The 111158-nt window shown below is 70.0% G+C and carries 107 protein-coding genes and 1 tRNA gene (2 of these 108 running past the window's edge); 61 read left to right on the top strand and 47 right to left on the bottom strand.

What is annotated here, in order from left to right:
• The 7 genes from ASC67_RS15265 to ASC67_RS15235 all read left to right on the top strand — a co-directional run.
• Positions 1–2249, top strand: the 3' portion of a protein-coding gene (locus tag ASC67_RS15265) for a DNA translocase FtsK (RefSeq protein ID WP_056322909.1). Its footprint begins 85 nt before the window's first position; only the last 2249 of its 2334 coding nucleotides appear in the window; the start codon falls outside the window, past its left edge; its stop codon occupies positions 2247–2249.
• Positions 2246–2857 (top strand): outer membrane lipoprotein chaperone LolA, encoded by a 612-nt coding sequence (gene lolA, locus ASC67_RS15260; protein ID WP_056322904.1) that lies wholly within the window; start codon positions 2246–2248, stop codon positions 2855–2857. Before ASC67_RS15265 ends, lolA begins: the two co-directional genes overlap by 4 nt.
• Positions 2858–2902: 45 nt before the next feature.
• Entirely contained in the window at positions 2903–4234 is a 1332-nt protein-coding gene (locus ASC67_RS15255) for a replication-associated recombination protein A (protein ID WP_056322899.1), read from the top strand.
• A 198-nt stretch (positions 4235–4432) separates the two neighbouring features.
• A complete protein-coding gene (locus tag ASC67_RS15250) occupies positions 4433–5356 on the top strand; it encodes a branched-chain amino acid ABC transporter permease (RefSeq protein ID WP_056322894.1) in 924 nt (307 codons plus the stop codon).
• A gap of 16 nt (positions 5357–5372) precedes the next feature.
• Positions 5373–6476: a branched-chain amino acid ABC transporter permease gene (locus ASC67_RS15245; RefSeq protein WP_056323204.1), complete on the top strand. Its 1104-nt coding sequence runs from the start codon at positions 5373–5375 to the stop codon at positions 6474–6476.
• Between the two features lie 10 nt (positions 6477–6486).
• Entirely contained in the window at positions 6487–7263 is a 777-nt protein-coding gene (locus ASC67_RS15240) for an ABC transporter ATP-binding protein (protein WP_056322890.1), read from the top strand.
• Between the two features lie 14 nt (positions 7264–7277).
• Positions 7278–7991: an ABC transporter ATP-binding protein gene (locus tag ASC67_RS15235; RefSeq protein WP_056322885.1), complete on the top strand. Its 714-nt coding sequence runs from the start codon at positions 7278–7280 to the stop codon at positions 7989–7991.
• Between the two features lie 13 nt (positions 7992–8004).
• Here ASC67_RS15235 and ASC67_RS15230 read toward each other — a convergent pair whose 3' ends face one another.
• Positions 8005–9030 carry a CDP-6-deoxy-delta-3,4-glucoseen reductase gene (locus ASC67_RS15230; protein ID WP_056322882.1) on the bottom strand — a complete coding sequence of 342 codons (1026 nt, stop codon included), beginning with the start codon at positions 9028–9030 and terminating at the stop codon, positions 8005–8007.
• A 77-nt stretch (positions 9031–9107) separates the two neighbouring features.
• Between ASC67_RS15230 and ASC67_RS15225 the strand changes: the two genes are divergently transcribed.
• Positions 9108–10016 carry an NAD-dependent epimerase/dehydratase family protein gene (locus ASC67_RS15225; RefSeq protein ID WP_056322878.1) on the top strand — a complete coding sequence of 303 codons (909 nt, stop codon included), beginning with the start codon at positions 9108–9110 and terminating at the stop codon, positions 10014–10016.
• Between the two features lie 9 nt (positions 10017–10025).
• Here the strand turns inward: ASC67_RS15225 and ASC67_RS15220 are convergent, their stop codons facing one another.
• From ASC67_RS15220 to ASC67_RS15210, 3 genes are all read right to left on the bottom strand, one after another.
• Positions 10026–11063, bottom strand: a complete 1038-nt coding sequence (locus ASC67_RS15220; RefSeq protein WP_235566345.1) for a S1C family serine protease — start codon at positions 11061–11063, stop codon at positions 10026–10028.
• A 125-nt stretch (positions 11064–11188) separates the two neighbouring features.
• Positions 11189–11779 (bottom strand): rhomboid family intramembrane serine protease, encoded by a 591-nt coding sequence (locus ASC67_RS15215; RefSeq protein WP_056323198.1) that lies wholly within the window; start codon positions 11777–11779, stop codon positions 11189–11191.
• Positions 11780–11827: 48 nt separating this feature from the next.
• Positions 11828–11912, bottom strand: a tRNA-Leu gene (locus ASC67_RS15210).
• Between the two features lie 72 nt (positions 11913–11984).
• Between ASC67_RS15210 and cysM the strand changes: the two genes are divergently transcribed.
• The 3 genes from cysM to ASC67_RS15195 are packed head-to-tail and all read left to right on the top strand — an operon-like array spanning position 11985 to position 13691.
• On the top strand, positions 11985–12890 hold the full coding sequence (cysM, locus tag ASC67_RS15205; protein WP_056322870.1) for a cysteine synthase CysM: 906 nt from the start codon (positions 11985–11987) through the stop codon (positions 12888–12890).
• Positions 12891–12897: 7 nt separating this feature from the next.
• Complete coding sequence (locus tag ASC67_RS15200) at positions 12898–13440, top strand: NUDIX domain-containing protein (RefSeq protein WP_056322863.1); 543 nt, start codon at positions 12898–12900, stop codon at positions 13438–13440.
• Between the two features lie 23 nt (positions 13441–13463).
• On the top strand, positions 13464–13691 hold the full coding sequence (locus ASC67_RS15195; RefSeq protein WP_056322858.1) for a sulfurtransferase TusA family protein: 228 nt from the start codon (positions 13464–13466) through the stop codon (positions 13689–13691).
• Positions 13692–13761: 70 nt separating this feature from the next.
• On the opposite strand, the gene galU is transcribed toward ASC67_RS15195, so the two are convergent.
• Positions 13762–14628, bottom strand: a complete 867-nt coding sequence (gene galU / locus ASC67_RS15190; RefSeq protein ID WP_056322853.1) for a UTP--glucose-1-phosphate uridylyltransferase GalU — start codon at positions 14626–14628, stop codon at positions 13762–13764.
• Between the two features lie 121 nt (positions 14629–14749).
• On the opposite strand from galU, the gene ASC67_RS15185 reads away from it, so the two are divergent.
• Positions 14750–15877 (top strand): D-isomer specific 2-hydroxyacid dehydrogenase family protein, encoded by a 1128-nt coding sequence (locus ASC67_RS15185; protein ID WP_056322849.1) that lies wholly within the window; start codon positions 14750–14752, stop codon positions 15875–15877.
• Here the strand turns inward: ASC67_RS15185 and ASC67_RS15180 are convergent.
• Both ASC67_RS15180 and ASC67_RS20815 read right to left on the bottom strand, forming a co-directional pair.
• On the bottom strand, positions 15828–18653 hold the full coding sequence (locus ASC67_RS15180) for a valine--tRNA ligase (RefSeq protein WP_056322846.1): 2826 nt from the start codon (positions 18651–18653) through the stop codon (positions 15828–15830). The genes ASC67_RS15185 and ASC67_RS15180 overlap by 50 nt on opposite strands.
• A 110-nt stretch (positions 18654–18763) precedes the next feature.
• Entirely contained in the window at positions 18764–19330 is a 567-nt protein-coding gene (locus ASC67_RS20815; RefSeq protein WP_056322841.1) for a PepSY domain-containing protein, read from the bottom strand.
• Positions 19331–19538: 208 nt separating this feature from the next.
• Between ASC67_RS20815 and ASC67_RS15170 the strand changes: the two genes are divergently transcribed.
• Complete coding sequence (locus ASC67_RS15170) at positions 19539–20201, top strand: TetR/AcrR family transcriptional regulator (protein ID WP_056322837.1); 663 nt, start codon at positions 19539–19541, stop codon at positions 20199–20201.
• A 20-nt stretch (positions 20202–20221) separates the two neighbouring features.
• Here ASC67_RS15170 and ASC67_RS15165 read toward each other — a convergent pair whose 3' ends face one another.
• Positions 20222–20881, bottom strand: a complete 660-nt coding sequence (locus tag ASC67_RS15165; protein ID WP_056322834.1) for a hypothetical protein — start codon at positions 20879–20881, stop codon at positions 20222–20224.
• 3 nt (positions 20882–20884) lie between these two features.
• Positions 20885–21685: a gamma-glutamyl-gamma-aminobutyrate hydrolase family protein gene (locus ASC67_RS15160; RefSeq protein WP_056322830.1), complete on the bottom strand. Its 801-nt coding sequence runs from the start codon at positions 21683–21685 to the stop codon at positions 20885–20887.
• A 73-nt stretch (positions 21686–21758) separates the two neighbouring features.
• Between ASC67_RS15160 and ASC67_RS15155 the strand changes: the two genes are divergently transcribed.
• The 3 genes from ASC67_RS15155 (at position 21759) to ASC67_RS15145 (ending at position 27323) form a co-directional block, all read left to right on the top strand.
• Positions 21759–24119, top strand: coding sequence for a UvrD-helicase domain-containing protein (locus tag ASC67_RS15155; RefSeq protein WP_056322827.1), 2361 nt, complete (start codon positions 21759–21761; stop codon positions 24117–24119).
• 254 nt (positions 24120–24373) lie between these two features.
• Complete coding sequence (locus ASC67_RS15150) at positions 24374–24874, top strand: DUF1097 domain-containing protein (protein ID WP_056322820.1); 501 nt, start codon at positions 24374–24376, stop codon at positions 24872–24874.
• 184 nt (positions 24875–25058) lie between these two features.
• Positions 25059–27323 carry a PhoX family phosphatase gene (locus ASC67_RS15145; RefSeq protein WP_056322816.1) on the top strand — a complete coding sequence of 755 codons (2265 nt, stop codon included), beginning with the start codon at positions 25059–25061 and terminating at the stop codon, positions 27321–27323.
• Positions 27324–27392: 69 nt separating this feature from the next.
• On the opposite strand, the gene ASC67_RS15140 is transcribed toward ASC67_RS15145, so the two are convergent.
• The 3 genes from ASC67_RS15140 to ASC67_RS15130 all read right to left on the bottom strand — a co-directional run bounded on the left by ASC67_RS15140 (position 27393) and on the right by ASC67_RS15130 (position 29825).
• A complete protein-coding gene (locus ASC67_RS15140) occupies positions 27393–28202 on the bottom strand; it encodes a BPSS1780 family membrane protein (protein WP_056322810.1) in 810 nt (269 codons plus the stop codon).
• A 13-nt stretch (positions 28203–28215) separates the two neighbouring features.
• The gene (locus ASC67_RS15135) at positions 28216–29190 is read right to left on the bottom strand and encodes a homoserine kinase (RefSeq protein WP_056322806.1); all 975 of its coding nucleotides are present in this window, start codon (positions 29188–29190) and stop codon (positions 28216–28218) included.
• Positions 29191–29468: 278 nt separating this feature from the next.
• Positions 29469–29825 carry a hypothetical protein gene (locus tag ASC67_RS15130; RefSeq protein ID WP_056322802.1) on the bottom strand — a complete coding sequence of 119 codons (357 nt, stop codon included), beginning with the start codon at positions 29823–29825 and terminating at the stop codon, positions 29469–29471.
• A gap of 78 nt (positions 29826–29903) precedes the next feature.
• On the opposite strand from ASC67_RS15130, the gene polA reads away from it, so the two are divergent.
• Positions 29904–32711, top strand: coding sequence for a DNA polymerase I (polA, locus tag ASC67_RS15125; protein ID WP_056322796.1), 2808 nt, complete (start codon positions 29904–29906; stop codon positions 32709–32711).
• A gap of 37 nt (positions 32712–32748) precedes the next feature.
• On the opposite strand, the gene ASC67_RS15120 is transcribed toward polA, so the two are convergent.
• The 4 genes from ASC67_RS15120 to ASC67_RS15105 form a co-directional block, all read right to left on the bottom strand.
• The gene (locus tag ASC67_RS15120) at positions 32749–34578 is read right to left on the bottom strand and encodes a hybrid sensor histidine kinase/response regulator (protein ID WP_056322790.1); all 1830 of its coding nucleotides are present in this window, start codon (positions 34576–34578) and stop codon (positions 32749–32751) included.
• Positions 34579–34627: 49 nt separating this feature from the next.
• Positions 34628–35374 (bottom strand): response regulator transcription factor, encoded by a 747-nt coding sequence (locus ASC67_RS15115; protein WP_056322784.1) that lies wholly within the window; start codon positions 35372–35374, stop codon positions 34628–34630.
• A 100-nt stretch (positions 35375–35474) separates the two neighbouring features.
• The gene (locus ASC67_RS15110; RefSeq protein ID WP_056323195.1) at positions 35475–35927 is read right to left on the bottom strand and encodes a MaoC family dehydratase; all 453 of its coding nucleotides are present in this window, start codon (positions 35925–35927) and stop codon (positions 35475–35477) included.
• 4 nt (positions 35928–35931) lie between these two features.
• Positions 35932–36552: a ParA family protein gene (locus ASC67_RS15105; RefSeq protein ID WP_056322778.1), complete on the bottom strand. Its 621-nt coding sequence runs from the start codon at positions 36550–36552 to the stop codon at positions 35932–35934.
• Positions 36553–36686: 134 nt separating this feature from the next.
• Between ASC67_RS15105 and ASC67_RS15100 the strand changes: the two genes are divergently transcribed.
• From ASC67_RS15100 to ASC67_RS15090, 3 genes are all read left to right on the top strand, one after another.
• The gene (locus ASC67_RS15100; RefSeq protein ID WP_056322775.1) at positions 36687–37334 is read left to right on the top strand and encodes an NAD(P)H-dependent oxidoreductase; all 648 of its coding nucleotides are present in this window, start codon (positions 36687–36689) and stop codon (positions 37332–37334) included.
• Positions 37331–39142 (top strand): glutathione-regulated potassium-efflux system protein KefC, encoded by a 1812-nt coding sequence (gene kefC / locus ASC67_RS15095; RefSeq protein ID WP_056322770.1) that lies wholly within the window; start codon positions 37331–37333, stop codon positions 39140–39142. Before ASC67_RS15100 ends, kefC begins: the two co-directional genes overlap by 4 nt.
• Before the next feature lie 125 nt (positions 39143–39267).
• Positions 39268–39480: a hypothetical protein gene (locus ASC67_RS15090; RefSeq protein WP_056322766.1), complete on the top strand. Its 213-nt coding sequence runs from the start codon at positions 39268–39270 to the stop codon at positions 39478–39480.
• An 18-nt stretch (positions 39481–39498) separates the two neighbouring features.
• On the opposite strand, the gene panC is transcribed toward ASC67_RS15090, so the two are convergent.
• The 4 genes from panC to ASC67_RS15070 all read right to left on the bottom strand — a co-directional run bounded on the left by panC (position 39499) and on the right by ASC67_RS15070 (position 42345).
• Entirely contained in the window at positions 39499–40356 is an 858-nt protein-coding gene (gene panC, locus ASC67_RS15085) for a pantoate--beta-alanine ligase (RefSeq protein WP_056322761.1), read from the bottom strand.
• 6 nt (positions 40357–40362) lie between these two features.
• A complete protein-coding gene (panB, locus tag ASC67_RS15080; protein WP_156466787.1) occupies positions 40363–41202 on the bottom strand; it encodes a 3-methyl-2-oxobutanoate hydroxymethyltransferase in 840 nt (279 codons plus the stop codon).
• A gap of 73 nt (positions 41203–41275) precedes the next feature.
• A complete protein-coding gene (locus ASC67_RS15075) occupies positions 41276–42127 on the bottom strand; it encodes a ScpA family protein (protein WP_082536041.1) in 852 nt (283 codons plus the stop codon).
• Between the two features lie 17 nt (positions 42128–42144).
• Positions 42145–42345 carry a DUF3460 family protein gene (locus tag ASC67_RS15070; protein ID WP_056322751.1) on the bottom strand — a complete coding sequence of 67 codons (201 nt, stop codon included), beginning with the start codon at positions 42343–42345 and terminating at the stop codon, positions 42145–42147.
• A gap of 108 nt (positions 42346–42453) precedes the next feature.
• Here ASC67_RS15070 and ASC67_RS15065 point away from each other — a divergent pair, with 108 nt between their 5' ends.
• Positions 42454–43992: a CYTH and CHAD domain-containing protein gene (locus tag ASC67_RS15065; protein WP_056322748.1), complete on the top strand. Its 1539-nt coding sequence runs from the start codon at positions 42454–42456 to the stop codon at positions 43990–43992.
• Positions 43993–43999: 7 nt separating this feature from the next.
• Here the strand turns inward: ASC67_RS15065 and ASC67_RS15060 are convergent, their stop codons facing one another.
• On the bottom strand, positions 44000–45664 hold the full coding sequence (locus ASC67_RS15060) for a SulP family inorganic anion transporter (protein ID WP_056322743.1): 1665 nt from the start codon (positions 45662–45664) through the stop codon (positions 44000–44002).
• Positions 45665–45853: 189 nt separating this feature from the next.
• A complete protein-coding gene (gene metG, locus ASC67_RS15055) occupies positions 45854–47947 on the bottom strand; it encodes a methionine--tRNA ligase (protein WP_056322739.1) in 2094 nt (697 codons plus the stop codon).
• Between the two features lie 195 nt (positions 47948–48142).
• On the opposite strand from metG, the gene ASC67_RS15050 reads away from it, so the two are divergent.
• The 6 genes from ASC67_RS15050 to ASC67_RS15025 all read left to right on the top strand — a co-directional run bounded on the left by ASC67_RS15050 (position 48143) and on the right by ASC67_RS15025 (position 55070).
• Positions 48143–49933: a PAS domain-containing sensor histidine kinase gene (locus tag ASC67_RS15050; RefSeq protein WP_056322734.1), complete on the top strand. Its 1791-nt coding sequence runs from the start codon at positions 48143–48145 to the stop codon at positions 49931–49933.
• 74 nt (positions 49934–50007) lie between these two features.
• Positions 50008–51105, top strand: a complete 1098-nt coding sequence (apbC, locus tag ASC67_RS15045; protein WP_056322731.1) for an iron-sulfur cluster carrier protein ApbC — start codon at positions 50008–50010, stop codon at positions 51103–51105.
• A 17-nt stretch (positions 51106–51122) separates the two neighbouring features.
• Positions 51123–51623: a DUF3305 domain-containing protein gene (locus ASC67_RS15040; protein WP_056322727.1), complete on the top strand. Its 501-nt coding sequence runs from the start codon at positions 51123–51125 to the stop codon at positions 51621–51623.
• 31 nt (positions 51624–51654) lie between these two features.
• Complete coding sequence (locus ASC67_RS15035) at positions 51655–52341, top strand: DUF3306 domain-containing protein (protein ID WP_056322722.1); 687 nt, start codon at positions 51655–51657, stop codon at positions 52339–52341.
• On the top strand, positions 52256–54412 hold the full coding sequence (locus tag ASC67_RS15030) for a 4Fe-4S dicluster domain-containing protein (protein ID WP_235566344.1): 2157 nt from the start codon (positions 52256–52258) through the stop codon (positions 54410–54412). Before ASC67_RS15035 ends, ASC67_RS15030 begins: the two co-directional genes overlap by 86 nt.
• A gap of 31 nt (positions 54413–54443) precedes the next feature.
• A complete protein-coding gene (locus ASC67_RS15025; RefSeq protein ID WP_056322714.1) occupies positions 54444–55070 on the top strand; it encodes a molecular chaperone in 627 nt (208 codons plus the stop codon).
• 4 nt (positions 55071–55074) lie between these two features.
• On the opposite strand, the gene ASC67_RS15020 is transcribed toward ASC67_RS15025, so the two are convergent.
• Both ASC67_RS15020 and ASC67_RS15015 read right to left on the bottom strand, forming a co-directional pair.
• Positions 55075–57135, bottom strand: a complete 2061-nt coding sequence (locus tag ASC67_RS15020) for a cache domain-containing protein (protein WP_056322711.1) — start codon at positions 57133–57135, stop codon at positions 55075–55077.
• 138 nt (positions 57136–57273) lie between these two features.
• Positions 57274–58656 carry a sigma-54 dependent transcriptional regulator gene (locus ASC67_RS15015; RefSeq protein WP_056322705.1) on the bottom strand — a complete coding sequence of 461 codons (1383 nt, stop codon included), beginning with the start codon at positions 58654–58656 and terminating at the stop codon, positions 57274–57276.
• 144 nt (positions 58657–58800) lie between these two features.
• Here ASC67_RS15015 and ASC67_RS15010 point away from each other — a divergent pair, with 144 nt between their 5' ends.
• The 15 genes from ASC67_RS15010 to ASC67_RS14940 all read left to right on the top strand — a co-directional run bounded on the left by ASC67_RS15010 (position 58801) and on the right by ASC67_RS14940 (position 72148).
• Positions 58801–59676, top strand: a complete 876-nt coding sequence (locus tag ASC67_RS15010) for a putative selenate ABC transporter substrate-binding protein (protein ID WP_056322701.1) — start codon at positions 58801–58803, stop codon at positions 59674–59676.
• Positions 59677–59750: 74 nt separating this feature from the next.
• The gene (locus ASC67_RS15005; RefSeq protein WP_056323191.1) at positions 59751–60539 is read left to right on the top strand and encodes a phosphonate ABC transporter ATP-binding protein; all 789 of its coding nucleotides are present in this window, start codon (positions 59751–59753) and stop codon (positions 60537–60539) included.
• A gap of 17 nt (positions 60540–60556) precedes the next feature.
• The gene (locus ASC67_RS15000) at positions 60557–61414 is read left to right on the top strand and encodes an ABC transporter permease (RefSeq protein ID WP_056323182.1); all 858 of its coding nucleotides are present in this window, start codon (positions 60557–60559) and stop codon (positions 61412–61414) included.
• Positions 61415–61418: 4 nt separating this feature from the next.
• Positions 61419–62234 (top strand): phosphonate ABC transporter, permease protein PhnE, encoded by an 816-nt coding sequence (gene phnE / locus ASC67_RS14995; protein WP_056322697.1) that lies wholly within the window; start codon positions 61419–61421, stop codon positions 62232–62234.
• A gap of 348 nt (positions 62235–62582) precedes the next feature.
• Positions 62583–62795, top strand: a complete 213-nt coding sequence (locus ASC67_RS14990; RefSeq protein WP_056322691.1) for a hypothetical protein — start codon at positions 62583–62585, stop codon at positions 62793–62795.
• A 14-nt stretch (positions 62796–62809) separates the two neighbouring features.
• Positions 62810–65776 (top strand): formate dehydrogenase subunit alpha, encoded by a 2967-nt coding sequence (locus ASC67_RS14985; RefSeq protein ID WP_056322687.1) that lies wholly within the window; start codon positions 62810–62812, stop codon positions 65774–65776.
• 14 nt (positions 65777–65790) lie between these two features.
• On the top strand, positions 65791–66423 hold the full coding sequence (gene fdh3B / locus ASC67_RS14980; protein ID WP_056322682.1) for a formate dehydrogenase FDH3 subunit beta: 633 nt from the start codon (positions 65791–65793) through the stop codon (positions 66421–66423).
• The gene (locus ASC67_RS14975) at positions 66420–66668 is read left to right on the top strand and encodes a hypothetical protein (RefSeq protein WP_056322679.1); all 249 of its coding nucleotides are present in this window, start codon (positions 66420–66422) and stop codon (positions 66666–66668) included. Before fdh3B ends, ASC67_RS14975 begins: the two co-directional genes overlap by 4 nt.
• Before the next feature lie 46 nt (positions 66669–66714).
• Positions 66715–67869, top strand: coding sequence for a formate dehydrogenase subunit gamma (locus ASC67_RS14970; RefSeq protein WP_056323179.1), 1155 nt, complete (start codon positions 66715–66717; stop codon positions 67867–67869).
• A 14-nt stretch (positions 67870–67883) separates the two neighbouring features.
• On the top strand, positions 67884–68306 hold the full coding sequence (locus ASC67_RS14965) for a hypothetical protein (RefSeq protein ID WP_404932885.1): 423 nt from the start codon (positions 67884–67886) through the stop codon (positions 68304–68306).
• A gap of 54 nt (positions 68307–68360) precedes the next feature.
• Positions 68361–68789, top strand: a complete 429-nt coding sequence (locus ASC67_RS14960) for a DUF4399 domain-containing protein (RefSeq protein WP_200946953.1) — start codon at positions 68361–68363, stop codon at positions 68787–68789.
• A gap of 52 nt (positions 68790–68841) precedes the next feature.
• Positions 68842–69741 (top strand): formate dehydrogenase accessory sulfurtransferase FdhD, encoded by a 900-nt coding sequence (locus ASC67_RS14955; RefSeq protein ID WP_056322676.1) that lies wholly within the window; start codon positions 68842–68844, stop codon positions 69739–69741.
• A gap of 32 nt (positions 69742–69773) precedes the next feature.
• The gene (gene dcd, locus ASC67_RS14950) at positions 69774–70343 is read left to right on the top strand and encodes a dCTP deaminase (RefSeq protein ID WP_056322673.1); all 570 of its coding nucleotides are present in this window, start codon (positions 69774–69776) and stop codon (positions 70341–70343) included.
• Positions 70344–70789: 446 nt separating this feature from the next.
• Complete coding sequence (locus tag ASC67_RS14945) at positions 70790–71140, top strand: hypothetical protein (protein ID WP_056322670.1); 351 nt, start codon at positions 70790–70792, stop codon at positions 71138–71140.
• Between the two features lie 129 nt (positions 71141–71269).
• Positions 71270–72148, top strand: coding sequence for a neutral zinc metallopeptidase (locus tag ASC67_RS14940; RefSeq protein WP_056322667.1), 879 nt, complete (start codon positions 71270–71272; stop codon positions 72146–72148).
• Positions 72149–72190: 42 nt separating this feature from the next.
• On the opposite strand, the gene ASC67_RS14935 is transcribed toward ASC67_RS14940, so the two are convergent.
• From ASC67_RS14935 to ASC67_RS20665, 10 genes are all read right to left on the bottom strand, one after another.
• The gene (locus ASC67_RS14935; protein WP_056322663.1) at positions 72191–73339 is read right to left on the bottom strand and encodes a tetratricopeptide repeat protein; all 1149 of its coding nucleotides are present in this window, start codon (positions 73337–73339) and stop codon (positions 72191–72193) included.
• Positions 73336–73806: a cytochrome c-type biogenesis protein gene (locus ASC67_RS14930; RefSeq protein WP_056322660.1), complete on the bottom strand. Its 471-nt coding sequence runs from the start codon at positions 73804–73806 to the stop codon at positions 73336–73338. The genes ASC67_RS14935 and ASC67_RS14930 overlap by 4 nt, the downstream gene beginning before the upstream one ends.
• A complete protein-coding gene (locus tag ASC67_RS14925; protein ID WP_056322657.1) occupies positions 73799–74332 on the bottom strand; it encodes a DsbE family thiol:disulfide interchange protein in 534 nt (177 codons plus the stop codon). The genes ASC67_RS14930 and ASC67_RS14925 overlap by 8 nt, the downstream gene beginning before the upstream one ends.
• Complete coding sequence (locus ASC67_RS14920) at positions 74332–76317, bottom strand: heme lyase CcmF/NrfE family subunit (protein WP_056322652.1); 1986 nt, start codon at positions 76315–76317, stop codon at positions 74332–74334. Before ASC67_RS14920 ends, ASC67_RS14925 begins: the two co-directional genes overlap by 1 nt.
• Entirely contained in the window at positions 76314–76778 is a 465-nt protein-coding gene (gene ccmE, locus ASC67_RS14915; RefSeq protein ID WP_056322646.1) for a cytochrome c maturation protein CcmE, read from the bottom strand. The genes ASC67_RS14920 and ccmE overlap by 4 nt, the downstream gene beginning before the upstream one ends.
• A complete protein-coding gene (gene ccmD, locus ASC67_RS14910) occupies positions 76775–76954 on the bottom strand; it encodes a heme exporter protein CcmD (protein WP_056322643.1) in 180 nt (59 codons plus the stop codon). Before ccmD ends, ccmE begins: the two co-directional genes overlap by 4 nt.
• Positions 76951–77718: a heme ABC transporter permease CcmC gene (ccmC, locus tag ASC67_RS14905; protein WP_056322639.1), complete on the bottom strand. Its 768-nt coding sequence runs from the start codon at positions 77716–77718 to the stop codon at positions 76951–76953. Before ccmC ends, ccmD begins: the two co-directional genes overlap by 4 nt.
• Positions 77719–77724: 6 nt before the next feature.
• Positions 77725–78393: a heme exporter protein CcmB gene (ccmB, locus tag ASC67_RS14900; RefSeq protein ID WP_056322635.1), complete on the bottom strand. Its 669-nt coding sequence runs from the start codon at positions 78391–78393 to the stop codon at positions 77725–77727.
• Between the two features lies 1 nt (position 78394).
• The gene (gene ccmA / locus ASC67_RS14895) at positions 78395–79054 is read right to left on the bottom strand and encodes a cytochrome c biogenesis heme-transporting ATPase CcmA (protein ID WP_056322632.1); all 660 of its coding nucleotides are present in this window, start codon (positions 79052–79054) and stop codon (positions 78395–78397) included.
• 209 nt (positions 79055–79263) lie between these two features.
• Positions 79264–79419 carry a hypothetical protein gene (locus ASC67_RS20665; RefSeq protein WP_156466786.1) on the bottom strand — a complete coding sequence of 52 codons (156 nt, stop codon included), beginning with the start codon at positions 79417–79419 and terminating at the stop codon, positions 79264–79266.
• Here ASC67_RS20665 and ASC67_RS14890 point away from each other — a divergent pair.
• Genes ASC67_RS14890 through ASC67_RS14810 form a run of 17 tightly spaced genes read left to right on the top strand, consistent with a single transcriptional unit; the run spans position 79412 to position 96564 of the window.
• Positions 79412–80422 (top strand): FAD:protein FMN transferase, encoded by a 1011-nt coding sequence (locus tag ASC67_RS14890; RefSeq protein WP_056323170.1) that lies wholly within the window; start codon positions 79412–79414, stop codon positions 80420–80422. The two genes, ASC67_RS20665 and ASC67_RS14890, sit on opposite strands and share 8 nt — an antisense overlap.
• Before the next feature lie 53 nt (positions 80423–80475).
• Positions 80476–83469 (top strand): hypothetical protein, encoded by a 2994-nt coding sequence (locus ASC67_RS14885; protein WP_056322628.1) that lies wholly within the window; start codon positions 80476–80478, stop codon positions 83467–83469.
• Positions 83466–84062 carry a hypothetical protein gene (locus ASC67_RS14880; RefSeq protein ID WP_156466785.1) on the top strand — a complete coding sequence of 199 codons (597 nt, stop codon included), beginning with the start codon at positions 83466–83468 and terminating at the stop codon, positions 84060–84062. The genes ASC67_RS14885 and ASC67_RS14880 overlap by 4 nt, the downstream gene beginning before the upstream one ends.
• Positions 84059–84874, top strand: a complete 816-nt coding sequence (locus ASC67_RS14875; RefSeq protein WP_056322622.1) for an SH3 domain-containing protein — start codon at positions 84059–84061, stop codon at positions 84872–84874. The genes ASC67_RS14880 and ASC67_RS14875 overlap by 4 nt, the downstream gene beginning before the upstream one ends.
• 10 nt (positions 84875–84884) lie before the next feature.
• Positions 84885–85556 (top strand): outer membrane beta-barrel domain-containing protein, encoded by a 672-nt coding sequence (locus ASC67_RS14870; RefSeq protein ID WP_056322619.1) that lies wholly within the window; start codon positions 84885–84887, stop codon positions 85554–85556.
• Between the two features lie 14 nt (positions 85557–85570).
• Positions 85571–86092 (top strand): peroxiredoxin, encoded by a 522-nt coding sequence (locus ASC67_RS14865; RefSeq protein ID WP_056322615.1) that lies wholly within the window; start codon positions 85571–85573, stop codon positions 86090–86092.
• Positions 86089–86325 carry a DUF4266 domain-containing protein gene (locus tag ASC67_RS21070; RefSeq protein WP_056322612.1) on the top strand — a complete coding sequence of 79 codons (237 nt, stop codon included), beginning with the start codon at positions 86089–86091 and terminating at the stop codon, positions 86323–86325. The genes ASC67_RS14865 and ASC67_RS21070 overlap by 4 nt, the downstream gene beginning before the upstream one ends.
• Entirely contained in the window at positions 86312–87427 is a 1116-nt protein-coding gene (locus tag ASC67_RS14855) for a DUF3570 domain-containing protein (protein ID WP_056322609.1), read from the top strand. Before ASC67_RS21070 ends, ASC67_RS14855 begins: the two co-directional genes overlap by 14 nt.
• A gap of 13 nt (positions 87428–87440) precedes the next feature.
• A complete protein-coding gene (locus ASC67_RS14850; protein WP_235566343.1) occupies positions 87441–88004 on the top strand; it encodes an AraC family transcriptional regulator in 564 nt (187 codons plus the stop codon).
• 5 nt (positions 88005–88009) lie between these two features.
• Positions 88010–89917 (top strand): hypothetical protein, encoded by a 1908-nt coding sequence (locus ASC67_RS14845; protein WP_056322604.1) that lies wholly within the window; start codon positions 88010–88012, stop codon positions 89915–89917.
• Complete coding sequence (locus ASC67_RS14840) at positions 89901–92726, top strand: tetratricopeptide repeat protein (protein WP_056322601.1); 2826 nt, start codon at positions 89901–89903, stop codon at positions 92724–92726. Before ASC67_RS14845 ends, ASC67_RS14840 begins: the two co-directional genes overlap by 17 nt.
• Positions 92713–93423, top strand: a complete 711-nt coding sequence (locus ASC67_RS14835) for a tetratricopeptide repeat protein (protein ID WP_056322598.1) — start codon at positions 92713–92715, stop codon at positions 93421–93423. The genes ASC67_RS14840 and ASC67_RS14835 overlap by 14 nt, the downstream gene beginning before the upstream one ends.
• Positions 93420–93731, top strand: a complete 312-nt coding sequence (locus tag ASC67_RS14830) for a hypothetical protein (RefSeq protein WP_056322594.1) — start codon at positions 93420–93422, stop codon at positions 93729–93731. Before ASC67_RS14835 ends, ASC67_RS14830 begins: the two co-directional genes overlap by 4 nt.
• 43 nt (positions 93732–93774) lie before the next feature.
• Positions 93775–94428 (top strand): MotA/TolQ/ExbB proton channel family protein, encoded by a 654-nt coding sequence (locus ASC67_RS14825; RefSeq protein ID WP_056322591.1) that lies wholly within the window; start codon positions 93775–93777, stop codon positions 94426–94428.
• Between the two features lie 6 nt (positions 94429–94434).
• Positions 94435–94947 (top strand): biopolymer transporter ExbD, encoded by a 513-nt coding sequence (locus ASC67_RS14820; protein WP_056322588.1) that lies wholly within the window; start codon positions 94435–94437, stop codon positions 94945–94947.
• Positions 94948–94960: 13 nt separating this feature from the next.
• Entirely contained in the window at positions 94961–95452 is a 492-nt protein-coding gene (locus ASC67_RS14815) for a biopolymer transporter ExbD (RefSeq protein ID WP_056322586.1), read from the top strand.
• Positions 95449–96564, top strand: coding sequence for an AgmX/PglI C-terminal domain-containing protein (locus ASC67_RS14810; RefSeq protein WP_056322583.1), 1116 nt, complete (start codon positions 95449–95451; stop codon positions 96562–96564). The genes ASC67_RS14815 and ASC67_RS14810 overlap by 4 nt, the downstream gene beginning before the upstream one ends.
• Positions 96565–96914: 350 nt before the next feature.
• On the opposite strand, the gene ASC67_RS14805 is transcribed toward ASC67_RS14810, so the two are convergent.
• The 12 genes from ASC67_RS14805 to ASC67_RS14750 all read right to left on the bottom strand — a co-directional run bounded on the left by ASC67_RS14805 (position 96915) and on the right by ASC67_RS14750 (position 108603).
• Positions 96915–97346: a group 1 truncated hemoglobin gene (locus tag ASC67_RS14805; RefSeq protein WP_056322580.1), complete on the bottom strand. Its 432-nt coding sequence runs from the start codon at positions 97344–97346 to the stop codon at positions 96915–96917.
• A 28-nt stretch (positions 97347–97374) separates the two neighbouring features.
• On the bottom strand, positions 97375–98316 hold the full coding sequence (locus ASC67_RS14800) for a DUF3034 family protein (protein ID WP_056322577.1): 942 nt from the start codon (positions 98314–98316) through the stop codon (positions 97375–97377).
• 141 nt (positions 98317–98457) lie between these two features.
• Entirely contained in the window at positions 98458–99648 is a 1191-nt protein-coding gene (dinB, locus tag ASC67_RS14795) for a DNA polymerase IV (protein WP_056322574.1), read from the bottom strand.
• A 40-nt stretch (positions 99649–99688) separates the two neighbouring features.
• Positions 99689–100042, bottom strand: a complete 354-nt coding sequence (locus ASC67_RS14790) for a TIGR01244 family sulfur transferase (protein ID WP_056322571.1) — start codon at positions 100040–100042, stop codon at positions 99689–99691.
• A gap of 40 nt (positions 100043–100082) precedes the next feature.
• Entirely contained in the window at positions 100083–100535 is a 453-nt protein-coding gene (locus tag ASC67_RS14785) for a GatB/YqeY domain-containing protein (RefSeq protein ID WP_056322567.1), read from the bottom strand.
• 83 nt (positions 100536–100618) lie between these two features.
• Entirely contained in the window at positions 100619–100831 is a 213-nt protein-coding gene (gene rpsU, locus ASC67_RS14780) for a 30S ribosomal protein S21 (protein ID WP_011828836.1), read from the bottom strand.
• A gap of 145 nt (positions 100832–100976) precedes the next feature.
• The gene (locus ASC67_RS14775) at positions 100977–102233 is read right to left on the bottom strand and encodes an NAD(P)/FAD-dependent oxidoreductase (RefSeq protein WP_056322564.1); all 1257 of its coding nucleotides are present in this window, start codon (positions 102231–102233) and stop codon (positions 100977–100979) included.
• Between the two features lie 69 nt (positions 102234–102302).
• Complete coding sequence (locus tag ASC67_RS14770; RefSeq protein WP_056322560.1) at positions 102303–103415, bottom strand: mechanosensitive ion channel family protein; 1113 nt, start codon at positions 103413–103415, stop codon at positions 102303–102305.
• Positions 103416–103461: 46 nt separating this feature from the next.
• Positions 103462–104562, bottom strand: coding sequence for a lytic murein transglycosylase B (gene mltB / locus ASC67_RS14765; protein WP_056322557.1), 1101 nt, complete (start codon positions 104560–104562; stop codon positions 103462–103464).
• Positions 104559–106655 carry a transglutaminaseTgpA domain-containing protein gene (locus ASC67_RS14760; protein ID WP_056323168.1) on the bottom strand — a complete coding sequence of 699 codons (2097 nt, stop codon included), beginning with the start codon at positions 106653–106655 and terminating at the stop codon, positions 104559–104561. The genes mltB and ASC67_RS14760 overlap by 4 nt, the downstream gene beginning before the upstream one ends.
• Complete coding sequence (locus tag ASC67_RS14755; protein ID WP_056322554.1) at positions 106655–107665, bottom strand: DUF58 domain-containing protein; 1011 nt, start codon at positions 107663–107665, stop codon at positions 106655–106657. The genes ASC67_RS14760 and ASC67_RS14755 overlap by 1 nt, the downstream gene beginning before the upstream one ends.
• 17 nt (positions 107666–107682) lie before the next feature.
• Positions 107683–108603 carry a MoxR family ATPase gene (locus ASC67_RS14750; RefSeq protein ID WP_056322551.1) on the bottom strand — a complete coding sequence of 307 codons (921 nt, stop codon included), beginning with the start codon at positions 108601–108603 and terminating at the stop codon, positions 107683–107685.
• Positions 108604–108658: 55 nt separating this feature from the next.
• Between ASC67_RS14750 and ASC67_RS14745 the strand changes: the two genes are divergently transcribed.
• Both ASC67_RS14745 and ASC67_RS14740 read left to right on the top strand, forming a co-directional pair.
• Entirely contained in the window at positions 108659–109600 is a 942-nt protein-coding gene (locus ASC67_RS14745) for a histone deacetylase family protein (protein WP_056322548.1), read from the top strand.
• A 43-nt stretch (positions 109601–109643) separates the two neighbouring features.
• Complete coding sequence (locus ASC67_RS14740; RefSeq protein ID WP_056322545.1) at positions 109644–110951, top strand: mechanosensitive ion channel family protein; 1308 nt, start codon at positions 109644–109646, stop codon at positions 110949–110951.
• A gap of 3 nt (positions 110952–110954) precedes the next feature.
• On the opposite strand, the gene ASC67_RS14735 is transcribed toward ASC67_RS14740, so the two are convergent.
• Positions 110955–111158, bottom strand: the final stretch of a protein-coding gene (locus ASC67_RS14735) for an ATP-binding protein (protein WP_056322541.1). It continues 2103 nt past the right edge of the window; only the last 204 of its 2307 coding nucleotides appear in the window; the start codon falls outside the window, past its right edge; the stop codon is at positions 110955–110957.

Below are 111158 nucleotides of genomic sequence, written 5' to 3'. Positions count from 1 at the left end.
AGTTCGCCGTCGTCTTCGGCGGCGTGCTGTGGCTGCTGGCCTTGCTGGCGCTCGCGACGCACAGCGGCAACGACCCGGCCTGGTCCACGTCCGGCATGGCCGACGAGATGCACAACCGGGCTGGTGTGCTCGGGGCCTGGTTCGCCGACATCGCCTTCTTCCTGTTCGGCTATTCCGTCTGGTGGGCGCTGCTGATCGCCGGTCGGGCCTGGCTCAGCGCGCTGGCCAAGCTGCTGCGGGCCGAGGACACGCCCGCGCGCAACGATGTCGTGGCGGCCCGGCCGGCCTGGCTTTTCTGGCTCGGCCTGGCGCTGGTGCTGGCGGCCAGCTGCTCGCTGGAGTGGACGCGCCTGTACCAGTGGGAGTCGCGCCTGCCGGGCGGGCACGGCGGCGGCGTGCTCGGCTATGCGATCGGCGGCCTCAGCATGAAAGCCATCGGCTTCACCGGCTCCGGCGTGTTCTGGATCGCCGCACTGGTGCTCGGCCTGCCGCTGGCGCTGCGCTTCTCGTGGTCGGCGGTGGCCGAACAGCTCGGCTCGTCGTTGGAAGGCCTGCGCGAGAAGCGCCAGGAGCGCATCGAGCGGGCCGAGGACATCCGCCTGGGCGAGCAGGCGATGCGCGAGCGCGAGCATGTCGTCGAGTTCGAGCGCGAGCAGTTCGACGACCACGTGCCGCTGGTGATCGAGGCCGCGGTGGTCGAACTGCCCAAGAGCGAGCGCGTCGCCAAGGAGAAGCAGAAGCCGCTGTTCACGGAGCTGGCCGACACCAAGCTGCCACAGGTGGACCTGCTCGACGCCGTGCCCGGCCGCATGGAGACGATGACGCCCGAGTCGCTCGAGATGACCTCTCGGCTGATCGAGAAGAAGCTCAAGGATTTCGGCGTCGAGGTGCGCGTGGTGGCGGCTTCGCCCGGCCCGGTGATCACCCGCTACGAGATCGAGCCGGCCACGGGTGTGAAGGGTTCGCAGATCGTCAACCTGGCCAAGGACCTGGCCCGCTCGCTCAGCCTCGTGAGCATCCGCGTCGTCGAGACCATCCCCGGCAAGAACTACATGGCGCTCGAACTGCCGAACGCCAAGCGGCAGACCATCCGGCTGTCCGAGATCCTCGGTTCGCAGGCCTACAACGATGCGAGTTCGATGCTCACCATGGGCATGGGCAAGGATATCGTCGGCGGACCGGTGGTCGCGGACCTCGCGAAGATGCCGCACGTGCTGGTGGCCGGCACCACCGGCTCGGGCAAGTCGGTCGGCATCAACGCGATGATCCTGAGCCTGCTCTACAAGGCCGAGGCGCGCGACGTGCGGCTGATCATGATCGATCCGAAGATGCTCGAGATGAGTGTCTACGAAGGCATCCCGCACCTGCTGTGCCCGGTGGTCACCGACATGAAGCAGGCCGCCAACGCGCTGAACTGGGGCGTGGGCGAGATGGAGCGCCGCTACAAGCTGATGAGCAAGCTCGGCGTGCGCAACCTCGCCGGCTACAACAAGAAGATCGACGAGGCCACGGCCCGCGGTGAGAAGCTGCCGAATCCCTTCAGCCTCACGCCGGAGGCGCCCGAGCCCCTGGAGCGCCTGCCTCACGTCGTGATCGTGATCGACGAACTGGCCGACCTGATGATGGTGATCGGCAAGAAGATCGAGGAGCTGATCGCTCGCCTGGCGCAGAAGGCGCGTGCCGCCGGCATCCACCTGATTCTGGCCACGCAGCGGCCCAGCGTCGACGTGATCACCGGGCTGATCAAGGCCAACATCCCGACCCGCATCGCCTTCCAGGTGAGCAGCAAGATCGACTCGCGCACCATCCTCGACCAGATGGGCGCCGAGGCGCTGCTCGGCATGGGCGACATGCTCTACATGCCTTCGGGCACCGGCCTGCCGATCCGCGTGCACGGCGCCTTCGTCAGCGACGAGGAAGTGCACCGCGTGGCCGACTACCTGCGCAGCCAGGGCCAGCCGAACTACATCGAGGGCATTCTCGAAGGCGGCACGATCGAGGACGAGGCGGGTGCCGGCGGCGAGGGCGGTGGCGCGTCGGACGGCGAGGCCGACCCGATGTACGACCAGGCCGTGGGCATCGTGCTGCAGCACAAGCGCGCTTCGATCTCGCTGGTGCAGCGCCACCTGCGCATCGGCTACAACCGCGCCGCGCGCCTGCTGGAACAAATGGAGAAATCCGGACTCGTATCCAGCATGGCCACCAATGGAAATCGCGACCTGCTCGTGCCGGTGCGCAACGCCGAATGAGACCGGGCCGCGTCTGGCTGGCGGCGCTGTGCCTTGCGGCCGGCGCGGCGCACGCGGATGCGATCGACACGCTCAAGGGCTTCGTCGCCGAGGTGAAGACGGGGCGTGCGACATTCACGCAGACGGTCACTTCGCCCGATGGCGCGAAGAAGAAGATTTCCAGTGGCAGCTTCGAGTTCTCCCGACCCAACCGATTCCGCTTCGCCTACACCAAGCCGTACGAGCAGTTGATCGTCTCGGACGGCCAGAAGGTCTGGCTGCATGACCCCGACCTGAACCAGGTCACGGTGCGGCCCGTCGGCCAGGCGCTCGGTGCCACGCCGGCCGCCCTGCTGGCCGGCGCCTCGCTCGAGAAGGATTTCGAGCTCAAGGCGCTGCCCGACGACGGCGGCCTGCAGTGGGCCCAGGCGTTGCCGCGAATGAAGGAAGGTTCGTTCCAGTCACTGAAGGTCGGGTTCCGAGGCAAGACGCTGGCCGCGGTCGAGATCGTCGATGCCTTCGGCCAGCGCTCGCGGCTCGACTTCAGCCAGTTCGAGGCCGACGCGAAGCTGCCCGCCGACCGGTTCGGCTTCACGCCACCGGCCGGCGCCGACGTCATCGCCCAGTAGTCGCGTACGCCTGGGCGCGGGTCGCCCCGCTGCGACAATCGTGGCATGGCGTCGCCTTCCTCCCTGCTTTCTTCGACCGACGCGACCGCGTCCGGCGATGCGCCGCTCGCCGAGCGCCTGCGGCCGGCCGCACTCGACGAGGTGATCGGTCAGCGGCAACTGCTCGGCGAGGGCAAGCCGCTGCGGGCCGCGTTCGCGTCGGGCCGGCCGCATTCGATGATCCTCTGGGGCCCGCCGGGCACCGGCAAGACCACACTGGCGCGCCTGATGGCGCACGCCTTCGATGCCCAGTTCATCGCGATCTCGGCGGTGCTCGGCGGCGTGAAGGACATCCGCGAGGCGGTCGAGCAGGCTCAGGTGGCCCAGGGCATGGGCCGGCGCACCATCGTCTTCGTCGACGAGGTGCACCGCTTCAACAAGGCCCAGCAGGACGCCTTCCTGCCGCACGTCGAGTCGGGCCTGTTCACCTTCATCGGCGCCACGACCGAGAATCCGTCGTTCGAGGTCAACTCGGCGCTGCTGTCGCGCGCCACGGTGCACGTCCTGCGGCCGCTCGACGACGGCGAACTGGCCGAACTGCTGGAGCGCGGCCGGGCGCTGCTGGGTGGATCGCCGCTCAGCGACGCGGCCCGCACGCGGCTGGTCGCCTACGCCGACGGCGACGCACGCCGCCTGCTGAACACCTACGAGAACATCGCGCGCATGGCCGGTGCGGTGCTCGAGATCGACGAGGCCTTTCTCGAGCAGGCACTCGGCGAGCAGCTGCGCCGTTATGACAAGGGCGGCGACCAGTTCTACGACAGCATCTCCGCGCTGCACAAGAGCGTGCGCGGCTCCGACCCCGACGCGTCGCTGTACTGGTTCGTGCGCATGATCGACGGCGGCGTCGATGCGCGCTACGTCGCGCGCCGTCTGGTGCGCATGGCCAGCGAGGATATCGGCCTGGCCGATCCGCGCGCGCTGCGGCTCACGCTCGATGCAGCCGAGACCTACGAGCGCCTCGGGTCCCCCGAGGGTGAGCTGGCGCTGGCCCAGGCCGTGGTCTACCTGGCCGTGGCGCCGAAGAGCAATGCGGTCTACACCGCCTACAAGGCGGTGCGCGCCTTCGTGAAGAGCGACGGCAGCCGCCCGGTGCCGATGCATCTGCGCAATGCGCCGACCGCGCTGATGAAGCAGCTCGATCACGGCAAGGGCTACCGCTACGCGCATGACGAGGAGGGTGGTTTCGCGGCCGGCGAGCGTTACCTGCCCGACGGCGTGGACCAGCAGTTCTACGTCCCCGTGCCGCGCGGGCTGGAGATCAAGATCGGTGAAAAGCTCTCCCAGCTGCGGGAGCTCAACGCCGCCGTCGAGGGGAAAAGACGCCGCGATTCCTGATCCATGGCGTTTTGCCAGCGGGACTTCCCGCAGCGGAGCGCCCGATTTCGCTGTCTACAATGCGCCGCGTCCGATGACAGGACGATGAACAAAGCCCGCAGCTGGCGGGCTTTTTGCTAGACATCGCAATCGCGGCCTACCGGCCGCTCGGCGGTGCAGCGGCGCTGATCCACAGCGCCCGTACAGGGAGACCTCACGATGGACATCTTCATCCAGCAGATCATCAACGGCCTGGTGCTCGGGAGCATGTACGCTCTCGTCGCGCTGGGCTACACGATGGTCTACGGCATCATCAACCTGATCAACTTCGCCCACGGCGAGGTGCTGATGGTGGGCGCGCTCACCAGCTGGACGGTCGTCACGGTGCTGGCGGCCGTCGGGCTTCCGGGCTGGCTGTTGCTGCTGATCTCGCTGGTGGCGGCCATCATCGTGTGCTCCGCGCTCAACTTCGCGATCGAGAAGATCGCCTACCGCCCGCTGCGCAATGCACCGCGCCTGGCGCCGCTGATCACCGCGATGGGCATGAGCCTGCTGCTGCAGACGCTGGCGATGATCATCTGGAAGCCCAACTACAAGCCCTATCCGATCCTGCTGCCCAGCGAACCCTTCGACGTGTTCGGTGCGGTGATCAACACGACGCAGATCCTGATCCTGGTCGTCACCGCGCTCACGCTGGCCGGCCTGATGTTCCTCGTCAACAAGACCAAGCTCGGCCGTGCGATGCGCGCCACCGCCGAGAACCCGCGCGTCGCCGGCCTGATGGGCGTGCGGCCCGACACGGTGATCTCGGCCACCTTCGTCATCGGGGCCGCGCTGGCCGCACTGGCCGGCGTGATGTACGCCGCCAACTACGGCTCGGTGCAGCACACGATGGGCTTCCTGCCCGGGCTCAAGGCCTTCACCGCGGCGGTGTTCGGCGGTATCGGCAACCTGCCGGGCGCGATGGTCGGCGGCGTGTTGCTGGGCCTGATCGAGTCGATCGGTTCCGGCTACATCGGCCAGCTCACAGGCGGCATCCTGGGCAGCCATTACCAGGACATCTTCGCCTTCATCGTGCTGATCCTCATCTTGACGCTCAGGCCCCAGGGCTTGCTCGGCGAGCGCGTGGCGGACCGGGCCTGAGCGGGAGACGACCATGATGAAGAACAAGCTCGTCGTCTTCCTCGTCGCAGGCGTGCTGTTGCTGCTGACGCCACTGATCGCGCAATACTTCGGCAACGCCTGGGTGCGCATCATCGACATCGCGCTGCTCTACGTGCTACTGGCGCTGGGGTTGAACATCGTCGTCGGCTATGCCGGCCTGCTCGACCTCGGCTACATCGCCTTCTACGCCGTCGGTGCCTACCTGTTCGGCCTGCTGGCCAGTCCGCACTTGGCGGAGAACTTCGCGGCGGTCCGCGCGATGTTCCCCAACGGCATGCACACGCCGCTGTGGTTCGTGGTGCCGCTGGCGCTGGCGGTTGCCGGCACGGCGGGCGTGATTCTCGGTGCACCGACGCTGAAGCTGCGCGGCGACTACCTCGCGATCGTCACGCTCGGCTTCGGCGAGATCATCCGCGTGTTCCTGAACAACCTCGACGCGCCGGTCAACATCACCAACGGCCCCAAGGGCGTGTCGCAGATCGACTCGATCAAGTTCTTCGGGCTCGACCTCGGCCGCACGCTGGACCTGGGCTTCATCTCGCTGCCCTCCGTCACGCTGTACTACTACCTGTTCCTCGCGATGGTGATCGTGAGCGTGATCATCTGCTACCGGCTCGAGCGCTCGCGCATCGGCCGGGCCTGGATGGCGATCCGGGAGGACGAGATCGCCGCCAAGGCCATGGGCATCAACACCCGCAACATGAAGCTGCTCGCCTTCGGCATGGGCGCCAGCTTCGGCGGCGTCGCCGGCTCCATGTTCGGTGCCTTCCAGGGCTTCATCTCGCCGGAATCGTTCTCGTTGCAGGAATCGATCATGGTGGTGGCGATGGTGGTGCTGGGCGGCATCGGCCACATCCCGGGCGTCATCGTCGGCGCGCTGCTGCTCGCGGCGCTGCCCGAGGTGCTGCGCTACGTGGCCGGGCCGTTGCAGGAAATGAGCGGCGGCCGGCTCGATTCAGCGATCCTGCGCCAGCTGCTGATCGCGCTGGCGATGATCGCCATCATGCTGGCGCGCCCGCGTGGCCTGTGGCCGTCGCCGGAGCACGGCAAGGCGGCACCGCCGCCGAGCGGTGGCGTTCAACCCGTCCCCGCGAAGTGAGGAGAACGACATGACGAACACCGTTCTCCGCGTGGCCAACGTGTCCAAGCGCTTCGGCGGCCTCCAGGCCCTGAGCGACGTGGGCATCACCATCGACCGCGGCCAGGTCTACGGCCTGATCGGCCCCAATGGCGCCGGCAAGACCACCTTCTTCAACGTCATCACCGGCCTGTACACGCCGGACTCGGGAGTTTTCGAGCTCGAAGGCAAGGCCTACAAGCCGAGCGCCGTGCACGAGGTCGCCAAGGCCGGCATCGCGCGCACCTTCCAGAACATCCGTCTGTTCGCCGACATGACGGCGCTCGAGAACGTGATGGTCGGGCGCCACATCCGCACCAAGTCGGGGCTGATCGGCGCAGTGCTGCGCACGCCTGGCTTCAAGCACGAGGAAGCGGCCATCGCCAAACGTTCCCAGGAACTGCTCGACTACGTCGGTATCGGCAAGTACGCCGAGTACAAGGCCCGCACGCTGAGCTACGGCGACCAGCGCCGGCTGGAGATCGCCCGCGCGCTCGCCACCGAGCCCAAGCTGATCGCGCTCGACGAGCCGGCCGCGGGCATGAACGCGACTGAGAAGGTGGTGCTGCGCGAGCTGATCGACCGCATCCGCAAAGACGGCCGCACCATCCTGCTGATCGAGCACGACGTGAAGCTGGTGATGGGACTGTGCGACCGCGTGACGGTGCTCGACTACGGCAAGCAGATCGCCGAGGGCGCGCCGGCCGACGTGCAGCGCAACGAGAAGGTGATCGAGGCCTATCTGGGCGCCGGTCACAAGGCCCACTGAGCGAGGAGCATACGATGGCAGACACTTTGCTCAAGGTCACCGGACTCAAGGTCGCCTATGGCGGCATCCAGGCCGTGAAGGGCGTTTCGCTCGAGGTCAAGCAGGGCGAGCTGGTGAGCCTGATCGGCGCCAACGGTGCCGGCAAGACCACCACGCTGAAGGCGATCACCGGCCTGCAGCCGGTGGGTAGCGGCGAGATCGAATTCATGGGCCGCAACATCAAGGGCCAGGGCGCCTGGGACCTGGTGAAGCAGGGCCTGGTGATGGTGCCCGAGGGGCGCGGCACCTTCACCCGCATGACCATCACCGAGAACCTTCAGATGGGCGCGTTCACGCGCACCGACAAGGAGATCGACGCCGACCTCGAGAAGGTCTTCGGCATCTTTCCGCGGCTGCGCGAGCGGCGCAACCAACTGGCCGGCACGATGAGCGGCGGCGAGCAGCAGATGCTCGCGATGGGGCGCGCACTGATGGCGCGGCCGAAGGTGCTGCTGATGGACGAGCCCTCGATGGGCCTGTCGCCGATCATGGTCGACAAGATCTTCGAGGTGGTCAACGACATCCACAGCCAGGGCACGACCGTGCTGCTGGTCGAGCAGAACGCCAGCCGCGCCCTGCAGCTCGCGACGCGCGGCTACGTGATGGAGTCGGGCGAGGTCACGATGAGCGGCGAGGCCAAGGCGCTGCTCAACGACCCGAAGGTGAGGGCGGCCTACCTGGGGGAGTGAGCAGCACTGCAGCTCAGTGCTCGTCGGCCTCGCTGGTGAACGAGTCGGCGTAGAAGGCCTCCGCCGGCAGGCCGCACCGGGCGACGAAGTCGCGCTGGGCGGCGTCGACCATCACCGGGGCGCCGCAGGCGTAGACCTCGTGTCCGCTCAGATCGGGCAGATCGGCCATGACTGTCTGGTGGACGAAGCCGGTGCGGCCCATCCAGGCATCCTCAGGGCGCGGCTCCGACAGCACCGGCACGTAGCGCAGATTCGGCAGGTCGGCGGCGGCCTGCAGCGCCCAGTCGTGCAGGTAGAGGTCGGCCTGGCTGCGGCAGCCCCAGTACAGCACCGTGTCGCGCGCGATGCCCTTGAACTGCATCTGTTCGATGATCGCCTTGATGGGGGCGAAGCCGGTGCCCGAGGCGAGCAGCACGATCGGCCGGGAAGAGTCCTCGCGCAGGAAGAAGCTGCCGAACGGGCCTTCCATGCGCAGGATGTCCTTCTCCTTCATCGCGCCGAACACGTGGTCGGTGAACTTGCCGCCGGGCATGTGGCGCAGATGCAGTTCCAGCCCGTCGGCTGCCCGGTGCGGTGCGTTGGCCATCGAGTAGCTGCGGCGCGCTCCGTCGCGCAGGATGAACTCGACGTACTGGCCGGCGTGGTACTTCAGCACCACATTGGCAGGCAGCTGCAGCTTCAGGATCGCGACATCGGGCGCGACCTTGTTCAGCGAGCCGACGCGGCAGGGCATCTTCTGCACCGCAAACTCGCCGGCACCGGCCACGGTGCGGGCCTCGATCAGCAGGTCGGTCTGCGGGGTGGCGCAGCAGGTCAGCAGCCAGCCGGCTTCCTCTTCGGCCACGCTCAACGCCTTGAGCTGGTGAGCGCCGTGGATCACCCGGCCGTCCAGCAGCCGGCTCTTGCACGAGCCGCAGGCGCCGTCACGGCAGCCATAGGGCAGGCCCACGCCGGCGCGGATGGCAGCTGGCAGCACCGCCTCGTCGCGGGCGACCTCGAAGCTGCGGCCACTGGGCTGCAACGTCACCTTGAAATTCATTTCGTTATCCTCGAACACGATTCGAACCAGACAGGATTGTGCCCGCCGTCCCCGGCGCGCCGCCGCTTCCCTCACCCATGCCCACACCCCCTCCCAGTCGTCCCGCCCGCTTCCGCAAGCCGCGCCTGTTGATCGTCGGCTGCGGCGACGTGGGGCAGCGCGTGCTCGCGCAGCTCGCCGGGCGTTACCGCGTGGTGGCGCTGACCTCGCAAACGTCGCGTGTGGAGACGCTGCGAGCGCTCGGTGCGCGCCCGTTGCTCGGCGACCTCGACTGGCCGGTGACGCTCGGGCGGCTCGGTGCGCTGGCCCCGCGGGTCTTGCACCTGGCGCCGCCGCCGGGCACCGGCGAAGGAGATCCGCGCACCGCGTCGCTGTTGCGGGCGCTGGCGCGCGGCGGCGTCACGCAGCGCATCGTCTACGGCAGCACCAGTGGCGTGTACGGCGACGCAGACGGCGCGCGCTTCGACGAGACGCGCGCGGTCGCGCCGGCCACCGCGCGGGCTCGGCGGCGTGTCGCGGCCGAGGCCCGGTTGCGCTGGCACGGTCGCGCCTTCGGCGTGCGGGTGACGCTGCTGCGCATCCCGGGGATCTATGCCACCGACCGACCCGGTGGCGCGCCGCGCGAACGCGTGGTGCGCGGCACGCCGGTGCTGGTGGCGGACGAGGACGTCTACACCAACCACATCCATGCGGATGATCTGGCCCGCAGTTGCATTGCGGCGCTGCACCGGGGCCGCCCGCAGCGGGTGGTCCATGCCAGTGACGACACCGAGATGAAGATGGGCGACTACTTCGATCTCGTGGCCGATCTGGCCGGCCTGCCGCGGCCGCTGCGCATCACGCGGGCGGCCGCGGGCGAGGCGATATCCCCGGCCGGGCTGAGCTTCATGAGCGAATCGCGGCGGCTGATCAACCGCCGCCTGCACGAGGAGTTGCGCGTCGCGCTGCGCTACCCGACGGTGCGCGAAGGATTGCGCGGTGGGTGAGGGCTCCGCTCAGATGCCGCGCGCGCGGCGCAAGGTCTGCGTGCGGTCGATGCTGTGTACGGGTACCGACTGCATCCGGCCTTCACGCAACACCTCGATCGTCAGGTCGCGTTCGGCGTTGCCGCCGTTCCAGAGCATCTTGTAGAAGGACTCGAGGCCTCCGACCGTCGCCCCGTCGAGTCGGCGGATCAGGTCGCCGGGTCGCAGCCCGGCCGTCTCGGCCGGGCTGTCGCGGCTCACGCGCATCACCCGCAGGCCGTCGTCCTGCTCGACGCAGTTCACACCCAGCCAGGCGCGCATGCTGGCGCGTGACAGGCCTCGCTCGCGCAACTCCGCGAAGACCGGCGGCAGCAGGTCGACCGGAACGAACATGTTGCCCGCACGCCGCGTGCCGTCGCCCTGCGCACTGGGCACGAGCAGCGAGCCGATGCCGATCAGTTCACCTTGCGCGTTGAAGAGCCCCGCACCGCTGTGGTCGGGGCGAGCCGGGCTGGTGAACAGCGCGCCGTCGATGTGGTACTCCCAGTAGCCGGAGAAACCGCGTCGCGAATCCAGTTGCGCGGCGCTCAGTGCCCCATCGTCGCCGCCGCTGACGAACAGCAGCGGGTCGCCCTCCGCAACCTTGTGGGCTTGCCCCATCTGCGCAGGCTCGATGCCCAGCGGCAGCACCGCCTGCACCAGGCCGAAGCCGGACGCCAGGTCGTAGCCCACCACACGGGCCGGCATGCGCTTGCCGCTGTCGAGCACCAGCTCGACCTCTTCCGCCTCGAGGATCAGGTAGCCGATCGTCAGCACCAGGCCGTCGCTGGCGATCACCACCCCGGAGCCGGCGCGGCGTTCCCCCAGCGTGTCGATCGTGCTGGCATCCTCGGTCGCGGTGCTCTGCACCCCGAGCACGGCGTCGCTGGCGCGCTTCAGTGCGAGACGCTGGCCGCCGTTCCCGGCGACCTCGCCTTCGCTTTCGGGGGGTGGGGCTGTCTGCGCAACGCCGGCGGCGAGGCTGAGAACGACGGCGAACGACAGGCGAAGCAGAAGGGCGGGTGCCATCGCGACCTCCACAAGGGGTGATCGCAGCATGAACCGCCGTCGAACCCGATGGGAACCTGAGGGCTTTGCGCCAGGCGAAAAACGGGAGCGAGAGCGAGGGCCCGGGCTTCGCGCCGGGGCCGACCTCAGTGCCGACCGAACGGGGCCTGGCCGCGCCAGTAGCGGATCATCAGCCAGCCCCCGGCCATTCCGCCCAGGTGGGCAAAGTGCGCGACTCCGCCGGTCGGGCTGATGAAGCCGAGCAACAGTTCCAGGCCGCCGAACACCATCACGAAGGTGCGCGCCTTCATCGGGATGGGCGGGAACAGCGGCATGATGGTGCGGTTCGGGAACAGCATTCCGAAGGCCAGCAGCAGGCCGAACAGGCCGCCCGAGGCCCCGACGGTCGGATAGGGCGAGTTGAGCAGCCAAGCCACCAGCAATTGCGCTGCCGCGGCAGCCAGCACGCTGGCGCCGTAGAACTGCACGAAGCGCTTCGTTCCCCACAGGCGCTCGAGCTCCGCGCCGAACATCCACAGGCCCAGCATGTTGAAGAACAAGTGGCCGATGCCGCCGTGCAGGAAGGCATAGCTCGCTACCTGCCAGGGCATGAAGCCACCGCCCAGGGGCCACAGCGCGAACAGCCGCGTGAACCACAGGCCGAGGAACTGGTCGAGGCAGAACACCGCGACGTTGATCAGGATCAGGGCCTGGGTGATCGGGGGCAATGGAGGCATGTGGCGCGGGCGGGTCGGCTGCAGCGCGGCTGCCGGTGCATGGGGGAGTGGTGCCTCGGGTCGGACTCGAACCGACACTCATTGCTGAACGGGATTTTGAGTCCCGCGCGTCTACCGATTTCGCCACCGAGGCACGGATGAGTCGCGGCGATTCTGCCACGGGGACTTTGGGCTGCTGCCACAATTGCCTCAGAAAGGTGCCCCGATGCCTCGTTATCTGACCGTTGAAGACACGATCGGCCGAACCCCGCTGGTTCGCCTGGTGCGCCTGCCGGGCGCCGAGAACGAGCGGCGCGGCAACGTGATCCTCGGCAAGCTCGAGGGCAACAACCCGGCGGGGTCGGTGAAGGACCGTCCGGCCATCAGCATGATCCGCCGCGCCGAGGAACGCGGCGAGATCAAGCCGGGCGACACCCTGATCGAGGCCACCTCGGGCAACACCGGCATCGCGCTGGCGATGGCAGCGGCCATCCGCGGCTACCGCATGCTGCTGATCATGCCGGAGGATCTGTCGATCGAGCGGGCGCAGTCGATGCGCGCCTTCGGAGCCGAACTGGTGCTGACACCCAAGGCCGGCGGCATGGAGTACGCGCGCGACCTGGCCGAGCGGCTGCAGCGCGAAGGCAAGGGCCGGGTGCTCGACCAGTTCGCCAATGCCGACAACCCGCGCGTCCACGTCGAGACCACCGGCCCGGAGATCTGGGACGACACCGAGGGGCAGATCACGCACTTCGTCAGCGCGATGGGCACCACCGGCACGATCACCGGCGTATCCACCTATCTGAAGTCGAAGAACCCCGGCGTGCGTATCATCGGCGCGCAGCCCAGCGAAGGCTCGCGGATCCCCGGCATCCGCAAGTGGCCCGAGGCCTACCTGCCGAAGATCTACGAGCCCAGCCGTGTCGACGAGACCATCAACGTCAGCCAGTCGGACGCCGAGGACATGGCACGGCGGCTGGCACGCGAAGAAGGTCTGTTCGCCGGCATTTCGGCGGCTGGGGCACTGTGGGCCGCGCTGGAGGTCGCCAGGACTGTCGAGAACGCGACCATCGTGTTCATCGTCTGCGACCGCGGCGACCGCTATCTGTCGACCGGGGTCTTCCCGGCCTGAGCCTTCGATGTCGCACGCGTTCCGGTTCTGTCCGAACTGTGCCAGCGCGCTCGAATGGATCGTCGCGGCCGAGGACGGCGGCGACAAGTCCCGGCTGCGTTGCCCCCAGTGCACCTGGACCCACTGGAACAACCCCACGCCGGTGCTGGCGGCGGTGCTGGAATGCGAGGATCGCGACGGCCGCCTGCTGCTGGCGCGCAACGCGGCCTGGGCGGGCAGGAACTTCGGTCTGATCACCGGTTTCATGGAGGCCGGCGAGACCCCGCAGGAGGGTATCGCGCGCGAGGTGCTGGAAGAGACCGCGCTGGTTGCCAGCAGCGTCGAGCTGATCGGTGTCTATGATTTTCAGCGGATGAACCAGCTCATCGTGGCCTACCACGTGAGGGCGCAGGGTGAGATCGTGCTGTCGCCGGAACTGGTCGAGTACCGCCTGTTCGAGCCGGCCGAGGTGAAGTGCTGGACCGCCGGCACCGGGTATGCACTGGCCGACTGGCAGCGCGCCCGCGGCATCGAGCCGCAGTGGATCGAATGGGGCCGCGCGTCGGCCTAGAATCGTTGCAACGGGGGATATCGATGGAAGCGAACAAGGAACTCGACACACGGGGGCTGAACTGCCCTCTGCCGATCCTGAAGGCGAAGAAGGCACTGGCCGACATGAGCAGCGGTCAGACGCTGAAGGTCGTCGCTACCGACCCCGGCTCGGTGCGCGACTTCCAGGCCTTCGCCCGCCAGACCGGCAATGAACTGGTCGACCAGCAGACGGCCGGTGAGGAGTTCATCCACTGGTTGCGCCGGCGCTGACGTCGGCGGACAAGTGATGAGAAAAGCCGCCCTCGGGCGGCTTTTTCGCGAACGGGGGCGCCGTTCCGGGTCAGAGCGCCAGCGTCTTCAGGTACTCGCGCACGCTGGCACCGATCTGCGGATGGGCCATGCCCAGCTCGATGTTGGCTTGCAGGAAGCCTTCCTTGCTGCCGCAATCGTAGCGCTTGCCCTCGTAGGTGTAGGCGAACACCTTCTGGCGGCGCAGCAGGCCGGCAATGCCGTCGGTCAGCTGGATCTCGCCACCCACGCCGCGCGGCTGGCTGCGGATCTCGGTGAAGACGTCCGGCATCAGGATGTAGCGTCCGGCCACGCCGAGGCGTGACGGCGCGTCGGCCGGAGCCGGCTTCTCGACGATGCGGGACACGTCCATCATGCGGTCGTTCACCGGCGTGCCGGCAACGATGCCGTAGCGGCGGGTCTGGTCCTCGGGCACCTCCTGCACCGCGAGGATCGAGGCGCGCCACTCGTCGAACTGCTCGACCATCTGCGTCAGGATGGGCTTCTCGCCGACCATCAGGTCGTCGGCCAGCAGGACCGCGAAGGGTTCATTGCGCACCAGCCGCTCGGCGCACAGCACCGCATGCCCCAGGCCCAGCATCTTGGACTGGCGCACGTAGACGCATTCCATGTCGTCGGGCTTGACCTGGCGGACCAATTCCAGCAGTTCGGCCTTGCCGGCGGCCTCGAGCTCCATCTCGAGCTCGTACGCCATGTCGAAGTGATCCTCGATCGGGCGCTTGCTGCGTCCTGTCACGAAAATCATCTCGCGGATGCCGGCGGCGTAGGCCTCCTCGACGGCATACTGGATCAGGGGCTTGTCGACGACCGGCAGCATTTCCTTGGGCTGCGCCTTGGTGGCCGGCAGGAATCGGGTGCCGAGGCCGGCCACGGGGAAGATCGCCTTGTTGATCAGCATGTACTTACAATCGTGAGAGAAGTTCGAATCATTCTGTCATGCAGCTTCTGTCACGCGCTCCCCTGGTCAAGTGGGCTTGTGAACTTATGTCACGGTCCGGCTTGAGTCATCATCGGCCGCCATGGATCTGCTGATTGTCGAACCGATCGAAAGCGAGGTACTGAGCTGGTTGCAGGCTCGGCACCGGGTGCGCTATGCGCCCGAACTGGCGCGCGATGCGCGCGCTTTCCGCCAGACGCTGTTCAACGTGCGCGCCGCGGTGCTGCCGCCGCAGCTGCGGATCGATTCCGAGGCGCTGTCGTTCGCTCCCTTGCTGCGTGCCGTGGCACGCGTCGAGCCCGGACTGGAGAACATCGATGTCGATGCCTGCTCGCGCGCGGGCGTCGAGTTGGTGCGGGGCGCAGCCGCCACGGCGCCGGCCGAGGCCGAGTTCATGATCGGCGCGCTGATCACCCTGCTGCGCCCGGGCGCCGGTGGCGGCCGGGTCACGACCGGCCGCGAACTGGCCTCGGTGACGGTCGGTCTGGTGGGCTTGGCGCCGGCGGCGCGCTCGCTTTCGGCCATGCTCAGCGGCTTCGGCACGCGGCTGGTCGGCTACGACCCGACCTTGCACGCGAGCGACATTCTCTGGGGCCGCTGGCGCATCGAGGCAATGGGTTTGCGCGAGCTGCTCGAGACAGCCGACGCCGTCTGCGTGCAATTGCCCTACTACAGCCGTTATCAGGGCCTGTTCGGCGAGCGCTACCTGCCGCAGTGCAAGCCGGGGCAGGTGCTGGTCAGCACCTCGCATTCGGCGCTGTTCGACGAGGCCTCATTGGCAATGGCGCTGCGCAGCGGCCGCATCGCGAGCGCCTGGCTCGACAGCGTGGAGCCCGGGCTGCTCGATCCGGGCCGGCCGCTGAACGGCGCACCCAACCTGCACACGACCTCGCGGCTGGCCGGCTACACGCAGGAGTCGCGCGTCCGGAGCGTCTGGGCTGTGGCCCAGCGGCTCGACGAGATTCTCAGCCAGACCCCGCCGTTGGCACGCGAACTTCGCGTGGCGGTGTCGCCGCCGCACGGCCCGGTGTCGGGTCCGGCGCCGCTGAGTGCGCAGCCCGATGACCTGCCGACAGACGGTGCCGTCGTCGTCGAGGACGACGAAGACGATCTCGATCCGCCGCGGCCCCCGCTGTCGGCCGAGGCCGACGAAGCCCGGCTCAGCCCAAGCGCGAGCGCTGAGCCCGCAAGCGATCCAGCGTCGCGCTGAAATCGGCGAGGCGCTGTCGCTCCTGCGCCACCACGGCAGCCGGGGCGCGGGCGACGAAGCTCTCGTTGCCGAGCTTGATTTCAGCCTTGACGATCTCGCCTTCGAGCCGCGCCACTTCCTTGGACAAACGCTCGCGCTCGGCCTCCACATCGATCTCCACATGCAGCGCCAGTCGCGCATCGCCGTGCACCGATACCGGCGCGGCGGTGGTGGCCTGCACGAAGCCGGCTTCCGAGTCGATCACGCGCACGTCGCTGAGCTTGGCCAGGGCCTTCAGCAACGGTGTCGCTTGCGCCATGAAGCCAGCGTCGCCAAAACTCAGCAGCGGCACGCGCTCGGCCGGTGAGAGGCTCATCTCCGAGCGCAGGTTGCGGCAGGCGCCGACCAGCGCCTTCAGCTTCGCTACCCAGGCGTCGGCCTGGGCGTCGATGCGGTCCAGTTGCGGCTGCGGGTAGCGCGCCGTCGCGATCGACTCATCGCTGCCGGCGACCTTGCGCTGCGCGACCGGTGCGACGGCCTGCCACAACTCCTCGGTGATGAAGGGCGTCAACGGATGCAAGAGGCGCAGCACTGTCTCGAGCACGCGGATCAACGTGCGGCGGGTAGCGCGCTTGATCGCGTCGTCACCGGTCGCGATCTGCACCTTGGCAATCTCGAGATACCAGTCGCAGTACTCGTCCCAGACGAAGCTGTAGACGGCGTTCGCCACGTTGTCGAGCCGGTATTCGGCAAAGCCCTTCTGCACCGCCGCCTCGACACGCTGCAGCTCGCTGGTGATCCAACGGTCTGCGTTCGAGAAATCCAGGTAGCCGCCCGGCACGCACTGCTCGGCCGTGTGGTCGGCGAAGCCGCAATCATGGCCTTCGCAGTTCATCAGCACGAAGCGCGTCGCGTTCCAGAGCTTGTTGCAGAAATTGCGATAGCCCTCGCAGCGCTTGGTGTCGAAATTGATGTTGCGGCCCAGACTCGCGTAGCTGGCCATCGTGAAGCGCAGCGCGTCGGCGCCGTAGGCGGGCATGCCCTCGGGAAATTCCTTCTTCACGCGCGCGGCGACCTTCGGCGCGGTCTCGGGCTTGCGCAGGCCGGTGGTGCTCTTCTTCACCAGCGTGTCGAGGTCCACGCCCTGGATCAGGTCCACCGGGTCGAGCACGTTCCCTTCGGACTTGCTCATCTTCTTGCCTTCGCCGTCGCGCACCATGCCGTGGATGTAGACGGTGCGGAACGGCACGCGGCCGGTGAAGTGAGTCGTCATCATGATCATCCGGGCGACCCAGAAGAAGATGATCTCGTAGCCGGTGACCAGCACGCTCGAGGGCAGGAAGAGCTCGAGCTCCTTCGTCTGCCGCGGCCAGCCCAGCGACGAGAACGGCACCAGCGCCGACGAGTACCAGGTGTCGAGCACGTCCTCGTCGCGCGTCAGCGTGCCGTCGTAGCCGGCCGCACGCGCCTTGGCCCGCGCCTCGTCCTCGCTGCGCGCGACGAACAGCTCACCGCCGCTGCCGTACCAGGCCGGGATCTGGTGGCCCCACCAGAGCTGGCGCGAGATGCACCAGTCCTGGATGTTCTTCATCCACTGGTCGTAGGTGTTGACCCAGTTCTCGGGCACGAACTTCACTTCGCCCGAGGCGACCGCATCGATCGCCTTCTGCGCGATGCTCCTGCCGTCCGGGCCCGGCTTGCTGACGGCGACGAACCACTGGTCGGTCAGCATCGGCTCGACCACCTGACCGGTGCGCGCGCAGCGCGGCACCATCAGCTTGTGCTTCTTCACCTCGACCAGGAGGCCCTGGGCCTCGAGGTCGGCGACGACCTTCTTGCGCGCCACGAAGCGGTCCAGCCCGCGATACGCCTCGGGCGCCGCATCGTTGACCTTCGCGTCCAGCGTCAGGATGCCGATCACCGGCAGCCCGTGGCGCTGGCCGACCGCGTAGTCGTTGAAGTCGTGTGCCGGCGTGACCTTGACCACACCGGTGCCGAAGGCGCGGTCGACGTAGTCGTCGGCGATCACCGGGACCGTGCGGTTGCACAGCGGCAGCGCCACCTGCTTGCCGATCAGCGCCGCGTAGCGCTCGTCCTCGGGGTGCACCATCACCGCGGTGTCGCCCAGCATCGTCTCCGGCCGCGTCGTGGCCACGACGAGCGAGCCGCTCCCGTCGGCCAGCGGGTAGCGGATGTGCCACAGGAAGCCGTCTTCCTCCTCGCTCTCCACCTCCAGGTCCGAGACCGCCGACTTCAGCACCGGGTCCCAGTTCACCAGCCGCTTGCCGCGGTAGATCAGGCCCTGCTCGTAGAGCTGCACGAAGGTGTCCGTCACCACCGGCGACAGCTTCTCGTCCATGGTGAAGTACTCGTGCTGCCAGTCCACGCTGGCGCCGACCCGGCGCATCTGCTGCGTGATCGTCGAGCCCGAGTGCTCCTTCCACTCCCACACCTTGGCGACGAAGTTCTTGCGGCCCAGGTCGTGACGGCTCTGCCCCTGCTGTTCCAGCTGGCGCTCGACGACGATCTGCGTCGCGATGCCGGCGTGGTCGGTGCCCGGCACCCACAGCGTGTTCGCGCCCTGCATGCGGTGGTAGCGCGTCAGCGCGTCCATGATGGTCTGGTTGAACGCATGCCCCATGTGCAGCACGCCGGTCACGTTGGGCGGCGGCAACTGGATGGCGAACGAGGGCTTTGCGGCGTCGAGCGTCGGCACGAACAGGCCGCGCTGCTCCCAGACGGGAGCCCACTTGGCCTCGATCGGGCCGGGTTCGAAGGATTTCGCGAGTTCGGTCATGGCAGGCCTGGAAGGAAAACGGCGCCCATGGGGCGCCGTTTCCGCTGGGTCGAAGCCCGCATTCTACGAGGCAGCCCGACGGGGCCGCGCCGCGGCGGGACGACCGCGCGTCACTTGGGCAGGCGGCCGATCTCGATCAGCTCCGCGTGGGCCTCGTGCAGCTTGCCGGTCACCGCATCGACCTCGACGCGAATGTCGTCGCCGTTCGCCAACTCGATGTCGAACTCGTAGACCGGCGTCCCGTCGGCCTCGATTTCGTACTCGACACGCTCGACCTTGCCCGGGTGCTTGGCCAGCGCGATCTTGGTAGCGTCGGCCTCGCTGATCTTGGCCTTGTCCTTGAAGCCGGCCTCGTCGGCCGACTTGAAGCGCTGCTCGCTCTCGACGATCTTGCCGGTGGCGCCGCTGCATTCGACGTCCCAGAGCTTGCCGTCCTTGCCGTCGACCTCGATCTCCCACACCGGCTTGCCGTCCTCCGGCTTCAGCACGACCTGCAGCACGGTGCCCGGGTGCTTGGCCAGCACCGTCGGGATGCATTTCTCGATGCCGACGCTGACCTTGGGGATCTTCGGCACCGCGGCCGCGCCGGCGCTCCAGAAGGCAAGAACCGAGATCGCAGCGACGAGCGGGAGTGCCTCGTGCAGCGTACGGCGACGCGTTGTTCGATGCAGATGCATGGTGGACCTTTCTGATGCGGGAGAGGGGCAGACTGGAAAGCGAATCAGGACGTCGGGGACAAGCAGCGGATCGCGCTGTGTGCAACAGGATTTTCTCCCGACCTGCAGGTTTGAACGCCTGTTCGATCGAAAGCGGTGCGTGGCTGCGCAACACTCCCTGCGTCGCGTCGAACGCGTCGCTTGAACGCCCCTCCAAGTCCTTGGCCCGATGTCCGACTGGCTCGATCCCCTGCTGACGCGCACCGACGATCCGGCTGGCGGTGGCCCCGCCACTGCCAGTGACAAGCGCACGCTGATCGTCGAGGCCGCGCTCGACGTGCTGCTGGCCGACGGCATCGGGAAGCTGTCGATGCGGCGCGTGGCCCGGGAAGCCGGTGTGGCGCTCGGACTGGCGCATTACTACTTCGAGTCGAAGGGCGAACTGATCGCGGCCTTGGTCGGCGCCGGCGCGCGTCGCCTGCGCGCGGAAGACCCGCCACTGCAGACCGGCGACGATTCAGACGCCGGGCCCTGGTTCGGGCGAGCCGGGCGGCTCGTCACCTCGGATCGGATCCGCCTGTCCGCCGACATCGACAGCGCTGCCTTGCGCGACCCGGTGGTGGCGGAGGCCGCCGCGCAGCGTCACAGCGACGCGGAATCCGAAATGGGCCGTCAACTGGCCTCGGTCGCCGCCGCGGCGGCGACCGAGCTCGACGATCTGTCCTCGCTGAGCGCGGTGGTCGCCGCCGCGCTCGACGGCCTGGCCGTCCGTGCCCTGATCGATCCGTCGTTCGATCTGGCTGCAGCGCATGCCGCGCTGCAGCGCCTGCTGCAGGCACGTCTGGCCGCGCAGGGTGTCGCGTCGAGATTGCGGACGGCGGCGGCCTTGTAGCGCGGCACGCACTCGTCGCCTCAGCGCGCGGCGCATGCCTCCAGCGCAATGCCACGCAGCCGCGCCTCGCGATCCACCCACCACGCCATGCCCTGCAGACGTTCCGGCTTGGCGCCATCGGGGATACGGAGTGCTCGCCACTGCGTCGAGCGCCGGCCGTCCGCGTCCAGCACCAGCGGGCCGGCCACGCTGCGCACCAGGCGCCGCGCGACCGGGCTGCCGTCGCTGCCGGCCGGGATGTTCTCGATCAGGGCCAGATAGACCTCGGCGCCCTCGGGGGGCTTGCCGCTGGCCTGAAGTTGCAGGCCCAGGTAGCCGTTCCAGGCGGGGCCGCCGCCCACCGTCAGGCGCACGGTCGGTCGCCTGGCGAGCGGCCAGCGGAATTCTCGCGTGTCGTCGGCCGAGGGGAGGGCCGCCAGCGCCTGCCGGCGGGCACCGGCCTCGGGCAGGGCGCCCGCGGCCAGCGGGGCGTCGGCCCCGGCGGCGCCGGGCTCGATCCAGTCCAGCACCCAGGTCGAGCGCGGCAGCGGGCGCGCAGCGGCGCCGGACCAGCAGGTTTCGCAGTCGGACGACATCAGCCGCTCGATGACCTCGCGCGGCGCGCTGCAGGGCGGCGCAGCCGCGTGAGCGAGCGCGGTGAGCAGCGTGGCGCCGGCTGCGGTCAGGAGGGGGAGGCGCAAGGCTCAGCCATGCCGCCGCGCACGTGCGGCATCGAGGAACTCGCGCAGGATCGGCCGGCCGTCGAGCTGATCGGGATGGAACTGGCGCTGCGCCATGAACTCCGGGTGCCATTGCATGCCGAACACATAGCTCGGTCCGCGCCAGCGCACCGCCTCGATCAGGCCGTCGGGGACCGCGACCGCCTCGATGTTCAGTTCGCGGCCCAGGTCCTTGATCGCCTGGTGGTGGATGGAGTTGATCTCGGCCCGGTGCGTGCCCGGATAGAGCCCGGCGAGTCGGCTGCCCTGCACCAGGCTGACCTCGTGGAACTGGTTGTCGTAGCGGGCATCGTCGACGTGGGCGATGGCGGTAGGCACCTGGGTCGAGATGTCCTGGTAGAGCGTGCCGCCGAAGGCGACGTTGATCAACTGGCAGCCGCGGCAGATGCCGATCACCGGCTTGCCGGCCGCGACGAAGGCATTGAACAGCTCGATCTCGTAGCGGTCGCGCACCCGGTCGCCGGCCCAGGCGGGCGCCAGCGGGGTCTCGCCGTAGCTCTCGGGGGCCACGTCGGCGCCGCCCTGCAGGACCAGGCCGTCGAGCCGCTCCGCATAATTGGCCAGGCTCACCTCGCTGGGCTGCAGCAGCCCCTCGCGCTCGACGGGCGGGATCATCAGCGCCAGTGCGTCGGGCTGCAGCACCCAGTGCGCCACCGATTGCTCCAGGTAGTGCAGGGTCCGGGTGAAGATGCCGCCGATGTCGGCCACCGGCGTGATCGGATGGTAGATGCGCGCGGAGATGCCGATGAGCAGCGCGTCGGACATGGCGAGAGCGGTCGAGGTGACGATGGTGTCGAGGATACCCTTGGACCTGCGCGCGGCTCCATAGAATCCCCGGATGAATGTGTCAGTTGAAAACGATCGTGCGCCCCGGGGTGAATCGGCTGGCCTGCTGCGCCATCTGAACCCGGAGCAACTCGCTGCGGTCACGCTGCCGGCGGGCAATGCGCTGATCCTCGCGGGCGCCGGTTCCGGCAAGACGCGGGTGCTGACGACCCGCATCGCCTGGCTGGTGCAGACGGGCCAGGTCTCGCCGGCCGGCGTGATGGCGGTGACCTTCACCAACAAGGCCGCGAAGGAGATGCTCACGCGGCTCTCCACGCTGCTGCCGGTGAACCCGCGCGGCATGTGGATCGGCACCTTCCACGGCCTGTGCAACCGCTTCCTGCGCGCGCACTGGAAGCTGGCGGGCCTGCCTCAGGGTTTCCAGATCCTCGATGCGCAGGACAGCGTCTCGGCGGTCAAACGCATCGTCAAGGCGATGAAGCTCGACGAGGAGCGCTACATCCCCAAGCAGTGCGCCTGGTTCATCGCTGGCGCCAAGGAAGACGGCCTGCGTCCGAAGGACGTCGAGGTGCGCGACGAGCTCACCCGCACCCAGCAGGCCATCTACCAGGCCTACGAGGACCAGTGCCAGCGCGAGGGCGTGGTCGACTTCGCCGAGCTGATGCTGCGCACCTACGAGCTGATGCGCGACCACGCCGAGCTGCGCCAGCACTACCAGCGGCGCTTCCGCCACATCCTGGTCGACGAGTTCCAGGACACCAACCGCCTGCAGTACGCGTGGCTGAAGATGTTCGCAGGCACCGACAACAACGTGCTCGCCGTCGGCGACGACGACCAGAGCATCTACGCCTTCCGCGGCGCGCGCGTCGGCAACATGGCCGACTTCGAGCGCGAGTTCCACGTGCAGCAGGTCGTCAAGCTCGAGCGCAACTACCGCAGCTTCGGCAACATCCTCGACAGCGCCAACGCGCTGATCGCACACAACTCGCGCCGCCTGGGCAAGAATCTGCGCACCGAGGCCGGCCCCGGCGAGCCGGTGCGCGTGTTCGAGGCCACCAGCGACTTCGCCGAGGCGCAGTGGTTCCTCGACGAGGCGCGCCAGCTGCAGCGCGACGGCTCGCCGCGCAGCGAGATCGCGGTGCTCTACCGCAGCAACGCGCAGAGCCGCGTGATCGAGAGCGCGCTGTTCAACGCCGGCGTGCCCTACCGCGTCTACGGCGGCCTGCGCTTCTTCGAGCGTGCCGAGATCAAGCACGCGCTGGCCTACCTGCGGCTGATCGAGAACCCGAACGACGACACCAGCTTCCTGCGTGTCGTCAACTTCCCCACGCGCGGCATCGGCGCACGCACGATGGAGCTGCTGCAGGACGCCGCGCGCAGCAGCGGCCGCAGCCTCTGGCAGGGCGTCGGTGCGATCGCCGGCAAGGGCGGCTCGAACCTCGGGGCCTTCACTGCATTGGTCGATGCGATGCGCGACGCGACGCGCGGCCTCACGCTGCGCGAGATCATCGAGCACGTGGTGCAGGCTTCCGGCCTGGCCGACTTCTACCGCAACGAGAAGGAAGGCGCCGAGCGGCTGGAGAACCTGGATGAACTGGTCAACGCCGCCGAGGCCTTCGTCACGCAGGAGGGTTTCGGCAAGGACGCGGTGGCGCTGCCGGTCGACGAGCAGGCCGGCCGCATCGCCGAGGGACTGCCGGCCGCGGTGGCGTTGGTCGACACCCAGCCCGATGCCGAGACGGGCGAGATCATGAGCCCGCTCGCGGCCTTCCTCACCCACGCCGCGCTCGAGGCCGGCGACAACCAGGCGCAGGCCGGCCAGGACGCTGTTCAACTGATGACGGTGCACGCCGCCAAGGGCCTGGAGTTCGACCAGGTCTTCATCACCGGCCTGGAAGAAGGACTGTTCCCGCACGAGAACGCGGCCGCCGACCTCGACGGGCTGGAGGAAGAGCGGCGCCTGATGTACGTCGCCATCACGCGCGCCCGCAAGCGGCTCTACCTGAGCTTCAGCCAGACCCGCATGCTGCACGGTCAGACCCGCTACAACCTGAAGAGCCGCTTCTTCGATGAACTGCCCGAGACCGCGCTGAAGTGGCTGACGCCGAAGCTGCAAGGCTTCGGCTCGGGCTACGCACGCGACTACCAGGCCGCGTGGCAGCGCGGTTCGGGGCTGGGCTCGATGGTGGGCGCGGGTCGGGTCGCGGCGGCACCGGCAGCGTTCGAAGCTCAGGCGCGCAGCACGCCGAACGGGCTGCGGTCCGGCCAGGGCGTGTTCCACACCAAGTTCGGCGAGGGCGTGATCGTCACGCTCGAGGGCGTCGGCGCCGATGCCCGCGCCCAGGTCAACTTCGGCCGCCACGGCATGAAGTGGCTGGCGCTCAGCGTCGCGAAGCTGACACCGGTCGACTGAGAACGCGGCGCGCGCGCAACACCGCCGCCCGCTCGGCGCTCCGTGCTGGTGCGTTGTGGTCCCTGCTGAGACAGCCGGGAACAACTTGTAAGCAAATGCTGCGCTGCTCACAAAGGTTTGTCCTTGCTTGTTCGCGGCGGGGGTGATCCGAACACTGCCGCCACCACTCGTCGTTGGCAGTCAGGGGTGGTGCGCCGGCCGGCGGCGGGCGCTTCTTCTCTCCATACCGATACCTAGACTTGAGGAGACTCACCATGCCCTTGCTCATTGCCCTGGCGATTTCGATCGGCGTTCTGGCCGTGGTCGCGACCTTCCTGTTCCTCGGCCCGCTGGCGGCCTTCGGCGTCCAGATCTGGCAGGCCTTCGTGGCCTGGGCCTGCTACTTCCACTGCGGTGGCAAGCCCGCTTCGGCGCGGACCACCATCGTCTGCATGTCCTTCGGCGTCGTCGTCGGGGCGCTGTCGGTCATGCTGGCCGGGCAACTGGGCTCGCTCGGGTCGCTCGCCGCACCGGTGGCGGTGGGCATCGGTGCGGCGGTGATCGTGCTGGCCGCGCACATCGGTCTGCTCGCCACGATCCCGGCCTGCGTCTACGGCTTCGCGTGCGTGGCCGGGCTGATCCTGCTGAAGAGCGTGGCGCCGATCGACGCGATCGTGCCGTCCATCGTGTCGATCGCGATCGGCGCGGGCTTCGGCTGGGCCTCCGAGGCGCTGGCCGGCATGCTGACCAAGAAGGCCGCTCCCGCGGTGGTCTGACCCACGACAGCGCAGAGCGCCCCGGCCGTCCCTGACGGCCGGGGCGCTCTTGCACTGCCGTCTTCGTGACAGGCGCGACACCGATCTGTCACCGCGCTTTCATGTCCCGTGCCTAACGTCTGCGGCTTCTAGGTGTGCCCATCCCGGCCCACCCCGTCCCCCAGCAGTCGCAAGGAACGCAGACATGAATCAGCGAGTCAATCTCCCCCTGCTCGGCATCGAAGGCGATGACGAGAACAGCAATGCCAGCGGCAACGCCGATTTCATGGCCGTGCTCGACGCCCGGCTGAGCCGGCGTTCCGTGCTGCGCGGCGGGGTGGGCACCGCAGCGGCCGTGGTGCTGGGCGGGATGGGCGTCAGCGCCTGCGGAGGCGGGGACGACGACGACGCGCCGGCGACCAACCCCCCGGTCGACAAGCTCGGCTTCACCGCGGTGGCCAAGAGCACCGCCGACGCCGTGAGCGTGCCCGCGGGCTACACCGCCGCCGTGATCTATGCGCTCGGCGATCCGCTGACGGCCGGCACTCCGGCCTATGCCAACGACGGCAGCGACACCGACTTCGACAACCGCGCCGGCGATCACCACGACGGCATGGAGTACTTCGGGCTCAACGCCGCCGGCACTGCGCGCGATGCGAACGGCTCCGAGCGCGGCCTGCTGGCGATGAACCACGAGGCGCTGAGCGACAACTATCTGCACGTGAACGGCAGCTCGGCGCGCCCGCGGCCGGCCTCGGAATCCGACAAGGAGATCCCCGCCCACGGCGTCTCGGTGGTCGAGGTCCGCAAGACCGGCAGCGCCTGGTCCTACGTCCAGGACTCGGCCTACAACCGCCGCGTCACGCCGCTCACGCCGGTCGAGCTGTCGGGCGCGGTGCGCGGCAACGCGCTCGCGAAGACCCTGTACTCGACCACCGGCAATGGCGCCCGCGGCACCATCAACAACTGCGGCACCGGCTACACGCCCTGGGGCACGCTGCTGACGGGCGAAGAGAACTTCGAAGGCTACTTCACACGCTCCGCGACCGACGACGCGGCCCGCGGCGACAAGAGCGTCACCGCGCTCAATCGCTACAAACGCAAGCAGGGTGCTGCGAGCCGCCACGGCTGGGAAACCAGCGGCGCGGACGACAAGTACCAGCGTTGGGACATCAGCAAGCTCGGGGCCTCGGCCGACGGCAGCGACGACTACCGCAACGAGCTCAACACCTTCGGCTACATCGTCGAGATCGATCCCTACGACAAGATCGCGGCCGTCAAGAAGCGCACGACGATGGGCCGCTTCGCCCACGAGAGCGCGGCCTTCGGCAGGGCGGTCGCCGGCAAGCCGCTGGCCGTCTACATGGGCGACGACTCGCGCGGCGAGTACATCTACAAGTTCGTGTCGGCCACCAACTGGGATGCCGCCGATGCGGAACCCTCGAACCGCATTGCCGCGGGCGACAAGTATCTCGACAGCGGCACGCTCTACGTCGCGAAGTTCAATGCCGACGGCAGCGGCGACTGGGTCGAACTGAGCTTCGACAACCTCGACGTGAAGAACTACGCCGGCTATGCCTTCGCCGACGCCGGCGACGTGGCGATCCACTCGCGGCTGGCCGGCGATGCCGTCGGTGCGACCTCGATGGACCGCCCCGAGTGGTGCGCGGTGCACCCGACGACCGGCGAGATCTACTACACGCTCACGAACAACAGCGTGCGCAAGCTCGAACCGGCGGCGCCGGCGGTCGGCGCCGCGCCGGATTCCATCCAGCGCGCGCTCGACGCGGCCAACCCGCGCAGCTACAAGGACTCCTACGGCGGCGCGCCGGAAGGCTCGGCCGGCAACATCAACGGCCACATCATCCGCATGAAAGAGGACGGCGGCGAGCCGTCGGCGACCGGCTTCACCTGGGACGTCTACCTGTTCGGTGCGCAGTCCGACGCCGACACGTCCAAGATCAACCTGTCCTCGCTCACCGCGGACCAGGACTTCTCCAGCCCCGACGGCCTGTGGTTCAGCCGCTCGACCGGCCTGTGCTGGATCCAGACCGATGACGGTGCCTACACCGATGTGAGCAACTGCATGATGTTGCTCGGCGTGCCGGGCCAGGTGGGCGACGGCGTGAAGACCACGCTCAGCTACACCTTGGCCGACACCACCACGCTCACGGTCGACACCTATGTCGGCAAGAAGCCGACGGCCGACACGCTCAAGCGCTTCCTGGTCGGCCCGAAGGACTGCGAGCTGACCGGCTGCACCGAGACGCCCGACGGCAAGACCGTGTTCGCCAACATCCAGCACCCCGGCGAGACGATTTCCGCCGCGACCATCGGCAACCCGGCGGGCTATGTGAGCCACTGGCCCGGCAACGCCGGCTACCAGGCGACCGCGGGCAACACGAGCTCGCGGCCGCGCTCGGCCACGCTGGCGATCACCAAGGACGACGGAGGCCGCGTCGGGGCCTGAGGCCCTGGACGGCGCCCGGTCGGCGGATGCCGGGCGGGCTTTCGAGGCCGGCGCTTGCGCCGGCCTTTTTCATGCCGTCTTCGCTTCGCCCTCGCTGCTGTCGGGGCCGTCGCTGAGGTCGAAGGCGTCGACGAAGCTGAAGTACAGCGAGGCGTAGAAGATGGTCGACACCAGCATCGTGAGCGGCAGCACCGCCAAACCCATCACCTGCTGCAATCCCAGCATCGCGGTGACGACCTGCAACAGCGTCACGAACAGCATCGTCAGGCCGAACCAGGCCAGCCCATAGACGGCAAAGGCGCCGCGGCTGCGCCAGCACGCCACGATGCTGGCGAACAGCGCCTTGTTCACCGGCATGCGGCCCCAGCACACCAGGGCCGGCGCATGCCAGAAGGCCAGCGACAGCAGCGCCATCAGCGCCAGGCGCAGCAGCACGCTCCACGGCAGCAGCGGGTCTTCGAGCGCCGCCTCGGCGGTGGTCTCCTCCGAGGCGATGGCCTCGATGGCCGCTGCGAAGCGGCCGCCATCGAGCACATGCGACAACAGCACGACGGCGATCGCCGCGGCCGCGTAGGCTGCGCCGAGCTGCAGCAGGCGGTTGCGGTTCAGCGGGTCGCGCAGCGGCAGCAGCGCCAGCTGTGGCGTGGCAACGCGGCCGGCCAGCACCTCGCGGGTGGCGAGCAGGAAGGCGACGGTGGCCACCGGCATCAGCGACAGGGCCAGCACCGGCCCGACGGCCGGCAACTGCAGCAGCACGAACACCACCAGGCCGAACAGCGCGAACAGCGCCGCGAATGCCAGCGGCTGGCGGAAGAACACGGTGAAACCGGCGCGCACCCACAGCAGGCCCTGGCGGGCGCGAACAGTCTTGAGTTTCATCGGGTGGGGGTTCTCAGCGGCCCGCCGGGTGCCACGGTGTCGCGATGCGCTCGCGCAGCACGCGCTCGAAGTGGGTGGGGTCATGCGGTACCAGCATGCTGGCCTCGCGCGGCAGGTGCACGTCCCACAGTCGCGAGATCCAGAAGCGCAGCGCCGCGGCGCGCAGCAGGGCGGGCAGCAGCCGCAGTTCGTCGCCGGTGAGCGGGCGCACCGTGGCGTAGGCCGTCACGAAGGCTGCAGCCCGGTCTTCCAGCAGCCGGCCGCTCTCGAGATCGATGCACCAGTCGTTCAGGCAGACGGCGATGTCGAAGGCGAGGCGGTCGACGCCGGCGAAGTAGAAATCGAAGAAGCCGGTGAGCCGCGAGCGCCCCTCGGCGTCCTCGTCGAACATCACATTGTCGCGGAACAGATCGGCGTGGACCGGCCCGCGCGGCAGCGCGGCGTCGGAGGCCGACGCGGAGACGCTGTGCTGGAACGCCAACTCGTCCTCCAGCAGCGCGCGCTGCGGCGGCGCGAGGAAGGGCAGGATCTGCGGCACCGTCTCGTCCCACCAGGCCAGGCCCCGCAGGTTGGGCTGGTGGTGCGGGTAGTCGCGTCCGGCCTCGTGCATGCGGGCCAGCATCGCGCCGACCTGCTGGCAATGCGCCGCGCTGGGGGCCAGCACGTGGCCGCCGCGCAGGCGCTCCACGATGGCGGCCGGCTTGCCATACAGCGCATGGAGGATCTCGCCGCCGGCATCGGCCTGCGGCATCGGCACCAGGATGCCGCGTCCGGCCAGGTGCTTCATCAGGTGCAGGTAGAACGGCAGCTGTTCGAAGCTCAGGCGCTCGAACAGCGTCAGCACGTACTCGCCGCGCTCGGCGGTGAGGAAGTAGTTGGTGTTCTCGATCCCGGCCTTGATGGGCTTGAGCGCCTTCAACGGCCCGAGGCCGACCTTGTGCGCCAGGGCCGCGGCTTCGTCGAAGCCGACTTCGGTGAAGACCGCCATCGCTGGCGGCCTAGGGCCTGTTAACGCTATGGGAGGGCTTGCGCCGAGGCCCGGCGGGCCAGGGGGCGAGGCGCGGCCGAGGCCGTGTGCCCGTGGCACACAACGAGGCCGCAACGTCGCCCCGTGGCCTGCCCGGCCCCGGTCCGAAGGGTGATCCCAGGAAGCGGGCGCCCTCTGCGTTGCAAATGCTCGCCGTAGCCCAAGCTACGGCTGTGCCTTGCGCCTTGATGGCGCCCGCTTCCTGGGTCACGCAAGCCCTCCCATAGCGCTAACAGGCCCTAGAAGGTGAGGACGCGCCAGACGCGCCGACCGGCGCCGCCCTTCGCCGAACTGGGGCCTTCCGAGGAATCACGGCCGGCGTCGATCGGCAGCACCTCGTACTCGGCCTTCACCGGGCCCTTGGGCTGCACCTTGATGCTCTGCACGGCACCGCGCACGCGCAGTTCCTCGACGCGTGCGTTGTCGTCCTCGATGACGCTGCGCCTGACCGCCGGTTCGCCTCGGGTGGGCGGGGCCTCCTGCTCCACGCGCGCGGCCGGCGCCGATGCCGCGACCGCGGCCTGGGCCAGGGCGAGCGCCGGGGCTGCGCCGAAGGCGCAGCACAGCAGGGCGAGAGTCAGGGAGCGCTGCAGCATGGGGTCGATTGTAGGACGCGGCCTGTGCCCTCCGGGCGCACGGGGCACGCGGCGTGGAGCAGCGGCCACAATCGGCGCATGAGTGCCCATGACGATTCCTGCCTGCTGCTGGTGGACGGCTCCAGCTACCTCTACCGCGCCTATCACGCACTGCCCGACCTGCGCAATCCGGCCGGCGAGCCGACCGGCGCGGTGCGCGGCATGGTGGCGATGCTGAAGAAGCTGCGCGAGGAGTTCCCGTCCGCCCACGCGGCCTGCGTGTTCGACGCCAAGGGCAAGACCTTCCGAGACGATTGGTATCCGGAGTACAAGGCCAACCGCGCCTCGATGCCGGACGACCTGGCGAAGCAGATCGCGCCGATTCACGTTGTGGTCAAGCTGCTGGGCTGGCCGGTGCTCGAGATCCCCGGCATCGAGGCCGACGACGTGATCGGCACGCTGGCTCGGGCGGCCGCCGCGCGCGGCCAGCGGGTCATCGTCTCGACCGGCGACAAGGACCTGGCGCAGCTCGTCGACGCGCACGTGACGCTGATCAACACGATGAGCGGCGAGCGGCTCGACGTACCCGGCGTGGCCGAGAAGTTCGGTGTGCCGCCGGAGCGCATCGTCGATTACCTGACGCTGGTCGGCGACGCCGTCGACAACGTTCCGGGGGTCGAGAAGGTGGGCCCCAAGACTGCGGCCAAGTGGATCGCCGAGCACGGCTCGCTCGACGGTGTGATGGCCGCGGCCGATGCCATCAAGGGCGTGGCCGGCGAAAACCTGCGCAAGGCGCTGGACTGGCTGCCGCTGGGACGGCGGCTGGTGACCGTGAAGACCGATTGCGACCTGTCGGAGGCGCTGCCGGGCTGGGGCGGTACTGCCGCCTGGGATGCCCTGAGCTGGCGCGAGGCCGACCGGGAGGCCCTGCTGGACTTCTACACCGACAACGATTTCCGGGCGTGGCGCCACGAGCTGGAATCGGCCCGCGCCGCTGCCCAGCCGGCGCCGCAGCCGGCGGCGGGGGCGGGAGGGCAGAGCGCGCTGTTCGCCGACCCGCCGGCGGCCGACGCCGTGGGCGACCTTGCCGCGCCGGCCGTCGACAAGCGCTACGAGACCGTGCTGACGCGAGAGGCCTTCGAGGCCTGGCGCGTACGCATCGAGGCTGCCGACCTGGTGGCGCTGGACACCGAGACCGACTCGCTCGACGGCATGCGAGCGCGCATCGTCGGCCTGAGCTTCAGCGTGCAGCCCTACGAGGCCTGCTACATCCCGCTGGCGCACACCTACCCGGGCGCGCCCGACCAACTGCCGCTCGACGAGGTACTGGCCACGCTGAAATCCTGGCTCGAGGACGGGTCGCGCGCCAAGCTCGGCCAGAACGTCAAGTACGACACCCACGTGTTCGCCAACCACGGCATCGCGGTGCGCGGCTACGTGCACGACACCCTGCTGCAGAGCTACGTGCTGGAGGCGCACAAGCCGCACAGCCTGGAGAGCCTGGCCAGCCGCCACCTCGACCGCAAGGGCCTGAGCTACGAGGACGTGGCCGGCAAGGGCGCGCAGCAGATCCCGTTCGCCCAGGTGGAGCTGACCCGAGCGACCGAGTATTCGGGCGAGGACAGCGACATGACGCTGGACGTGCACCGGGTGCTGTGGCCGCAGCTCGAGGCCGCGCCGCGCCTGCGCGAGGTCTACGAGCGCATCGAGATGCCGACCTCGGTCATCCTCGGCCGCATCGAGCGCCATGGCGTGCTGATCGACAGCGCGGTGCTGGCGCGCCAGAGCGCCGAACTCGCGCAGCGCATGGTGGCGCTGGAGCAGGAGGCGCATGCGCTGGCCGGGCAGCCGTTCAACCTGGGCAGCCCCAAGCAGATCGGCGAGATCCTGTTCGGCAAGCTGGGCATCCCGGCGAAGAAGAAGACCGCCAGCGGCGCGCCGAGCACCGACGAGGAGGTGCTGGCCGAGCTGGCCGCCGACTACCCGCTGCCGGCCAAGCTGCTGGAACACCGCTCGCTCGCCAAGCTCAAGGGCACCTACACCGACAAGCTGCCGCTGATGGTGAACCCGGCCACCGGCCGCGTGCACACCAACTACGCGCAGGCCGTGGCGGTGACGGGCCGGCTGTCGAGCAACGACCCGAACCTGCAGAACATCCCGATCCGCACGCCCGAGGGCCGGCGCGTGCGCGAGGCCTTCATCGCGCCGCCCGGCCACGTGATCCTGAGCGCCGACTACTCGCAGATCGAGCTGCGCATCATGGCCCACATCTCCGAGGACCCGGGTCTGCTGAAAGCTTTCGCAGAGGGCCTGGACGTGCACCGCGCCACCGCGAGCGAGGTGTTCAACGTGCCGGTGGCCGAGGTCAGCAGCGAGCAACGCCGCTATGCCAAGGTCATCAACTTCGGCTTGATCTACGGCATGGGCGCGTTCGGCCTGGCCAGCAACCTCGGCATCGAGCAGAAGGCCGCGAAGGACTACATCGACCGTTACTTCGCGCGCTTCGCCGGCGTGAAGCGCTACATGGACGAGACCCGCGCGCGGGCCAAGGAACTGGGCTACGTGGAGACGCTGTTCGGGCGCCGCATCTACCTGCCCGAGATCAATGGCGGCAACGGCCCGCGCCGCACCGGCGCCGAGCGCCAGGCGATCAATGCGCCGATGCAGGGGACCGCGGCCGACCTGATCAAGCTCGCGATGATCGCGGTGCAGGCGGCGCTCGATGCCCAGCAGCGCGCCACGCGCATGGTGATGCAGGTGCACGACGAACTGGTGTTCGAGGTGCCCGAGGCCGAGCTCGACTGGGCCCGGACCGCGGTGCCGGAACTGATGGCCGGCGTGGCCGAGCTGAAGGTGCCGCTGCTGGCCGAGGTGGGCGTGGGCGCGAACTGGGACCGGGCGCACTGAGTCCGGGCTGCGGCAACGCAGCGCGCGGGCCCAACGCTCAGCGCAGGCCCAGCTTGAACGCGATCATCGCGCGCAGCTTGTTTGGCGCCACCGGCTTGATCAGCAGATGGAAGTCGTGGCGGTTCGACTCTTCCTCGTGCCCGGTCATGGTGCTGCCGGTCACCAGGATGGCCGGCAGCGGCTGGCCGAAGGCGGCACGCAGACTCGTCAGCGCCTCGATGCCCGTGCGCCCTTCGGGAAGGCGGTAGTCGACGATCGCCAGGTCGGGGGTCGTCGCGCCGGGGCCGCCGGCCCAGGCCTCGGCGGCCGACACGGTGTCGAAGGATTCGACGCTGGCGCCCCAGCCCTTGAGCAGCACGACCAGGCCTTCCCGAACCGCCGGCTCGTCCTCGACGATGACGATGTGGCGATGCTCCAGCGTCAGTCCCAGCGCGGGCTTGCCGGTGCTCGGTTCGGAGAGCTGGCTGCGCTGGATCTTGCCGGGCGGCACGGTCAGCGTGAACACCGAGCCCTGGCCGGGCACCGACACCAGGTGCAACGGGGCCTCCATCAGGCGGGCCAGGCGCTGCACGATCGACAGGCCCAGGCCCAGGCCCTTGGGCTGGTGCAGGCCGAGGGGTGCGTTGGCCTGCACCTGGTAGAACTCGTCGAACACTCTCGACTGCTCGGCCGAGGCGATGCCTACGCCGGTGTCCCACACCTGCAGCAGGACTTCGTCGCCGCGCCGGCGGGCGCTGACCAGCACGCCGCCGTCGACGGTGTAGCGGATGGCGTTGGACAGCAGATTGCGCACGATGCGATCGACCAGCACCGGGTCGCCGTAGACCACGTGGTGTGCGCCGCGGAAGCGCAGGCTCAGGCCCTTCTCGAAGGCGGTCGGCTCGTACTGCAGCTTCAGGCGCTGAAACAGCTCGCGAAGCGCAAAGTGGCGCGGCTGCGGCTCGACGCCGCCGGTGTCGATCTTGGTGATGTCGAGCAACTCGCCGAACAGGCCCTCCAGCGCGTCGACCGAACTGTTGATGCTGTTGACGAGGTGGGTCACCTCCTCGTCGCCGCGGCTCTTGGCGCGCAGCGCCTCGGCGAACAGGCCCATGGCGTGCAGCGGCTGGCGCAGGTCGTGGCTCGCCGCCGCGAAGAACTGGGTCTTCGCGCGGTTGGCGGTTTCCGCGGCGCGCTTGGCCTCGTCGGCGGCGGCCTTCTCGGTCTGCAGCTGCACCGCGAGCATCTCGGTGCGCACCTTCAGCTCGATGGCGCGGTCGAAGGTGCGGCGGTAGGCCCGGCCCAGGATCGTCGTCATGAGGAACACGAGGCTCAGCACGCCGGCCAGAAGCAGGTTGTCGGTGCTGCCCAGCGTTGCGATGCGCACGATGGTCGGCACGAAGCACAGCGAGATGAAGGCGAAGAACGCGCGGTGCTGCGAAGCCATCAGCGTGATCGAGCCGACGCAGAAGCTGTAGATGATCAGCAGCAGCGTGGTCTGGTGGAAGGCCCGCCCGTGTTCGTAGAACATCCAGGCCGCCAGGCCCCAGCAGGCGCCCGAGGCCATGGCGCCGGCGTTCCACAGACGCTGCCAGTGCGCGGCCTGCGACGACGCTGCGGCCCAGCCGACGTGGGCGTAGCGCCGCAGCGTGACGAGGCGCAGCACCCAGACCAGCCCGAACAGCACGCACCAGGCGACCAGCTCGTGGTGCGGCGCGACGGGCCAGTAGATCATCGTCAGCACCATCCCGCCGAGCAGGTTGCCCGACAGCGACACACCGGTCTGGCTGTAGAGCGTGCGCACCACGTCGGGCAGCAGGTCGGCGCGGTTGACCGACTTGCGCTCGGGCGGCGTGGGCAGAGGAGGCAGCGGAGGCAGGGCGTTCATGCGTCGTGGTTCGGGTGTGCGGCCGGGCCCTCCGCCGCGGGGCGCCGGATCAGCGGTTGCCGAGACGCCAGGTGGAGGTGAGGCCGCCCGCCTGCTGCGTCATCTGGCTCACCGCCAGCACGGCCTGGGTGCGGGAGTTGACGCCCAGCGCCCGCAGCACCGCGGCCACGTGGTCCTTGATGGTCTCCACCGACAGGTTCAGGTCGCGCGCGATCAGTTTGTTGGGCTTGCCCTGCAGCAGCAGTGCCAGCACATCGGTCTGGCGCGGCGTCAGGCCCAGTGCGGCCAGCGTCGGCGTGGTCTGGTAATCGCTCTTCGTCGCCTGGGCGCCGATCACCTTCATGTAGCTCGGCACGGTGTCGGGCTCGGCCGCCGGTGCGACGCTGCCGCCCCCGCCATCGACGCCCATCGTCATCGGCGGCACGTAGATGCCGCCGGACATCACCAGCCTCAGCGCCTCGAACAGCGTGTCGTTGCTGGCGCGCTTGGGCACGAAGCCCATCGCGCCCATGTCGATCGAGCGGATCACGTCGCTGGTGCGGTCGCTGGCCGACACCACGACCACCGGCAAGGCCGGATAGGCATTGCGCAGTTCGGCGAGCAGGTCGAAGCCGTTCGCGTCACCGAGCTGCAGGTCGAGCAGCACCAGGTCGAACTCGGCATCGGACTTCAGGGTGGCGCGGGCCGCGGCGGCGCTGCCGGCGCCGACCACGGTGACGTCGTCACCGAGGCCCTGGATCACAGCCTTCAAGGCCGACAGGATGAGCGGATGGTCATCGACCAGCAGGACCTTCATCGCGTGCCTCCGTGCGTTGGGTAGAGCCGGCAGGATGGTAGCGGAGGGTCGGGACCCCGCACGCCCCCTTTCGGGTGAGGCCGGTACGCCGGCCGCGACGCTAGGTGTAGCAGCGGATCAGCGACTCGGCGATGCACACCGGCTTGGCCACGCCGTCGCGCTCGACCAGGGCCTCGATGCCGAGCTGGGCGCCGCCTTCGATCGCCTCCCATCGCTTCAGCGTGAAGCGCGCGCGCAGGCGGCTGTCCACCGGCACCGGCGCCGTGAAGCGCACGCGGTCGAGTCCGTAGTTGACGGCCATGTGCACGTCGGCGATCACGTAGGCGCTCTCGAAGAATACCGGCAGCAGGCTCAATGTCAGGAAGCCGTGCGCGATCGGGGCGCCGAACGGACCCTGGGCGGCGCGCTGCGGGTCGACGTGGATCCACTGCCGGTCTTCGGTGGCTTCGGCAAAGCGGTCGATGCGGGCCTGGTCGACGAGCAACCAGTCGCTGTCGCCCAGCGGTTCTCCGACGAGGGCCTGCAGATCGGCGAGGCGTTCGTAGCGGCGCATGCGCTCAGCGGCCATCGGCCCAGCGGGTGACCAGCGCCCACTGCTCCAGGTCCTTCTCGACGCGGCTCGGCGCCACGTCCCATAGCGTCAGCCCGCGGGCCGCGAGATGGATGTAGTTCTGGGTGTCGCGCAGGTGGCCGAGCAGCGGCACGCCCAGCGTGCCGAGAAAGCTGTCGAGCTGTCCGGCCGAGATGCTGCCGTCGCGCACGCGGTTGGCGATCACCGCCACGTCGACCCGCTCGCTCTTGCGGCGTGCCAGCAGCGCGGTGATGAAGTCGCGCGTCGCGTAGATGTCGAAGATGCTCGGCTGCAGCGGCACCAGCACGCGATCGGCGATCCGCATCACCTCGTCGAGCTTCTTGCCGTGCAGGCCGGCCGGCGTGTCCAGCACGACATGGCTGGTGCCCTTCGGCGGCTTGACCAGGTGATCGGGCTGGAGCTCCCAGCCGGTGATGACCGGCAGCGTGGCGGGCCGCAGGCCGAGCCAGGTGCGTGCCGACTGCTGGCGATCGACGTCGCCCAGCATCACCGCGTGGCCCTGCCGGGCCAGATAGCCGGCAAGGTTGGTCGACAGCGTGGACTTGCCCACGCCGCCCTTGGGATTGGCCACCACGATCACGGGCATCGCTCGCTCCTGTGCAAAGGTCGGGTCGCTGGGAGAATGCGCGGGCTATGTTAGCGGCAGCCTTGGCCTCCCGCCCGCGCGCCGTCTGCCCGCAGCCCGCCCTCCGTGCTGCCGAACCGAGGAAGCTCGACCCCATGGCCCATGTACTGGTGCTGGCCGCCCACCCCGACCTGCGGCTGTCGCGCGTGAACCGGGGCTTGCTCGAGGCCGCCCGTGAGCTGGCGGCCCGGCCGGCCGACGGCAGCACGAGCACGACGCGCAACACGCTGGAGCTGCGTGATCTCTACGCGCTCTACCCGGACTACGTGATCGACGTGCCGGCCGAACAGGCGAGCGCGGCACGCGCCGACCTGATCGTCTGGCAGCACCCGATCCAGTGGTACGCCGCGCCACCGCTGATGAAGCTGTGGTTCGACGAGGTGCTGGCGCTGGGCTGGGCCTACGGGCAGAACGGTACGGCGCTGCGCGGCAAGGACGTGTGGCTGGTCGCGTCGACCGGGGGCACGGAATCGGCCTACCGGCCCGACGGCTACAACCGCTACTTCTTCGACGCCTTCCTGCCGCCCTACGAGCAGACCGCGGCCCTGTGCGGCCTGCGTTTCCTGCCGCCGCTGGTGCTGCACGGTGCCCATGGCATGGCGGCCGCGCAGCTCGCGGCGCACCGAGCCGCCTACCGCGACCGCCTGGCCAGCTATCCGGGCTGGCCCGAGATGGCGGAGCTGGACGACTGCCCGGCCTGCGAAGTGCCGCAGGGCGACCGTCCCGAGGCCGTGCGGCCATGAGCACCGTCACGCCCTGGCTGACCGGCAGCCTGGTGTTCCTGGGGGCGGCGGTGATCGCGGTGCCGCTGTCGAAGGCGCTCGGCCTCGGCGCCATCATCGGCTACCTTGCCGCCGGGCTGGCGATCGGGCCCTTCGGCCTCGGTCTGGTCAGCGACCCCGAGACCATCCTGCATTTCGCCGAGTTCGGCGTGGTGCTGATGCTGTTCCTGGTCGGGCTGGAGCTCGAGCCCAAGCGCCTGTGGGCGCTGCGACGGCCGATCTTCGGCTGGGGTGCGGCCCAGGTGCTGGGCTGCGCGGCGGTGCTGTGGCTGGCCGGCTGGGCCTTCGGCGTGCCGTGGAAGCTGGGGCTGGTGGCGGCGCTGGGACTGGCGCTCAGCTCGACCGCGATCGCCCTGCAGGTGATGGGCGAGCGCAACCTGATGCCCACCAGCTCCGGCCAGGCCGGCTTCTCGATCCTGCTGTTCCAGGACGTTGCGGCGATCCCAATCCTGGCGCTGATCCCGTTGCTCGGGGGCGCTGTCTCCGACGACGTCCACGCCGGCTGGGAGGCGGCGCGCGCGCTGGGCGTGATCGTCGCCATCGTGCTGGGCGGGCGCTTGCTGCTGCGTCCACTGTTCCGCTGGATCGCGCGCAGCAACACGCCGGAGATCTTCACCGCCGCGTCGCTGGGCCTGGTGGTCGGCATCGCGGCGCTGATGCAGGTGGTGGGCCTGTCGATGGCGCTCGGCGCCTTCCTCGGCGGTGTGCTGCTGGCCGAGAGCGAGTACAAGCGCGAGCTGGAAACCGACGTCGAGCCCTTCAAGGGCCTGCTGCTCGGGCTGTTCTTCATCGCCGTGGGCATGTCGGTCGACTTCGACGCGCTGCTGGCGCATCCTGCCATCGTGCTCGGCCTGCTGGCCGGCTTCCTGGCGGTCAAGGCGCTGGTGCTGTGGGGGCTGGCGCGCGCGATGGGCGTGCCCTGGCAGGAGCGGCCGGTGTTCACGCTGCTGCTGGCGCAGGGCGGCGAGTTCGCCTTCGTCGTGTTCCAGGCCGCGGCGACGGCGCAGGTCTTCACCGGCGAGGTGGCCTCGGTGCTGATCGGCGCGGTGGCGCTGTCGATGCTGGTCACGCCGCTGCTGCTGGTCGCCTTCGACCGCTGGGTGCTGCCGCGCTATGCGATCCGCACCGGGCCCGAACTGGAGGAGCTGAGCGAGCCGCAGGATGCGCCGGTCATCATCGCCGGCTTCGGCCGTTACGGCCAAATCGTCGCGCGCATGCTCTACGCCAACGGCCTGAAGGCCACGGTGCTGGAACACGATGCCGAGCAGATCGAGGTGCTGCGCCGCTTCGGCTTCACCGTGTACTACGGCGACGCGACGCGGCTCGACCTGCTGCGCACCGCTGGCGCCGCGACGGCCCGCGTGCTGGTGATCGCGATCGACGACGTGACGCAGAGTCTCAAGGTCGCCGACCTGGCGAAGGAGCATTTCCCGAACCTGCAGGTGGTGGCCCGCGCGCGCAACGTGCAGCACTATTACTCGCTGCGCGACCGCGGTGTCGAGCACGTCGAGCGCGAGATCCTCGACGCCTCGCTGATGAGCGCGCGCAGCGTGCTGCAGTTGCTGGGTTGGGAGCCGCACCGTGCCCGCACGCTGGCGATGCGCTTCCGGCGCCACAGCGTGGGCCAGCTCGAGAAGATGTGGCCGCACCACCAGGACGAGGCGAAGCTGGTGTCGATGGCCCAGGCCGGTCGACAGCAGCTCGAGGAGCTGTTCGCCCAGGACCGCGCGAACCGCGAGGCGCGGCGGCGCGAGGGCTGGGGGGAATGAATCGCCGCCACCGGCCCGGCCGCGCGGCGATGTAGGAGATCGGCTACGGCGCGGCGCGCGGCTTTCTTCTATCGAGCCGTCGGCCGCCCGGCGACGATGGGATCACATTGCCTCGAAAGCACGCCATGGCCCAAGCTGCACAGATCCTCGGCAAGGTCGAGTACCGCGAAGGCGACGGTCCGATGATCGTCATCCGGCCCGGCCCCGTCGAGGTCGAGACCACCGAGATGGATGCCCTGCTGAGCTGGGTCGACGAGGACACGCATGGCGCGGCCACGATGCCGATCGCCGACTTCCAGCGCTATGTGGCGGCCGGCGCCATCCGGCTCGAGGGCTGAGGGCGCGAGCGCTGCTCCTCAGATCTCGAGGTTGTCGATCAGCCGCGTCTTGCCCAGCCGGGCGGCGGCCAGCACCACCAGCGGCTCGGTGGCGGGATCGGGCGCGGTGGCGGTGGGTGCCTGCAGGTCGCTGCGGCGGCGCAGCGCCACGTAATCCGGAGCCCAGCCGCGCGATCGCAGCGTGGCCATCGCCTGCGCCTCGAGCGCGGCAGCGTCCAGGCGCGCACCGGTTTTCGCGGCGGCCAGCACCTCCGCCTGCACGACGTGCAGCGTGGCTGCCAGCTGCGGGGCCTCGGCGCGCTCGGTCTCGCCGAGGTAGGCGTTGCGCGAGCTGAGCGCCAGGCCGTCGTCGGCACGTGCCGTCTCGCCGGCGACGATCTCGACCGGCAGTGCGAACTGCTGCGCCATGCCGCGCAGCACCATCAGCTGCTGGAAGTCCTTCTTGCCGAACACCGCCACGCTCGGCTGCACGCACTGGAACAGCTTCATCACCACGGTGCAGACGCCGGTGAAGAAGCCCGGCCGGAACGCACCTTCCAGCACATCGGCCAGGTCGCCCGGCGGCTGCACCTTGTAGGTCTGCGGCTGCGGATAGAGCTCCTGCTCGGCCGGTGCGAACACCAGGTTGCAGCCCACGCTCTTGAGCAGCTCGCAATCGCGCTCCAGCGTGCGCGGGTAGCGATCGAAGTCCTCGTGTGGCGCGAACTGCAGCCGGTTGACGAAGATGCTGGCCACCACCGGGCCGCCGTGCTCGCGCGCGAGCTTCACGAGCGCCAGATGACCGTCGTGCAGGCTGCCCATCGTGGGCACCAGCGCAGGGGTCCTGGCGCCCGCCAGGGCGTGGCGCAGGTCGGCGATCGTGTGGACGACGCGCATGCTGCTTCAATAGGCGTGCAGCGCTTCGTCGGGAAAGCTGCCGTCCTTGACCGCGGCCACGTAGCGGCGCACTGCATCCTCGATCGACGTGGCGCCGTCCATGAAGTTGCGCACGAAGCGCGGCAGCCTGCCGCGTGTCACGCCCAGCATGTCGTGCAGCACCAGCACCTGGCCGGCAGTGCCGGCGCCGGCACCGATGCCGATGGTCATCAGCCCGGGGTTGTCGGCCTGCACCTGCTTCGCCACCGCCGAGGGCATCAGCTCCAGCACCATCATCGCCGCGCCGGCGTCCGCCAGGGCCTTGGCGTGGCGGCGCAGCGTGGCGGCGCCGGCCTCGTCCTTGCCCTGGATGCGGTAGCCGCCGAGGGCGTGCACGCTCTGCGGCGTGAGCCCCAGGTGGGCGCACACCGGCACGCCGCGCTCGACCAGGAAGTTCACCGTCTCGGGCGTCCAGCCGCCCCCCTCGAGCTTGACCATCTGCGCGCCGGCGGCCATCAGCGTGCCGGCATTGCGCAGCGCCTGCACCGGGTTCTCCTGGTAGCTGCCGAACGGCATGTCGGCGATCAGGAAGGCCGCCTTCGTGCCGCGCGAGGTGCTGCGCGTGTGGTAGCCGATCTGTTCCATCGTGACCGACAGCGTGCTCGACTGGCCCTTGAGCACCATGCCCAGCGAATCGCCGACCAGGATGCAGTCGACGCCGGCGGTGTCGACCAGCGCGGCGAAGCTGGCGTCGTAGGCCGTGATCATCGCGATCTTCTCGCCGCGCGCGTGCATCTCGCGCAGCGTGTGCAGCGTGACGGGCTTGCGGGCACTCGGGGTGTCGGCGGGCGAGGAGTGGCTGCTCATGGTCGGGCTGCTGTCTTTCGACGCTGGGGCGGCGGATTCTGCCAGCATGCCGCCGGCCCGGCGCCCGGGGAATTCAGGACGGCTGGTAGGCCAGCCGGACGTACAGCGGCGCGAAGGCCTCGGCCTGCGTCAGCTCGATCAGGCGCTCGCGCGCCAGTTCCAGCATCGCGATGAAGGTCACCACCATCACCTGCGGGCCGCGACTCGTCTCGAACAGGTCCTCGAACTCGACGAATCGGCGGCCCTGCAGGCGCCGCAGCACGAGGCTCATGTGCTCGCGCACCGACAGCTCCTCGCGCGTGATCTTGTGGTGCTGCACGAGCCGGGCGCGCTTGAGGATGTCGAGCCAGGCTTCGCGCAGTTCGTCGACGTTCACGTCGGGGAAGCGCGGCGTCAGCGACTGCTCGATGTGCACCTGCGCGCGCAGGAAGTCGCGGCCGAGCTGCGGCAACTGGTCCAGCCGGGCGGCCGCGGCCTTGATCTGCTCGTATTCCAGCAGGCGGCGCACCAGCTCGGCGCGCGGGTCCTCGGCCTCCTTGCCCTCGTCGCTGCGCTTCGGGGGCAGCAGCATGCGCGACTTGATCTCGATCAGCATCGCCGCCATCAGCAGGTATTCGGCGGCCAGCTCGAGGTTGCGGTCGCGGATCTGGTCGACGTAGGCCAGGTACTGCCGCGTCACATCCGCCATCGGGATGTCGAGGATGTTGAAGTTCTGCTTGCGGATCAGGTAGAGCAGCAGGTCCAGCGGCCCCTCGAAGGTCTCGAGGAAGACCTCCAGCGCGTCGGGCGGGATGTACAGGTCGGTCGGCAGCGCGAACAGCGGCTCGCCGTACAGGCGGGCCAGCGCGATCTGGTCCACCACGTCGGTCGGGGCCGCCCCCTCGGCGACCACGCTGTCGTTGCTGCCGATCACGGTCGCACGCACGTGCAGCCCGTTCGCGCTCAGCCCTTGGTCTGGTAGACGTAGGGCTGCTGCGGCACCCGCGCATCGCGCTGGTCGGCTGCCGCCTGGCGGTCCTGCGGGCGGTCCCACAGCAGCGCCCGGCCCTCGCGCTGCTTCTCCTCGAGTTGCGGATCGCGCTGCTTCAGCGTGGCGATGAAGTCGGTCACGTCGGAGCGATAGGGTTTCCAGAACAGCGGCATGGCGGGGCTTCAGAGTTCGGCGGCCATTTTACCGGGCGCGCCCGGCAGGCCCCGGCGGCGGGCTGTCACGCCACGGTCACTGTCATATGGCCGTGCCATATTCGCGCGATGACCGAGATCGAACTCAAGCTGCAGGTGCCGGCCTCGGCGCTGGCCGCCTTGGAGCGCGCGGTGGCGGCGCCGGCCGCGCAGCGTACCCGGCTACAGGCGGTCTACTTCGACACCCCGGACCGCCGGCTGGCGGCGGCCGGTATCGCGCTGCGGCTGCGCAAGGAAGGCCGGCGCTGGGTGCAGACATTGAAGGCCGGGCCGGCGCACGGCATGGCGCGCGGCGAGCACAACGTGCCGCTGCTCGTGCCCGCCGGCCAGGTGCCGCAGGAGGCCGATCCGACGCGCCATGCCGGGTCGCCGCCGCATGCGGCGCTGAGCGCCGCGCTCGCGCCGCGCGACGGCGAAGCGCAGGCCCCGGCGCTCGTCGCGCAGTACCGTACCGACATCCGGCGCCTGCACCGGCCGCTGCGCAGCCGCCACGGCACGGTGGAACTGGCGCTCGATCGCGGCGAGATCGTGGCCCGCGGTGCCGACGGCGTCGAGCGCCGCTGGCCGGTGTGCGAGCTGGAGGTGGAATTGCTGCGCGGCGCGCCGCAGGCGGTCATCGAGGTGGCACGCCGCCTGGCGTTGCGCCATGGCCTGTGGCTGGACGTGCGCACCAAGGCCGAACGGGGCGATCGTCTGGCGCGCGGGCTGTCGCCGGGCGAGCCGGTGCCGGCGGTCAAGGCCGGGCCACTGCGCCTGCGCAAGGACACGCCGACCGGTGACGCCTGGGCCGCCGTGCTGCGCAACGTGCTCGCGCAGGCCTCGCCCAACTGGAGCGAAGTCGCCGCCGGCAGCAGCGCTGCCGAGCCGGTGCACCAGCTGCGGGTGGCGCTGCGGCGGCTGCGCTCCGCGCAGCGCTACTTCGAGGGCTGGCCGGGGGTGCCGACGACGCCGGCCTGGGCCGATGCGGCCGCAGCGCTGTTCCGTGAACTCGGCCGCACGCGCGACGTCGACGTGCTGCGCGGCGGGCTGCAGCGCGAGGTGGACGCCGCGCTGGCGGCGATCGGCGAGCAGCCGCTGCCGCTGCCGGCCGCGGCCGACCTGCCGCACTGGACCGATGCCGAACGCGCCCGCCACGGCGCGGTCTTCTTCGACCTGCTGGCCGAGCTGTCGCTGCCGGCCGCCCCGGCCGCTGCAGCCGACAACGCGGAGAAGACCGCCGCGCTGCCGGCCCTCGCCGCACGGCGCCTGCAGGCCTGGCACGAACAGGCGCTGCGCGACGCGAAGCGCTTCGACACCCTGAGCGACGAGGCCCGCCACCGCGTGCGCAAGCGCCTCAAGCGCCTGCGCTACGCCATCGAGTTCAGCACCGGCCTGTTCCCGCGCCGCGCCGTCGAACGCTACCTCGATGCCCTGCGCGAGGCGCAGGAACACCTGGGCGAGTTCAACGACGTGTGCGTGGCGCTGGCGGCCTACCGGCCGCTGGCCGCTCAGCAGCCGCAGGCCTGGTTCGCGGTCGGCTGGCTCGCGGCGCGGCGCGAGGCGACGCTGGCCGCCTGCAGCCGGGCGCTGAAGCGCCTCCGCAAGGCGCGGCCGTTCTGGCCTGACTGAGCGAGGCTCAGTCGGCCACCGGCGCCGCCGACCGTGCCAGCGCCTCGGCCAGCGTCGGCGCGATGCGGTCCTCGCCGATCAGCGCCGAGAAGCCGCTACGCTGCAGCAGCGAGCGCGGCTGCTCGTTCAGCTCGCACAGGTGCAGCGCCACGCCCTGGCGCTGCAGCGTGCGGTAGAGCTGGGTGAGGGCGTCGACGCCGCTGGCGTCGATCGAGATCAGCCGCTGCGCCTCGAGCACCAGCACCCGCGTGCCGGCCGGCAGCCCCGCCGGCACCGCCTCGAGCTTGGCCACCGCGCCGAAGAACAGCGCGCCGTAGAGCCGCTCGACCACCACGCCGGCCGGTGTGTCCACCGTGGCCGCCAGCGGCTCGATGCGGAACAGCGTGCTCATGCGGTAGATGAAGAAGGCGCAGGCCAGCACCAGGCCCACCTGCACCGCGACCGACAGGTCGAAGATCACCGTCAGCAGGAAGGTGCCGACGAGGATGATGCGGTAGGGCAGGCTGAAGTGCCGCAGCCGTGCGAACTCGTGCCACTCGCCCATGTTCCAGGCCACGAACAGCAGGATGCCGGCCAGCGCCGCCAGCGGCACGTGCTCGGCCAGCGGTGCGGCCACCAGCACCACCACGAGCAGCGTGACCGCATGCACGATGCCGGCGACCGGGCTGGTCGCGCCGGCCCGCACATTGGTGACGGTGCGCGCGATCGTGCCGGTGGTCGGGATGCCGCCGAAGAACGGCGTCACCACGTTGGCGATGCCCTGCGCCATCAGCTCCTGGTTCGGGTCGTGCTTCGGTACCGTGCCCACGTTGTCGGCCACGCGCGCGCACAGCAGCGACTCCACCGCGCCCAGCATCGCGATCGTCAGCGTCGGGATGAACAGCTCCTTCGCGCTGCGCCAGCTGAGCTCCGGCCAGACGAAGGCCGGCAGCGCCTGCGGGATGCCGCCGAAGCGCGAGCCGATGGTCTCGACCGGCAGCTGCAGCAGTGCGGTGGCCGTGGTCGCCAGCACCAGCACCACCATCGGCGCGGGCATGCGCGAGGCGCTGCGCAGCGTGGTGTGCTCGACCACGGTGTGGTGCTTCTGCAGCCGCGGCCACGCGAACAGCAGCGCCAGCGACAGCAGGCCGATCGCGAAGGCCATCGGGTTGAAGCTGTCGGCGTGCTCGAGCAGCACGCCGATCTGGGTGAAGAAGTCGGCCGGCAGCTTGGGCGTGACCAGGCCGAACAGGTCCTTGAGCTGCGACAGCGCCACCAGCACCGCGATGCCGTTGGTGAAGCCGATGACGATGGTGATCGGCACGTAGCGCACCAGGCCGCCGAGTCGGAACAGGCCGAGCGCGAACAGCATCGTGCCGGCCAGCACCGTGGCGATCAGCAGGTTGGCCAGGCCGTAGCGCTCGACGATGCCGTAGACGATGACGATGAAGGCGCCCGCCGGTCCGGCGATCTGCACGCTGGAGCCACCGAGCGCGGACACCAGGAAGCCGCCGATGATCGCGGTGAAGATGCCCTGCTCGGGCTTGACGCCGCTGGCGATCGCGAAGGCCATCGCCAGCGGCAGCGCGATCACGCCGACCGTCAGGCCGGCGCCGGCGTCGGCGGCAAAGCGGCCACGGTCGTAGGTCTTCAGCGCATCGAGCAGGCGCGGGCGGAAACGGTGCAGTTGCATGGGGCGGGTCCTCGGGCGTCAGGGGCGGGCGGCAGCGCGGCGGAAGGCCGGGCTGTCGGAGGACCGCAGTGGTGCAGGCGGGCGATGAAGCGGCGGCGGCGCGACGGCCCCCAGGTCCGCGTCTCGGCGCGGGGCAGGGGGCGGGGGTCGCGCGGGTCGCTCATCGGAGGTCGCGCGGGGTGGTGGGCATCACCGCACCCGCAGGCCCGGCACGGCGCCGGGCGTGGGCTCGAGCAGGTAGAGCCCGGGGTGGGTTTTGTCGTCGGTGTGCGATGCGGCCAGCACCATGCCTTCGCTGAGGCCGAACTTCATCTTGCGCGGCGCCAGGTTGGCGACCACGACCGTGAACTTGCCGATCACGTCGGCCGGCTTGAACGCCGACTGGATGCCGCTGAAGACGGTGCGGTGGCGGCCCTCGCCGACGTCGAGCGTGAGGCGCAGCAGCTTCGTGCTGCCCTCGACGAGCGCCGCATCGACGATCTTCGCGAGGCGCAGGTCGATCTTCGTGAAGTCGTCGATGGTGATCGTCGGCGCCAGCGCCTCGCCGCCGGGCTTGGCTCCGTCTGCCGCCGCGGCGGGAGAGGACTGGGGAGAGGGCTCGGCCGGCGGCTCGAACAGCGCATCGAGCAGCTTCGCGTCGACACGCTGCATCAGGTGCTTGTACTCGCCGATCGTCTGCGCTCCCAGCAGGCGGCCGGCATCGGCAAAACGCAGCGGCTCGATCTTCAGGAAGCCTTCGATCTGTGCCGCCAGCGCCGGCAGCACCGGCTTCAGGTAGATCGTCAGCAGGCGGAAGGCTTCGATGCAGGTGCTGCAGACCTGCTGCAGGCGCGCGTCCTGGCCGGCCTGCTTGGCGAGCTCCCAGGGCTTGTGGGCGTCGACGTACTCGTTCACACGGTCGGCCAGCGCCATGGTCTCGCGCAGCGCCTTGGCGTACTCGCGCTCCTCGTAGAGCCGCGCGATGTCGTCACGCGCGGCCTGCAGGCCTTCGAGCAGCGTGCGGCTCTCGGCCGGCAGCTCGGCGGTCAGCCGGCCGTCGAAGCGCTTCGTCAGGAAGCCCGCCGCCCGGCTCGCGATGTTGATGTACTTGCCCACCAGGTCGCTGTTGACCCGCGCGACGAAGTCATCCGGGTTGAAGTCGACGTCCTCCACCTTGCCGTTCAGCTTGGCCGCGATGTAGTAGCGCAGCCACTCGGCATTCATGCCGATCTCCAGGTAGCGCAGCGGCGAGATGCCGGTGCCGCGGCTCTTGCTCATCTTCTCGCCGCTCACCGTGATGAAGCCGTGCACGAAGATGTGATCCGGCGTGCGGCGGCCGCTGAAATGCAGCATCGCCGGCCAGAACAGCGTGTGGAAGTAGGTGATGTCCTTGCCGATGAAGTGCACCTGCTCGGTCTTCGGGTCGGCCATGAAGGCCTCGAAGTCCAGCCCCTGCTTGTCGAAGTAGTTCTTCAGCGAGGCCAGGTAGCCGATCGGCGCGTCCAGCCACACGTAGAAGTACTTGCCCGGCGCGTCGGGGATCTCGATGCCGAAGTAGGGCGCGTCGCGCGAGATGTCCCAGTCGGCCAGGCCGCCGTGGCCCTGCTCGTCGGTGGTGAACCACTCCTTGATCTTGTTCAGCACCTCGGGCTGCAGCCGCGGCTGCTGGCTGATCGGCGCGCTGCCGTGGGTCCAGCCTTCCAGGAACTCGATGCAGCGCGGCGAGCTGAGCTGGAAGAAGTGGTGCTCGCTGGTCTTCATCACCGGCGTCGCACCGGTCAGCGTGGAGTAGGGGTGCTTCAGTTCGGTGGGCGCATAGACCGCGCCGCAGACCTCGCAGGAGTCGCCGTACTGGTCCTTCGCGCCGCACTTCGGGCACTCGCCCTTGATGTAGCGGTCGGGCAGGAACATCGCCTTCACCGGGTCGAAGAACTGCTCGATCTCGCGCGTGAAGATCAGCCCGTTCTTTCGCAGCGCCCGGTAGGTGTCCTGTGCGAGCTGGTGGTTCTCGGGGCCGTCGGTCGAGTGCCAGTTGTCGAAGGCGATGTGGAAGCCGTCGAGATAGGGCTTGCGGCCCGCGGCGATGTCGGCCACGAAGGCCTGCGGCGTCTTGCCGGCCTTCTCTGCGGCGATCATGATCGGTGCGCCGTGTGCGTCGTCGGCGCCGACGAAGTGCACCTGGTGGCCCTGCATGCGCTGGAAGCGCACCCAGATGTCGGCCTGGATGTACTCCATGATGTGGCCGATGTGGAAATGCCCGTTGGCATAGGGCAGGGCAGTGGTGACGAACAGCTGGCGCGGCATGGGAGCAGGGCCGGCGGTGGCCGGCAGGGACAATGGCCGAAGAAAAAGATTGTAGGTCTGGCCCCCGATAATCCACCTCTTGCCCGGCAGCCGCCGGCCTGTCGAACCGGCTCGCGTCCCTGCATGACCTCGCTCTCTCCCCCCCACCGTCCGCTCTGTCCCGCCGCCTTGCGGTCCTTGCCGGGGAGCCTCTGAATGCCGCGTGGACTGTACGTGGCGTGGCGCCTGCCGCTGGCCTTCTGCGGCCTGCTCGTGCTGCTGGTCGGCCTGTTGCTGATCGGTTGGCGTGACTACGCGGCGCTGTTGCAGGCGCAGGAGCTGCGGCTGCGCAGCGAACAGGCGATCGCCGCGCTGGCCGAACTCGATCGGCTCACGGCGCCGCCCACCGAAACAGCGCTGTGCGTGGCCGTCGGCGCTCCGATGGCCTCGGCGCCCGAGGGGCGTCCGAACGGCAACCGCTGGAGCGAGCCGCTGGCGAGCTTGCGCAGCCTGGTGGCGGACAACCCTTCCCAGGTCGGCCGCATCGAGTCGCTCGCGATGGCGCTGCGTGAATGGCAGCAGCTCTACACGCTGCCGCTGGAGCAGGCCTGCACGGCCGGACAGCGGCTGGGCTCGGCCTACGTGCAGTCGCTGTTCCGGGTGGCCGCGCCGACGCGGGACCGCATCGGTGCCGAGCTCGCCGGCCTGCGGCGCACCGAGGCGGGCCTGCAGGCCGAACGTACGGCAGGCCTGCAGGCAGCGACGGCGGCGACCGACAAGCTGATCGTGCTGGTGGCGGTGGTGGCCGCGCTGCTGGGCGTCGTGGCGCTGCTCGCGGTGCGCGGCTTTGCCGCCCAGCTCGTGGCCGCGGGCCGGCGGATGGAGCGCGAGGCCGGCGAGCGCGGTCAGGCTCAGGAGCGCATGCTCGACGCGCAGCGCCGCCTGCGCATGCTGCTCGAGCACATCAGCGAAGCGGCGATCGCCTACGACGAGACCGGCCACGTGCAATGGATCAACCCGGCCGGCGAGGTGATGTTCGGCCGCTCGCGCCAGGGCATCGGCGGCCAGCCGATCTCTCTGCTGATCCCGTCGCTGGCCGAGGACCTGGACTGGCCGGTCACGCAGCCCGAGGCGGAGCTCGACGGCCTCACGCCGTCGCCGTGGACCGTGCGCCGCGACACCGTCGCGGGCCGGCGGGCCGGCCACGACGGCATCGAGGTGCCGATGGAGATCGCCCTCGTGCAGACCCACGTGGACGGCGAACGCATCGGCATCTGCCTGTGTCGCGACCTCAGCGAGACCGAGCGCGCCAGCCGCTTGACGCACGCCTTCGCGGCACTGCTGGGCGAGGCGCTGCGCCTGCCGCTGGCGCACGTGCGCGACGCGCTGGCACTGCTGCCCACGGTGCCGGCCGGCGCGCTGGAGGCGCCGCTGCGTCAGCAGCTCATGGTGGCCCACGGCCACAGTGAACGCACGCTGGCGCTGGTGGAGGATCTGCTCGAGCTGGAGCGCCTGCGGGCCGGGCCGCGCCATGCGCGCGTCGAGCCGCTCGACCTGGGCTCGGAGCTGCGCGCCGCGGTCCGCGCGGCCCAGGCGCGGGCGCGCCGCCAGCAGGTCCGGTTGACGCTGCACGCGGCCGACGGCGCCTTGCCGGTGCAGGCCGACGCGCAGCAACTCGGCCGCCTGCTGTCGCGCCTGCTGTCGCTGACCATCGACGCCTCGCCGGCCGGCGGCGAGGTGCGCGTCAGCGCGACGATGCAGGGCGACACGGTGCGGGTCGAGCTGGCCGACGGCGGGCCCGACCTGCCGGCCGGCTTTGCCGAGCGCGCCTTCGACCCGTTCGCCCCGCCGGAGCCGGCCGACGGCCGTCCCGGCATCGGTCTTGCCCTGGCGATCTGCCGAGAGCAGATGGTGCAGCTCGACGGCCATGTCGGGCTGATGCCGGCCGTGAGCGGCAGCGGCGCCGTATTCTGGATTTCCCTGCCCTTGCGCAGCGTGGGGGCCTGAGCGGAGGCCCCGCGTCGCGGACCGACCCTCGGCTAGACTCGAAGGCGGCTTTGCATCGACTTTCATAGGTACCCATGTCCCAGTCTCCGAACGACGGCGCCGTGCTCGACGCGCTCAAGCGCGTGATCGACCCCAACACCGGACGCGACTTCGTGTCGACGAAGCAGCTGAAGAACCTGCGCGTGGAAGGCGGCGACGTCGCCTTCGACGTCGAGCTGGGCTATCCGGCCAAGAGCCAGATCGCGGCGCTGCGCAAGGCGCTGATCGCCGCCGCGCGCGGCGTGCCTGGCGTCGAGAACGTCAGCGCGAACCTCGGCGTGAAGATCGTGTCGCACGCGGTGCAGCGCGGCGTGCAGTTGCTGCCCGGCGTGAAGAACATCGTCGCGGTGGCCTCGGGCAAGGGCGGGGTGGGCAAGAGCACCACGGCCGTCAACCTGGCGCTGGCACTGGCCGCCGAAGGCGCGAGCGTGGGTGTGCTCGACGCCGACATCTACGGTCCCAGCCAGCCGATGATGCTGGGCATCGAGGGCCGGCCCGAGAGCGCCGACGGCAAGAGCATGGAGCCGCTCGAGAACTACGGCGTGCAGGTCATGTCGATCGGTTTCCTGGTCGACGCCGACAGCCCGATGATCTGGCGCGGCCCGATGGCCACGCAGGCGCTGGAGCAGATGCTGCGCCAGACCAACTGGCGCGAGCTCGACTACCTGATCGTCGACATGCCGCCCGGCACCGGCGACATCCAGCTCACGCTGTCGCAGAAGGTGCCGCTGACCGGCGCGGTGATCGTCACCACGCCGCAGGACATCGCGCTGCTCGACGCCCGCAAGGGCCTGAAGATGTTCGAGAAGGTCGGCGTGCCCATTCTCGGCATCGTCGAGAACATGGCGGTGCACGTGTGCTCGAACTGCGGCCACACCGAACACATCTTCGGCGCCGACGGCGGCCAGAAGATGAGCGCCGAGTACGGCGTCGACTACCTCGGCGGCCTGCCGCTGAGCATGTCGATCCGCGAGCAGGCCGATGCCGGCCGGCCCACGGTGGTGAGCGACCCGGATGGCGACATCGCCGGCATCTACAAGAGCGTGGCCCGCAAGATCGCGATCAAGATCGCCGAGAAGGCCAAGGACTATTCGTCCAAGTTCCCGACGATCAGCATCTCCAAGACCACCTGAGCGGAGGCGGCACACGGATGGACGGAAGCGATCGCCCGGCAGCGCGACCCTCCGTGACCGTGGCGGTGGTGATCGAGCGCGAGGCCAGTCCCAACCGCTGGGAAGACTGGCGCTTCCGGCTCGTCGAGGTGCTGCGCGACGACGACGGCGCGTTCGGCACCACGCCCCGCCTGCTGCGCGACGACGGCCGCCTTGCGCGCTGGCTGCACCCCGGCTTCACCATCGAGCTGTTCGCCGACGAGTGCGAGGGCTACTACCTCAACCTGAGCTCGGGCGCGCCCGTGTGGTTCGTCAGCTGGCGCATCGCCGACGACGAACCGTCGCGGGCCTGGCCCGAGATCGTCAGCCTGTCGTACAACGAGGCCGGCCGCTGGCTCGACGCGCAGGAGCGCGTCGACAACCTGCCACTGCCGCCCGACGTGACCGCCTGGCTGCAGGCCTGGAACGACGAGCACTACCGGCCCGAGCCGAAGCGTCGCAAGCGCCCGGCCTCCTTTCTGCCGCCGGAGCAGCGATGAATGCCATGCGCTGCCGCGCCGGAGCAGGCTCATGAGCGAAGCCGACGACGGTTTCCTGTCGCGCTGGTCGCGCCGCAAGGCCGCGGTGAAGGGCGGCCGGCCGCCGCCGGACGAGCCGCTGCCGGCCGCTCCCGTCGCGGTCGTCGAGGCGCCCGCCGTCGTGCCGGCCTCGCCTGCCGACCCGGTGGTCGACGCGCCCACCGAACCCCTGCCGACGCTGGACGACGTGGCGGCACTGCGGCCCGGCGACGAGGTGTCGCGCTTCGTCGCGCATGGCGTCGACGAGGATGTCAAACGCGCGGCCGTCAAGAAGCTGTTCACCGACCCGCACTACAACGTGATGGACGGGCTCGACATCTACATCGACGACTACAGCCAGCCCGACCCGATCCCGATGGCCATGCTGCGCCAGCTGAACCAGGCCAAGTTCATGGGCCTGTTCGCCGCCGAAGAAGCGGCCGAAGCGCAGGCCGAGGCCGAAGCCCAAGCCCGTGCTGCGGCGCAAGCGCCCGCCACGTCCGCCCACTCTGCCGACGCGGCGCTTGTCGCCGATGCGTCCCCACCCACCTTTCCCCCTGCCGAGGACGCAGGCGCGCCGGCCCCCGCCGTCGCCGCCGTGCCCCACGCCCCCAATGAAGACCCTGATCTGCAACTGCAACCAGACGATGCCGCTGGACGGCCCGGCGCTGCAACGCGCGCTGGGACCGGCGGCCTCTGACGGCCTCGACGTCGTCCACACGCTGCTGTGCCGCCGCGAGGCCGGTGCGTTCCAGCGTGCCGCGAAATCGGGCGAGGACCTGGTGGTCGCCTGCACCCAGGAGCAGCGGCTGTTCCTCGAGCTCAACGCCGAGACCGAGGGAGCGCCCGGCGTGCAGGAGCGGCCGATCCGCTTCGTCAACCTGCGCGAGACCGGCGGCTGGTCGAAGGACGTGCGCGCACGGCCTGCAACGCTCACACCCAAGCTCGCCGCACTGCTGGCGGCCGCCCAGTTGCCCGACCCTGAACCGGTCGCCACCGTCGGCTACCGCTCGGCCGGGCGCTGCCTGATCGTCGGCCCGGCCGACGCGGCGCAGCGCGCCGCACAGCTGCTGCAGGACGCACTCGACGTGTCGCTGCTGCTCACGGCGCCCGGCGGCACGCTGCCGCAGGCGCGCAGCCTGCCGGTCGCCGCGGGCCGGGTGACGGCGCTGACCGGCTGGCTCGGCGCCTTCGAGGCGACCTGGACCTCGACCAACCCGATCGATCTGGACCTGTGCACGCGCTGCAATGCCTGCGTCGAGGCCTGCCCCGAGTCCGCGATCGACTTCAGCTACCAGGTCGACCTGGCCAAGTGCAGCGCCCACCGCGACTGCGTGAAGGTCTGCGATGCCGCCGGCGCGATCGACTTCCAGCGCGCGCCGGGCGAGACCACCGAGCGCTTCGACCTCGTGCTCGATCTCGGGGCCGAGCCGCTGATCGGCCTGCACCAGCCGCCCCAGGGCTACTTCCACGCGGCCGACGAGGCCCAGCTCGTGTCCGCGGTGCTGCGCCTGCGCGGGCTGGTGGGCGAGTTCGAGAAGCCCAAGTTCTTCCAGTACAGGCACAAGCTCTGCGCCCACAGCCGCAACGAACGCGAAGGCTGCACCGCCTGCATCGACGTGTGCTCCGCTCAGGCCATCGGCAGCCGGCGCAGCGAGAACGGGCCGGAGAAGGGCGGCATCGCCGTCAACCCCAACCTGTGCGTGGGCTGCGGCGCCTGCACCACCGTCTGCCCCAGCGGCGCGCTGACCTACGCCACGCCCACGCCGGCGCACCAGGGCCGGCGGCTGCGCACGCTGCTCACCGCCTACCGCCAGGCCGGCGGGCCCAAGCTGGCCGGCGACGCGGCCCTGCTGCTGCACAGCCAGGGTGCCGGCGTGCAGCTGATCGACGCGCTCGGTCGCGCGGCGCGCACCGAGCCGGCAGTCCGCGGCGTGCCGGTGCGCGTGATCCCGGTCGATGTGTTCCACACGGCGTCGGTCGGGCTCGACCTGTGGCTCGCGGCCATCGCCCACGGCGCCTCGCAGGTCTGGGTGCTGATGACCGACGAGGAGGCGCCCGACTACCGCGCGGCGGTGGCGGCCCAGATGGCCGTGGGCCAGGCGCTGCTCGACGGCCTGGGCTACCGCGGCCGCCACCTGCGGCTGATCGAGGCGCGCGACGTCGCCTCGCTCGACGCCGCGCTGCAGGCCGAGCCGGCGCAGACCGTCGCGCAGCCGGCCGGCTTCGCGGTGCAGGCCGACAAGCGCGCAACGCTCGATCTTGCGCTCGACCACCTGCTGGCGCAGGCGCCTGCGCGGCCGGTACCCGAGGCGATCGCGCTGCCGGCGGCGTCGCCGTTCGGCAGCCTGCAGATCGACACCGGCAAGTGCACGATGTGCCTGAGCTGCGTCGGCGCCTGCCCCGAGAGCGCGCTGGGCGACAACCCCGAGCGCCCGCAACTGCGCTTCACCGAGAAGAACTGCGTGCAGTGCGGGCTGTGCGTCGTCACCTGCCCGGAGGACGCGCTGGCGCTGGTGCCGCGCCTGTGGCTGGCCGACGGCGGCAAGGCGCGCAAGCAGCCGCGCGTGCTGCACGAGATGCAGCCCTGGGCCTGCGTGAAGTGCGGCAAGCCCTTCGGCACGCAGAAGGCGATCGAGGGCATGCTGACGAAGCTGGCCGGCCACTCGATGTTCCAGGGCGCGGCGCTCGAGCGCCTGAAGATGTGCGGCGACTGCCGCGTGATCGACCTGCACACGAACCCGAACGAAGTGAAGATCACCGACCTCTGAGCCGCGTAGCCGACAGGAGCAACGCCCCCCGATGAAGCCGCAACCGATCCAGTTCGCCACCCCGACCGACGAACGCGAGGAACTCGCCCGGGCCGAGATCTACGGCCTGCTCGCGCAGTTGTTCGTGGCTCCGCCCGACGCCGCCTTCCACGCGCAGTTGCGCGTGGCGCCCACCGAGGCGCCCACGCCGGGCGGCTTTCTCGAGCCGGCCTGGGGCGAGGTGGTGGCCGCAGCTCGGCGCGTGCCGCCGGACGCGGTGGCCGCCGAATACGACGCACTGTTCCTCGGTGTCGGGCGGGCCGAGATCTTTCTCTACGCCTCCTTCCACCTGGCCGGGGCGCTGAACGACCGGCCGCTGGTCGAACTGCGCGCGGACCTGCGCACGCTGGGCCTGGAGCGCGCCGACGGCGTGAGCGAGACCGAGGACCACATCGCCAGCCTGTGCGAGGTGATGCGTTTCCTGATCGCCGGCGACGACCCGGAGATCTGCAACCTGGAGCAGCAGCGGCGCTTCTTCCGCATCCACCTGCAGACCTGGGCCGAAGCACTGTGCTCCGCCATCGAGGCGCACCCTCGCGCTGACTTCTACCGTGCCGTGGCCGGCTTCCTGCGCGCCTTCGTCGAGGTCGAGACGCAGGGCTTCGACCTGATCGACTAGGGCCTCAGGCCGGGAGCGTCGCCGCCGGCGGCTCGCTGTAGAGCCGCACGCTGAAAACCGCACCGCTCGGGCCGTCGTCCCGGTTGCGCGCGGTCAGCGTGCCACCGTAGCGCTCGATCAGGCTGCGGCTGATCCACAAGCCCAGGCCGGTGCCGTCGGTCTTGGTCGTCACGAAGGGCTGGAACAGCCGTGACTCGAGTTCCGGTCCGAGCCCGGGGCCGCTGTCGGCCACGTCGATCTGCACGCCCTGCACGCGGCCGTCGGCGGCGTGCCAGTCGCGCGTGCGCAGTGCCAGCGTGCCGCTGTCGGGCATCGCGTGCAGCGCGTTGATCAGCAGGTTGAGCAGCACCTGCTGCAGCTCCTGGCGGTTGATGGCGGCGCTGGCCGTCGCCTGCTCGTCGCGCTGCACGGCGATGCGAGTGCGCGCGAGCTGCGGCCCGACCAGCAGCAGCGAGTCGTCGAGCGCGCGCGACGCGTGCACGCTGTCCACGTAGCCGGCGTACTCGTTCGGGCGTGCGAACTGCAGCAGCTGCGTGACGATGAGCCGCATGCGTTCGATCTGCTCGTCCACCAGCCGAAGCTCGGCGTCGACCTTGGCGGCCGTCTGCGGCCCGAGCAGCTCGCGCAGCAGGTCGAGGTTGCCCTGGATCACCGCGATCGGGTTGTTGACCTCGTGCGCGATGCTGGCGGTGAGCTGGCCCACGGTGGCGAGCTTCTCCGAGCGCAGCAGCTGCGCCTGCGCCTGCTCCAGGTCGTGCGTGCGCTCGACCACCTTGCGGTCGAGCTCGTCGCCCCAGCGCTGCAGCGCGCGTGTCTTGTCGTCGATCACGTCGAGCAGATGGTCCAGGTGCGCGGCCAGCCGGCCGATCTCGTCGGGGTGGTGGCCGACCGCGCCGACGCGCGCGTCGAGCTTGCCGGCCTCGACCTGCTGCATGGTGCGCGCCATCTGCTCCAGCGGCTTGAAGATGCTGCGTGCCCAGCGCAGCGACACCACGGTCGCGCCGATCATCACGGCGAAGAAGATCACGCCGATGCTCAGCAGCACGCCGTACTTCAGCCAGGTGAAGGGCCGCTCCAGGTAGCCGACGTAGAGCATGCCGACGCGCCGGCCGGCGCCGTCGGCCAACGGCAGGTAGCCCGAGACGTACCAGTCGTTGACGACGAAGGCGCGGTCCAGCCAGGGCTGGCCGCCGCCGAGCACGGTGTCGCGCACCGCCTGCGACACGCGGGTGCCGATCGCGCGGTTCTTGGGGTCGTCGCCGAACAGCCGCACGTTGGTGCTGATGCGCACGTCGTCGAGAAACAGCGTCGCGGTGCCGCGGCTGCCGAAGGGCAGGGCGCCTTCGGGGTAGACGATCTCGTTGATGTGGTCGATGAAGGGCAGGTTGCGGTTCAGCAGCACGCCGGCCTGCACGTGGCCGCGCAGCGTGCCGCGCTCGTCGCGCACCGGCGCGGTGGCCAGCACCACCATCGCGCGGTCCTCCTGCGTGCGGTCGGTGGGCGCGGCGTTGCGCGTGCTCACCAGCGGCACCACGACGCGGTCCTGCAGCGCCGGCGCCAGCCGTGCCAGCTCGTCGGGCTGCAGCACCTCGACACTGGCATGCGGGCGGACGCCGACGGTGGCCGTCGTCGCGGCACTGAAGGCGGGCGAACGCCGGTCGGTGGCGGGCGCCGCGCCGAAGTCGGTGACCAGCAGCGTGCCGTCGGGGGCGCGAAGGTTGATGAAGTCGAGCCCTTCGCGCGCCTTGAAGGCCTGCAGCAGGGCCACCCACACGCCCGGATCGACGGGTGCCGCCGCGCTGTCGCCGAGCGCACGGTGCAGCGCCTGGGAATCGGCCATCGCCGCGGTGCTGCTGCCGACCTCGCCGAGCACACGCTCGAAGTAGCCCTGCGCCACTGCGAGGTCGCTGCGCACCTTGGTGATCAGCAGGCGGTCCAGCGCGACATTGCCCCAGACCAGCAGCAACAGGCCCAGCAGCGGCAGCACCACCACCAGCGGCAGCAGCACCATGGCCAGCAGCTTGCTGCGGATCGGCAGCCGCTGAAAGCGCTCATAGAACCTCATGTCAACCGTTCCTCGGAGCACCGTGCGACGTGCGCCGCACGAGCCCGCCCAAGCCCAGCAGCCGCCGCGGATCCGGCTCCGCCGGTCCGCCAGCGGCGCCCCCCTGGGGGGGAGCGGCGCAGCCGCAACGGGGGGGAGTCACGCTACAAGCCACTCGGCGCAGCGACGCTCCAGCGTGCGGCGCGAGATGCCCAGCAACTCGGCCGCGCGCGTCTTGTCGCCCTGCACCGACTCCAGCACCGCGAGGATGTGCTGTTTCTCGAGCGTCTGCAGGTCGGTCGGGCCGGTGCTCGCGCCGGTGCGCGGCGCGGTGCCGCCGGGGTAGAGCGCCGACACGTTGAGCCCGCCCAGGATCATCGAGCGCTCCACCAGGTTGCGCAGCTCGCGCACGTTGCCCGGCCAGTCGTACTGCTGCAGGTAGGCCATCTCGGTGGCGCTCAGCGCGATCGGCTCCACGCCGAGATGGGGCGCCAGCGTGGCGATGAAATGCGCCACCAGTTCGGCGATGTCGTCCTTGTGCTCGCGCAGCGGCGGCAGGCCGATCTCGACCACCTGCAGGCGGTAGTACAGGTCCTTGCGGAAGCGCCCGGCCGCCACCTCGTCGGCCAGGCGCCGGTTGGTCGCCGCGACGATGCGCACGTCGACCGGGATCTGCTGCTCGCTGCCGACCGGGCGGATGCGGTGGTCTTCCAGCACGCGCAGCAGCGCGGCCTGCTGGGCCAGCGGCAGCTCGGCGATCTCGTCGAGGAACAGCGTGCCGCCCTGGGCGTAATAGAACAGCCCGTCGCGGCCATGCGTCGCGCCGGTGAAGGCGCCCTGGGCATGGCCGAACAGCTCGCTCTCGATGCGCTCGGGCGCGAGGCTCGCGCAGTTGACCGGCACGAAGGGCTCGGCCGCGCGCGGGCTGTGGCGGTGCAGCGCGATCGCCGCCAGCTCCTTGCCGGTGCCCGATTCGCCCGACAGCAGCACGGTGCTGGCCACCGGCGCGGCGCGCTGCAGTGCGCGCTTGAGGTCCTGCATCGCCGGCGAGCTGCCCACCAGGCCGTCGAAGCCCTCGCCGCGCTGCGAGATCATGTGCTTGAGCACCCAGTTCTCGCGCTTGAGCAGCGTGCGGTCGAGGCCGTGCTTCACCGCGTTGAGGATCTGCGTCACGCGGAAGGGCTTGAGGATCAGGTCCGAGGCGCCCACGCGCAGCGCCTCGATCGCGGTGTCGAGGTCGGCATAGGCAGTGATCAGCACCACCTCGCCGCTGTAGCCCTGCTCGCGCAGCTCGCGCAACCACGCGAGGCCGCTCTTGCCGGGCAGCGAGATGTCGAGGATCACCAGGTCGAAGCGGTGCCGGCGCACCAGCGCGTCGGCCTCCTCGGCGCTGGCGGCGCTCTGCACGTTGCCGCAGCGCGGCGTCAGCGTCTTCTCCAGGAAGTTGCGCATGCCCTGTTCGTCGTCGACCAGCAGCACCGAGGCGCGCGGCCAGGCGTCGAGTCCGGGAGCGGGAACGGGGAGGGCAGTGCTGGCGGGCATCGGGCAGTGAGGCGTTGCGTGCGGGGACCGGCTGTGACTGTGGCATATCCGCTGCGGCGCCGCCCGCCGCCCGACCGGCGACCCATGGGCGGGCGTGGGGCGGTTTGTGTTCTCATCTGCACCCCTGAAAACGGAGTTCCGAGCATGATGTTCCGCCTTCTCTCTGCCGGCCGCGCGGCGCGCCTGCTGTCTTCGCTGGTGCTCGGCCTCGCGGCACTCGGCGCCCAGGCGCAGTCGGTCCTGCGCGTCACCGCGATCCCCGACGAGTCGCCGACCGAGCTGGCGCGCAAGTTCGCGCCGCTGGGCCAGTACCTGGAGAGCAAGCTGGGCATGAAGGTCGAGTGGACGCCGGTGACCGACTACGCCGCCGCGGTGGAGACGCTGGTCAACAAGAAGATCGACCTGGCCTGGTTCGGCGGTTTCACCTTCGTGCAGGCCAGCGTGCGCTCGGGCGGCAAGGTGATTCCGCTGGTGCAGCGCGAGGAGGACGAGAAGTTCCGCTCGGTCTTCATCACCGACGCCGGCAGCGGCATCGCGAAGCTGGAGGACCTGAAGGGCCGCACGCTGAGCTTCGGCTCGCAGTCCAGCACCTCGGGCCACCTCATGCCGCGCAGCTTCCTGCTGGCCGCGAAGATCGACCCCGACGCCGACCTCAAGCGCGTGAGCTTCTCCGGCGCGCACGACGCCACCATCGCAGCGGTGGCCAGTGGCAAGGTCGACGCGGGGGCGCTGAACATCTCGGTGTGGGAGAAGTTCGTTGCCGAGAAGAAGGTCGACCCGGCCCAGGTGAAGGTGTTCTTCACCACGCCCGGCTACTACGACTACAACTGGACCGTGCATGCCGACATGCCGGTCGAGCTGCGCAACAAGCTGCAGCAGGCCTTCCTGGCGCTCGATGCGAACACGCCGCAGGGCAAGGAGATCCTCGGCCTGCAACGCGCCACGCGCTTCGTGCCCACCCAGGCCTCCAACTACATCGGCATCCGGGCCGCTGCCGAGAACGCCGGACTGCTGAAGTGATCGACACCGAGCCCGCCGCACCGGCCGGGCCGGCGACGGCCGAGCTGTGCCGCGTGCACGCTGCCGCCGCGCCGATGTCGGCCGTGGCGGTGCTGCGTGGCGTCGACCTGCGGCTGATGCCGGGCGAGCAAGTGGCGGTGATCGGCGCCTCGGGGTCCGGCAAGACGACGCTGCTGCAGCTGCTGGCCTGCGCGCTGCCGCCGCTGCAGGGCGAGGTGTCGCTGTTCGGCTTGGCACCGTGGCGCGGTGCTTCGTCCGGCGAACGGCAGCGCCTGCGCGCGCGGCTGTGCCTGGCGCCGCAGGTGCCGCCGCTGCCGCCGCGCCAGCGCGTGGTCACCGCGGTGCTGGCGGGGCGCCTGCCCGCGCAGTCGCTGTGGGCCAGCCTGCGCACGCTGTGGCATCCGCGCGAGGCGCCGCTGGCACGCGCGGCCCTGGCGGCGCTCGACCTCGAGCACACGCTGTGGCAGCGGGTCGACCGGCTGTCGGGCGGCGAGCGCCAGCGCGTCGGCCTGGCGCGGCTGCTGGTGTCGGACGCCGCGCTGTGGCTGGTCGACGAACCGCTGTCGGCGCTGGACCCGGCGCGCTCGGAGCTGGCCATTGCGCGGCTCATCGATGCAGCGCGCGAGACCGGGCGAACGCTGGTGTGCTCGCTCCACCAGGTGGAGGTGGCGCGACGCCGCTTCCCGCGCATCGTGGCGCTGCGCGACGGCGTCGTGGTGTACGACGGACCGGCCGGCGACCTGGATGACGAGCAGGTGCGCGAGCTCTACGGCAGCGACTCGCCGGAGGTCGCCGCGCCGCTGCCGCCGGCCATGCCACCGCCGGCAGCGGCGGCCGCGCTGCCGCAGGCCATGTGCCGCTGAGCCCGGTGCCTGGCGCGATGCGGAGCCCGGCTCGACCGTCGGCCTTGCCGCTGCCCGCCGCGGCGTCAGCGCGCGATCCGGCGCTGCTGCGCCGCTGGGGTGCGCTGCTGGTCGCGCTGGTGCTGTGCTGGCCGCTGCTGGTGCTGACCGAGTTCAGGCCCTGGACCGTGTTCGACCAGCGCAGCCTGCGTTCGACGCTGGGCTTCCTGGTGCAGTTCGTGCCACCTCGCGCGGACGCAGAGTTCCTGCGCCTGTTGCTGCGCGAGACCTGGCGCACCGTGGCCATCGCCACCGCCGGGCTCACGATCGCGTGGTGCATCGCGGTGCCGCTGGCGCTGGGCTCGACGGCGCGGCTGTCGGTCAGCGCGCTGGCCTCGCGCATGGCCACCGGGCCGGCGCTGCTGCGCCAGGGCCTGCGCTGGACCACCATCGTGCTGCGCTCGGTGCCCGAACTGGTGTGGGCGCTGTTGTTCGTGCGCGTGGTCGGGCTGGGGCCGACGGCCGGCGTGCTGGCGATCGGCATCGCCTACGGCGGCATGCTGGGCAAGGTCTATGCCGAGATCCTGGAGAGCGCCGACCCGAGCACGACCGAGGCGCTGCTGCGCAACGGCAGCGGGCGGCTGCAGGCGCTGCTGTTCGGCACGCTGCCGCAGTGCGGCCCGGAACTGGTGAGCTACACCGTCTACCGCTGGGAGTGCGCGATCCGCTCGTCGGTGGTGCTGGGCTTCGTGGGTGCCGGCGGCCTGGGGCAGGAGCTCGACAACGCGACGAAGATGTTCGCCGGCGCGGAGGTGAGCAGCATCCTGCTGGTGTTCATCGCGCTGGTTGCGCTGTCGGACCGCGTCAGCGCCGCGCTGCGGCGCGCGATGGAGTAGCCGCGTGGCCAGCACCGCATCATCGTCGTCCGACCTTGCGGCACCGCCGTCGCGCCGCCGTGCTGCATGGATCGCGCTCGGCGTGGGCGTGCTGGTCGTCGCCAGTTTTGCTTCCCTCGATCTTCGCTGGGCCGATTTCCTCTCGCTGGAGGCGCTCGGCAAGATGGGCAGCTTCGCCGCCAGCTTCTTCCCGCCCCAGGGTTCGGCCGCCTTCCTGCGCAAGACGCTGGGCGCGACGCTGGAGACGCTGGCGATGAGCCTGGTGGGCACCGCGCTCGCCGTGCTGTTCGGCCTGGCGCTGGCACTGCCCGCCAGTGCCAGCGGCCCTGCCGGCACGCGAGCGTTGCGCGGTCTGACCCGCACGCTGCTCAACGCGCTGCGCTCCGTGCCCGAGCTGGTGTGGGCCTCGCTGCTGCTGATCGCCGCCGGCCTGGGGCCGTTCCCCGGCACGCTGGCGCTGGCGCTGCACACCACCGGCGTGCTGGGGCGGCTGTTCGCCGAGAGCATCGAGAACGCCGCGCCCGAGCCGGCCTTCGCGCTGCGACTGCGGGGCGTCGACCGGCTGCGCGTCTTCCTGTACGCGACGCTGCCGCAGATCGGGCCGCAACTGCTGTCGTACTCGCTGTACCGCTGGGAGAACAACATCCGCGCCGCGGCGGTGCTGGGCGTGGTGGGCGCCGGCGGGCTGGGTCAGATGCTGTACTACCACCTCGGGCTGTTCCACATGCGCGAGAGCTGCACCGTGCTGATCGCGATGATCGGGCTGGTGGCACTGGTCGACGCGCTGTCCTACCTGGCGCGGCGCGTGCTCAATCGCTGAGCGGCGGGCCGTGAGCGGGCCGCAGCACGTGGCGGGGCGCCGACATCATCCGAGCAGGCCCCTGGGACTTTCCCGCATCGTTACGCGGTAGGCACCAACGACAAGCTGTCGCGATCCGGCGGTCAATCTGTCGATGACAAGGGCGCTGCAGCGACAGGCTGGCGCAACCACCGCACTGCTGCGCTGCAGCGTTGCCGATACGGCGCCGGCTGCGGGGTTTCCCTCTGCGCTGTCACGCGCCGAGTGCAAAAGCCAGGGCTAACATAGGAATGAATCTGCCGAAGTCGGCGATCAGCTCGATGCCAAGGCACGCGCGCCCCACCGGGCGTTGAGACCCAGGAGTCAGCCATGAACGATCCGAAATCCAAGCTCTCGCGCCGGCACGTCGTTGCCGGCGCCGGCACCGTGGGGGCTCTGGCCGCCGCGGCGGCGGTGCTGCCGGTGGCCCGTGAGGCCGAGCCCGTGGCCGTGACGACGGGTGCCAAACCCGAACCCGGCGCATCCGCCGGCTACCGGCTCACGGCGCACGTGCAGCGCTACTACCAAACCACCAAAGTCTGAGTGCCGGAGGTCCCATGTTGCTCACGCGCAAGTCGCCTGATGCGGGCTCCGGCTCGCCCGCATCGTCGCTGGTCTCGAGCCTTTCGCGCGGCCTCGCGCGCGCCATCCCGACGATGGACCGTCGGTCCTTCCTGCGCCGTTCTGGTCTGGGCGTGGGCGCCGGCCTCGCCGCCGGTCAGCTGACGCTGGTGCGCAAGGCGCAGGCCTCCGATGCGTCCAAGGCCGAGGCGGGCCCCGGCAAGGTGGAGGTCAAGCGCACGGTGTGCGGCCACTGCTCGGTGGGCTGCGCGGTCGACGCGGTGGTGCACAACGGCGTCTGGGTGCGCCAGGAGCCGGTGTTCGACTCGCCGATCAACCTGGGCGCGCACTGCGCCAAGGGCGCGGCGCTGCGAGAGCATGGCCGCGGCGAGTACCGCCTGCGCTACCCGATGAAGCTGGTGAACGGCAAGTACGAGCGCATCAGTTGGGACACCGCGCTCGACGAGATCAGCGCGCGCATGCTCGAACTGCGCAAGCAGAGTGGCCCGGATTCGGTGTTCGTGGTCGGGTCGAGCAAGCACAACAACGAGCAGGCCTACCTGCTGCGCAAGTGGATGAGCCTGTGGGGCAGCAACAACTGCGACCACCAGGCGCGCATCTGCCACAGCACCACGGTCGCGGGCGTCGCGAACACCTGGGGCTACGGCGCGATGACCAACTCCTACAACGACATGCAGAACAGCAAGGCGGCGCTGTATATCGGGTCGAACGCCGCCGAGGCGCACCCGGTGTCGATGCTGCACATGCTGCATGCCAAGGAGGCCGGCTGCAAGATGATCGTCGTCGACCCGCGATTCACGCGCACGGCGGCGCGTGCCGACGAGCACGTGCGCATCCGCTCGGGCTCGGACATCCCCTTCCTGTTCGGCGTGCTGCACCAGATCTTCAAGAACGGCTGGGAAGACAAGCAGTACATCAACGATCGCGTCTACGGCATGGACAAGGTGCGCGAGGACGTGATGGCGAACTGGACGCCTGACAAGGTCCAGGAGGCCTGCGGCGTCGACGAGGCGACGATCCTTCGCGTCGCGAAGACGTTGGCCGAGAACCGCCCCAGCACCATCGTCTGGTGCATGGGCCAGACCCAGCACACCATCGGCAACGCGATGGTGCGCGCGTCGTGCATCCTGCAGCTCGCGCTCGGCAACATCGGCAAGAGCGGTGGCGGCGCCAACATCTTCCGCGGCCACGACAACGTGCAGGGCGCCACCGACGTGGGCCCGAATCCCGATTCGCTGCCCGGCTACTACGGCCTGGCCGAGGGCTCGTTCAAGCACTTCGCCAAGACCTGGGGCGTGGACTTCGAGTGGATCAAGAAGCAGTACGCGCCGGGCATGATGACCAAGCCCGGCATGACGGTGTCGCGCTGGGTCGACGGCGTGCTCGAGAAGAACGAGCTGATCGACCAGGACAGCAACCTGCGCGGTCTGTTCTTCTGGGGCCATGCGCCGAACTCGCAGACGCGCGGCCTCGAGATGAAGAAGGCGATGGACAAGCTCGACCTGCTGGTCGTCGTCGATCCCTTCCCGTCGGCCACCGCGGCGATGGCGGCGATGCCCGGCAAGCCCGAGGACCAGAACCCCAACCGTGCCGTCTACCTGCTGCCGGCGACGACGCAGTTCGAGACCAGTGGCTCATGCACCGCGTCGAACCGCTCGATCCAGTGGCGCGAGCAGGTCATCGAGCCGCTGTGGGAGAGCCGCAACGACCACATGATCATGTACCAGCTCGCGCAGAAGCTGGGCTTCGACAAGGAGCTGACGAAGAACTACAAGCTGGTCGCAGGCAAGGGCGGCATGATGGAACCCGAGCCCGAATCGATCCTGCGCGAGATCAACAAGAGCGTCTGGACCATCGGCTACACCGGTCAGAGCCCCGAGCGCCTGAAGGCGCACATGCGCAACATGCACGTCTTCGACGTGAAGACGCTGCGCGCCAAGGGCGGCACGGACAAGGAGACCGGTTACTCCCTCGACGGCGACTACTTCGGCCTGCCGTGGCCGTGCTACGGGACGCCGGAACTCAAGCACCCGGGCTCGCCCAACCTCTACGACACCTCGAGGCACGTGATGGACGGCGGCGGCAACTTCCGCGCCAATTTCGGTGTCGAGAAGGATGGCGTCAATCTGCTGGCCGAGGACGGCTCGTTCTCCAAGGGCTCGGACCTCACCACCGGCTATCCGGAGTTCGACCACGTGCTGCTGAAGAAGCTCGGCTGGTGGGACGAACTGAGCGACCCCGAGAAGGCGGCGGCCGAGGGCAAGAACTGGAAGACCGATTCCTCCGGCGGGATCATCCGCGTGGCGATGAAGAACCACGGCTGCCACCCGTTCGGCAACGCGAAGGCGCGGGCCTTGGTGTGGAACTTCCCCGATGCGATCCCGAAGCATCGCGAGCCGCTTTACTCGACGCGCCCGGACCTGGTGGCCAAGTACCCGACGCACGATGACAAGAAGGCGTTCTGGCGCCTGCCGACGCTGTTCAAGACCGTGCAGGACAAGAACAAGGACATCGGCAAGGACTTCCCGCTGATCATGAGCAGCGGCCGGCTGGTCGAGTACGAGGGCGGCGGCGAGGAAACCCGCTCCAACCCCTATCTGGCCGAACTGCAGCAGGAGATGTTCGTCGAGATCAACCCGGCCACCGCCAACGACCGCGGCATCCGCAACGGCGAGACGGTCTGGGTCCGCACGCCGACCGGCGCGCGCCTCACGGTCAAGGCGCTGGTCACCGAGCGCGTGGACCGCGAGACGGTGTGGTTGCCGTTCCACTTCTCGGGCCTCTGGCAGGGCGTGGATCTCGCGCCCTACTACCCGCACGGTGCGATGCCGGTCATCCGCGGTGAGGCGATCAACACCGCCACCACCTACGGCTACGACAGCGTGACGATGATGCAGGAGACCAAGACCACGGTCTGCCAGGTCGAGCGCGCCTCTGTGTGAATTGGAGAGTTGACATGGCAAGAATGAAGTTCATCTGCGACGCCGAGCGCTGCATCGAATGCAACGGCTGCGTCACCGCCTGCAAGGCCGAGCACGAGGTGCCCTGGGGCGTGAACCGACGCCGCGTGGTGACGCTCAACGATGGCGTGCCGGGCGAGCGCAGCATCTCGGTGGCCTGCATGCACTGCTCCGACGCGCCGTGCATGGCGGTGTGCCCGGTCGACTGCTTCTATCGCACCGACGAGGGCGTGGTGCTGCACGACAAGGACATCTGCATCGGCTGCGGCTACTGCAGCTACGCCTGCCCGTTCGGCGCGCCGCAGTTCCCGACCAACGGCACGTTCGGGCTGCGCGGCAAGATGGACAAGTGCACCTTCTGCGCCGGCGGCCCGGAGGCCAACGGCTCGGAAGCCGAGTTCGAGAAGTACGGCCACAACCGCCTCGCCGAGGGCAAGCTGCCGGCCTGCGCCGAGATGTGCTCGACCAAGGCCCTGCTCGGCGGCGACGGCGACGTGGTGGCCGACATCTTCCGCACCCGCGTGCTGACGCGCGGCAAGGGCTCCGAGGTGTGGGGCTGGGGCACGGCCTACGGCAAGCCGAGCGGCGGCGCCGCGCAGCCGGCCGCGGCCGAAGGCGGCAAGTCATGATGCGGTCCCCGCAGCGCTGCCTGGCCCTGCTCGGAGCGGTGCTCCTGACCGCCGGGCTGGCGGCGTGCGCCGACAAGCCGCAGACGGCGTCCGGCGCGTCCAAGAAGGGCGACAGCAAGCCCTGGGACGGCAGCACGGAAGCCGGCTACACGGCGCCGGACTGGAAGCAGGGCGACCGCGCCAGCTGGGAACAGCAGCTGAGGGCCCGCAACCAGCAGCAGAACGAGTACACGCGCTCGCGCTGATGGCGCGACGTCGAACACCGGCCGTAGCGTTGACACGGGGATGCCGATGACACACACGATGCTTCGATGGTGGGCTGCCGGCTGCCTGGCGCTGCTCGGCAGCGTGGCGGTGGCGCAGGGCGCGCCGGTCGCCGAAGCGGCCTCGACGACGCCTGCCGCACAGGCCGCGCCGGCCGCCAGCGCGGCAGCCCTGGCGCTGCCCGATGCGAACGAGACCAACGCCCAGCGCGCGAAGTCCCAGCCCTACAACAACGCGCCGTTCTGGCGTGCGGTGCGCGAGTCGGGGCAGCAGTCCGGCATCAGCAACCTGCCGGGCGCCGAGAAGGGCGTGCTGATCCAGCAGTTCGTGCAGTACCCGGGCTCGCGCTTCACGACGGCGGGCGAGGCCTGGCGCGAGGTGCGCAACCGCTGGATCATTCCCTACGGTGGCGCGCTGCTGCTGATCGTCGTGGTGGCGATCGGCCTGTTCTTCATGGCCAAGGGCCCGATTGGCGTGCACGCGCCGGACACGGGCCGCAAGATCGAGCGCTTCACCTACTTCGAGCGTGCCGCGCATTGGAGCAATGCGGTGGCCTTCGTGGCGCTCGCGGTGTCGGGCGTGGTGATGGCCTTCGGCAAGTTCTTCCTGCTGCCGGTGCTCGGCGGCACGCTGTTCGGCTGGCTGGCCTATGCGCTGAAGAACCTGCACAACTTCGCCGGGCCGGTGTTCGCGGTCTCCCTGGTGATCGTGTTCTTCACCTTCGTGCGCGACAACCTGCCGCGCCGGGAAGACCTGCTGTGGCTGGCCAAGGGCGGCGGCCTGTTCAACGGCGCCCACGTGCCTTCGCACCGCTTCAACGCCGGCGAGAAGCTCATCTTCTGGGGCGGCGTGTTCGCGCTGGGCATCGTGGTGGTCGGATCGGGCCTGGTGCTCGACAAGCTCATCCCCGGCCTGGCCTACACGCGTGGCGACATGCAGATCGCCCACATGATCCACGCCGTGGCCACGGTACTGATGATGGCGATGTTCCTCGGCCACATCTACCTCGGCACCATCGGCATGAAGGGTGCCTACCGCGCGATGCGCGACGGCGAGGTCGATGCCGCCTGGGCGCGCGAGCACCACGAACTCTGGTACGACGACATCCAGGCCGGGAAGATCCCCGCGCAGCGCTCCTCGCCGCCTGCGTCCGGCGCTCGGGGCCCGGCCGTGCAGTCCTGAGTGGGAGCAAGACGATGCTGATGAACATGCCGATCCTTCGACCGCTGTTCGGTGCCGCCCTGTGCACCGCCCTCGGCCTGGCGCTGCCGCCGACCGCGCAGGCCAAGCTGCCGGCACCGACGCCCGAGGCCAAGGCCAAGGCCGACGAGGCCAAGGCGAAGACCGCCTGGTCCGACAAGGTGGCGGCCTACCAGCTCTGCAAGTCGATGGACCGCGTGGCGGCCCGCTACGCCCAGGACGCCAAGGCGATCGGCAAGGACGCCAGGCCGGCGACCGCGACGCCGGCCTGCACCGACCCGGGACCCTATCAGGCTGCCGCTGCGGCGCCAGCACCCCCTCTCGAGGCCGCCGGTGCGCACTCGCCGGCCAAGACGGCGACCAGCCCGCCGAGCGGCAAGGCCACCTCGGCCGAGCAGACCGGTACGCCGAAGAAGTAGCAAGGTAGCGAGCCTGGCGTCCGGCACGGGCGCGTCGTCGTGAAGGAGTCTGCGATGCACTACCGGTTCGCCTTGTTCCTGGTCTCCGCCGTCGCGCTGACGGCCTGCGTCAGCAAGCCGCCTCCCGGCGGCAACACCCCACCGAGTGCCGCGCAGGGCGTCTACTTCATCGAGCCTGTCGACGGCAGCACCGTCAGCAGCCCGGTGAAGGTGAAGTTCGGGCTCAAGGGCATGACCGTCAAGCCGGCCGGTGAGATCGCTGAGGGCACCGGGCACCACCACCTGCTGATCGATACCGCGGGTCCGGGGCAGGGCAACGTGATTCCGGCGGACGGCAGCCACCTGCACTTCGGCAAGGGCCAGACGGAAACCGAGGTTCCGCTGGCGCCCGGCAGTCACGTACTGAAGATGCAGTTCGCCGATGGCCTCCACCAGTCCTATGGGGAAGCGATGAGCGCTTCGGTGCGCATCACGGTTCGATGACCTTCCGCCCCCGGTCGAGCGGTCCACGCTCGTTTCGGGCCACACTGCGGGCATGAACGACAAGGATCCGAAGCTGCCCCGCATGAGCCGCGCGCAGGCGGCGCTGACCCGCAGCGTCGACGTGCTCGACGAACACGGTGAGCGCCAGACGATCCAGATCCCGGCGGAGCGTCCGCTGACGGTCTTCGTCGACAAGCGCGAGCTCGTCACGCTGATGACGCTGGGCGCCGAGCCCGAGTTGCTGGTGCTCGGCTATCTGCGCAACCAGCGCCTGGTCGACTCGGTGCACGACATCGACTCGGTCACGGTCGACTGGGAGGTCGGTGCCGCCGCGGTGAAGACGCGCGCCGGCATCGAGGACTTCGACCGCAAGACCGCCAGGCGCGTGGTGACCACCGGCTGCGGCCAGGGCACGGTGTTCGGCAGCCTGATGGACGAACTCGACACGCTCGTGCTGCCCGGGCCGCAGCAGGCCCGCATCAGCCAGCGCGCGCTGGTGGCGCTGCTCGACGCAGTGCGTCGCCAGGAGAGCACCTACAAGTCGGCCGGCTCGGTGCATGGCTGTGCGCTCTTCACGTTGGCCGGCGACGACGCACGGCTCGAACTCTTCGTGGAGGATGTGGGCCGCCACAACGCGATCGACACGCTGGCCGGCTGGATGTGGCTGCGCGGCCTGGGCGGCGCCGACAAGGCCTTCTACACGACCGGTCGTCTGACCAGCGAAATGGTCATCAAGTCGGCGCAGATGGGCGTGCCCATCGTCGTCTCGCGCTCCGGCATCACGCAGATGGGCCACGAACTGGCCACGCAACTCGGGCTGGCGCTGTTCGGCCGCGCGACCAACCGGCACTTCCTCTGCTATAGCGGTTTCGAGCGCTTCGACGGCGATCCATTGCTGGCGCGGGCGCCTGCCGTGCCGCCCGCCGGGGAGGGCGGGAGCCGGGCTGCCTAGAATCCGGGCTTCTTGCAGGAAGAAGCACCGCGATGAGCATCAAGAGCGACAAGTGGATCCGGCGCATGGCCGAGCAGCACGGCATGATCGAGCCCTTCGAGCCCGGCCAGGTGCGCCACGCGCCCGATGGCCACAAGATCGTCAGCTACGGCACCAGCAGCTACGGCTACGACATCCGCTGCGCGCCGGAGTTCAAGGTCTTCACCAACATCTACAGCACGGTGGTGGACCCGAAGGCCTTCGACGAGCGCAGCTTCGTCGACATGGACTCCGACGTCTGCATCATCCCGCCCAACAGCTTCGCGCTGGCGCGCACGGTCGAGTACTTCCGCATCCCGCGCAACGTGCTGACCATCTGCCTGGGCAAGAGCACCTATGCGCGCTGCGGGATCATCGTGAACGTCACGCCCTTCGAGCCGGAATGGGAGGGCTACGTGACGCTGGAGTTCAGCAACACCACGCCGCTGCCCGCCAAGATCTACGCGGGCGAGGGCTGCGCGCAGGTGCTGTTCTTCGAGAGCGACGAGGTCTGCGAGGTCTCCTACAAGGACCGCGGCGGCAAATACCAGGGACAGCGGGGCGTGACCTTGCCCAAGACCTAGCGTTGGTAGAGCCGTTGCGCCGTTGCGCCGTTGCGTTGTTGCGGTTTGGCGCGGGCGCCCCTTCGGGCTGACCGCTCCTCCTCTACTTCGCTCCACACAGCGGCCCGTCACGGCGCTTCGATACACCGTGCTGCGCCGGGGTTCGAAGACCTTCGCATGTCACGGTGGTGCGTGCTGACCAGGGCATCGGGTGAATGGCGAAGAGAGGTAAAGGAGGAGGGGTCGGCCGCAAGGCCGGCGCCGGGGGACACGAACGCAGCCGTTCACCCGATGCCCTGGTCAGCAGCGCTCACCCTGTAGGAAGTTGCCTGACAAGCCACTACCACTTTGCGCAGCAAGCGCTCAACTGCGGAGGCTTCGGCGGTGTATTCGTGGCATCGAGGATGGGCGGCGCCTCTAAGCTGACGACATCGAATTGCCATCTGCGATGGCCCCGGAGCCGACCCATGAACCCGCGCGACCTGCCTGCCGACTATCACGACCTGCCGACGATGCCGGCCGAACTGCTGACCGAGTTCGACGACACCGGCTTCGCGTCGATCGACGACATCGCCTGCACCCGCCTGGGCGTGAAGGCCTCGCAGACCCCGCTGGCCGTCGACGTCTGGACGCTGTCGCGCTTTCGCGCGCTGATGGCCGAGGAAGGCTGGCCCGTCCATGCCGCCCGCATGCTGTTCGATCGCGTCTATGCCCACGAGCGCCTGGCCTTCGCGCACAGCAGCGCGAACCAGACCCTGCGCGATCTCGCGCTCGATCTGTTCCGCCGCATGCACGCCGACGACGGCCTGTCGCACTGAGGCCACCGCCGCCGCGCGCGGCGAGATCGTCTTTCCTCTTCTCCCCGAGACCCCCGAGGGCCGCACCGCGAAAGCGCTGCGGCCGGCAGTACCATGGGCCGCATCGTTCGGCTTCTGGGGAGGGGCGTCATGAAGTGGGAAGGCCAGGAACAGAGTGACAACGTCGAGGACCGCCGCCGCATGGGCGGGGGGCGCGGCGGGCTGCCGATCGGCGGCCGTGGCATCGGCGTCGGCACCATCGTCATCGCGCTGGTGGCGGGGTGGATCTTCGGCATCAACCCGCTCACCGTGCTGGGCATCCTGAGCGGTGGCGGCGCACCGACCGCGCAGGTCTCCAGCGGTCCCGCGCCGGCCCCGCCGGCCGACGATGCACAGGCAAGCTTCGTCTCGGTGGTGCTGCGCAGCACCGAGGACGTATGGACCGAGGTCTTCCGCAGTGGCCAGGCGCAGTACGTACGGCCCAAGCTGGTGCTGTTCCGCGGCGCCACGGCCACCGCGTGCGGCACCGGCCAGAGCGCGATGGGGCCGTTCTACTGCCCCGGCGACCAGCAGGTCTACATCGACCTCCAGTTCTTCGACACGCTGCATCAGCGCCTCGGCGCGCCGGGCGACTTCGCGCAGGCCTATGTGATTGCGCACGAGGTCGGCCACCACGTGCAGCAGTTGCTGGGCATCAGCGAGAAGGTGGAAGCGGCGCGGCGCGGCGGCAGCGAGGCGCAGGCCAATGCGATGAGCGTGCGGCTGGAACTGCAGGCCGACTGCTTTGCCGGCGTGTGGGCCAACCGCTCGCAGCAGGCCCGGCAATGGCTGGAGCAGGGCGACATCGAGGAGGCGATGAATGCCGCCTCGCAGATCGGTGACGACACGCTGCAGAAGCGTAGCCAGGGTCAGATCGTGCCGGAGAGCTTCACCCACGGCAGCAGCGCGCAGCGTGTGAGCTGGTTCAAGCGTGGCATGCAGACCGGCCGCATCGCCGACTGCAACACCTTCGAGGCCAGCCGGCTCTGAGGGCGGTCCGTTCGGCGCGATGCGCCGTTCGCCCGCGTCGACCTATTTTGCGGCCGGCTCGCCGATCTCGATCTGCAGCCCGGTCGTTCCCACCGCCACCGCCGCCGACAGGCCCTGCAGGTCGCCTGGCTGCGGCATCGCATTGCCGCTGCGCGACAGGCGGGCGCCGACGATCACGCGCGTCGCGCCGGAGAGTCGGGCCGCCGGCGACATCGACAGGCTGTCGTCGAGCGTGAACTGCAGCGGCAGGTCCTTGGCCTGGCGGCGCAGGATGGCGAGCGGCATGCGCGGACCGCCACCATCGTCGGCCGCACGCGCGAACACGAACAGCGTGTCGTCGGGAGCCACGCGGTCCTTCAGCGACGGTGCGATGCGAACCGTGCCGCTCACCCGGGCCGGTGCGCCGGCGGGCGGCGAGGCCGACGTCGCGGACGGCGTCGCGGCGGGCGCGGCCTCGGCTCCCGACGGCATCCCGGCGAGCTGGCGCGCCTGCGCGACGCTCGCGCGGATCTGCTGGGAGAACGGGCTGTCGGCGGGCTCCACGCGCGCCAGCGCCTCCCAGTGCTTCACCGCCGTCGGGTAGTCCTTGCGGTCAAAGGCGATCAGGCCGGCGAAGGCCAGTGCCTTCGGGTGAGCCGGATCGATCGCCAGTGCGCGCTCGACGAGCCCGGCCGGCTCGCCCTGCATCGCGCCGCGGTCCATCGCGACCAGCGAGGCGGCCAGGTCCACCAGCAGCGAGGCGTCGCGCGGATTCAGGGGGATGGCCTTGCGGAAGGCCTCGGCCGCTTCCGCATGGCGGCCCAGCGCCGCGTAGGAACGCGACAGCATCTGCCAGCCCTCGGCGTCGTCGGGCCGGGACTTCAGACGCTCGGCGAGCTGGTCGACCATCGCGGCGATCTGCGCGCGGGCCGGGTCGCTCGCCGCCGCGCTGGCGCCGTCCGGCGGCGGGGCCGCGGCCGAGCGTGTTCCGGGGCCGAGCTCCAGCAGATCGGGTGCGCCGAGCCAGCCGTAGCCGCCCCCGGCGATGACGATCGCGAACACCGCGAGCGCGGCGGCCAGCCCGAGCCGGCGGCGCGGAGGGGCGCCGGCCGGCTCGGCCGTCGCGGACCGCCACAGTGGACGGGTCAGGCCGGCGATCGCGGCGAGGCACAGTGCGACTGCCAGCAGCAGGAAGAAGGTCAAGGGGTTCATGGGGCGCGCGGGCCGTCACCGACGGCGTTGGCTTCTTCCTCGTCGGGTTCGAAGTGATCGTCGCTCAGCCGCGCACGCCGGCGCAGCACCAGCACCAGGGTGGCCAGACCGCCCAGCAGCAGCACGAATGGGCCGAACCACAGCAGCCAGGTGCTCGTCTTGACCGGCGGCCGGTAGAGCACGAAGTCGCCGTAGCGGTCGGTCATGTACTGCAGGATCTCGGCCTGGCTGCGGCCTTCCTGCAGCATCGTGCGCACCTGCCGGCGCAGATCGACGGCGAGATCGGCGTGCGAGTCGGCGATGGTCTGGTTCTGGCAGACCAGGCAGCGCAGTTCGGCGGCGATGCGCATCACGCGCGCCTCGAGCACCGGGTCTTCGGCCAGCGGCGGGGCGTCCTTGGCCAGCGCAGGGAATGCCAGCAGGCCCGACAGCAGCGCGCCTGCGACAAGCGAGATCCAACTAGCCATTCAGGTCCTTCAGCAGCGGTCGGATGCGTGTCTCGATGACGGCGGGCGTCAGCGGGCCGATGTGCTTGAACCGCACCAGCCCCTGCCGATCGATCACGAAGGTCTCGGGCACGCCGTAGACGCCGAAGTCGATGCCGACCCGGCCGTCCGCGTCGAAGGCCGAGGCATCGTACGGGTCACCGAAGCGGCGCAGCCACTCCAGGCCGGCCGGCCGCGTGTCCTTGTAGTTCAGGCCGATCACCGGCACCGACTTGCTGCGGGCGAACTCCATCAGCGTCGGGTGCTCCTCGCGGCAAGCCACGCACCACGAGGCCCACACGTTGAGGATCCACACCTTGCCCAGCAGGTCGTCGCGGCGCAGCGTCTGGTTCGCGTCGTCCAGGCGCGCGAGCGAGAAAGCCGGCGCGGGCTTGCCGATCAGCGGCGAGGGCACTTCGGTCGGCGACAGCCCGAGCCCGCGCCACAGGAAGACGGCGAGGACCACGAACAGGCCGAGCGGAAGGACGTAGCGCAGGCTCCTCAACATCACGCCACGGCCCCGGCCGGGCCCACCTGCTGCGCCTGCTCCTGCCGCTGCTTCGCGCGGTAGCGCCGGTCGCTGGCGGCCAGGGCGCCGCCCAGCGCCATCAGCACGCAGCCGCCCCAGATCCAGTTGACGAAGGGCTTGAAGTAGACGCGCACGATCCAGCTGCCGTCGGGCGTGGGCTCGCCCAGCGACACGTAGAGGTCGCGCGTGATGCCGCGGTCGATGTCGGCTTCGGTCATCGGGTTGCGCTGCACGCGGTAGATGCGCTTCTCGGGCCGCAGCAGCGCCACCGCCTTGCCGTCGCGCGTGACCTCGACCTGGCCCTGCAGGCCGTCGTAGTTCGGGCCCTTGATTTCCTTCAGGCCGCGCAGCGCGAACACGTAGCCGCCGGCCTCGGTGGTGTCGCCGATCGCCATCTTCACGTCGCGCTCGAGCTGGTAGGTGGTCACCATGCTCACGCCGAAGGCGAACACCGCGACGCCCACGTGGGCCAGCATCATGCCGAGCATCGCGCGCGGCAGCTGCCGCGCACGGGCCGCCAGGCTCTTCGGCAGGCTGCCGGCCGGGCGCAGGCGCTCCCACAGGTCGACGCCGATGGCGGCGACGATCCAGTAGCTCATCAGGAAGCCGAGCGTCGCACCCAGCGCGATGCGGCCGGCCAGCCAGCCGGTGAGCAGCGCCGCGACGACCGCGACCGCTGCCGCCCAGCGCAGCCGGCGCGCCAGCTCGGGCAGCTCGGCCTGCTTCCAGCGCGCCAGCGGGCCGATGCCGAGCAGGAACACCGCCGGCGCCATCAGCGGCACGAACACGGTGTCGAAGTAGGGCGGGCCGACGGAGATCTTGCCCAGGCCCATCGCGTCGAGCAGCAGCGGGTAGAGCGTGCCCAGCAGCACCGACAGCGTGGCGACGACGAACAGCACGTTGTTGGCGAGCAGCATCGACTCGCGCGACACCAGGCCGAAGCGCGCGCCCAGCCCGACCTTCGGCGCACGCCAGGCGTACAGCGTGAGCGATCCGCCGATCACGATGACGAGGAAGACCAGGATGAACAGGCCGCGCTGCGGGTCGGTGGCGAAGGCGTGGACCGAGGACAGCACGCCGGAGCGCACGAGGAAGGTGCCCAGCAGCGACAGCGAGAAGGCGACGATCGCCAGCAGCACCGTCCACGACTTGAAGGCGCCGCGCTTCTCGGTGACCGCCAGCGAATGGATCAGCGCGGTGCCGGCCAGCCAGGGCAGGAAGGAGGCGTTCTCCACCGGGTCCCAGAACCACCAGCCGCCCCAGCCGAGCACGTAGTAGGCCCAGGTGCTGCCGAGCATGATGCCCAGCGTCAGGAAGGCCCAGGCGGCGGTCGTCCAGGGCCGCGTCCAGCGCGCCCAGGTGGCGTCGAGCGTGCCGCCCAGCAGCGCGGCCACGGCGAACGCGAACGCCACCGAGAAGCCGACGTAGCCCATGTAGAGCATCGGCGGGTGCACGATCATGCCGGGGTCCTGCAGCAGCGGGTTCAGGTCGTTGCCGTCCGGCGGCACCGGGAACAGGCGCTGGAAGGGATTGGAGGTGATCAGCATGAACAGCAGGAAGCCCACGCTGATCAGGCCCATCACCGCGAGGATGCGCGACACCACCGGCATCGGCAGGTGGCGGCTGCGCAGCGCCACCGCGAGCGTCCAGGTGCTGAGCATCAGCACCCACAGCAGCAGCGAGCCCTCGTGGCTGCCCCAGCTGGCCGCGACGCGGTAGAACAGCGGCAGCGCGCTGTTCGAGTTGGTGGCCACGTTCAGCACCGAGAAGTCATGGCGCACGAAGGAGCTCACCAGGCAGCCGAAGGCCAGCGCGACGAGCAGGAACTGCGTCTGCGCCGCCGGCCGCGCGAGCGACATCCAGTCGGCGCGTCCGCGTGCGGCGCCCAGCAGCGGCAGCGTGCCCTGGATCAGCGCGGTGGCGAGCGCCAGCAGCAGCGCGATCTGGCCGAGTTCGGGGATCATGGCTTGGGGCCCTTGACGACGGTTTCGCCGATTTTCTGGTTGCTGGCGCCGGCACGCTGCAGCGCTTCGGCGGCTTCGGGCGGCATGTAGTTCTCGTCGTGCTTGGCGAGCACCTCGCGTGCGACGAACACGCCATCGTCGCCGAGCTGGCCCTGCGCGACGACGCCCTTGCCCTCCTTGAACAGGTCGGGGAGGATGCCCTGGTAGCGCACCGGGATGCTCTTGACGGTGTCGGTCACGACGAAGCGCACCACCAGGCCGTCGCGCTGCACGCTGCCGCCGTCGACCAGGCCGCCGAGGCGGAAGGTGCGGCCCACCGGCGCCTCTTTCGCGGCCACCTGGGCCGGCGAGTAGAAGAACACCAGGTTGCTCTGGAAGGCATTGAGCACCAGCGCGGCGGCCACGCCGACCGCCGCGACGATGCCGACGATCAGCGCCAGGCGCTTCTGGCGGGGCTTCATGGCTGCAGCTCCGTGTCAGGCGCGTCGCCGGCGGCCTGCGCGAGCGCCAGGCGCTGGCGGCGTGCGGCCAGCCAGGGCTCTGCACTCATCAGCAGGGCCGTGACGGCATACGAGCCCCACACGTAGAGGCCGTAGCCGCCCATGTCGAAGAACGCCGAGGCGCTGGGCCAATTCATCGGGACTGCTCCTCGCGTGCGGGGGATCGAGCCACCAGGTCGCGCACCCAGTCGGCATGCGACTCTCGTTCCAGCACCAGCGCGCGGGCGCGCATGAACACGACCGCGAAGGTGTAGGCCCAGAACGCGAACGTCATCAACAGCATTGCCGTCAGCATGGTGGTGGCCATCTTGGGCGCCGCGGTCATCGTGATCGTGGCGCCCTGGTGGAGGGTATTCCACCACCGGACCGAGAAGTAGATGATGGGGATATTCACCGCACCGACGATCGCCAGCAGCGCGCCGGCCCGGTCGCCGCGTCGCACGTCGTCGATCGCCGCAACCAGCGCGATGTAGCCTAGATACAGGAACAGCAAGATCAGTTCCGAAGTGAGCCGGGCGTCCCACACCCACCAGGTGCCCCATGCGGGTTTGCCCCAGAGGGCGCCCGTCCATAGCGCGAGGAAGGTGAACAGCGCGCCGGTCGGCGCCAGCGCATGCGCCAGCATGAAGGCCATGCGGGCATTGAACGCCCACCCGATGGCGGCCCAGAAGGCCATCGCCAGGTAGATCACCATCGACATCCAGGCGGCCGGCACGTGGATGAAGATGATGCGGTAGGACTCGCCCTGCTGCGCGTCGGTGGGGGCGACGAAGAAGCCGATGTAGAGCCCGGCCGCCGCGAGCGGCAGCGCCAGGGCCCACAGCCAGGGGATGAGCCGACCGGCCAGCGCATGGAAGCGCGCGGGCGCGGCGAAGGTGAACCAGCGGATGCGTTCTGGCACGCCGTACTACTCCAGTGAAATGCGCAAGGCGGCTGCGGTAGCGAGCGGCGCCGTCAGCGCCGTCAGGATCAGCAGCGCCCCGAGGATCGAGAAGTGTCCTCCAGGCGACTGCCCGGCGTCGACTGCCGCGACGGCGCCGGTGCCGAAGATCAACGCCGGGATCGTGAGCGGCAGCACCAGCAGCAGCAGCAGCACGCCGGCGCTGCGCAGCCCGAGCGTCAGCGCCGCGCCGACCGAGCCGAGCAGGCTCAGCACCGGCGTGCCCAGCAGCAGCGACACGACCAGCGTGCCGAGCGCATCGCGGTGCATGTCGAACAGCAGGCCCAGCAGCGGCGCGGCGGCGATCAGCGGCAGGCCGCTCAGCGTCCAGTGGGCGGCCGACTTGGCGGCGGCGATCACCACCGCGCTGTGGCCGGTCAGCAGCATCTGCTCCAGCGAGCCGTCGGCGAAATCGCTCGCGTAGAGCTGCGACACCGACAGCATCGCCGCGAGCAGCGCGCACACCCAGGCCAGGCCTGGCGCGAGCTGACGCAGGATCTGCGGCTCGGGCCCCACCCCCAGCGGGAACAGACTGGCGGTGACGACGAAGAAGGCCACCGGCATCAGCGTCTCGACGCGCCGGCGCATCGCGAGGCGCAGGTCGCGCAGGTAGACGGCGAGGAACAGGTCGCGCATCTCAGGCGCACCGGTCCAGGTCGATCTCGCGCGGCCGCAGCCGTGCGGTGTCGAGTGCCAGGTGGCTGGTCAGCAGCACGCTGCCGCCGCGCGCCGCATGCGCCAGCAGCAGTTCATCGAGTCGACCGATGCCGTCGGCATCGAGGGCGTCGTAGGGCTCGTCGAGGATCCACAACGCGGCCTCGTCCTCGACCGCCAGCCGCGCCAGCGCCACGCGCCGGCGCTGACCTTGCGACAAGGTACGGACCGCGGCCTGACGACGGCCCTGCAGGCCCATGCGCTCGAGCGCGGCCTGCGCGATGGCCGGCGTGCTGGGGCGGCCGTGCAGGCGCAGCAGGAACTGCAGCGACTCGCCGGCCGTCAGGTCGTCCTTCAGTGCATTGGCGTGGCCGATGAACACGAAACTTCGGCCTGGGGTCGCGGCGTGGGCCGCCGCGCCGTCACGCAGGATCGCGCCCTCTTCGGGGCTGGCCAGGCCGGCGGCGAGCCGCAGCAGGCTGGTCTTGCCGCGGCCATTGCGGCCGCGCAGCCAGACGATCTCGCCGTCGGCGATCGCGAAGTCCAGCCCCTTGAACAGCAGGCGGTTGCCGCGCCGACAGGCCAGGCCGGTGGCGGACAGGCGCGGTGCGGTGGCAGGGGTCGGGGCGCGTGGCGACAACACGGGACGTTTCAGTTTGCAAGGGCAGTGCGCAAGGCGTGCCGACTGTACTGCGGTCGTGGCCGGCCGCAGGGCGCGGAGAAGGCGTGCGGCAGGCGCTGGGTGGCGTGTGTGGTTTCGCTTGCTCACATCTGAATCGTCTTCATGCAGACAAGCACAAATACGGCAGCAAATCATCTGCGACAGCGTGTAAGCGCTGCGTGCACTGCCAACTATTGACGCGTTTTTCGCTGGTTCAAGCGCGAGTATTCGTCCGCTCCGAACCCGCCGGCTTCCGGCAGCGTCCGGCGCACGAAAGAACGAATGAACAAGAAAGATCCGTCGCCCGATCGGCGGACGAGCAGCTCAGGGGAGATCGTGATGTCCATGTCCAGCATGTCGAGTGTCGGCCACCGCGTGGGGGGTTCGGCGCGCCTGCCGGCCGGTGCCTGGGCACAGGGCGGCTGGATGCGGCGCGAGGAGGCCATCATGGGCACCTCGATCAGCGTCGAGCTGTGGAGCGACGACCGGGCGGCCGGCGACGCGGCGATCGACCTGGTGATCGGCGAGATGCACCGCATCGACCGCGGCATGAGCCCGCACAAGCCGGACTCCGAGCTGTCGCGCATCAACCGCGAGGCAGCGTCCCGGGCGGTGTCCCTCAGCGAGGAGATGTTCGCGCTGTTGACGCGCTCGCAGGAGTTTTCGCGCCGCTCCGACGGCGCTTTCGACATCACCTTCGCTGGGGCCGGCAAGCTGTACGACTACCGCGAGCGCATCCGGCCGAGCGACGACACGTTGGCTCGGGCCTGTGCGGCCGTCGGCTACCAGCATCTGGAACTCGACCCTGTTGCGCGCACCGTGCGCTTCGCCCGCGACGGCCTGCGCATCGACCTGGGCGGCTTCGCGAAGGGCCATGCGGTGGACAACGCGACGGCGATCCTCACGCGCCGCGGCATCCGCCACGCCTTCATCAGCGCCGGCGGCGACAGCCGCGTCATCGGCGACCGCCGCGGCCGGCCTTGGACGATCGGCGTGCGCGATCCGCGCCGGCCGGGCGAGATCGTCGCGCTGCTGCCGCTCGAGGATGCGGCGGTCTCCACTTCCGGGGACTACGAGCGCTATTTCGACGCGGCCGACGGCGTGCGCTGCCACCACATCCTCGATCCGCGGACCGGCAAGTCCCCGGACAGCGTGCGCAGCGTGACCATCATCGCGCCCGATGGATTGACCAGCGAAGCGCTCTCGAAAAGCCTGTTCGTGATGGGCGTCGAGCGCGGCATGCGCTTCGTCGAGTCCCACGCCGGTGTCGACGCCGTGGTGGTCGACGCGGCCGGGGCACTGCACTACTCGTCCGGTCTGCTCGCCGCGGGCGCGCAGCCGCGGCAGTGACACAAGAACTCAAGTGACTCTCGCTCGTTGATTTCACCGATCAGGGGACCAGGATGAAGAACAAGCTGGGAAGAGAACAGACGGCACTGCTGACCTGCAGCGCGGTGGCGCTGAGCCTCGTGCTCGCGGCCTGCGGCAGCGGCGGCAGCGGTTCGGACACGGTCACCGTGCAGGGCGACGTGCCGATCGCCTACGCGAAACGCGCCAACACGATCCGCGCGAACCCGACCAACGGCGCGCCCACCGCGCCGGGCGGCGACCTGATGATCCGCGAGAAGTCCTCGCCGAGCGCGCCCGAACACAACATCACCACCCAGTTCACACAAGGTCAGGGCGACGCGTCCGACCCCGAGGTCTCGTACGACGGCAAGAAGATCGTGTTCGCGATGCGCTGCCCGACCACGAACACCGCGCAGATCGACGGCGGGCCGGCCTGTACCGGCCGCTGGAACATCTGGGAATACGACATGACCACCGGGGGCTACACCGGCGGCAGCTTCCGGCGCCTGACCAGTTCGACGCAGGACGACGACGTGGACCCGGCCTACCTGCCGGCCGACCGCGGCTTCGTGTTCTCGTCGAACCGCCAGACCAAGTCGAAGACGACGCAGGCGCTCAACCAGACCTATTACGCGCTCGACGAGTACGAGCGCGAGCGCGTCTTCAACCTGCACACGATGACCGCCAACGGCGTGAACGTCCAGCAGATCTCGTTCAACCAGAGCCACGACCGCAACCCGGTGGTGCGCCCGAATGGCGACATCCTGTTCTCGCGCTGGGAGCATGTGGGCGACCGCAACCGCTTCGCGATCTTCCGCACCAAGCCCGACGGCACCGACATGTTCGTGCTGTACGGCGCGCACAGCCCGGGCAACAGCTTCCTGCATCCGCGCGACATGGACCCGGCCGGCGCCTACAGCGGCTTCCTGACCTCGTCGCTGATGTCGTTGTCGGGCACCGACGAGGGCGGCTCGCTGATGCTGGTCGACGCCGCCAACTACTCCGAATACAACACGCCGGCCAACCGCAACGTGCAGGCGCTGGGCGGGCAGGCGCAGATCACCGCGCAGGCGCTCAACGACGGTCGGGGCCTGTCGCGCTACGGTCGCGTCACGTCGCCGTTCCCGCTGTGGGACGGCACCGACCGCGTGCTGGTGGGCTACCGGCCTTGCGAGGTCACGCGCGACGGCGACGTGGTGTCGTGCGCCACGCTCACCAGCGCCGAGATCGCGCGCCTCGACGACGAGGAGCGCACCGAGGCCGAGGTCGCCGCCGATTCGCTGCAGGACAACGTGCCGCCGTCCTACGCGATCTACATGTACGACCCGGCCAAGCAGACCTGGCTGAACGTGGCCGCGCCGCCGGCGGGCTTCATGTACACCGACCCGGTCGCGCTGCAGCAGCGCGCCGAGCCGAACGCCGCCGACCCGACCAACGTCGATCCCACGCTCGCGGCGCAGAACCTGGCGCTGATCGAGGTGCGCAGCGTCTACGACACCGATGGCCTCGACCGCATGGGCACCTCGATGCTCGCCGCGGCCGACCTGCCGCCCGGCTGCACCACCGCCATCGAGAAGACCGCGCCGACCGATCCGCTGGACACGCGCAACCTGGTGGCCGACCTGCTGCGCATCAAGGACCCGGCCGATCCGGCCTACAACTGCGCGCCGGCGCGCTTCGTCCGCGCGGTGCGGGCGGTGGCGCCGCAGGCCAACATGATGGGCATGCGCGAGGCGATCGGGGAGACCGATTTCGAGCCGCAGCAGATCCTCGGCTACGCGCCGGTCGAGCCCGACGGTTCCTTCAAGCTGCAGGTGCCGGCCGATACGCCGCTGGCGCTGGCGATCGTCGACGCCAAGGGCCGCGGCATCCAGACCCACCTGAACTGGATCCAGGTCCGGCCCGGCGAGCGTCGCACCTGCGACGGCTGCCACAGCCCGCGGCGCGGCGCAGCGCTCAACTCGGGCTCGATCGTCAACGCGATGGCGACCGCGCTGCTGCCGTCGATGTCGGGCGCCCATCAGTCCGGCGAGACCATGGCCTCGCTGCGCACCCGGCTCGACCCAGCTGCGCTGAGCCTCGGCGCCGACATGGTCTACACCGACGTGTGGGCCGACACCAGCCGCGGCGGCGTGGCCCGCGCGCCGATCACGGTGCGCTACACCGGCAATACGAACCCGGCCGACGATCTGCAGACCGCGGTACCGGTCAACGGCATCATCAATTACGCCGAGCACATCCAGCCGCTGTGGACGCGCAACCGCGGGGGCAACACCTGCTCGGGCTGCCACAACGACCCTGCCAAGCTCTCGCTGCAGGGCACGACCAGCGGCACCGGCCGGCTGCTGTCGTACGACGAGCTGCTGATCGGCGACCCGGTCATCGATACCGCCACCGGCCTGCCGGTGACGCGCATCGAGGACGGCGTGCCGGTGATCGTGCGTGGTGCTGCGGTGGTGGAGACCATGAGCGGCAACGCCGGCGGCCTGGCGCGCATGAGCCGGCTCACCGAGATCCTGTTCGGCGAGGAGCTGATGGCCGGCGCGGCGGCGCGCACCGCGCATCCCAACCCGCCCGGCACCGCACCGGACCACGCGACGATCCTCAACGCGGCGGAACGGCGCCTGGTGACGGAGTGGATGGACCTGGGCGGCCAGTACTTCAATGACCTGGCCAGCAGCCCGAGCGTCGTCAACGTCGCCGCGGCGTTGACCCAGGCCTCGTTCGAAGCGCAGGTGCAGCCGGTGCTGCGCGCCAGCTGCTCGGCCGGCTGCCACCAGCCGGGCGGCAATGCCGGCGCGTCGCAGACGACGCCGTCCTACTCGCGCAACCGCTTCATCCTCACCGGCGACCCGGGCGGCGACTACAACGTCACGCTGACGATGATCTCCGACACCTGCAATGCGGCGGCCAACTACCTGCTGAGCCGGCCGTCGACGGTGCCGCACCCGGCCGGCGCAGCCGGCCAGAGCGCCGCGGTGCTGCCGGTGGGCAGTGCCGGCTACACGGCGATCGCGAACTGGATCAGCAGCGGATGCACGCCATGACGAGAAGGACGTTCGCGCCGCTGGCGGCGCTGCTGCTGGCGAGCTGCGGGGGCGGCGGCAACCCGCTGAGCAACCCGTCGGACGTGGACAACAGCGGTGGCGTGACGGGCCAGAAGCTGTCGTTCATCTATTTCCAGAAGTGCATCAACCCGATCTTCCAGGCGCAGCTGCAGATCAACATCAACGGCGTGATCTCGACCAACAGCTGCGCCGGCTCGGGTTGCCACGACAACACCAACGGCACCGGCGGGGCCTTCCGCGTCGTGCCCTCGGCGACCGAGGTCGACCTGGCCGATCCGGCCAACACGCCCGACGCGGTGCGCACCAGCGACATGTACAAGAACTTCTACTCGGCGCAGGGCGAGGTCATCCCCGGCTCGCCCAACACCAGCCGGCTGGTCACCAAGCCGCAGGTGCTGGGCGTGCTGCACGGCGGTGGCCTGATCTTCGAGAACGACCAGGACCCGAACGTCAAGCTGCTGCAGTACTGGATCGGCCACCCCTCGCCGCAGGGCCAGGACGAGTTCAGCGTTGCCGGCAACAGCATGTTCACACCGGCCGATCCGGCCACCGGCGCCTGCAATACCCAATGAAGCGCCCGAGCCCGTTTTTCTCCGGCCTTGCAGCCGCGTTCGCGCGCCGCGGCCTGGTGCTCTCGCTGGTCGTCGCCGCAGCCGCGGTCTCGCTTCCCGCCCGTGCCGCCGAAGACGGCGCTGCGGCGGAGGCCGACACCGATGTGGAGCGCGTGCAGGTGGCCGACCCCTACATCGAGCTGCACACCGGCCCCGGCCGCGGCTATCCGGTGCACTTCGTCGCGGCGCGCCAGGAGTGGATCGCCATCACGCTGCGGCACACCGATTGGTACAAGGTGCGCACCGCCGGTGGCAAGGAAGGCTGGGTGCACCGCAAGCAGCTCGAGACCACGCTGACCGAGGCGGGTGGCGCCAAGACCTTCCGCGACATCGCGCTCGACGACTACCTGGGCCGTCGCGTCCAGCTCGGCGCGGCCTGGGGCCAGTTCAAGTCGGAGCCGATGCTCAAGTTCTGGACCAGCTACAAGCTGTCGGACACGCTGAGCGTCGAGGGCACGATCGGTCAGGTGCAGGGGCTGTATTCCGGCACCGACTTCTGGCACGTCAACGTCCTCGCCGAGCCCTGGTCGGACCAGCGTCTGTCGCCGTTCTTCAGCATTGGCCTGGGCAAGTTCAGGAATTTCCCGAACCAGAGTCTGGTGGCTGCATCGGTCACCGACGCGAAGCTCGGCAATGCCGGCATCGGCGCGCGCTACCACGTGTCCGAGCGCCTTGTGCTGCGCGTCGACTACACGATCTACACCGCCTTCGTTGCCGACACCCGCAGTACCGAGTACCGCGCGGTCACCGCCGGCCTCTCCTTCTTCTTCTAACGAGAACACCATGACCGGAAGAACCCACGCCCAGCCCCTGCTGACGACGGCCCTTGCGGCCGCAGCCCTGACCGCCGCGCTCGCCACGCTGTCCTCGCCGGCCGCGGCCCAGAGCCAGCAGCCCGGCAACGAGCAGGTCATCGTGCCGGAGGTCGACCGCCGCGACGTCAAGCTGCCGCGCTTCCCGTCGAACGACTTCGAGATCGGGCTGTTCACCGGCACCTACGCGACCGAGAACTTCGGCTCCAGCATCGTCGGGGGGGTGCGCCTCGGGTACCACATCACCGAGGACTTCTTCGTGCAGGGCGTCTATGCGCAGACCAAGGTCAGCGACGAGGCCTTCCGCCAGGTGCTGCCCGGCGGCGTGTTCGCCGACGAGGACGAGAAGCTCGCGTACTACAACCTCTCGGTCGGCTACAACGTGCTGCCCGGCGAGGTCTTCCTCGGCCGCAATCGCGCCAAGGCCACCGCCGTCTACGTGATCGGCGGCATCGGCAGCACCAAGTTCAACGACCAGCGGCGCCAGACCTTCAACCTCGGCCTGGGCATGCGCCTGATGCTGGCGGACTGGGCGGCGATGCAGGTCGACATGCGCGACCACATCTTCTCGATCGACGTGCTGGGCAAGCGCCAGAGCACGCAGAACCTCGAGCTGACGGCCGGCATCAGCTTCTTCTTCTGAAGGAAAGACGCCCCATGACCACGATCCTGCTTCCACCGCGGCGCCAGGCGCTGCGCCTGTGCGCCGGCGCGGCGCTGGGCGCCTACGCCGGCCTCTGCGTGCCGGCGATCGCGCCGGCCTCGACGGCGCCCGACTTCACGCTGCGCAGCATGAACGGGCCGAACCTGCGGCTGCAGGAGCAGCGCGGCCGGGTCGTGATGGTGAACTTCTGGGCCACCTGGTGCGGACCGTGCCGCCAGGAGATGCCGCATCTCAACCGGCTGTACGAGAAGTACCGCGCCTCGGGCTTCGTGCTGATCGGCGTCAACGTCGACGACGACGTGCGCAAGGCGGCCGAGGTGGCCGCCAAGCTGGGCGTGAGCTTCCCGGTGCTGCTGGACACCGACAAGAAGGTGAGCCGCCAGTACGACCTGAGCACGATGCCGTCGACGGTGCTGATCGACCGCGACGGGCGCGTGAAGTACGTCCATCTTGGCTACAAGACCGGCTACGAGGACACCTACGACAAGCAGGTCCGGGAGCTGCTCAAGCAATGAAGCCGTCACGCAACCTTATCTCTGCAGCGGCAGCGTTGCTGGGCCTGTCGCTGCTCTCGGGCTGTGGCATCCAGCCCTGGGTCAAGCCCTACGAGCGCGAGCGGCTCGCCGATCCCATCATGCAGTTCTCGCAGGACCCGCTGGTGGACAAGCACCGCGAGCACGTGCGCAGCGTGCGCGAGGGCGCGCGTGGCGCCACCGGCGTGCAGGGAGGCGGCTGTGGCTGCAACTAGCCTGCGACGCCTGCGCCGGCGCCACTGGGCGCGGCTGGCCGGTCTGCTGGGCGGCGTGCTGGCCGCCGGCGCGGCGCGCGGTGTCGACCTGCCCGGTGACCAGGCCGAGGCCCTGGCCCACGTCTACAAGGGTGGCGGCGTGACCGCTTCCGGTCCGGCGCTGCTGGTGCGCAAGAGCCTGGCCGACAAGGTGTCGCTGTCGGCTTCCTATTACGTGGATGCGGTGAGCAACGCGTCGATCGATGTCGTGACCACCGCGAGCCCCTATCGCGAGCGCCGCACCGAGTACGGCTTCGGTGCCGACTATGTGTACCGCGACTCCAAACTCACGCTGGGCTTCACGAACAGCAAGGAGCCCGACTACACGGCCGACACCATGAGCTTCGACGTGAGCCAGGAGGTGTTCGGCGGCATGACCACCGTGAACCTGGGCTTCACGCGCGGCTCCGACAAGGTCGGCAAGAAGGACTCGCCCGAATTCTCGGACTACGCCCGGCACTGGCAGTACCGGCTGGGCGCGACGCAGATCCTGACCCCGCGCTGGCTGATGAGCGCGAACCTCGAGGTGCTGTCGGACGACGGCTTCCTGGGCAGCCCCTACCGCGTGGCGCGCGTGTTCGGCGCCGCCGTGCCCGAGCGCAACCCGCGCACGCGATCGGCGCGGGCCGTCAAGTTCCGCGTGGTCGGCGACCTGGGATCGCGCGACGCGCTGCACGCCGAGTACCGCTATTTCTGGGACACCTGGGCCATCAAGGCGCACACCGCGGAGGTCGGCTACAGCCGCTACTTCGGCGAGCTCTGGCTGGGCGACGCCTTCGTGCGCGTGCACACCCAGGACCGCGCGCTGTTCTACAGCGACAACGCCACGGTCGAGACGACCTACATCTCGCGCAACCGCCAGCTCAGCAGCTTCAACAACGTCGGCCTGGGCAGCAAGCTGTCCTACACCTTCAAGCAGGTGCCGGGCCAGTACGAGCTGAAGGCGGGCGGGGCGCTGGAGTTCGTTCGCTACAACTTCCGCGACTTCACCGACATCCGCAGCGGCAGCCGCTACAGCTTCACTGCCGGCGTGATGCAGATCTATGTATCAGCCACCTTCTGAAAGAGCCCGGCGTATGTTCAGTCGATGCTGTGGGGCGCTCGTCGCCTGGTTCGTGTTCGGCGCGGCCGTGGCGCCGGCCTGGGGGGCCGATGCGGCTGTGGCGGCCCCGGCCCCGGCAGCGAGCGAGGCCGCTGGCGGACTGGATGGACGCATCCAGGACGTGAAAGGCGACGTGATCCGCCTCAATCGTGACTTGCTGGTGCTGGAGGAGGAACTGCTGTTCCCGGCCAGCACGCAGGTGGCGCTGTTCGTGTCGATGGACGTGGGCAAGCTGTTCGAGCTCGACTCGGTGCAGATCAAGCTCGACGACAAGGTGGTGGCGAACTACCTCTACACGCCGCTGGAGGTGCAGGCGCTGCACCGCGGCGGCGTGCAGCGCGTCTACCTCGGCAACCTGCGCGCCGGAGAGCACGAGCTGGTGGCCTTCTTCACCGGCAAGGGCCCGCACGAGCGCGACTACAAGCGCGGCGCGACCGTGAAGTTCGAGAAGGGCACGGACCCGAAGTACATCGAGCTGCGCATCAACGACTCCACCGGCAAGCTGCAGCCGGAGTTCGACGTCAAAGTCTGGCAGTGAGCCGCATGGGTTCGAGGTCCTTCCTGGCACGCGCAACGCGGCGGTTCGTCGCCGCGGCCACGCTCGCGGCGCTGCTGCCGGCGGGCAGCGCGCTGGCGGCCGAGCCGCTGCCGCCGCAACGGGTGGTCAAGGATCCCCACTACGGCGACACGCTGTTCCATTTTTTCCAGGACCACTATTTCACGTCGATCACCACGCTGATGACCTCGCAGCATTTCGACCGCGTGCCGGCGCACGCCGACGAGGCCGAGGTGCTGCGCGGCGGGCTGCTGCTGTCCTACGGGCTGCACCGCGAGGCCGGCCAGATCTTCGCGCAGTTGATCGAGAAGGGCGCGTCGCCGAAGGTACGCGATCGCGCCTGGTACTACCTGGCCAAGATCCGCTACCAGCGGGGCTTCCTCGCCGAGGCCGAGCAGGCCATCGATCGCGTCGAGAACCACCTCCCGCCGGAGCTGGAAGACGACCGCGGCCTGTTGAAGGCCAACCTGCTGATGGCACGCGGCGACCACGCCGGCGCCGCCACCGTGCTGAACGGCATGGCCAGGCGCCCTGGCGCCGGCCAGTACGCGCGCTTCAACCTCGGCGTGGCACTGGTGCGCAGTGGCGACACCGCGGGCGGCAGCGCGCTGCTCGACGAGATCGGTCGCGCGCCGCAGCCCAACGAGGAGTTCCGCACGCTGCGCGACAAGGCCAACGTGGCGCTCGGCTTCGCCGCGCTGCAGGACGAGCGTGCCGAGGCGGCGCGCGGCTACCTGGAGCGCGTGCGGCTGGAAAGCCTGCACGCGAACAAGGCGTTGCTCGGCTTCGGCTGGGCGGCTGCGGCGCTCAAGCAGCCGGCCAAGGCGCTGGTGCCGTGGACGGAGCTGGCGCAGCGCGACGACAGCGACTCGGCGGTGCTGGAAGGCCGCATCGCGCTGCCGTATGCCTATGCCGAACTGGGAGCGCTGGGTCAGGCACTGGAGCGCTACAACGAGGCGATCGTCGCCTACGACCGCGAAGGCGCACACCTGAACGAATCCATCGCGGCGATCCGCGCCGGCAAGCTGGTCGAGGGCTTGATCGACCGCAACCCGGGCGACGAGATGGGCTGGTTCTGGACTCTGCGCGAGCTCCCCGAGCTGCCGCACGCCGGGCACCTGGCGCAGGTGCTGGCAGAGCATGAATTCCAGGAGGCCTTCAAGAACTACCGCGACCTGCGCTTCCTGTCCAACAACCTGCAGCACTGGGCCGACAACCTCGGCGTGTTCGGCGACATGCTCGCCAACCGGCGCCAGGCGTTCGCGCAGCGGCTGACGCAGGTCCAGGCGAGTGCCAAGGCGAACGAGAGCGGCCTCGACGCAGTCCAGCGTCGCCGCGACACGCTGGCTGGCGATCTGGAGCGCGCAGAGTCCCAGGCGGACGGCGTGGCCTTCGCCGATGCACGGCAGCGCGAGCTGCAGGTCCGCATCGACGGCGTACGCGCTGCGCTGAAGGAGCAGGGCAGCGACCCGCAGTTCGCCACCGCGCCCGATCGGGTGCGGCTCGCCGCCGGCGCGTTGAGCTGGCAACTGGCTCAGGATTACCCGGCGCGCGTGTGGGAGGCGAAGAAGGCGCTGCAGACCATCGACAGCGAACTGGCCGAGGCGCGCCGCCGCGACACCGCGCTCGCCCAGGCGCAGCGCGACGAGCCCGCGCGGTTCGGCAAGTTCGATGGACGCATCGCCGAACTCGACCGGCGCATCCAGGTGCTGATCCCGCGCGTGGCCGCGCTGAGCCGGGAACAGCAGCAGGTGGTGCAGGACATCGCGGTGGCGGCGCTGACGCGCCAGCAGGAGCGCCTGACGGCCTACCTCACGCAGGCCCGCTTCGCGGTCGCCCAGTTGCACGACCGCGCCACCCTTGCGAAGGAGGCCGACCGTGCGCCCGCGCAGTAGTCGTTGCCTGCTGCTGCCCTTGCTGATCGCCGGCGGGCTGAGCGCCTGCGCCGGCAAGCGCCAGGGCACGCCCGACGACGAGCCGACGCTGCGCAGCCTGGCCGGCCGCGAGATCAGCGTGCAGAAGGACGCTGGCATCGCGGGCAGCGAAGAGCAGGCGATCGCCGCCTACCGCAAGTTCCTCGAGGTCGCGCCCGGTGCGCCGCAGCGCGCGGAAGCGATGCGCCGCTTGGGCGACCTGGAGATGGAGAGCGCCGACAAGCGCAGCGTCGAGGCCACCGCGACCAGCGGGCCGGACTACCGTGCCGCGATCGCCAGCTACCAGGGCTACCTGAAGGCCTACCCCAAGGACCCGGGCAACGACCGCGTGCTCTACCAGCTGGCGCGCGCCCAGGAGCAGGGCGGCGAGCTGGAAGTGGCGCTCAAGACCCTCGACCGGCTGGTGCAGGACTATCCACAGACCGCCTACCGGGACGAAGCCCATTTCCGCCGCGGCGAGCTGCTGTTCACGGTGCGCGACTACGCGAAGGCCGAGCAGGCCTACGGCACCGTGCTCGACGGCGACGAGGACGGCCCCTACCAGGGCCGTGCGCTGTACATGCAGGGCTGGTCGCGCTTCAAGCAGGGCCGGCTCGATGAGGCGCTGAGCCCGTTCTTCGGCGTGCTCGACCTCACGCTGGGCGAGCACGAAGGAGACGACGACCTCGCCAGCCTGGCCGACCTGAGCCGCGCCGACCGCGAACTCGTCGAGGACACCTTCCGTGTCGCCAGCCTGTGCCTGCAGAACCTGCAGGGCGCCGAATCGATCCCGGCCTACATCACCAGCGACGTGCGGCGCGGCTACGAGTTCCGCGTCTACCAGCAGCTCGGCGAGCTCTACATCAAGCAGGAGCGCACCAAGGACGCGGCCGACACCTTCGGTGCCTTCGCGCGTCGCCAGCCTCTGCATGCGCAGGCACCGGTGCTGCAGGCGCGCGTGATCGAGATCTACCAGCAGGCCGGCTTCGCGAACCTGGCGCTGGAGGCGAAGAAGGAATACGTGGCCCGCTACGGCGCGACCAGCGAGTTCCGCCGCGCCAACCCGCAGGGCTGGGAACGCGCGCAGCCGCTGGTCAAGACCCACCTGGCCGAGCTGGCGCGCCACTATCACGCGAGCGCGCAGAAGAGCAGGAGCACGGCCGACTACCAGGAGGCGGTGCGCTGGTACCGCAGCTGGCTGGAGTCGTTCCCGACCGATCCCGATGCGGCGGCCAACAACTTCCTGCTCGCCGAGCTGCTGTACGAGGACGCGCGCCACGCCGAGGCCGTGACCGAGTACGAGAAGACGGCCTACCAGTACCCGCCCCACGCGAAGAGCGCCGACGCCGGCTATGCGGCGCTGCTCGGCCATGCGCAGCTCGAGAAGAAGGCCGCGGCGGCCGAACGGCCGGCGCTGCAACGCGCGGCGGTGGCCAGTGCGCTGCAGTTCGCGAAGGCCTTCGACGGTGATCCGCGCGTGGGTCCCGTGCTGAGCAACGCCGCCGAAAAGCTCTATGCGCTGGGCGATGCCGAGCCTGCTGCCACGGTCGCTCAGCAGGTACTGGACCTGAAGCCGCCGGCCGCCGCGGAGCAGCGCCGGACCGCGTGGACCGTGCTGGCGCACACCGCCTTCGAGCAGGGCGCCTTCGACCGCGCGGAGCGCGGCTACGGCGAGGTGATCGCGCTGACACCGGAGAAGGCGGCCGGCCGTGGCGAGCTGGTCGAGCGCCAGGCCGCGTCGATCTACAAGCAGGGCGAGCAGGCCCGCGCCGCCGGGCAGTCGCGCGAGGCGGTCGACCATTTCACGCGGGTGGCCGCCGTCGCGCCGCAGTCGACCGTGCGGGCGACCGCGCAGTACGACGCCGCGGCCGCACTGATCGGTCTGAAGGACTGGGACGGCGCGGCCCGCGCGCTCGAGGACTTCCGCCAACGCTTCCCCACGCATCCGCTGCAGCCGGAGGTCGGTGGCAAGCTGGCGGTGGTCTATGTGGAACAGGGCCGCTGGGCCCAGGCGGCCGGCGAGTACGAGCGCCTGGCGGTTGCGGCCAAGTCGCCGGCCGCCGCGCGTTCTGCTCAGTGGCAGGCCGCCGAGCTGCACGAGAAGGCGGCCGAGAAGGGCGGTTCGCGCGCCGCGGCCGCGAAGGCCTACGAGGCCTACCTGAAACAGCACCCCGAGCCGCTGGAGCCGGCGATGGAGGCGCGCTACCGGCTCGCACGCATCGCCAAGGCGGACGGCAACGCGACGCGCGAGCTCGCGCTGATGCAGGACAACCTGCAGGCCGACCAGCGCGGCGGCAGCGCACGCACCGATCGCACCCGCTACCTCGGCGCCACCGCGGCGCTGGCGCTGGCCGAGCCGAGCCTGGACGCCTACCGCAAGGTGGCGCTGGTCGAGCCGCTGGCCAAGCAGCTCAAGCTGAAGAAGACCCGCATGGAAGAGGTGCTGAAGGCCTATGGCGTGGCTGCCAACTACGGTGTGGCCGACGTGACGACGGCGGCGACCTACCACACCGCTGCGCTCTACCAGGACTTCGGCAAGGCCTTGATGGCGTCGCAGCGGCCGAAGAAGCTGTCGAAGGCCGAGCTCGAGCAGTACAACGTGCTGCTCGAGGAGCAGGCCTTTCCGTTCGAGGAGAAGTCGGTCGAGCTGCACGAGGTGAACGCGCGCCGCGCCGCCGCCGGGCTCTACGACCCCTGGGTCCAGCGCAGCTTCGCGGCGCTGCGCGAGCTGCAACCGGTGCGCTACGGCAAGGCCGAACGCAGCGAGGGAGTGATCGATGCGATCCGCTGAAGAGCGCCGCTCGTCGTCTCTCACCGGCGTCGCCGGGCTCGTGCTGCTGCTGGGCGCGGTGCTGAGCGGTTGCGCCGCCATGCAGCAGCCCTTGAAGGCGCTGCAGCAGGCGGTGACGCCCGCAGCGTCAGAGCCAGCCGCCTCTGCGGCACCCGAGCCCGTGGCGGCACCGGTGGTCGCCGAAACGCCGGTGAGTCCCGCGGTGCAGCGTGCCTACGACGAGGCCCGCAAGGCGATGCGTGCCGGCCGGCCGGCGGATGCCGAGCGCGGGCTGCGTGCGATCGTGAAGTCCAACCCCGAGCTCGGTGGCCCGCATGCCAACCTGGGCCTGCTGCTGCGCCAGGCCGGCCGGCTGCCCGAGGCGGTGGCCGAGCTCGAGGCGGCGGTGCACGCCAACCCGCAGCAAGCGGTCTATTTCAACCAGCTCGGCATCGCCTACCGCCAGCAGGGCGAGTTCGCGAAGGCACGCGAGGCCTACGAGCGCGCCATCGATCTCGACGCCGCCTATGCGTCGCCACTGCTGAACCTGGGCATCCTGCATGACCTGTATCTCGGCGAGGGCTCTCGTGCCCTCGCGCTCTACGACCGCTACCTGGCGTTGTCGCCGGGCGGCGACGCGCAGGTCGCGAAGTGGGTCGCCGACCTGAAGAACCGCAAGCCGCCGCCGGTGGCGGTGAGCCGCAAGGAGCAGCCATGAGACCGTCGTCCTTTTGCGGCGCGCTCGCCGGTGTCGCCGTCGCTGCCTTGGTCGCCGCGCCGGGGGCGTGGGCGCAGGACCGTGCCGACATCGACCGCACGCAGATCATCGGCAACCGCGAGTTGCCGAAGGTGCTGTACATCGTGCCCTGGAAGAAGCCGTTGCCCGGCGATCTGTCGGGTCGACCGGCAGTGAGCGTGCTCGACGAGGCGCTCGCACCGATCGACCGCGACGTGTTCCGCCGCCAGCTCCAGTACGACGCGCAGTTGCAGCCCCGCCCTGCGGGGGCGGCGCCGGCCCGTCCTTGATCCGAGTCCCTCCCCCTTACCCAGTTCGTCACAGGAGAAGCCCATGAGCATCCTCGAGTTTGCCGTCAAGTTCTTTCAGGACAGCGGCGTCGCCATCTACTTCAGCATTGCGATCATGGCCATCGGCCTGTCGATCGCGATCGAGCGCTACATCTTCCTGAACCGCGCGCGCAGCCAGAACCGCAAGCTGTGGGCGCAGGTGCTGCCGCTGCTGCAGAACGGCCGCTTCAAGGAAGTGCAGGGCGTCACCGAGAAATCGGACGCCGCGATCGGCAAGATCGTCGCCAATGGTCTGCAGCGCATGCAGAGCCCGGGCCGCCGCGAGGACATCGACGCGGCGATGGAGGAAGGCATGATGGAGATCGTGCCGCGCCTGGAGAAGCGCACGCACTACATCGCGACCTTCGCCAATGTGATCACGCTGGTGGGCCTGCTGGGCACCATCATCGGCCTGATCAAGGGCTTCACCGCGGTGGCCGCGGTGAACCCGGCCGAGAAGGCCGAGCTGCTGTCGGCGTCGATCTCGATCGCGATGAACAACACCGCCTTCGCGCTGTCGGTGGCCATTCCCTTCCTGCTGATCCATGCCTTCCTGCAGGCCCGCACCAGCGAGATCGTCGACGGCCTGGAGGCCGCGAAGATCAGCTTCCTGAACCTGGTGCAGCGCATCAAGGCCGAATCGGCTCCGGCGAGGTAACCCACCATGCGTGTCCGACGCCTGCGCAAGAACGTGGCCCAGCTCGAGGTCACGGCGTTCATCAACGTCATCGTCGTGCTGGTGCCTTTCCTGCTCTCGACCGCGGTGTTCACGCGGCTGTCGGTGCTCGAACTGACGCTGCCAGCGCCGTCGTCCGGCGTCGAGCAGCTCAAGGTCGACGACCTGAAGCTCGAGGTGGTGATCCGCCCCGACGCACTGGACGTGGGCGACCGCATCGGCGGGCTGATCCAGCGCATCCCCATGGCCACCGCCGGGCATCACGACCTCGCCGCGCTGTCGCTGCTGATGCAGCAGGTCAAGCTCAAGTTCCCGGACACCACGACCGCCACCGTGCTGGCCCAGCCCGACACGCCTTACGAACTGCTGGTGCAGGTGATGGACACGATGCGCGAGGCGCCGACGGCAGCTTCCGCACAGGCCAACGCGGTGGCGCCTGCGGCGGCGCTGTTCCCCGACATCTCGATCGGCGACGCTCCGATCAGCGTCGCCAGGAAATAGGGAGAGGTCGACGATGAAGCTCACCCCGCTTCAGAAGCGCGCCGAACGCAAGGCGCGCAACAACCACGGTCTGGACATGAACCTCGTGGCCCTGATCGACATCTTCACGATCCTGATCTTCTTCCTGATGTCGAGCACCGGCGTGGAGGTGCTGAGCACCAGCCGCGCGGTCAAGCTGCCCGAGTCGACCGCCGAGAAGACACCGCGCGAGACCATCGTCGTAACCGTCAGCGGCACGGAGATCCTCGTCGATGGGCGCAAGGTCGCCACGGTCGGCGAGGCCATGGCGGGCGAGGACGACCTGATCGCGCCGCTGAAGGCCGAGCTGGACCTGCAGGCCAGCCGCCCGGTGCTGCGCAAGGAGAACGAGGCGCAAGGCAAGGCCGTGACGATCATGGGCGACAAGGACATCCCCTACCGTCTGCTGCGCAAGGTGATGTACACCGCCGCGCGTGCCAACTTCAGCGACGTGGCGTTCGCGGTCACCCGGAAGGCGACGACATGAGTGCCGCCGCCGCTTCGATCTCGTTCCGCGCGCCGCTGCTGCCCTGGGCGGTGGCGCTGGAGGACGAGGCGCGCTTCCGCCGCATCCTGCGTGTCGTGCTGGTCGCCTGCGTGCTGCTGTGCCTGGCGCTGCTGCTGATGCCGCGGCCGGTCGAGGATCGCGCTGCGCCGGTGGAACTGCCGCCGCGCCTGGCCAAGCTGGTGCTGGAACAGAAGCCGGTGCCCCCGCCGCCACCCCCGACGTCGGCAAAGGCAGCGGCCCTGCCGCCGCAGGCCGACCCGAAGCCGATCGGCTCGACCAGCAAACCGCCGAGCCGGGATCCCGAGACCGTGCGCCGTCCGGTGCCGGAGGCGCGCCAGCCGGTGGCCGGCAAGCCGCCGGGTGAGGTGGCCGAGGCCGCGCGCCGCAAGGCCGCCGGCGTGGGCCTGCTGGCGATGGCCGATCAACTGGCCGAGATCCGTGGTGCGCCGGTCGCGGTGCAGTTGCAGAAGGACATCAAGCAGGGGCCGGGCGTCGGCACCGGCAAGGGCGTGGGCGTCGGTGCCGGCACCGAGGCCGGCACGCCCGCGCGCGCGCTGATCACGTCGAACGCCGGCCAGGGCAGTGGTGGCATCAACACCGCGGCCTACAGCCGCGACACCGGAGGCGGCGGTCTTGCCGGCCGCGCGACCACGCTGGTGGAGGGCGTGGCCGGCGGTGGCGGTGGCGGCGGCCCGGGCGGTGGCGGGGTGGCCGGCAAAGGTGGCGGCAGCGGTGGTGGGGGAGGTGGCGGCGGCGGGGCAGGGGCCGGCGGCACGCTCACCAAGAGCGGCAGCGGCAAGGCCTCTCGCTCGATCGAGGAGATCAAGCTCGTGTTTGAGCGCAACAAGGGCGCGATCTATGCGCTCTACAACCGCGCGCTGCGCGAGGATCCGTCGCTGCAGGGCAAGGTGGTGCTCGAACTGAAGATCGCGCCGGCCGGCGACGTGGTGGGCGTGCGCATCGTGTCGAGCGAACTGCATGCGACCGAGCTGGAAGGCAAGCTGCTGGCCCGCGTGAGGCAGTTCGACTTCGGCGCGAAGGACGTGGAGCAGATGGTGGTGTCCTGGCCGGTGGATTTCCTGCCGTCCTGATCTCGTTGCTTCGTGCGGAGGGCTGTCTGTTGAGCGGTGGAGAGGGCGCCGCGCCGGGCCGCTGTGTTGCGCTCGTGTCCCCCGCGGTCCGCCCTGTGGGCCGACCGCTCCTCCTCTACCTCGCTCCACACAGCGGCCCGTCACGGCGCTTCGATACACCGCGGACGGCAGGGGTCCAAAGACCTTCGCATGCCACGATGGTTCGTGCGACCAGGGCGTTGGGTGAGCGGCGAAGTGAGGTCGAGGAGGAGGGCCGGGCGTGAGCCCGGCACGGCGGACACGAACGCAGCCGTTCACCCGGCGCCCTGGTCAGCAGCGCGCAGTCAACGCACGCGGAAGTAGATCGAACTTCAGCGCGTGTTGACGATGTCGCGGTGCATCGGCGCCAGCCGCGCGAGCAGCCGGTTCTGCACGGTGAAGGGGATGCCCTGCTGGTCCATCGACTGCTGAAGCACCTCGACCAGCGCATTGAAGTCGGACTTGCGGATCTTCATCTCGGCGTGGGAGTTCTTCATGGTCTCGCCTTCGTAGATGCAGGAGCCGCCCGACACCACGCAGAACTGGTCGACGAGTTGCTTCTTCAGTTCCGACAGCTTGGTTTCCTTGAAGAACTCAGCGATGCGCGGATCGGCCGTGAGCCGCGGCACGAAATCGTCCATCAGCTTCGTCAGGCCGGGCGTGCCGCCGAGAGCCTGGTAGAGCGCATCGTCGGGCGGCGTGGATTGTGCGGAGGCGGTGAGTGCGCCCAGCGCGCAGCTCAGGGTGATCAGGAGACGCTTCATGGTGTGGCTCGCGAAATCGTGAAGGGCGTCAGAACGCCACCTGGGCCGAAACGTAGACGCCACTCTGGCGCCGGTCGACGACGGCAGGAACGATCTTGCCGAGATCGACCCAGGCCAGCGTCAGCGACAGGTTCTTGCCCGGAGCCCAGGCGATGAAAAGATCCTTCCAGTCGTCTTCCTTCAGGCCTTCGCCGAGCAGCGAAGGGTTCAGGTTGTCCGGCTTGAAGCGGTACTCGGCGCCGATCGCCAGATCGCGGCGCAGCAGCCAGGCGACGGAGAACTCGGGCAGCAGCTTGTAGCGGTCGTGCGCCGTGCCGCCGAAGCCGAGCAGGCCGTTCTGGTTGGCCTTGGTGGCCCGCAGCGTCGCGTTGAGCAGCACGCCCTGCGCCAGCAGGAGCTTGGTGGCGCTGAAGTAGACGTCGGTGCCGCGGTCGTTCGCGCCCAGGGCCTGGAGCGTCGGCGCCAGGCCGCCGGCGTCGAGCCGCTTGTGCTCCAGACCGACGGCGATCTGCGGCATCCAGGTGTCGCTGTCCAGCACGGCATCGCCGGCGATCCTGAGCTTCACCGCGAAGATGTCCTGTTTCAGCCGCAGGCCGGGCAAGCCGAGCGCGGTGCCGGTGCGTCCGGTGTCGAAGTCCTGGCGGGCCAGCGACAGCTCGATGCGCTCGTCGAAGCTGGCGGCGACGCCGTAGCCGGTGAGCCCGTAGTCCTGCGTCCTCAGGCGGGTCAGGTAGGCGCTCGCGCCGAACTGGCCGACGCTGGCATAGCTGCCGGTCAATGCCCAGGGCGTCAGACCGCCGCCGGCCGCGCCGTCGATGCTGCTGACGCCACCGGTCAACAGCAGTTTGCCTTCGCGCGAACGGCCTTCGGCCGACGCGGTGGTCGATGCCGCCAGAAGCATGAGGACGGACAGGGCGATGCCGACCGATGAGGTCACGTGTCGCCCGCGGCGCACGACTTTGAATGACATGGAGGCTCCAACCACCGACGAAAGAGGCCACAGTGCCGTGGGAGTTCGTGATGTCCTGGGCACTGCGGAGTCGAGGACATCATTCCATCGCCCCGGGCTGCAAGTTGCGCGCCTGACAGGCTGCGGCATGTCAGCAGCACCTCAGTCGTCGAACAGCGATCGCGTGTGCGGTAGCGCAAGCGGCTGCGATGTTGCCGACGTGACACGATCGCTCGTGCGCGACAGCGAGCCCACGCGCACGCCCAGCAGCCTCAGCCGCCGCTCGAGCGGTGCGCGCTTGAGGCATTCGCCGGCCGCGCGACGGATCGCCGCGAGGTCGTCCACCGGGGCCGGCAGCGTCAGGTCGCGTGTCACCGTCTTGAAGTCGTCGTAGCGCAGTTTCAGCCCGATGGTCTTGCCGACATAGCCCTTGCGCTGCAGGTCGTCGGCCACCTGCTCGCACAGCCGCGTGAAGATGGCCGACAACTCTGCGCGGTCGCTGCGCGGGTGCAGGTCGCGGTCGAAGGTGGTCTCGCGGCTCAGGCTGACCGGCTCGCTGTGCGTTACCACGGGCCGTTCGTCGCGGCCGTGGGCGGCGGCGTGCAGCCAGGTGCCGTAGTGCTGGCCGAAGTTGTCCAGCAGCCAGGCCGGGTCGGCGGCAGCCAGCTCGCCGATCGTGCGGATGCCCAGCGCCTCGAGCTTCGCCGAGGCCTTGGGGCCGATGCCGTTGATGCGCCGGGCCGGCAGCGGCCAGATGCGCGCCTCGATGTCGGCTTCACGCAGGATGGTCAGGCCGTCGGGCTTGTCGAGCTCGGAGGCGAGTTTGCTCAGCAGCTTGTTCGGCGTCACGCCGATCGAGCAGCTGAGCCCGGTGCGTTCGAGCACGCGGGCCTTGATGGCACGCGCCAGCGCCACGCCGCGGTCGGCTGCAACGCCAGGCTGGGCGGAGAGATCGATGTAGATCTCGTCGACGCCGCGGTCCTCGATCAGCGGCGGGGTGTCGCCGACGACCTCGGCCACCGCCGCCTTGAAGAGCCTCGAGTAGCGCCGGTACTCGTCGAAGTCGACCGGCAGCAGCACCGCGTCGGGCGCCAGTGCCGCCGCCTTCATCAGGCCCATGCCGGAGTTCACGCCGTAGGTGCGCGCGGCATAGGTGGCGGTGGTGACGACACCGCGGCCGGCGTAGTGGCGCAGCGTCGCGTAGCGGCGGCTGCCGTCGGCCAGCGTCTGCGGCTCGTGCCGCCGGCCGCCACCGATGACGACCGGTTGGCCGATCAGTTCCGGGTAACGCAGCAACTCGACCGACGCGTAGAACGCGTCCATGTCGAGATGGGCGATGTAGCGTTCGGGCATGCGCCGAGCCGCCGGCCGAAGGCGGCGCTGGCCGGTGGGCTCAGCGCTGTTGGCGGTGTTCTAGCGACAACGCGTACAGCCGGCCGCTGCGGGCACCGCTGCGGCAGAACGCCAGCACCGGTTTGGGCAGGCGTTCCATCAGCTCGGCCATCGCCTGCACCTGCTCGGGCGTCTGGAAGCCGCCGGCGACCGGGAGAAATGCGTACTCGAGGCCGGCGGCGCGCGCGGCGGCCTCGATCGCGGCGTTGCTCGGCTGGTCCGGCCCGCCTTCGAAGTCGGGGCGGTTGTTGACGACGCTGCGGAAGCCGGCGGCGGCGGCGGCGGCCATCGCGTCGGGCGTCAGCTGGGGTGCCGTGGCGATCTCGGCATTCAGGCGGGTGGCGGGCAGATCCATCAGTAGGTCCTCGTCGTGCAGGCGGCGTACCGGAGCGAGCTTACTTCGACAGCGCCTGCTTCACCGCCGCCGACACCAACCCCATGTCGGCCTTGCCGGCCAGCCGGGTCTTGACCGCACCCATCACCTTGCCCATGTCGCCCGGGCCACTGGCGCCGAGTTCGGCGACGATCGCGGCCACCTCGGCGGCCACCTGCTCGACGCTCAGGCGCGCGGGCAGGTAGGCCTCCAGCACGGCCAGTTCAGCGGTCTCCTTGTCGGCCAGATCGGTGCGGCCGGCGGCGCTGAACTGGCTGATCGAGTCCTTGCGCTGCTTGATCAGCTTGTCGACGATCGCGATCACCATGGCGTCGTCGAGCACGATGCGCTCGTCGACCTCCTTCTGCTTCAGCGCGGCCAGCAGCAGGCGGATGGTGCCGAGGCGCGGTGCGTCCTTGGCGCGCATCGCGGTCTTCATGTCTTCGGTGATGCGGTCTTTGATCGGGCTCGTCATGAGGCTCTCTCCGGTCTCCAGAAACGATCAAGCCCGCTTGGGCGTCCCCGCGCGGGCTTGATGTGGTGCTGACTGAGGGGCGGTCAGTACAGCTTCTTGGGCAGCTGCATGCTGCGCACGCGCTTGAAGTGGCGCTTCACGGCCGCTGCCTTCTTGCGCTTGCGCTCGGCGGTGGGCTTTTCGTAGAACTCGCGGGCCCGCAGGTCCGTCAGCAGGCCGATCTTCTCGATCGTGCGCTTGAAACGACGCAGAGCCACATCGAAGGGCTCGTTTTCTTTGACGCGAACGGTGGTCATGAAACGGTGGATCCTTGAATTTGCGCACCGGGTTCCGGGGAATCTTTCCGGATGATTCGGGCCGGGTTCGGCGCGCGGTTTGCCAGCAAAGACGAAGATTATAGACCGGCGCCGCAAACCGGCGCAATGTGGGCTGTACCGGGCGTCAAGGGCGCAGAACGGTCGCCTCCGGGGCACCGGTGGTGGTCGTGGCCTCGGCACAGGCCTGCGCACAGGCATGCCCGCTGGCCCAGGCCCATTGGAAGTTGTAGCCGCCGAGCCAGCCGGTCACATCGACCACCTCGCCGATGAAGTACAGGCCGGGCACGCGCCGGCTTTCCATCGTCTGCGAGCTGAGTTCTCGCGTGTCCACGCCGCCGGCGGTGACCTCGGCCTTGCGGAAGCCCTCGGTGCCGGCTGGCGTCAGCGTCCAGCGCTGCAGCGAGGCGGCCAGGGCGGCCAGGTCCTTGTCCTTGACCTCGGGCAGCGGCCGCGCTGCCAGGCCGCTGAGCGGTGCGCACCAGGCCTCGGCCAGACGGGCCGGCAGCCGGGTCGCCAGCTCGTTGCCGAGCTGGCGCTTCGACACCGTCTTGGCCTCGCGCAGCGCGGCGGCCAGATTCTGCCCGGGCGCCAGGTCCAGCGCGATCGGCGTACCGGGCTGCCAGTAGCTCGAGATCTGCAGCACCGCCGGGCCGCTGAGACCGCGGTGCGTGAACAGCAGGTCCTCGAGGAAACGGCCGGCGGCGGGGCCCTGGCCGGTGCTCACCGCCACCTCGAGCGACAGGCCGGCCAGCGCCGCGAACGGCGCCCAGGTTGCGGCATCGAAGCTCAGCGGCACCAGCGCAGGCCGGGGCTCGACGACGCGGTGGCCGAACTGCCGCGCCAGCCGGTAGCCGAAATCGCTGGCGCCGATCTTCGGGATCGAGAGCCCCCCGGTGGCGACTACCACGCGCGTTGCGCGCACGCTGCCGCGATCGGTGTCGAGCTCGAAGCCGCGGCCGGCCGCCTGCCTCACCGCACCAACGCGACAGGGCTGCCAGCGCGTCACGCCGCCGGCCTCGCACTCGCGCAGCAGCAGCGCGATGAGGTCTTCGCTGGATTCGTCGCAGAACAGCTGGCCCTTGTGCTTCTCGTGCCAGGGGATGCGGTGGCGCTGCACCAGCGCGATGAAGTCGCGCGGCGTGTAGCGCGCCAGGGCCGAGCGGCAGAACGCCGGATTGCCCGACAGGAAGTTCGCCGGCCCGGTCTCGCGGTTGGTGAAGTTGCAGCGCCCGCCGCCGGAGATGCGGATCTTCTCGGCCACCTTCTCCGCGTGATCGACCAGCAGCACACGCAGGCCGCGCTGGCCGGCAATGCCGGCGCAGAAGAGGCCGGCCGCTCCCGCGCCGATCACCACGACATCGAAGGAGGAGGCGCCCTGCATCGGCGTGATTATCGCGGTACCTGCCAGGCGTCCCATGCGTCGCTGCCCACCCGACGCGCGCTCACGATCTCAGCCGACCATCGCGGGCGGACCACCGCCCGGCGGATCGTCGGCGACGGGAGCGCCAGTCATCCGCGCATCCGCACGCAGCCGCGGCAGGTACTGCGGGTACTCGCGCTGGATGAAGTCCACCAGGTACTCGCGCACATGGCAGCGCAGGTCCCAGCCGGCCGGTGCCGAGGCCGAAGTCACCAGGCAGCGCAGTTGCATCGCGTGCTCGCCGGCCTCGGTGACCTGCAGCAGCGCGAAGCGGCCGTCCCAGTGCTCGGTCGATTCGCAGGCGCGCTGCAGCGCTGCGCGCAGCGGCGCCAGCGGCATGCGGTAGTCGACCCACAGGAACACGGTGCCGATCAACTCCGAGGTCTTGCGGGTCCAGTTCTGGAACGGCTTCTCGATCCAGTACTGCAGTGGCACCACCAGGCGCCGCTGGTCCCAGATGCGCACGACGACGTAGGTGCCGGTTATCTCCTCGATCACGCCCCATTCGCCCTCGACGATCACCACGTCGTCGATGCGGATCGGCTGGCTCAGCCCGATCTGCAGCCCGGCGATCAGGTTGCCCAGCACCGGCCGCGCCGCGAAGCCGGCGACGATGCCCACCACGCCGGCCGAGGCCAGCAGGCTGGTACCGATCTGGCGCACCGCCGGAAAGGTCATCAGCATCAGCGACGCGCCGATCAGCACCACCAGGCCGGCCACAGTGCGCGACAGCACGCGGGTCTGGGTATGGATGCGGCGCGCCTCCAGGTTGTCGGCCACCGTCACCGGATGGGCCGCGATCACCGCCTTGGCGAGGCCGTTGACGGCGCGCACCAGCAGCCAGGTGAGCGCGGCGATCAACAGCAGGCCGGTCAGCCGCTGCACCGAGGCCAGGCCGGCCAACGTGTCGGGGGCTGCCTCGTGCCACACCAGGTTCAGCGCCAGCAGCGGCAGCGCCCAGCGCGCCGGGCTGCGCACCGCCTGCGCCACGGCCGAAGCCAGCGGCGTGCTGCGGGTGGCGCGCCGCACCACGCGCTCGCCGACGTGGAACACGAGTTCGGCGAGCAGCATGGCCGCCGCCGCGATGCCCAGCGCGGGCAGCCAGTCGGCGATCGCCGGGGGGAGCCAGTTCGGAAAGTTCATCCCTGCTTGAGCACCGGCTGGCGCGGGGGTTCCATCGTGCGCCGCCTCAGCGCGTGGCCTCGACCACCGTGGCGATCGCCTGGCCCAGCTCGATCACCGCCAGCGCGTAGTAGCTCGACCAGTTGTAGCGCGTGATCGCATAGAAATTCTGCGTACCGGCCACGTAGCTCGGTGCCGCGTTGCCGTTCTGCAGTTCGACCAGCGCCAGCGGACCCTCGTGCTGGCGGCCCGCGGCCTCGAGTGCCGCGCCGTGCTCGGTGAACTGCGTCGCGCTGAAGCTGGGCAGGATGTCGGGCGCCAGAAGTGTGGCGCGCTCGGTCACGTCGACCGGCGCGCCCACCGCGTAGTGGGTCGGCTGGCCGCGCTGCCAGCCGAACTCGGCCAGGTAGTGCGCCACCGAGCCGATCACGTCGGCGGCGTTGGCATGCAGGTCGATGCGGCCATCGCCGTCGAAGTCGACCGCGTACTTCAGCCACGAGCTCGGCATGAACTGCGGCATGCCGATCGCGCCGGCGTAGCTGCCCTTGAGCGCCAGCGGGTCGCTGCCCTGCTGCCGGCACAGCAGCAGGAAGCTCTCGAGCTCGTCGCGGAAGAAGGGGCTGCGGTCGCGCCGCGCGTCGCGCGGGAAGTCGAAGCTCAGTGTGGCCAGCGCGTCGAGCACGCGGAAGTTGCCCATGTGCTGGGCGTAGATGGTCTCCACGCCGACGATGCCGACGACGATGGCCGCCGGCACGCCGTAGCGCGCCTCGGCCTCGCGCAGCCAGCGCTCGTTCTCCCGCCAGAACGCCACGCCGGCGCGGATGCGCACCGGCTCGACGAAGCGCGCGCGGTAAGCCGCCCAGTTCTTGGCCGTGCCGGCCGGCGGTGGCTGGATCAGCCGCACCACGCCCGGGATGAAGCGCGCCTGCGCCAGCGTCTCCTCGACCCAGGCGCGGTCGAGCCCGCGCCGTTCGGCGATGCCGGCGGCGAGTGCCACCACGTCCTCGCGACGGCCGTAGGTCACGGCTTCGGGTGCGTTGTCGTCCTGCAGTGGGACGGGCTTCTTGCGGGCCCGGGCGGCCTCGGCGGCGGGGGTCGGGCAGAGGGTCGTGAGCGCGATCAGGGCCGCGGCAAGCGCCAGGGGGAGGGGGCGTGGTTTCGTCATCATCGGGGAGCGGTGATCGTCATCTCGGACGCCGAAGTGTGAGGCTTCAGGTCGCGCAAGGCGGCCAGGGCGGTGTCGGCGAGCCGGCGTGCCTGCACGGCCGTGCCGTACCTGGAGGCCGGTACGTCGGTAGGGGCGTAGCGCAAGCGGTCCAGCGCGTCCAACGCTCGTGCGGCGGCGTCTGCCTCGTGGCCGTGCCGTGTCCGCAGGGCCGCGGCCAGGGTGCGCGGCGGCACGCCGTTGTGCGACGCGACGCCCCGCTTCGCGGCCGCCTGCCGCACGCGCGCGTAGGCGCGCAGCCAGGGGTCGGTGCGATGGTGGCTCCACCAGGCCCAGCCCGCGACCGCGAGGCTCAGCGCGCTGGCCACGACGATCAGCATCATGGCCAGGTCCTCCCAGCTCGGTGAGGCATAGCCCAGGCGCTTGAGCAGGTCGAACTGCGTGCCGCTCGAATAGTTCAGGATCCACTGGTTCCAGGCGTTGTTGGCCGATTCCCAGAGCGCGCGCAGCTGCAGCAGCGCGTCGGGCGCCACGCCGCCGAAGGCGGTGGCCACGAAGCCGGGGGCCGGTGTCAGCGGGCGGCTGCGGTCGATGCGCTCGGGCGCGACGGCCGCCGTCGGGTCAGCGCGCACCCAGCCCTGGCCGGGCTGCCAGTACTCGGCCCAGGCGTGCGCGAAGCTGTTGCGCACGACCAGCGTGCCGTCGACCGGGTTGCGCTCGGCGCCCTGGTAGCCGGTGACCACGCGCGCCGGCACGTCGAGCGCGCGCAGGATCACCACGAAGGCGGTCGCGAAGTGTTCGCAGAACCCGGCCTTGCGGTCGAGCCAGAACTCGTCGATCGCGGTGCCGCGCTGCGCCTCGTCGTAGGGGCCGGGGGCCAGCGTGTAGCTGAAGCTCTCGAGGCGGATGTGCTGCATCAGCGCGGCGGCGAGGGTGTCGCCGTCGGCCTGGGCATAACGTGGGTCGCGCCGCAGCGCCGCGGCCCATTCGAGCGTGCGCGGGTTGAAGCCGGGCGGCAGGTCCAGGGCATCCTGCAGGCCGAGCGTGGGCTCGGTCGGACCGTGGGCGAAGCGCGGCCACGACGGCGCGGTGTAGCGGATGCGCTCGGTCAGCGGGCGGTTCGTGATCCAGTGCAGGTCGTCGAGCAACTGCGTGCGCAGACCCTCCAGTGGCGGCAGGGCCGGCGTGGCCTCCAGCGCCGGGATGGTGGACAGCCGCGATGGCTCGACGGTGACCTCGAGCTCGACCGGCTCGCCGATCGGCCTCAAGTTGCGCGCCAGCGCCGCGCCCGAAGCGAAGCGCGGCGAGCCGACTCGCCATGTCGTGCCGTCGAAGCCGCTCAGCACCGGCCCGCGGAAGTACAGCTGCTCCGGTGGTGGCGGCGTGCCCGAGAGCACGCGCACCCGCATCGCGATGCTGTCGTCGGACGCCAGCTCGGCGATCATGCCCACACGCATCTCGCCGGACAGGCCGGTCTTCGCGCCGGCGTCGTTCGGCACGCCCCACAGCGGCCCGATGCGCGGGAACAGCAGGAACAGCAGCAGCATCACCGGTGCGCCGAGCAGCGCGAAGCGGCCGGCGAGCGCGCCGGCCCGCGCCAGGCCGGGCTGGCCGACCGGCATGTGCGCGAGCACCAGCGCGGTCATCAGGCCCCACACCGACACCAGCATGGCCGCGGCGATGGCCATCGACTGCGAGCTCAGGAAGTGCGTCAGCACCAGGAAGAAGCCGAGGAAGAACACCGCGAACGCATCGCGCCGCGCGCGCAGCTCCAGCGTCTTCAGGGCCACCAGCACCACCAGCAGCGTGATGCCCGACTCCTTGCCGAGCAGCGTGCGGTGCGTCATGAAGGTCAGCGCCAGCGCCAGCAGCAGCACGCCGGCCAGGACCCAGCGGTTCGGCAGCGCCGCACCCCGCACCGTCAGCGCGCCGCGCCACAGCAGCACGGCGGCCGTCAGCGCGGTGCACCAGACCGGCAGCTGGCCGACGTGCGGCAGCACTGTCCAGGCGATCACCGCCAGCAGGAACAGCGTGTCGCGCGCCTCGCGCGGCAGATGCCGCCACCCGGGCCACGCGATCGTCGCGGGTCGGCGCATCAGGCCCACAGCGCCAGCGCCTCCAGTGCCGCGCGCCGATGCGTCTCGCCCGTCGCGGGAGGCCATTCGCGGCCCGGCAGGCGCAGTCCCCACGCCGCACCGCTGTGCTCCACGGCGAGCACCCAGGCCGCCAGCCGCGAGAGCCTTGCTTCGGGCGGCAGACCCCCGGTCGCTGCCCAGTCCAGCCAGAGTTCCTGGCGGGCCGCGCTGCGGGTGTCGCGGCTGACCAGTTCACCGCCGGTGTCGAGTGCGCGCGCGGCCTTCTTCCAGACCACCAGCTTCAGCGGATCGCCGCGCCGGTAGGCGCGGATGCCTTCGAGCTCGCTGCCCTCGCTGCTGCGCGCGGTGGTCGCCTCGCCACCGGTGGCCCGGGCCGCGGGGAGCGGGGGCGTCGGCCGCTCCGGCTGAGGGTAGGTGAGCACGGTCGACAGCGGGCGCCATACGCTCCAGGCGCGGAACAACCCCAGCGGGAAACGCGTTTCCAGCACCACGTCGGGCAGCGGCAGCCGGCCGCGCCGCGGCGCGACGAAGCTCAGCTGCACGGCGGCCTGGGCCCCGGCCGGCACGTCGGTCCAGCTCCAGTGCAGCGATCGTTCCGGCCCGGCCAGCCGCAGGCCGATGCCGTGCCGGGTGCGCGGGGCGGTGGATGCCAGCACGCACTCGACCACCGCCGCGTCACCCGCGAACACCGGCTGGGGCGGGCGCAGGTGCAGGCTCAGGCCGCGCAGCGTGGCATGCGTGACGTGCATCGACACCAGGCCGCTGCCGGCCAGCAGGAAGGTCAGCAGGTAACCCAGGCTGAGCTGGTAGTTGATCGACGCGACCAGCAGCACGCCCAGCGTCAGCGCGAACACCCAGCCGGCGCGCGTGGGCAGGATGTAGACATTGCGCTGCGTGAGCTGCAGCGTGTCGCTGCGCGGATGGCGGGCCTGCCACCAGGCGCGCCAGCGCATGCGCAGCGGCGCGAGCGGGCCGCTGCGCGCCGTCGGGTCGTCGAGCACCGCGCTCACGGTCGGCTCCGCGGCGTTCAGGGCAGCGCGATCGCGTCAATCATCGCGCGCACCTGCTCGCGCCGGCCCCGGCCGGCCCCGGCGACCGGCAGCAGGCGGTGCGCCACGGTCTGCGGCAGCACCGCCTGCAGGTCGTCGGGGGCCACGTAGTCGCGCGCATCGAGCAGCGCGTGAGCCTTGGCGGCGCGCAGCAGCGAGATGCCGGCGCGCGGCGACAGGCCTTCGACGAACCAGCGGCCGTCGCGCGTGGCGGCGATCAGCGCCTGCAGGTAGTCGAGCAGTGGTTCGCTGGCGTGCACCGCCAGCACCGCCTGCTGCGCGGCCTGCAGGTCGGCGGGGTTCATCACCGCCTGCAGGTCGTGGATGGCCTCGCGGCGGTCGCGGCCGGACAGCAGCGCGCGCTCGCTGGCGCGGTCGGGGTAGCCGAGCGTGATGCACATCAGGAAGCGGTCGAGCTGGCTCTCCGGCAGCGGGTAGGTGCCGAGCTGGTCGCTCGGGTTCTGCGTGGCGATCACGAAGAAGGGTGCGGGCAGCGGCCGGGTCTCGCCCTCGACGCTGACCTGGTGCTCCTCCATCGCCTCGAGCAGAGCACTCTGGGTCTTGGGTCCGGCGCGGTTGATCTCGTCGGCCAGCAGCACCTGCGCGAACACCGGCCCGGGATGAAACACGAAACTCTCCTTGCCGCGCTCGTAGACGCTGACGCCCACCAGGTCCGAGGGCATCAGGTCGGCGGTGAACTGCACGCGAGAGAAGCGCAGGCCCAGCGAGACCGCAAGCGCATGGGCCAGCGTGGTCTTGCCGACGCCGGGCACGTCCTCGATGAGCAGATGGCCGCCCGCCAGCAGGCAGGCCAGGCTGTCTTCGATCTGGGGGCGCTTGCCGACGATAATCGTGGCGATCTGATCGACGAGCTGGTGAAGCCGGGTGTGCAGTGTCATGGTGCACACCTTAGCCGAAAGCCGCCATTCCCGAGACCTCGCACCGCTACGACGGATGGCTACCGCCTACTACTCCCACCCCGCCTGCCGCACCCATGACATGGGCGACGGCCACCCCGAGTGTCCGCAACGGCTCGACGCCATTGCCGATCACCTGATCTCCACCGGCCTGGACATCGCGCTCGAGCAGCGCGAGGCGCCGCCGGTCGACGAGGGCACCTTGGCGCTGGCTCACGAATCGCTGTATGTCGCCAACCTGCGCGGCTTCATGGAGCAGGTCGAAGCGACCGGCCAGCGCCGCGCGCTGGATCCCGACACCGTCGCCGGCCCCGGCACCTGGGCCGCGGCGCTGCATGCGGCCGGAGCCGCGGTGGCGGCGACCGATGCGGTGCTCGACGGTGAGATCGAGAACGCCTTCTGTGCGGTGCGCCCGCCGGGCCACCACGCGACCCGGCGCCAGGCCATGGGCTTCTGCTTCTTCAACAACGTCGCGGTTGCGGCGCGTCATGCGCTGGATCGGCGCGGGCTGGAGCGCGTGGCGATCATCGATTTCGATGTCCACCACGGCAACGGCACCGAGGACATCATCGCCAACGACGACCGCGTGCTGATGTGCAGTTTCTTCCAGCACCCGCTGTACCCGAACTCCGGGACCCAGCCGCTGGGCGACAACATGGTGAACCTGCCGGTGCCGGCCTACACCAAGGGGCCGGAGATCCGCGACCTGATCGATCTGCACTGGCTGCCGCGGCTCGAGGCCTTCCGGCCTCAGATGGTGTTCATCTCGGCCGGCTTCGACGCCCACCGCGAGGACGAACTGGGCCAACTCGGGCTGGTCGAGGCCGACTATGCGTGGATCACCCGGCGCATCAAGGGTGTGGCCGAGCGCCACGCGGGCGGCCGCATCGTTTCGTGCCTGGAGGGCGGCTACGCCCTGAGCGCGCTGGCGCGCAGCGTGGCCAGCCACGTGCGGGTGCTGGCCGGCGTGGCCGATTGACCGCGGGCTCGCGCCGCTGCACGCAACAAGGACGAGAGAGTCGATGGCCCGACCGATGACCCCCGACGAGTTGAGCGCACTGGGCAGCGCGCTGCTCACGGTCAATGCCGCGCTGGAGCTCGCCGTGCTCGCCGGCTGTCTGGCGCTGGCCTGGGCATTGGCGCGCGCGTTGCGCGGTCACCGCGAGGATCCCCATTCGGTGCTGTTCGGCCGCCAGCTGATCGACGGTGCGCTGTTCCCGCTGCTGTCGCTGATATTCGTGCTGACTGCCCAGCATCTGCTGCTGGCCGTGCTGCATCTGCCGCCGGCGGTGCTGCGCATCGCGGTGGCGCTGCTGCTGTCGCTGGCACTCATTCGTGTGTTCGTGCGGGTGCTGAGGGCGGCGTTCCCGGCATCGGCCTTCGTGCGCATCGTCGAGCGCTGGCTGTCGTGGGCGGTGTGGATCGGCATGATCCTGTGGTTCACCGGCGTGCTGCCGATGCTGATGGAGGAGCTGGAGGCCATCAGCTGGAAGGTCGGCAGCGGGCGCATCACGCTGCGTGCGCTGCTCGAGGGCGCGTTCAACGCGGTGATCGTGCTGATGTTGGCGCTGTGGCTCAGCGCGGCGATCGAGGCGCGGCTGCTCAAGGGCCGCCTGACCGACCTGTCGCTGCGCAAGATCGCGGCGAACGCCACGCGCGCCTTGCTGCTGTTCGTCGGCCTGATGATGGCGCTGTCGGCGGCCGGGATCGATCTCACCGCGCTCAGCGTCTTCGGCGGCGCGATCGGTGTCGGACTGGGCTTCGGCCTTCAGAAGCTCGCGTCGAACTACGTCAGCGGCTTCGTGGTGCTGGCCGAGCGCTCGCTGCGCATCGGCGACCTGGTCAAGGTCGACAACTTCGAGGGCCGCATCACCGACATCAACACCCGGGCGACGATCATCCGCGCGCCGAACGGTCGCGAATCCATCGTGCCGAACGAGCTGCTGATCACGCAGCGCGTCGAGAACGCCTCGCAGACCGACCCGAGCCTGCAGCTGTCGACGGTGGTGCAGGTGGCCTACGGCACCGACGTCCTGCGCCTGCGCCCCAAGCTGCTCGACGCGCTGGGCAGCATCGAGCGCGTGATGAAGGACGAGAAGCACCAGGCCGTCGTCCACCTGAGCAACTTCGCGGCGGACGGGCTCGAGCTGACGGTCTGGTACTGGGTGCCGGACCCGCTGAACGGCCAGTCCAACCTGCGCTCCGAGGTGAACCTGGCGATCCTGGCGGTGCTCGACGCAGAGGGTATCGAGATCCCGTTCCCGCAACGCGTGCTGCGGCGCGTGCCGGCCGCCAACAAGCTGCCGCCGGCGGCCCCGCTGCCGCTCTGATCGTCAGGCCGACGCGCTCTGCGACCAGTGCGGAAAGCGCACCCGGCACTCGATGCCGGTGGGTAGCAGTTCGCGCCACTCGACCTCGCCGCCGAGCTGCTTGACTCGCTTCCGGATACCGCCGAGGCCCAGGCCATGCGCCCAGGCCTGCGGGTTGCGGCCATGGCCGTCGTCGTGCATGCGCAGCTCGAGCCGGTCGTCGGCCAG

The organism is Methylibium sp. Root1272 (genome assembly GCF_001425905.1).
Classification (GTDB): domain Bacteria; phylum Pseudomonadota; class Gammaproteobacteria; order Burkholderiales; family Burkholderiaceae_C; genus Methylibium.
Note: the sequence above shows the minus strand (reverse complement) of the source record. Positions and strands in the feature narration are given on the sequence as shown.

What these genes read in the sequence shown, in the direction of transcription:
- lolA (WP_056322904.1), top strand. Translation starts at nt 2,246, where the DNA reads ATGAGACCGGGCCGCGTCTGGCTGGCGGCGCTGTGCCTTGCGGCCGGC.
- ASC67_RS15255 (WP_056322899.1), top strand. Translation starts at nt 2,903, where the DNA reads ATGGCGTCGCCTTCCTCCCTGCTTTCTTCGACCGACGCGACCGCGTCC.
- ASC67_RS15250 (WP_056322894.1), top strand. Translation starts at nt 4,433, where the DNA reads ATGGACATCTTCATCCAGCAGATCATCAACGGCCTGGTGCTCGGGAGC.
- ASC67_RS15245 (WP_056323204.1), top strand. Translation starts at nt 5,373, where the DNA reads ATGAAGAACAAGCTCGTCGTCTTCCTCGTCGCAGGCGTGCTGTTGCTG.
- ASC67_RS15240 (WP_056322890.1), top strand. Translation starts at nt 6,487, where the DNA reads ATGACGAACACCGTTCTCCGCGTGGCCAACGTGTCCAAGCGCTTCGGC.
- ASC67_RS15235 (WP_056322885.1), top strand. Translation starts at nt 7,278, where the DNA reads ATGGCAGACACTTTGCTCAAGGTCACCGGACTCAAGGTCGCCTATGGC.
- ASC67_RS15230 (WP_056322882.1), bottom strand. Translation starts at nt 9,030, where the DNA reads ATGAATTTCAAGGTGACGTTGCAGCCCAGTGGCCGCAGCTTCGAGGTC.
- ASC67_RS15225 (WP_056322878.1), top strand. Translation starts at nt 9,108, where the DNA reads ATGCCCACACCCCCTCCCAGTCGTCCCGCCCGCTTCCGCAAGCCGCGC.
- ASC67_RS15220 (WP_235566345.1), bottom strand. Translation starts at nt 11,063, where the DNA reads ATGGCACCCGCCCTTCTGCTTCGCCTGTCGTTCGCCGTCGTTCTCAGC.
- ASC67_RS15215 (WP_056323198.1), bottom strand. Translation starts at nt 11,779, where the DNA reads ATGCCTCCATTGCCCCCGATCACCCAGGCCCTGATCCTGATCAACGTC.
- cysM (WP_056322870.1), top strand. Translation starts at nt 11,985, where the DNA reads ATGCCTCGTTATCTGACCGTTGAAGACACGATCGGCCGAACCCCGCTG.
- ASC67_RS15200 (WP_056322863.1), top strand. Translation starts at nt 12,898, where the DNA reads ATGTCGCACGCGTTCCGGTTCTGTCCGAACTGTGCCAGCGCGCTCGAA.
- ASC67_RS15195 (WP_056322858.1), top strand. Translation starts at nt 13,464, where the DNA reads ATGGAAGCGAACAAGGAACTCGACACACGGGGGCTGAACTGCCCTCTG.
- galU (WP_056322853.1), bottom strand. Translation starts at nt 14,628, where the DNA reads ATGCTGATCAACAAGGCGATCTTCCCCGTGGCCGGCCTCGGCACCCGA.
- ASC67_RS15185 (WP_056322849.1), top strand. Translation starts at nt 14,750, where the DNA reads ATGGATCTGCTGATTGTCGAACCGATCGAAAGCGAGGTACTGAGCTGG.
- ASC67_RS15180 (WP_056322846.1), bottom strand. Translation starts at nt 18,653, where the DNA reads ATGACCGAACTCGCGAAATCCTTCGAACCCGGCCCGATCGAGGCCAAG.
- ASC67_RS20815 (WP_056322841.1), bottom strand. Translation starts at nt 19,330, where the DNA reads ATGCATCTGCATCGAACAACGCGTCGCCGTACGCTGCACGAGGCACTC.
- ASC67_RS15170 (WP_056322837.1), top strand. Translation starts at nt 19,539, where the DNA reads ATGTCCGACTGGCTCGATCCCCTGCTGACGCGCACCGACGATCCGGCT.
- ASC67_RS15160 (WP_056322830.1), bottom strand. Translation starts at nt 21,685, where the DNA reads ATGTCCGACGCGCTGCTCATCGGCATCTCCGCGCGCATCTACCATCCG.
- ASC67_RS15155 (WP_056322827.1), top strand. Translation starts at nt 21,759, where the DNA reads ATGAATGTGTCAGTTGAAAACGATCGTGCGCCCCGGGGTGAATCGGCT.
- ASC67_RS15150 (WP_056322820.1), top strand. Translation starts at nt 24,374, where the DNA reads ATGCCCTTGCTCATTGCCCTGGCGATTTCGATCGGCGTTCTGGCCGTG.
- ASC67_RS15145 (WP_056322816.1), top strand. Translation starts at nt 25,059, where the DNA reads ATGAATCAGCGAGTCAATCTCCCCCTGCTCGGCATCGAAGGCGATGAC.
- ASC67_RS15140 (WP_056322810.1), bottom strand. Translation starts at nt 28,202, where the DNA reads ATGAAACTCAAGACTGTTCGCGCCCGCCAGGGCCTGCTGTGGGTGCGC.
- ASC67_RS15135 (WP_056322806.1), bottom strand. Translation starts at nt 29,190, where the DNA reads ATGGCGGTCTTCACCGAAGTCGGCTTCGACGAAGCCGCGGCCCTGGCG.
- ASC67_RS15130 (WP_056322802.1), bottom strand. Translation starts at nt 29,825, where the DNA reads ATGCTGCAGCGCTCCCTGACTCTCGCCCTGCTGTGCTGCGCCTTCGGC.
- polA (WP_056322796.1), top strand. Translation starts at nt 29,904, where the DNA reads ATGAGTGCCCATGACGATTCCTGCCTGCTGCTGGTGGACGGCTCCAGC.
- ASC67_RS15120 (WP_056322790.1), bottom strand. Translation starts at nt 34,578, where the DNA reads ATGAACGCCCTGCCTCCGCTGCCTCCTCTGCCCACGCCGCCCGAGCGC.
- ASC67_RS15115 (WP_056322784.1), bottom strand. Translation starts at nt 35,374, where the DNA reads ATGAAGGTCCTGCTGGTCGATGACCATCCGCTCATCCTGTCGGCCTTG.
- ASC67_RS15110 (WP_056323195.1), bottom strand. Translation starts at nt 35,927, where the DNA reads ATGCGCCGCTACGAACGCCTCGCCGATCTGCAGGCCCTCGTCGGAGAA.
- ASC67_RS15105 (WP_056322778.1), bottom strand. Translation starts at nt 36,552, where the DNA reads ATGCCCGTGATCGTGGTGGCCAATCCCAAGGGCGGCGTGGGCAAGTCC.
- ASC67_RS15100 (WP_056322775.1), top strand. Translation starts at nt 36,687, where the DNA reads ATGGCCCATGTACTGGTGCTGGCCGCCCACCCCGACCTGCGGCTGTCG.
- kefC (WP_056322770.1), top strand. Translation starts at nt 37,331, where the DNA reads ATGAGCACCGTCACGCCCTGGCTGACCGGCAGCCTGGTGTTCCTGGGG.
- ASC67_RS15090 (WP_056322766.1), top strand. Translation starts at nt 39,268, where the DNA reads ATGGCCCAAGCTGCACAGATCCTCGGCAAGGTCGAGTACCGCGAAGGC.
- panC (WP_056322761.1), bottom strand. Translation starts at nt 40,356, where the DNA reads ATGCGCGTCGTCCACACGATCGCCGACCTGCGCCACGCCCTGGCGGGC.
- panB (WP_156466787.1), bottom strand. Translation starts at nt 41,202, where the DNA reads ATGAGCAGCCACTCCTCGCCCGCCGACACCCCGAGTGCCCGCAAGCCC.
- ASC67_RS15070 (WP_056322751.1), bottom strand. Translation starts at nt 42,345, where the DNA reads ATGCCGCTGTTCTGGAAACCCTATCGCTCCGACGTGACCGACTTCATC.
- ASC67_RS15065 (WP_056322748.1), top strand. Translation starts at nt 42,454, where the DNA reads ATGACCGAGATCGAACTCAAGCTGCAGGTGCCGGCCTCGGCGCTGGCC.
- ASC67_RS15060 (WP_056322743.1), bottom strand. Translation starts at nt 45,664, where the DNA reads ATGCAACTGCACCGTTTCCGCCCGCGCCTGCTCGATGCGCTGAAGACC.
- metG (WP_056322739.1), bottom strand. Translation starts at nt 47,947, where the DNA reads ATGCCGCGCCAGCTGTTCGTCACCACTGCCCTGCCCTATGCCAACGGG.
- ASC67_RS15050 (WP_056322734.1), top strand. Translation starts at nt 48,143, where the DNA reads ATGCCGCGTGGACTGTACGTGGCGTGGCGCCTGCCGCTGGCCTTCTGC.
- apbC (WP_056322731.1), top strand. Translation starts at nt 50,008, where the DNA reads ATGTCCCAGTCTCCGAACGACGGCGCCGTGCTCGACGCGCTCAAGCGC.
- ASC67_RS15040 (WP_056322727.1), top strand. Translation starts at nt 51,123, where the DNA reads ATGGACGGAAGCGATCGCCCGGCAGCGCGACCCTCCGTGACCGTGGCG.
- ASC67_RS15035 (WP_056322722.1), top strand. Translation starts at nt 51,655, where the DNA reads ATGAGCGAAGCCGACGACGGTTTCCTGTCGCGCTGGTCGCGCCGCAAG.
- ASC67_RS15030 (WP_235566344.1), top strand. Translation starts at nt 52,256, where the DNA reads ATGAAGACCCTGATCTGCAACTGCAACCAGACGATGCCGCTGGACGGC.
- ASC67_RS15025 (WP_056322714.1), top strand. Translation starts at nt 54,444, where the DNA reads ATGAAGCCGCAACCGATCCAGTTCGCCACCCCGACCGACGAACGCGAG.
- ASC67_RS15020 (WP_056322711.1), bottom strand. Translation starts at nt 57,135, where the DNA reads ATGAGGTTCTATGAGCGCTTTCAGCGGCTGCCGATCCGCAGCAAGCTG.
- ASC67_RS15015 (WP_056322705.1), bottom strand. Translation starts at nt 58,656, where the DNA reads ATGCCCGCCAGCACTGCCCTCCCCGTTCCCGCTCCCGGACTCGACGCC.
- ASC67_RS15010 (WP_056322701.1), top strand. Translation starts at nt 58,801, where the DNA reads ATGATGTTCCGCCTTCTCTCTGCCGGCCGCGCGGCGCGCCTGCTGTCT.
- ASC67_RS15005 (WP_056323191.1), top strand. Translation starts at nt 59,751, where the DNA reads ATGTCGGCCGTGGCGGTGCTGCGTGGCGTCGACCTGCGGCTGATGCCG.
- ASC67_RS15000 (WP_056323182.1), top strand. Translation starts at nt 60,557, where the DNA reads ATGCGGAGCCCGGCTCGACCGTCGGCCTTGCCGCTGCCCGCCGCGGCG.
- ASC67_RS14990 (WP_056322691.1), top strand. Translation starts at nt 62,583, where the DNA reads ATGAACGATCCGAAATCCAAGCTCTCGCGCCGGCACGTCGTTGCCGGC.
- ASC67_RS14985 (WP_056322687.1), top strand. Translation starts at nt 62,810, where the DNA reads ATGTTGCTCACGCGCAAGTCGCCTGATGCGGGCTCCGGCTCGCCCGCA.
- fdh3B (WP_056322682.1), top strand. Translation starts at nt 65,791, where the DNA reads ATGGCAAGAATGAAGTTCATCTGCGACGCCGAGCGCTGCATCGAATGC.
- ASC67_RS14975 (WP_056322679.1), top strand. Translation starts at nt 66,420, where the DNA reads ATGATGCGGTCCCCGCAGCGCTGCCTGGCCCTGCTCGGAGCGGTGCTC.
- ASC67_RS14970 (WP_056323179.1), top strand. Translation starts at nt 66,715, where the DNA reads ATGACACACACGATGCTTCGATGGTGGGCTGCCGGCTGCCTGGCGCTG.
- ASC67_RS14965 (WP_404932885.1), top strand. Translation starts at nt 67,884, where the DNA reads ATGCTGATGAACATGCCGATCCTTCGACCGCTGTTCGGTGCCGCCCTG.
- ASC67_RS14960 (WP_200946953.1), top strand. Translation starts at nt 68,361, where the DNA reads ATGCACTACCGGTTCGCCTTGTTCCTGGTCTCCGCCGTCGCGCTGACG.
- ASC67_RS14955 (WP_056322676.1), top strand. Translation starts at nt 68,842, where the DNA reads ATGAACGACAAGGATCCGAAGCTGCCCCGCATGAGCCGCGCGCAGGCG.
- dcd (WP_056322673.1), top strand. Translation starts at nt 69,774, where the DNA reads ATGAGCATCAAGAGCGACAAGTGGATCCGGCGCATGGCCGAGCAGCAC.
- ASC67_RS14945 (WP_056322670.1), top strand. Translation starts at nt 70,790, where the DNA reads ATGAACCCGCGCGACCTGCCTGCCGACTATCACGACCTGCCGACGATG.
- ASC67_RS14940 (WP_056322667.1), top strand. Translation starts at nt 71,270, where the DNA reads ATGAAGTGGGAAGGCCAGGAACAGAGTGACAACGTCGAGGACCGCCGC.
- ASC67_RS14935 (WP_056322663.1), bottom strand. Translation starts at nt 73,339, where the DNA reads ATGAACCCCTTGACCTTCTTCCTGCTGCTGGCAGTCGCACTGTGCCTC.
- ASC67_RS14930 (WP_056322660.1), bottom strand. Translation starts at nt 73,806, where the DNA reads ATGGCTAGTTGGATCTCGCTTGTCGCAGGCGCGCTGCTGTCGGGCCTG.
- ASC67_RS14925 (WP_056322657.1), bottom strand. Translation starts at nt 74,332, where the DNA reads ATGTTGAGGAGCCTGCGCTACGTCCTTCCGCTCGGCCTGTTCGTGGTC.
- ASC67_RS14920 (WP_056322652.1), bottom strand. Translation starts at nt 76,317, where the DNA reads ATGATCCCCGAACTCGGCCAGATCGCGCTGCTGCTGGCGCTCGCCACC.
- ccmE (WP_056322646.1), bottom strand. Translation starts at nt 76,778, where the DNA reads ATGAAGCCCCGCCAGAAGCGCCTGGCGCTGATCGTCGGCATCGTCGCG.
- ccmD (WP_056322643.1), bottom strand. Translation starts at nt 76,954, where the DNA reads ATGAATTGGCCCAGCGCCTCGGCGTTCTTCGACATGGGCGGCTACGGC.
- ccmB (WP_056322635.1), bottom strand. Translation starts at nt 78,393, where the DNA reads ATGCGCGACCTGTTCCTCGCCGTCTACCTGCGCGACCTGCGCCTCGCG.
- ASC67_RS14890 (WP_056323170.1), top strand. Translation starts at nt 79,412, where the DNA reads ATGTCCATGTCCAGCATGTCGAGTGTCGGCCACCGCGTGGGGGGTTCG.
- ASC67_RS20665 (WP_156466786.1), bottom strand. Translation starts at nt 79,419, where the DNA reads ATGGACATCACGATCTCCCCTGAGCTGCTCGTCCGCCGATCGGGCGAC.
- ASC67_RS14885 (WP_056322628.1), top strand. Translation starts at nt 80,476, where the DNA reads ATGAAGAACAAGCTGGGAAGAGAACAGACGGCACTGCTGACCTGCAGC.
- ASC67_RS14880 (WP_156466785.1), top strand. Translation starts at nt 83,466, where the DNA reads ATGACGAGAAGGACGTTCGCGCCGCTGGCGGCGCTGCTGCTGGCGAGC.
- ASC67_RS14875 (WP_056322622.1), top strand. Translation starts at nt 84,059, where the DNA reads ATGAAGCGCCCGAGCCCGTTTTTCTCCGGCCTTGCAGCCGCGTTCGCG.
- ASC67_RS14870 (WP_056322619.1), top strand. Translation starts at nt 84,885, where the DNA reads ATGACCGGAAGAACCCACGCCCAGCCCCTGCTGACGACGGCCCTTGCG.
- ASC67_RS14865 (WP_056322615.1), top strand. Translation starts at nt 85,571, where the DNA reads ATGACCACGATCCTGCTTCCACCGCGGCGCCAGGCGCTGCGCCTGTGC.
- ASC67_RS21070 (WP_056322612.1), top strand. Translation starts at nt 86,089, where the DNA reads ATGAAGCCGTCACGCAACCTTATCTCTGCAGCGGCAGCGTTGCTGGGC.
- ASC67_RS14850 (WP_235566343.1), top strand. Translation starts at nt 87,441, where the DNA reads ATGTTCAGTCGATGCTGTGGGGCGCTCGTCGCCTGGTTCGTGTTCGGC.
- ASC67_RS14845 (WP_056322604.1), top strand. Translation starts at nt 88,010, where the DNA reads ATGGGTTCGAGGTCCTTCCTGGCACGCGCAACGCGGCGGTTCGTCGCC.
- ASC67_RS14835 (WP_056322598.1), top strand. Translation starts at nt 92,713, where the DNA reads ATGCGATCCGCTGAAGAGCGCCGCTCGTCGTCTCTCACCGGCGTCGCC.
- ASC67_RS14830 (WP_056322594.1), top strand. Translation starts at nt 93,420, where the DNA reads ATGAGACCGTCGTCCTTTTGCGGCGCGCTCGCCGGTGTCGCCGTCGCT.
- ASC67_RS14825 (WP_056322591.1), top strand. Translation starts at nt 93,775, where the DNA reads ATGAGCATCCTCGAGTTTGCCGTCAAGTTCTTTCAGGACAGCGGCGTC.
- ASC67_RS14820 (WP_056322588.1), top strand. Translation starts at nt 94,435, where the DNA reads ATGCGTGTCCGACGCCTGCGCAAGAACGTGGCCCAGCTCGAGGTCACG.
- ASC67_RS14815 (WP_056322586.1), top strand. Translation starts at nt 94,961, where the DNA reads ATGAAGCTCACCCCGCTTCAGAAGCGCGCCGAACGCAAGGCGCGCAAC.
- ASC67_RS14810 (WP_056322583.1), top strand. Translation starts at nt 95,449, where the DNA reads ATGAGTGCCGCCGCCGCTTCGATCTCGTTCCGCGCGCCGCTGCTGCCC.
- ASC67_RS14805 (WP_056322580.1), bottom strand. Translation starts at nt 97,346, where the DNA reads ATGAAGCGTCTCCTGATCACCCTGAGCTGCGCGCTGGGCGCACTCACC.
- ASC67_RS14800 (WP_056322577.1), bottom strand. Translation starts at nt 98,316, where the DNA reads ATGTCATTCAAAGTCGTGCGCCGCGGGCGACACGTGACCTCATCGGTC.
- dinB (WP_056322574.1), bottom strand. Translation starts at nt 99,648, where the DNA reads ATGCCCGAACGCTACATCGCCCATCTCGACATGGACGCGTTCTACGCG.
- ASC67_RS14790 (WP_056322571.1), bottom strand. Translation starts at nt 100,042, where the DNA reads ATGGATCTGCCCGCCACCCGCCTGAATGCCGAGATCGCCACGGCACCC.
- ASC67_RS14785 (WP_056322567.1), bottom strand. Translation starts at nt 100,535, where the DNA reads ATGACGAGCCCGATCAAAGACCGCATCACCGAAGACATGAAGACCGCG.
- rpsU (WP_011828836.1), bottom strand. Translation starts at nt 100,831, where the DNA reads ATGACCACCGTTCGCGTCAAAGAAAACGAGCCCTTCGATGTGGCTCTG.
- ASC67_RS14775 (WP_056322564.1), bottom strand. Translation starts at nt 102,233, where the DNA reads ATGCAGGGCGCCTCCTCCTTCGATGTCGTGGTGATCGGCGCGGGAGCG.
- ASC67_RS14770 (WP_056322560.1), bottom strand. Translation starts at nt 103,415, where the DNA reads ATGAACTTTCCGAACTGGCTCCCCCCGGCGATCGCCGACTGGCTGCCC.
- mltB (WP_056322557.1), bottom strand. Translation starts at nt 104,562, where the DNA reads ATGATGACGAAACCACGCCCCCTCCCCCTGGCGCTTGCCGCGGCCCTG.
- ASC67_RS14760 (WP_056323168.1), bottom strand. Translation starts at nt 106,655, where the DNA reads ATGCGCCGACCCGCGACGATCGCGTGGCCCGGGTGGCGGCATCTGCCG.
- ASC67_RS14750 (WP_056322551.1), bottom strand. Translation starts at nt 108,603, where the DNA reads ATGACACTGCACACCCGGCTTCACCAGCTCGTCGATCAGATCGCCACG.
- ASC67_RS14745 (WP_056322548.1), top strand. Translation starts at nt 108,659, where the DNA reads ATGGCTACCGCCTACTACTCCCACCCCGCCTGCCGCACCCATGACATG.
- ASC67_RS14740 (WP_056322545.1), top strand. Translation starts at nt 109,644, where the DNA reads ATGGCCCGACCGATGACCCCCGACGAGTTGAGCGCACTGGGCAGCGCG.